This window comes from Streptomyces griseoflavus (assembly GCF_014649995.1).
GTDB lineage: Bacteria > Actinomycetota > Actinomycetes > Streptomycetales > Streptomycetaceae > Streptomyces > Streptomyces griseoflavus.
Genome location: NZ_BMUC01000007.1, coordinates 153,911 through 236,783, shown reverse-complemented (window position 1 = coordinate 236,783; position 82,873 = coordinate 153,911). Strand labels below are relative to the sequence as shown.

Genomic DNA, 82,873 nt, shown 5'->3' with positions numbered 1-82,873 from the left:
CCCCTCTGGTTCGCCCTGGTCGTCGTCGGCTGGCTCGGCGTCAAGCTCATCCGCCCGCCGCTCTGGCTGGTCCTGGTACTGCTGCTCGGCGGCTACCTCCTCGCCGACAGCCTCCTGTCCCCGGTCATCGACACCGCCGTCAAGTAAGGAGACCCGCCCATGTTCCGGCCCAAGCTCCCGACCATGCCCCAGCCCACCGGCCAGGTCACCCCGCCCGCCGTGGTGGAGCCGACCACCATCACCCCGGGCACCTCGGCTTCGACGCCCATCCCGGCCCCGGTCGCTGGCCCCGCCCGACCCACGGTCCAGCTCACCCCCGGCACCGCGCTCGCCCTGGTCGGCGGGGGCACCGCCGTGGTCCTGGTCGTCGGCGCCGTCCTGGTCTCCATGCTCCTCGCGGTCGCCATCACCGCCGCCTCGGTCGCCGTCTGCGCCGTCGTCCTGCGCTCGCTGCTGGCCTCCCAGCACCGCCGCTGACCGGTCCTGGGGGGCGACGCACAAGCCGCCACGCACGCCGCCGCCTTCCGGGACCCGTACCTCGCCAACCGCCGTCACCGAAGGGAACACTCATGGACCTGCAGATAGCCGCCGCCCTGGTGCCGTTACTGGGCTGGGCCGTGCACGGGGGCTTTCTCACCCACCGGCTCGCTGCCGCACGCCGTGACCCGCTGACCGGTCTGCACACCCGCGCCGGATGGACCGCCCGCGCCGAACACTGCATCCGCCGGCACCCGTCCGCGGCCGTGCTCCTGGTCGACCTCGACCACTTCAAGACCCTCAACGACACCCATGGCCACGCCGCCGGGGACGCGGCCCTCATCGCAGTCGCCGACCGCCTGCGCACCTGGTGCGGACGCCACGGCACCGCCGGACGCCTGGGCGGGGACGAGTTCGTCGCCGTCGTCCAGGACCTGGCCGCAGCCGACCTCGACGCGCTCACCGCCGCACTGCACTGGCCGCTGCCCTACAACGGCGTTTCGCTGCGGCTGGCCGCGTCGGTCGGCGTCTGCCGCCTCGCCGAGTTGCCGGTGCCGCTGCTGACCGATGCGCTCGCCGCCGCCGACGCGGCCATGTACGAGGCCAAGGGCCGTGGTCGCCGGGGCTCACGCCTCTCTCGCTGACCGGCCGCCGGGTGGCGCACAAGCCGCCAAGCACGCCGCCACCCGGGGCCGTTCCTTCCAACCGCAATCGAAAGGAACCACCATCATGACCCAGCACACCCCGCCCGCGTCGCGTATCTGCCCGGCCTGCGATGGCTTCGCCTCCGTCGCCGTCACCATCGGCGGCCGTGACCTGCGCGGGCACCTGCGCACCATCACCGCTCACTGCCCGGTCTGCCACGGCACCGGCACCGTCACCGCCCACCGCGTCCGGGAGGGCGCTGGTGCCTGAGACGCTGCTCGACCCGACCACCCTCGGCGACCTGCTGAGGGTGGCTTCGGCCGTCGACTACCACCGCTGGGAAGAACAGATCCGCCGCACCGGCGGCTGCGCCGACCCCATCCATCTGACCGGCTGGACGATCCACAAGGACAAGACCACCGGCGAAACCCTGCACCACTACTCCACCGAGGGCGAGCCGGGCGGCCGTCTCCGCCTCGCCTGCGGAAACCGGCGTGCCTCCCGCTGTCCGTCCTGCGCCTGGACCTACGCGGGCGACACCTACCACCTCATCCGCGCGGGTCTGGCCGGTGACGACCGCCGGGACATCCCCGCCACCGTGCGCTATCACCCGCGCGTCTTCGTCACCCTCACCGCACCCTCGTTCGGCCCGGTCCACAACCGCCCCGATCGCGGCGTCTGCCGCTGCGGCACTCGCCACGCTCCCGACGCCCCGGAGCTGGGCACCGCCCTCGACCCGGACACCTACGACTACGCGGGCGCGGTGCTGTTCAACAACCACGCCGGGCAGCTCTGGCAACGCTTCACCAACCGGCTCCGCCGCGAGATCGCCGCCCGCGCCGGCCTCACCCAACGCGAGCTGAAAGAGCGTGCCCGGCTGTCCTACGGCAAGGTCGCCGAGTTTCAGAAGCGCGGTGCCCTGCACTTCCATGCCGTGATTCGACTCGACGGATCGGACGGTCCGGAGACTCCTCCCCCGGCCTGGGCGACCGTCGACATACTCGCCGACGCGATCCGTGCAGCTGCGGCGCACTCCTACACCTCGGTCTCCGTCCCGGCCGCCGAGGACCAACCGGCCCGCACCTTCCGCTGGGGCACCCAGCTCGACATCCGCCCTGTGAAGGCGTTCGGGGACGGTTCCGACATCACCGAGCACGCCGTCGCTTCCTACGTCGCCAAATACGCGACCAAAGCGGCCGAGAACACCGGCACCCTGGACCGCCGCATCGGCGAGCTGGCCGAGCTCGACCACCACCAGGTCCCCGACCACACCCGCCGCCTGATCGAAGCCTGCAAGACCCTCGACCCGCTCTACCCGGACCGACGGCTGTGGGCCTGGGCGCACATGCTCGGCTTCCGTGGTCACTTCTCCAGCAAGAGCCGCCGCTACTCCACCACCCTCGGCGAACTCCGCCAGGCACGCGCCGACTACCGCGCCGCCCAGGAGCACGCCGCCCTCGGCCTCGACGACGCCGAGCCGGACACCGTCCTCGTCCTCGCCGACTGGCAGTACGCCGGACACGGCCACACCCCCGGCGAATCCGTCCTAGCCGCCACCATCGCCCGCGACCTCCAACTCAACCGCGAAACCGCTCGCGAAGCCCTGCGCGACCAACTCGCCGACGAAAGGGAGTGCTGACCATGGCCTCAAACCTGCCGAACAGGTTCCTGACCCCTGAGGACCTGGTCGAGATGTTCGAGCTGCCCAGCATCGAAACCGTCTACCAGTGGCGCCGCAAGCGCACCGGTCCCCGCGGCTTCCGCGTCGGCCGGCACCTCCGCTTCGACCCGACCGACGTGCGTGCCTGGGTGGACTCACAGATCGGTGAGGCTGCCTGATGGCGGGGCACATCCAAGACCGCTGGTACAAGACAGAGACTGGCCCGGACGGCAAGCCCGTCAAGGTCAAGACTGACCGATACGGCGCTGGCATGCGTTACCGCGCTCGGTACATCGGCCCTGACGGCACTGAGAAGTCCAAGAGCTTCCCGGACCGACAGAAGCGCCTCGCCGAGCAGTGGCTCACGGACATCGCGTCGGACATGTCGCGCGGTCGGTACATCGACCCGCGTGCCGCTCGGATCACCTTCAAGAGCTACGCCGAGAAGTGGCTCAAGACGCACGGCATCGACCCGGCCAGTCAGGTCGTCGTCGAGCAGCGGTTACGCCTGCACGCGTTTCGCCTGATCGGCTCCCGGCCGCTGGACTCGTTCCGCCCGGAGCACATTCGTGCGCTGGTGAGCGCGCTGGAGAATGACCCGGCCGTGAGCGGCGGCTATGCACGGAACATCTACGGCGACGTACGGGCCGTGCTCAGTGCTGCGGTCGACGACGGGCTGTTGCCCCGTAACCCGTGCTCCGCGAAGTCCGTTCGTCCGCCGGCCGCCGAGCAACGCCGGGTTGTGCCGTGGCTGCCTGCTCAGGTCCGGGCGGTCCGCGCGGCACTCCCCCAGCGCTACCAGCCCATGGTGGACGTAGGTGCCGGGTGCGGACTCCGTCAGGGGGAGATCGTGGGACTGGCTGAGGATGCGCTCGACTTCGACGGCGGCATCATCCGGGTCGTCCGGCAGGTGAAGCTGATCCGAGGGAAGGCCGTATTCGCTCCTCCGAAGTGCAACAAGGAGCGGGACGTACCCTTGCCGCCCTCGGTGGCCGAGTCCCTGCGGGCCCACATGGACGCCTTCAAGCCCGTCGAAATCACCTTGCCGTGGCGCAAGCCGGACGGCCCGAAGGTCTCCGCCCGTCTCCTGTTCACGAACACCGCAAGCGGACTCGTCTGGCGCAGCAACTTCAACGTCCAGGAGTGGAAGCCCGCTCTTGCGGCGGCCGGACTGATCTCGGCGGCTGGAGCCGACGGCAAGTACGAGTCCGCTCGGGAGCACGGCATGCACGCGCTGAGGCACTTCTACGCCTCGGTGCTGCTGGATGCTGGCGAGAGTATCAAGGCCGTGAGCGAGTACCTGGGGCACACCGACCCTGGGTTGACGCTGCGGGTGTACGCGCACCTCATGCCGTCAAGTCAGGACCGCACCCGCAGGGCGATCGATAGCGTGCTGAGGTCAACGCCGAAAAAGCGGTGACCTGTTGAGCCAGGGGTCCCTAACCTGCCTCTATGGGAGTAGTCAGAACGTGCGGCTGGTGCAACGACCGGTGCAACATGAAGAACGTGCACACTGCCGAGGTTGGCACCGCCGGATGGGGTGAGCTGAAGCGCGTCGACATAGTCTTTCGTTGCGATGGCTGCGGTCATCTCAGCGTCGCAACCGGTCGGCAAGAGCTTGTGCCGTACAGCTCCAACGGCAGCACACGTTTGGTCGTGGACGGCCCTAGCGCGTGGTTCCCTCGGCAGGTCGGCAGGCGCGTCTACGACGATGTCCCGACGACAATCGCCAGCATGGCCATCGAGGCGCACCAGTGCCTATCCATCGAAGCTAACAGGGCGGCTGTAGCCTTGGCCCGTGCTGTTGTCGAAGCCACAGCTAAGGATCGTGGGATCACAACCGGCACTCTCGAAAAGAAGATCGACAAACTGTTCGAGCAGCAGCTTATTCGGGAGTACGTCAAGGACGCGGCCCACGAAGTCCGGTTCGGGGGAAACGAAGTCGCTCACGGCGATCTTGCGGCTGAGCCGATGGACAACGCCACCGCGACCGAGGTCCTCGGTCTAATGGACGAGATCCTTGACGAGGTGTTCCAGTCTCCTGCGCGGGTCAGGCGTCGCAAGGAGCAAAGACTTGAGCGCGAGCGGCGACTCAAAGAGGGAGACGGGGCCGGCTCCGGTGAGGTGCCGCAAGAGACGCCCGCTGGTGATGTCGTGAGCGTCACCGAAGAGCCCCCGTTCTGACCGCCACGGCCCAGAGACGGCCCAGTGACCCAAACCAAGCCCCCTGCCCACGCTAAATGCGCTGGTGGGGGGCTTACTGCTGCCCACTCGCTGCCAGTTCTCCGGGCTTAGGCATGGCTGTACCAGTGTCGCAGATCGACTCGGGTGAGCAGGCGCGGTGCCGGGGGGGTGAGCCGGACCTCCCGGACGCGGCGGACGGTGCCGGTGCCGTGGCGGGGCGTCACCGGGCATTCCGGTCGTTCCCCGGTCGGTCGGGACGACCGCTGGAATACTCGCTGCCATGACCGACTCGCAGGACCGGACGCACCTGGCAGCGTACGACGTGATGCGGCGGGAGCATCCCGAGCTGTTCCGCAACGACCGGAGCGGCGACGGCATCGACATCGTCGAGCCACACTCGGTGGAGGTCCCGGGAGCACTCGGTGTCCTCTACAGCGACGCGCACATCCGGCTGCTCCGGGACCCGGTCCGCTTTCCCGACGGGCGGGCGGGGGCGTACGTGAGGATTCTCGGCGCCACCCAGGCGCCGGGTGCGGCCGTGCTGCCGCTGCTGGAGGACCGCGTCGTCCTGCTGGAGAACTACCGGCACGCCACCCGCGCCTGGCACCTGGAGATTCCCCGGGGCTTCGGCACGGAGGGGCTGGCGGCCGAGGAGAACGCGCTCAAGGAGCTGGAGGAGGAGATCGGCGTGCGTCCGCTGTCCCTCACTCCGGTCGGAGCCGTCCACCCCGACACCGGGATGCAGTCCCACCTGGTGCGTCTCTTCGTCGCCGAACTGGCGGCGATCGGATCCATGGAGACGGCCGCCGGCATCCGCCGGGCGGTGCTGCTCACCCCTGATGAGCTCGACAGCAGGATCCTGGACGGGTCCGTGACCGACGGGTTCACCCTGGCCGCCGTGGCCCAGGCCCGTCTCAGGAACCTCCTGCGCTCGGTCCGCTAGTCCCCGTGCCGGGGCTCGCGTCTACTGCTCGTCGGTCTCCGGTGCGTTGAGGGTGGCGATCTGCTCCTCCTCTGCGTCCGCCGCGCGCCGGACGAACCCCGCCTCCTGCAGCCGCCTGACCAGGTCCGCCCAGTCGTCCCGGGTCCGCTGGAGCTTCACCTGCATCAGGTCCACGCTCGTCTGCAGCTCCCGCTCGGCTCGGCGCTGGTCCCGTCCGACCACGGAGAAACGGACCACCGCCCGGGACGCCTCGGCTGCGACGGAATCGGCCACCTGGCCCACGACCTCGATCTGGGGCTCGTCGTGGAAGATGAGGGAGATCACCGAACCGAGGGTGTGGATACTCACCTTGATGACGGGCTGCCACCGGTCCGCCTCGTCCGCGCGGCGTGTGCCGACGAACTCCGCGAGCCGCTCGGCCACGGCCACGTACCGGTCGTAGACGGCCTGACCCTGGACGGTGAACCGCTCCGGTGTCTTGAGCATCTCCTGCGGTTCCCTGAGGAGATCCAGCAGGCTGTTCTTGTACCGCGTCCACTCGTCGGTCCCCCTGGCCCGGCGCACGTGCTCGAGTTCGAGACCGGTGAGACCGACGTCCAACGGCCTCTGGACCAACGCGAAGGCCTGCTGCCTGAGCATGTCGACGAACCCGTCCACCGATGCTCCCCCGCCCCGCGCGATGGCACGGTCCACCTCCTGCAGGGCCGTGCGGTCCAGGGAGTCGGTGGGGGTCAGCGGGTAGCGGCTCATGGCGTCCGGCAGGGCGGTGCCGTACTTCAGGTCGGCGAGCTGCTTCAGTTCGGCGGCGAAGGGCTTGGTCCGGTCGTAACGACCGTCCGCGGGATCGGACCCGTCGGCGACGACGAACTTGCGGTAGAAGTCCTCCCTGCTGACCAGTTCCTGCTCCGCAGCCCACCTGCTGACCTCGATCAGCCGGGCCTTCAGGAGCCGGGCACCTTCCTCGTCGAGCGCGAAGTCGCGCCGCAGGCTCTCCGGGTCGAAATCCGGCAGCACGAGCAGCTGGCGGCGGAACGGGCGCTGGAGTTTGACGCGGGTCAGATCGCCGTTCTCCGTGTTGTCCCACGACAGCCGCAGGCAGCTGCCCCGCGTGTCCCCCACCACGTCCCGCCAGGCACGTACGCCTTCGGGCTGCACGGTGAAGTCCTCGTCCTGCACCAGGGTGTCTTCCCGGTAGAGATAGGGGATGATCACCGAGTCCGCGAGCAGGGACTTGAACGCCTCGCGCGATGCGCCGCCGTCCCGGAAGTCCTGGTAGACGGCCTGGTTGTTCAGGAAGAAGGCGCGGTTGACGATGACCTGCTGCGCGTTGAGGAGAGCCCTCAGGTATTCGTGCCGCACCGCGAGCTGACGCTGCCCCGTCACCCCCGGGTCACGCAGCGACTTTCCCTTCTTCAGCATGGAGGCGAGCAGTTCCTGCGGCACCCACTGGTTGTCCAGGCACTGGGCGACCACCGCCACGGGTTCGAGGTCACTATTGACGATCTTGGTGAAGTCCGTACCCGGCACATATGCCATCCGTCGTCCCCCCTGGTGTCGGCACATCGCTCGGGGGTTCTTCGCAGCCGGCCCCGCCCCGAAACGCTTCCGTCCATGATTCATGTGGTGCGATCGGACGCGGCGACAACAGTGACCTTCTGATGGGAATTGTTGGAATCTCGAACTCGTCGCCTTTCGGACGACTCCCGTGTGACCGGGCGGGGCCGAAAACGCCGGACGGGGCCGGAGAGACGCCGATGGCCCGGCGCCATGGCGGCACCGGGCCATCACCCGTGATCAGAGGGCCGGAGGGTCAGCCGGACCCCACGAACAACACCAGCAGCAGCCACACCACCGGCGCCGTCGGGAGCAGGCTGTCCAGCCGGTCCATGATGCCGCCGTGGCCCGGGAGCAGGGTGCCCATGTCCTTGATGCCCAGGTCTCGCTTGATCATGGACTCGCCCAGGTCGCCCAGGGTGGCGCTGGCGGCGACCGCGAGACCGAGCAGCAGGCCCTGCCACCAGGCACCGTCGTCGATCAGGAACTGCATGCACAGCGCGCCCGCGGCCATCGCGAAGCCGATCGCGCCCAGCAAACCCTCGCGGGTCTTGCCGGGGCTGATCCGCGGCGCGAGCTTGTGGGTGCCGAAGCGCCAGCCGACGGCGTACGCGCCGGTGTCGCTGACCACGGTCAGCAGGAGGAAGGTGAGGACGCGCCACGCGCCGTCGTCGGCGGTGAGCATCATCGCGACGAAGGTCGCCAGGAACGGGACGTAGAACGTCGCGAAGACACCCGCGGTGACGTCCTTCAGGTACCCCTCGGGGGGTGCCGTCATCCGCCAGACGAGCACGGCCAGCGTGGTGAGCGCCATGGCGACCCAGGCGCCCTGAGCACCTCCCGCGTAGCCGGCGACGACCATGGCCGCACCGCCGAGGGCGAGCGGGACCAGGGGCGCCTTGACGCCCTTGCGCTCCTGCAGCCGCGACGTCAGTTCCCACAGGCCCACCACGACGGCGACGGCGACCACGCCGACGAAGACGGCCTTGACGACGAACAGCGACGCGACGATCACCGCGCCGAGTCCGACACCGACGCCTATCGCGGCACCGAGGTCGCGACCCGCGGTCTTCTTCTGCGGGGCGGGCGCCGGCTGCGGGGCGTCGGGCATGGGCTCCGGATTCTGCGGCACCTCCCCGGGATGGGGCCGTGCCTGCGGCGTCTCGTCTCGGAACAGGGGGCCGCCCAGCCGAGCGGCCCCCCGGTCCACATCCTGGTTTCCGCCGTGTTCGGGTACGTCGGGCACGACGGGCATGGGGCGAGTCTGCTGCGCGTAGTGCGCATCGTACGCGGGACCCGCCGGGGCAGCCCCCTGGCCGGGCCCGTGGTCGGGCGGGCCCCAGTAACCGGTCTGCGGCGTTCCCCAGGAAGAGTCGTTCATCAGACTTCGAGCAGTTCCGCTTCCTTGTGCTTCAGGAGCTCGTCCACCTGGGCGACGTACTTCGCGGTGGTGTCGTCGAGCTCCTTCTCCGCACGGCGGCCCTCGTCCTCGCCGACCTCGCCGTCCTTGATCATCTTGTCGATGGCGTCCTTGGCCTTGCGGCGCACGGACCGGATGGAGACCTTGGCGTCCTCACCCTTGCCCTTGGCGACCTTGATGTAGTCGCGGCGGCGCTCCTCGGTCAGCTCGGGGAACACCACACGGATGATGTTGCCGTCGTTGCTCGGGTTGACGCCCAGGTCGGAGTCGCGGATGGCCTGCTCGATGTTGCGCAGCGCGCTCTTGTCGAACGGCGTCACCACGGCCATGCGCGGCTCGGGCACGGAGAACGAGGCCAGCTGGTTGATCGGCGTCGGCGCGCCGTAGTAGTCGGCAACGATCTTGTTGAACATCGCCGGGTGCGCACGGCCGGTGCGGATCGCGGCGAAGTCCTCCTTGGCGACCACGACGGCCTTCTCCATCTTCTCCTCGGCCTCGAGGAGGGTCTCTTCGATCACCACTTGCTCCTGCGTGTCTTGAGTAGGCCCGGCTGTCGTTCCTTGTCGGGGCGGCGGCCGGCTGCGTCGCGTCTTCTTCCTGCACGGTTCCCGACCGGCAGGACATTGTCCATCCCCCGGTCAGTTGCGCCCGGCTTGGTCGCCCACCAGCGTGCCGATCTTCTCACCCTTGACGGCGCGGGCGATATTGCCCTCCTTCAGGAGCTCGAAGACCACGATCGGCAGGCTGTTGTCACGGCACAGCGTGACGGCCGTGGCGTCGGCGACCTTGAGGTCCCGGGTGATGACCTCGCCGTAGCCGAGGGCGTCGAACTTCACGGCGTCGGGGTTGGTCTTGGGGTCGGAGTCGTAGACCCCGTCCACGCCGTTCTTGCCCATGAGCAGCGCCTCGGCGTCGATCTCCAGGGCGCGCTGGGCGGCGGTGGTGTCGGTGGAGAAGTACGGCATGCCCATACCGGCGCCGAAGATGACCACGCGGCCCTTCTCCAGGTGACGCACGGCGCGCAGCGGGATGTAGGGCTCGGCGACCTGCCCCATGGTGATGGCGGTCTGCACGCGGCAGTCGACGCCCTCCTTCTCCAGGAAGTCCTGGAGGGCGAGGCAGTTCATCACGGTGCCGAGCATGCCCATGTAGTCGGAGCGGGCACGGTCCATGCCGCGCACCTGGAGTTCGGCGCCGCGGAAGAAGTTGCCGCCGCCGATGACGATCGCGATCTCCGCGCCGTCCCGTACGACGGCGGCGATCTCACGCGCGATCGCGTGCACCACGTCGGGGTCGACGCCCAGGCCCCCGCCGCCGGAGAAGGCCTCTCCGGACAGCTTCAGCAGGAACCGGCCGCGTACTTTGCCGTCGTCGCTCTTCTCAGCCTTGGTGGTCATCGGGGATCCCGCCTCTTTCGCGTGTTGCACATACGAAGAAGGCCATTGCCGGTGGGGCGTGGTTCGCATCCCATGCGGCAATGGCCTCCTCGTCAGATCTGCTGTCGCCCGGCACGCGCGCGTGCGTGGACGCGTGTCCGAACGACTGCTGTCGACCCTATCGGGGTCGCGCGTCCGTCGCGGTACGGACTCAGATGCCGACCTTGATGCGCGTGAAGCGCTTCAGGGTGACACCGGCCTCGTCCAGGACCTTCTGGACGGACTTCTTGTTGTCCAGCGCGTAGGGCTGGCCGAGCAGGGTGGCGTCCTTGAAGAAGCCGTTCAGACGACCCTCGACGATCTTGGCGATCGCGGCCTCGGGCTTGCCCTCGGCGCGGGTGGTCTCCTCGGCGATGCGGCGCTCGGACTCGATGACGTCGGCCGGCACGTCGTCCTTGGCGAGGTACTTCGGCGCGAAGGCGGCGATGTGCTGGGCGATGCCCTTGGCGACCTCGGGGTTCGACTTGTCGAGCTCGACCAGGACACCGATCTGCGGGGGCAGGTCGGGCATCGTGCGGTGCATGTACGCCGCCACGTAGCCGCCGGTGAACTGCGCGAAGCGGTCCAGGACGATCTTCTCGCCCAGGTTGGCGTTGGCCTCGTCCACGAACGCCTGGACGGTCTTGCCGGACTCGATCTCGGAGGCGAGCAGGGCCTCGAGGTCGGCCGGGGAGGTCTTGGCGACGTGCTCGGCGATGGTGGTGGCCACGGCCTGGAACTTCTCACCCTTGGCGACGAAGTCCGTCTCGCACTTCAGCTCGACGAGGACACCGGAGGAGTTGTCGTCGGCGATGATCGAGACCACGGCGCCGTTCTCGGCGGAGCGGCCCTCGCGCTTGGCGACGCCCTTCTGGCCCTTGATACGGAGCGCCTCGACGGCCTTGTCGACGTTGCCGTCGGCCTCGTCCAGCGCCTTCTTGCAGTCCATCATGCCGGCGCCGGTGAGCTCCCGGAGCTTCTTGACGTCGGCGGCGGTGTAGTTCGCCATGAGTCTGTGAATCTTTCTCGAAGTCTGGCGGGTCGGAGGTCTGCGGGGTCAGGGACCCGCGGGAGAGCGGGTGCCCGACGCGCCGCCTGCCTACGGGTGAACGGCGGGAGCGGTTCTGATGTCACCGCTCCCGCCGTCAACGGCTCTGACGGGAGGTCAGGCCTGCTCGGCCTCGGCGGCGGGGGCCTCGGCGGGCTGCTCGGCCTCGGCAGCGGGGGCCTCGGCGGCGGGGGCCTCAGCCGGCTGCTCGGCCTCGGCGGCGGCCGGAGCGGCCTCCTCGGCCTTCTTCTCGCCCTCGAGCAGGTCACGCTCCCACGCGGCGAGCGGCTCGCCGGCGGCCTTGTCGCCCTTACCCTCGGTGGCGACACCGGAGCGGGAGATGAGGCCCTCGGCCACGGCGTCGGCGATCACGCGGGTGAGCAGGGTGACGGAGCGGATCGCGTCGTCGTTGCCCGGGATCTTGTAGTCGACCTCGTCGGGGTCGCAGTTGGTGTCGAGGATGGCGACGACCGGGATGTTGAGCTTCCGGGCCTCACCGACCGCGATGTGCTCCTTCTTGGTGTCCACGATCCAGACGGCGCTGGGCACCTTCTGCATCTCGCGGATACCGCCGAGGGTCTTCTCCAGCTTGGCCTTCTCGCGGGAGAGGACCAGCAGCTCCTTCTTGGTGAGGCCGGAGGCGGCCACGTCCTCGAAGTCGATCTGCTCGAGCTCCTTGAGGCGCTGCAGACGCTTGTAGACGGTCGAGAAGTTGGTGAGCATGCCGCCCAGCCAGCGCTGGTTGACGAAGGGCATGCCGACGCGGGTGGCCTGCTCGGCGATGGCCTCCTGCGCCTGCTTCTTCGTGCCGACGAACATGACCGTGCCGCCGTGGGCGACGGTCTCCTTGACGAACTCGTAGGCGCGGTCGATGTACGACAGCGACTGGAGCAGGTCGATGATGTAGATGCCGTTGCGCTCCGTGAAGATGAAGCGCTTCATCTTCGGGTTCCAACGACGGGTCTGGTGACCGAAGTGGACGCCGCTCTCCAGCAGCTCCCGCATCGTGACGACGGCCATGGCCGTATCTCCTTGAATTTCTCGGTTGTGCCGCGGATGCCGGACGGCTCCCGCGCCTGACGCCCACGACGCGCCGTTGCCACGAAGGACCGAGGGGCGCTGACACCGGGGTACCGGCCGTGACCGGCCTCGATGTCGGGGCGTGCGAAGTCGACCCGGTGGCCCGGGTCGCCACCAGAAGTGTACGGGACCCGCGGGGTGCCGGGTGACGCCGTTGTCCACAACGAGCCGCCGGTCCACAGCTCCCGGCGGTGATCCGGCCCGTCCGGGACGCTTCCGGCATGCGAACGAGTCGATGGACGGGAGCGGCAGCGCGCCTGGCCCTGCTGGTGATCCTGACCCTGGCGGCACTCACGGCCCCGCCGCCTTCCGCCTGGCTCCGGACGGCGGCACCGGCCGGCGAGGAGCGTGTGACGCCGCGGGTGGCACGCGTGTGGCCGGTGGGAGCACGTCCGCGGGTGCTGCGCGGCTGGGAGCCGCCGGCCACGGCCTACGGGCGCGGCCACCGGGGCGTGGACCTGGCGGCGGCACCGGGGACGCCGGTACGGGCGGTGGCGGCGGGCCGGGTGTCGTTCGCCGGCCGGGTGGCCGGGAGGGGCGTCGTCTCGGTCGCGCTGACCGGTACGGGTGATCCTGCGCTGCGCACGACCTACGAACCGGTCCTGGCGTCGGTGGCCGAGGGGGCCGAGGTGTCGGCGGGTGAGGTGATCGGCACCGTGGAGGCCACGGGTTCGCACTGCGCGGCACCCTGCGTGCACTGGGGTCTCCTGCGGGCCGACACCTACCTGGACCCGCTCGCCCTGCTCCCCCCGTGGCTGCTGCGCGGGGGCCCGTCGAGACTGCTGCCGGTACTGGGGGTCCCGGTGCCGGAGTAGGCCCGGCGGCCGCGGCCCGCCCGGTCGCGTGGTGCGGGTCCCGGGGGTGGGTGAGGGCCCGGCCCGCCGGGCCCTGGCAGCGGCGGCCGCGGCGGGCGGCTCGTCAGCCGCTCACGCCCCTGAGGACCATGGAGACCGCTGCCCGGGTGATCGTGTCGGGGTGTTCCGCCGCGCCCAGCTCGATGCGGCGCACGGCGGCGTCGACCACGCCCTGGACCAGCATGGCCGCCAGACGGGGATCGCTGTGGCCGAGGCCGCCGAGGGCTTCCACGATCATCGCGATGAGCCCGCCGTGCGCGGCGCGGATCTTCTCCCGGGCGGCGGCGTCGAGCTCGCTCGCGGAGATCGCGACGACCGCGCGGTGCCGCCGGTCCCCGACCAGCTCCAGCTGCTTGCGGACGTACGCCTCGATCTTGGCCTCGGGCCCGTCGGCGGCCGCCATCGCCGCCTCCACCTCGGCCGCCCAGACCGGGAAGTCGACCTCGCACAGCTCCTCGACGACGGCGGCCCGCGAGCGGAAGTACTCGTAGACGGAGGAGCGCGCGAGCCCGGTGCGCTCGGCGAGGGCCGGGAAGGTCAGCGCCTCCGTACCGCCCTCGGACAGCAGGGAGCGTGCCGCGTCCAGCAGGGCGGCTCGCTGCATCGACCGGTGCTCGGCCACGGAGGCCGCTCGAATCCTTGGCACGTCAACCACTTTACGGACGCCCCGCCCGTGGCGGCCAGAGGATGGCCGCTCTCCGCCGGAAGGACTCAGCGGCCGAAGCCCGCCAGCTTCGCGCGCAGCTGGAGCACGGACTTGGTGTGGATCTGGCTGACCCGGCTCTCGGTCACTCCCAGCACGTTGCCGATCTCGGCCAGCGTGAGTCCCTCGTAGTAGTACAGGGTGACCACGGTCTTCTCCCGTTCCGGGAGCGTGTTGATGGCCCGCGCCAGGAATCTGCGCAGCTCACGGTCCTCGGCCACTTCCACCGGATTGTCGGCGGTGGTGTCCTCCAGGGTGTCCATGAGGCTCAGCCGGTCGCCGCCCTCGCCGCCGACGTGCAGCAGTTCCTCCAGGGCGACGACGTTCGCCAGGGACAACTGGCTGAAAACCGCGTGCAGCTCGTCCACGGCGATGCCCATCTCGCCGGCGACCTCGCTCTCCGACGGCGTCCGCCGCAGCCGCGCCTCCAGCGTGGCGTAGGCGCGCTCCACGTTGCGCGCCTTCTGCCGTACCGAGCGCGGGATCCAGTCCAGTGCCCGCAGCTCGTCGATCATCGCACCGCGGATGCGGGTGATCGCGTAGGTCTCGAACTTGATCTCCCGGTCGACGTCGAACTTCTCGATCGCGTCGATCAGTCCGAACACCCCGGAGGAGACGAAGTCGCCCTGTTCCACGTTGGGCGGCAGTCCCACACTGACCCGCCCGGCGACGTACTTCACCAGCGGCGAGTAGTGCAGGATCAGCTGCTCCCGCAGTCGCTCGTCCCCTGTCGCCTTGTACGACCGCCACAGCTCGTCGAGCGTCGAGGGAGCGGGCGGCCGCACGCTGCCACCGTCGCGGGCGGCTGGGGGGATCGCCGCCCGGTCGGACCCGGAGGTGTGCTGGGGCATTCGTCGCCTAGTGCCGTTCTGCCGTGGGCTGGTGCTGGCCGGATTCGCTGTCTGTCCGATGTCGGGTTGCCTGTCCGTGTCGGGATCCTCGTGAGCGTAGCGTGACTGGGGCGTCGCGGTGTGCGAAGAGGCGAGGTAGGACCGTACGCAGATTCGTTCCGGGTGCCGCCCCACCGGGGCACGCCCGTCGCTCTGAGTGATCACCCGGGTGCACCGACCGGCTTGTTCCCCCTGGTGTGCCGGGGTTCCCCCGGACGGCCGAACACGCTCCGTCAGCGGGTCCCGGGACCATCACGGACCGGCATCATCGCCTGGCGCGTCAACTTCCAGCCGTCGCCGTGTCGTTCGACGAAGCCAAGTGCTCGCAGTTCGTACAGCCGGGCGACGGCGTCGTCCGGGGTGGTCTGCGCGGCGAGGGCGATCTCCTCGGGCCGGGCCGTGACACGGGCCGGCAGCGCGGCGAGGACCTGACGGCCGGCCGGGTCGAGCAGGTCCCGGGGCAGCACCGGCCCCCGGCGCTCCGGTGCGAGCTCACCCATGTCGCCGACCAGTTCGACGACCTCGGCGGCGTCGGTGACCAGGACCGCGTCCTGCCGCAGCAGTTCGTGCACTCCTGCGGAGAGTGAACTGGTGGCGGGCCCGGGGACCCCCATGACGTGCCGTCCCAGTCGCCGGGCCGCCCGGGCCGTCACCAGGGAGCCGCTGCGGTGGGCGGCCTCGACGACGACCGTGCCCCTGGTGAGTGCGGCGATCACCCGGTTGCGGAGGATGAACCTGCTCGGTGTCGGGTGCTCACCGGGCGGCAACTCGCCGACGACGAGTCCCTGTTCGGCGATCCTGCCGATGAGCCCGGCGTGTCCGCGCGGGTAGGGCCGGTCGACCCCGCAGGCGAGGACCGCGACGGTGGCGCCGCCGCAGCCCAGCGCTCCGCGGTGTGCCGCACCGTCGACCCCGTAGGCCCCGCCGGAGACGACGATCCAGCCGCGCTCCGCCAGCTCCGCGGCGAGCGTGGCCGCCATGTGCGCGCCGTACTCGGTGCAGGCGCGGGCACCGACCACGGCGACCGAGCGCAGGGCCCACATCCTGAGGTCGGCCCCGCCGCGCACCCACAGCCCGAGCGGTCGCGCGTCCCCGAGGTCGTCGAGCTGCCCGGGCCATTCGGCCGATCCGGGTCGGACGAAGCGCACCCCGGCGTCCCGCGCGAGCGCGAGGTCCCGGCGCGGCTCGGCCCGCCCGGCCCGGGCCACCAGCCCGGCCCACCGCTTCCCGCTCACCCCGGGCAGCGGCTCGCCCCCTTCCCGCAGCCGGCGTACCACCGCGTCCACCCCGAGCTCCCGCACCCAGCGCCCGCCCGTCTCGTCGCCGGGCTCGACGACCCGGGTGAGGAAGACCCGGCCGAGCGTCTCGTCCCCGGAGCCGGCCGCGGCACTCATACCGCCGCCCCGATCCTCATGGGCACCCCGCGCGGGACCCCGGTCCGCAGTTGCAGGGCGAGCCCGACGTCCGAGGCGTCGGGCCGGTCGCGGCCGGACAGGTCGGCGACCGTCCACGCGACCCGGAGGACCCGGTCGAGCCCCCGGGCACTGAGCATGCCCCGTTCCAGGCAGCGCTCGGCGTCGTCCATGGCGCCGGGGGCCGCGTGCCAGCGGCTGCGCAGCTCCCGGCCGGGGACCTCGCTGTTGGTGCGCCAGGGGGTGCCGGCGAGTCGCGCCGCGGCGCGCTCCCGGGCCGTGCGGACCCGGTCGGCGACCGTGACGGTGGTCTCGCCCCGCGCGGCGTTCGCCGAGAGTTCGGAGCGGGTGACACGGTCGACCTCGACGCGCAGGTCGACCCGGTCGAGCAGCGGCCCGGAGAGCCTGGCCTGGTAGCGGCGGACCGCGGCGGGCGGGCACTCGCAGTGGTCGTTCACCGACGAGAAGCGCCCGCAGGGGCACGGGTTGGCGGCGAGCACCATCAGGAACCGCGCCGGGAAGCGCACGACCCCCGCGCTGCGGGCGATGACGACGTGCCCGGCCTCCAGCGGCTGACGCAGGGCGTCCAGGGCCTTTCCGCTGAATTCGGGTGTCTCGTCCAGGAAGAGCACTCCCCGGTGCGAGAGGGAGACCGCTCCCGGCCGGGCCGTGCCGGGGCCGCCGCCGACGAGTGCCTGCATGGTGGCCGAGTGGTGCGGGGCGCAGTAGGGGGCCGTGTCGACCAGGGGCTTGCCCGGGGGCAGCAGACCCGCCACCGAGTGCACGGCGGTCACCTCCAGGGACGCCTGCCGGTCCAGTGGCGGCAGGATCGACGGCAGCCGCTCCGCGAGCATCGTCTTGCCGGCGCCGGGCGGGCCTTCGAGGAAGAGGTGGTGTCCGCCCGCCGCGGCCACCTCCACCGCCGTGCGCGCGGAGTGCTGACCCACCACGTCCGCGAGGTCGTGGCCCTGGTCGTGCTGCGCCGCGCCGATGCCGTGCATGCCGGTGGCCGCCCCGGTGCCGGGGACGCGCAGTCCCGCCAGCAGCGGGTCGGGCCGGTCCCGGTCGTCGGGGTCCTCCTCCGGCACCGGCTCGTCGGTGAGCACGGCGATCAGCCGGCGCAGGCTGCGGACGCCCAGGACGGACACGCCCGGCACCAGCGATGCCTCGGCGGCGGCGCACTCGGGCACCACCACCTGCTCGTAGCCGGCGTAGGCCGCGGCCAGCACGGCGGGCAGGATGCCGCGCACCGGTCGCACCCGGCCGTCCAGCCCCAGTTCGCCGATCATCACGATGTCGGCGAGCACCCGCGGATCGATCCGCTCGGCGGCCCCCAGCACCGCGCAGGCGACGGCGAGGTCGAAGCCGCTGCCCGCCTTCGGCACCGAGGCCGGGCTGAGTCCCACGGTGAGCTTCTTCTGCGGCCACTCGCCGCCGGAGTTGACCACGGCGGCCCTGACCCGGTCACGGCTCTCCGTCAGGCTCTTGTCCGGCAGGCCCACCAGGGTGAACGCCGCGACGCCCGGTTCCAGGTCGGCCTGGACCTCCACGACCACGCCCTCGACGCCCACCAGCGCCACCGAGCACGTACGGGCGAACCCCATGTCAGGCCACCCCCCGCACGTGCTCGACGACGGGGGCCCCGCGGGCCGGCAGCAGCACGCCGACCAGGTCGATGCGGACCCCGCCGGGGGGTGCTCCCCCGTGTTCCTGCAGCCAGCGTTCCGCCAGGCTCCGCAGCCGGCCCGCCTTGGCGGGCGTGACCGCCTCCATGGGGTGCTGGAAGGCGCCTGCCCTGCGGGTCTTCACCTCGCAGACGACCAGGGCGTCCCCGTCCCTGGCCACGATGTCGATCTCGCCGGTCCTGCCGCAGCGCCAGTTGCGCGCCAGGACCGTCATGCCCGCCTGGGTCAGCCGTCGTGCGGCCAGGGTCTCGCCGTACCTGCCGAGTGCGCTGCGTGCCCGCTGTGCGTTCATGTCGGCACCACCTCCGGCGCCCACCGTCACGCGTCCCGCCGCACGGAGTGGATCTTGGTGCGTTACCCGGCGGTTGTGGACAACTCCGTCACCCGCCCGGGAGCTCGAGGTCGCTCTTGTTCAGCTCCTCGATGTTCACGTCCTTGAACGTGAGGACCCGCACCTGCTTCACGAACCTGGCCGGGCGGTACATGTCCCACACCCAGGCGTCCGCCATGGAGACCTCGAAGAACACTTCCCCCTGGACCGAGTGCACCTGCATCTCGTAGTCGTTGGTCAGATAGAAGCGACGCTCGGTCTCGATCACGTATTTGAACAGGCCGACGACGTCTCGGTACTCCCGGTAGAGCTTCAGCTCCATCTCGGTCTCGTACTTCTCGAGGTCCTCGGCGCTCATGGCAGTTCCCCTTCAGCCGTGCGATCCCCCCATTGTGCGCCAGTCCCGGGAGTCACCGGACGATTTCGGTGTCCAGGGTCACGGGGCGGGCGGGGGGACCTTCGTCGAGCAGTGTCCGCAGCAGCCCGGCGAGTCTGGTCGGGTACACCGTCTCATGTGTCCCGGCCAGTTCCGGGCACGTCCACCAGCGTGCTCCGGCGACACTCCGCCGCTCCAGCTCGGTCAGCGCCGTGGCCGCGGTCACCGTCTGGGTGGTGCGGGCGAGGAAGTACCACTCGTCCTGGTCCCAGCGGCGCCCGGCGAACGGGAAGGAACACCGGCGCCGCCACAGCACCGGCCCCAGTTCGACGTCCGTGATGCCGGTCTCCTCGGCGAGTTCGCGCAGCGCGGCCTGCTCACGGGTCTCCTCGCCCTCGACTCCCCCGCCGGGCGTGAACCACCAGGCGTCGGCGGGGTCGTCCGGCTCGTGACCGTGCAGCAGGAGGATGCGGTCCTCCGGGTCGAGCAGCACGACCCGGGCGACCCGGCGCAGCCCGCCCTCGTAGGAGCTCTCGATCGCCGGGGCCGGCTCAGCGGACACCGGCGCTCCCCGCGTCCGCCCGGGCCCGGGACGCCGCCGCCCGCTTGGCGAAGGGACCGTAGGCCGCCCCGCCGAGGACGAGCGCGGCACCGGCGATCACCAGCCCGGTCACGGTCCTGAGCGGGCCGGGCGCGGAGAGCGCGCCGAGCCGCTCGAAGCCGGAGGGCGCCGCCAGCATGCCGTCCATCGGCCAGACCACCGCGTCGACCCTGGCCTGTACGGCACCCCGGGAGACGGTGCCGCCGGCGGCGTCGGTCAGGTGGGCCGTGGAGTCCACCGACCCCGAACGCTCGTCGCCGAGCAGGAACAGGCGCCCCTTCGGCACGGTCACCTCGGGGAAGGCGGTGAAGCCGGTCACCGCGTCGTCGGCGAGATACGGCTCGTCGATCTCCTCGCCGTTGACCTTCAGCTTTCCGTCCTGGCAGCAGGAGACCGTGTCGCCCCCGACGGCGACCACCCGCTTCACCATGGGCACGTTGGCCCAGCTGGTGTCCGTGAAGACGACGACGTCACCGCGGCGGACCTCACCGCCGTCGACGCGCTGTGCCAGCACCCGCTCGCCGGCGCCGATCGTCGGCGCCATCGAGGTGGTGGGCACGGTGTACGGCCGGTACACCACCGCGCCCCAGACGAACCCGCCGAGGAACATCAGCAGGCCGAGGGCGACGGCCAGGTTGGACAGGAGCTGACCGGTGCGGCCGCCCGCCCGGGCACTGCCCGGGCCGCCCGTGCCGGGGACCGTACGCGTCGTGCTCTGACCGCTCATGGCCCGCACCCTACCCGGCGGTACCGGACGCGGTCAGCCCTCTTCCCGGTCCTCCCCGGCACCGGACCACCGGCGCCGCCAGAGCACCAGCGGCACCGCGCCCGCGAGCGCGAGCCCCTGCGGCGCGAGGGACAGGGCCGCGCCGGGCGGGGACGAGGCGTTCAGACCGGGCTGGTCGAAGGTGTCCGGTACCGGCAGGTTGGTCAGGCGGTCCAGGGGCCAGGCGACGACGACGGCACGGCCGACGACCTTGTCCACGGGGACGAAGCCCTCGTTCTCGTCGGCCTGGTTGTACCGCGAGTCCCGCGAGTTCTGGCGGTGGTCGCCCATGACCCAGATGTGGCCCTCGGGCACCTTCACCTTGAACTGGCCGCCCTGGTCGTCCTGGCTGCACGGGGTGTTGCCGGGATAGACGTACGACGATTCGTTCAGCGCCTTGCCGTTGACCTTCAGAGGGCCGGTGCCCTTGCACTCGACCGTGTCGCCGCCGACGCCGATGACCCGCTTGATCAGGTCCTTCTCCTCCGCGGACGGCATCAGGCCGATCCAGCTGAGGACCTTCTGCAGCGCGTTGGGCTCGGGGGTCGGCTCGCCCGCCAGCCAGTTGTCGGGATCGTGGAAGACGACGACCTCGCCACGCTCGGGCTCGGAACCGAACCAGGGGGTGAGCTTGTCGACCAGGACCCGGTCACCCCGCTGGAGGGTGTTCTGCATCGAGTCGGACGGGATGGAGAACGCCTGCACCAGGAACGTCTTGATCAGCAGCGCCAGCACCAGGGCGATGCCGATCAGGATGGGCAGCTCCTTCCAGAAGGAGCGGGGCTGCTTCGCCCGTGGCGAGCCGTGGCCCGAGCCGCCCTGATCCGTCGGGGGCTGCCCGTCCCGCGGTCCGCCGCCACCCGCCGAGGAGTCATTCCCGGAGGTCACGGGGTCGTCCGCTGCCGGATAGGCCGCTTCTCCGGGACGCCCTCGGCGCTCCTCGCCCTCGCGCCCGGACCGTGCGCCAACCGCCGCATCCCCCACGCCATCTCCTCACTCTCTGCCGCCGCCCGCGCCATGCCCGGCGCAGGCCCACCACTCCCATAACGAGCGGGAGTTCCGCAGGGCTCGGGAGTTGGACCATTCCGTCGGGATCGTCCGGGGCAACCCTATGCGACAGGGGGGCGGCAGCGGTCGACCCAGGCGCGGAGTCCGACACGGAGGCGTAGGTCGTGGGTTCCTCCAGGGTGCTCCACCGGCCGAGGGGCCAGGCGATGACCATGGCCCGGCCCACCACCTCGTCCTCGGAGACGGTGCCGCCGTAGTCGGTGTCCTGGTGGGAACGGGAGTCGGCGGAGTTCGACCGGTGGTCGCCCATCACCCACAGCCGCCCCTCGGGCACGGTGATGTCGAACGGGATGGTGGACGGGGCGTTGCCGGGGTAGAGGTAGTCGCCCTCGTCCAGGGGAACGCCGTTGACCGTGACCCGGCCCTGCTGGTCACAGCACTGGACCCGGTCACCGCCGACGCCGACGACCCGTTTGATGAGGTCCTTGTCGTTCTCGGACGGCAGCAGACCGATGAAGGTGAGCCCTTCCTTGATCTGCTTGATCCCGACGGGGTCGTCCTTGGCCGGGGTGGGCTGCTCGTTCCGCAGCCAGCCCCCGGGATCCTTGAAGACGACGACGTCGCCGCGCTGCGGCCTGGACCCGAACCACGGCGTGAGCTTGTCGACCAGCACCCGGTCGCCGATCTGGATCGTCTGCTCCATCGAGCCGGACGGGATGACGAAGGCCTGGACGAGGAACGTCTTGAGCACCAGCGCGATCAGGACGGCGACACCGACCAGGAGGGGGATCTCCTTGACGGCGCTGCGCCGGCGGCGCCGCTTGACCTTGCGCTGGAGTTTGCGCCGCTCGGCGCGGCTGCGTCCGGGGGACGCGCCGGTCGCGCGGCGGGAGCCGGTGGGCAGCAGGTTCTCCGCGGCGCTCTCCGGGACACCGCGGGGTTTGCCGCGGTTACCCATGGCCGCCCTCCGCCCGGGGGGCCGTGGCCGCCTCCCTGCCCGGGACGCGCGCGTAGGCGTCGGGCCGGTGCAGCCGGGTGGCGCGGTCGAGCGGCCACACGACGGCGTCGGCGCGGCCGATCACCTCGTCCACGGGGACCATCCCGCCGCCGGGTGAGCCGAGGCGGTCTCGGGAGTCGCTGGAGCCGGCGCGGTGGTCACCGAGGACGAACAGCCGTCCGTCGGGCACCACGACGTCGAACGGCACGCTGGAGGGGCTGTCGCCGGGGAACAGGAAGCCCGACTCGTCGACCGACCGGCCGTTCACCCGGATCCTCCCCTCCGCCTCACAGCAGACGATGTGGTCCCCGCCCACCCCGACGACCCGCTTGATGTAGTCGGCCTCACCGAAATACCCGGTGCCGTCGAACACAATCACGTCGCCGCGCTCCGGCCCGTCGCCGAAGCGGTACGCCAACTTGTTTACGAGAACGCGGTCCCCGTCCTTCAATCCGGGCTCCATCGATCCGCTGGGGATCTCGAACGGCCGCACCACGAACGTGTTGAGGACCAGCAGGAACAGCAGGCAGAGCAGCAGGGTCAGGCCGACGCGCCCACCGGGGAGCCAGTACGACAGGCGTGACACCAACGCGGAACGCGACCGCTCCTCCGGACCCCGCGTCCCCGAGGTGTCCTCGGGGCCCGGCGGGGGGAGGGAACGGTCGCGTTCCGTCGGCTGTGCTTCGGTGTCCATCGGGGCCAGATGCTATCCGGCCGCGATGTGACGCCGGTAAAGCGCTCAGTTCTCGCGCTTCTCCTTGATCTTCGCCGCCTTGCCGCGCAGCTCGCGCAGGTAGTACAGCTTGGCGCGGCGGACGTCACCCTTGGTGACGAGCTCGATCTTCTCCACGATCGGGGTGTGCACCGGGAAGGTGCGCTCGACGCCGACGGAGAAGGAGACCTTGCGGACCGTGAAGGTCTCGCGGACGCCGGCACCCTGGCGGCGGATCACCACGCCCTTGAACTGCTGCACACGGGAGCGGTTGCCCTCGATGACGCGCACGTGGACGTTGACGGTGTCGCCGGGGCGGAACGCCGGGACGTCGCTGCGCAGCGACGCGGAGTCGACGGAGTCGAGCAGGTGAGACATTTCGTCTGCTTTCTTCGCTGATGCCGCAGGTCATCAACGGCACGTAGGGTTTCGGATCACAGAGGCGCGGTGCGGGCGGGCGTCATGTCCCCCTGCGGCAGGGGCGCACGCCGGACGACGCACAACAGCCGCCTATTGTTCCATGCTGTCGGTCCTGCGCCAAAATCGGCCGTACGGCTCGCCCGCGGGGTCCGGTGCCCAGCCCAGGATGGACAGCATCTCGCGGTCCTTCTTGTCGAAGGCCCCGGGCTCGGATCGTTCGATGAGGTCGGGCCGGTGGGCGGTGGTGCGGCGCAGCGCCTCGTCGCGCCGCCAGCGGGCGATCCTCCCGTGGTGGCCGCTGAGCAGCACGTCCGGTACGCCCCGCCCGCGCCACAGCGGCGGCTTGGTGTGGACGGGGCCCTCCAGCAGGCTCGCCATGGCGCCGGGCGCGAAGGAGTCGTCGCGGTGCGACTCGGCGTTGCCGAGGACACCGGGGAGCAGCCGGGCCACGGCCTCGGTGACGACGAGGACCGCCGCCTCGCCGCCGGCCAGGACGTAGTCGCCGATGGACACCTCGTGGACGGGCATCCTGGTCGCGTACTCGTCGACGACACGGCGGTCGATGCCCTCGTAGCGGGCCGGGGTGAAGATCAGCCACGGGCGCTCGGAGAGGTGGACGGCGAGTTCCTGGGTGAAGGGTCGGCCGCTGGGGGTGGGGACGATCAGGGCCGGCTCACCGGAGCCGCGCTCGTAGCCGTCCGCGAGGACGGAGTCGAGGGCGTCTCCCCACGGCTCGGTCTTCATGACCATGCCGGGGCCGCCGCCGTACGGGGTGTCGTCGACGGTGTGGTGACGGTCGTGGGTCCAGTCGCGCAGGTCGTGCACGTGCACGTCGAGCACACCGCGCGCGCGGGCCTTGCCGACGAGGGAGACGTTCAGCGGTTCCAGGTACTCGGGGAAGATCGTGACGACGTCGAGCCGCATCACGCCTCGTCTCCGGCGTCCCGGGACGAGGCGATCTCGGCCCGGTCGTCGATCAGGCCGGGCGGCGGGTCGATGACCGCGCGCTGCTCCTCCAGGTCGATCTCGGTGACGATCTCCTCGACGAACGGCACGTAGACCTCGGTGCCGTCGGGACGCTCGATCACGAAGAGGTCCTGGCTGGGCAGGTGCGAGATCTCGGTGATCCGGCCGACCTCCGCACCGTCCTTCGTGACGACGTCCAGGTCGATCAGCTGGTGGTCGTAGTACTCGTCGTCGCCCTCGGGCCGCTCGTCGGGGTCCACGTCGGCGATCAGCAGGGTGTTGCGCAGCGCTTCGGCGCCGCTGCGGTCGCGCACGCCCTCGAAGCGCAGCAGGAGGCGGCCGCTGTGCACACGGCCGGTCTCGATGGTGAGCGGTCCCACGGAGGCGGGGTCCGTGGTCAGGACGGCGCCGGGGCCGAGCCTCAGCTCCGGTTCGTCGGTGCGGACCTCGACGGTCACCTCGCCCTTGATGCCGTGGGCGCGGCCGATGCGAGCGACTACCAGCTGCACTGTGCTTGATCTCCTGTCATACGACTGCGGGCCGGGGACGGCCCAGTGGCCTTCCCCGGCCCGAGCCGGTGCTGCTTTGGCGTCAGCGGACGTGGTCCACGTCGACGAGGTCGACACGGACACCGCGGCCGCCGATGGCGCCCACGACGGTGCGCAGGGCGCGTGCGGTGCGGCCGTTGCGGCCGATCACCTTGCCGAGGTCGTCCGGGTGGACCCGGACCTCGAGCACACGCCCGCGCCGCAGGTTGCGTGAGGCGACCTGCACATCGTCAGGGTTGTCGACGATGCCCTTCACGAGGTGCTCGAGAGCCTCCTCGAGCATGCTCAGGCCTCGGTCGACGCAGACGCAGAGGACGCAGCAGCGGCCTCGTCCTTCTTCTCAGCCTTCTTCTTCTGGGTGATCGCCTCACCCTTGCCCTCGTCGTCGCCGCCGATCGCCTCGAACGTCGGACGGGCGGGCTTCTCGGCCTGCTGGAGCAGCGGAGCGGGGGCGGGCTCGCCCTTGAACTTCTGCCAGTCGCCGGTCTTCTTCAGGATGGCGAGGACGGGCTCGGTCGGCTGGGCGCCGACGCCGAGCCAGTACGCCACGCGCTCGCCGTCGACCTCGATGACCGACGGGTTGTACGTCGGGTGGTACTTGCCGATCTCCTCGATGGCCCGGCCGTCACGGCGGGTACGGGAGTCGGCGACGACGATGCGGTAGTGAGGCGAACGGATCTTGCCCAGACGCTTCAGCTTGATCTTGACTGCCACGGGAGTGGGTTCTCCTGATTTTGACGTGGTTGGGCACGGCGGAATCTGCCGCGTGGGGTTGCGGTACCCGAGTGCCCGATGGACGCGTCAGCCGGAGGAGAGAGGGGTCCTGTGCGACTGTCGAGTACAGCTAGCCATTGTGCCACACCCCGGGGAGCGTGCCGGACCGCGGGGGGCCTGTGCGCGGGCAGCCCGCAGGGGCATCCGGCGTCGGGTGACCGTACGGCGGATGCCCGGCGAACGGCCGCCCGCGCCGGTGGGGCGGCGCGGACGGACACGGTCGCGAAGAAGGGCCGGACGGGGCAGCGGCGGTCCGGCCCCGGCACCCACGAGGTGCCGGGGACTCAGCTCGCCGCTGCCACTTCCGGGATCCGGAAGGGCTTGCCGCAGCCGCCGCAGACGATGGGGGCCTGGGCCAGGACCGAGGGGACGACGCGGACGTTGCGACCGCAGTCGCAGACGGCCTTGACGCGCACGCCGCCCCCGGAGGAGCCGTGCCGTGCGGCCGGGCCGCGGAAGCTGCGGGCGGTGTCGCCCGCGGTCGCCGCGGTGTGCGCCTTCAGCGCACGGTGCAGGCGTTCCGTCGTCGGACGGTAGCGGCGCTTCGCCTCGGGAGTGAGCGTGACCAGGGAGAAGCCGCTGCTGGGATGCGGCTCCTCGGGGTGGTCCAGGCCCAGCTCCTCGGCGATCGCGAGGAATCTGCGGTTGTGGTAGCGGCCTGCTCGGGATGTGTCGCGGACGCCGCGTGCGGCGGCGACGCCGTGGACTGCCTCGTGCAGCAGTCGCTCGAAGGAGAGCTCGTGACCGCAGGCGGACGACGACTCCCCGATCAGGGACTCGGGCGCGGCAAGATCGGGCAGCTCGGGGTGGTACCGCTGAATGTCGGCCCACGCCTGCGCCAGTTCTGCGGCGAGAACAGGTGGTGTCTGTGTCGTGCTCACGTAATGACAACGAGCGCGGGTACCTCAGTGTTCCGATTCCGGGGCATCCCAAATAATTTGCACGTACCCGTCAGTTGCCGCTGATGCGTCCTGACGAGGGCGGGTGCGCTGATCTGCGGAGAAGCCTCACAGCTCACCTCAAGGTGGTGCGTAGGCTGACGTACGCCCCCGCATGCAAGCGGTCCTCGGGACCGGTGCGCGTGGGGTTCCCGGACGCGCAAGGGGCTATTCGGCCGCTCTTCCGCCGGCCCGGCGCCCGGCTCACCCGGGACGCCACGACCGCGACGTTACCCGGTCCCCCACCGGTACCGCGCACCACCCCCGTCCCGGTGCCGTACCGGCCCGCCGGCCGTGGCCGGAACCGGGCGCCCCGGTGCCTTCGCCCTGGCGGACCGTACGACCCCGGATTACCGGAATGTGAATTCTTGCCACTGGCACGAGCGACTGCCAAGCCGCCGCCGCATTCCACTGGACGACACGTCGAGGGCGGAGTTTCCTGGCATACGGGGGGTGTGCGGGCGCACGCACGGGGGCCAGGGACGGGCACTGCGGCAACTCTCGGCTGATTGGGGCGCTTACCTATGACACCTACGCTCGTGCGGCAGCACCTGACCCACGCGGGGGCCGCCCCCCGTGTGGACCGGCGCGCACGCGCGCGTGACTGGTCCGAGATCCAGGAGCGGATGCTCGTACCGCTCTACGAGGCGGTCTACGAGCGACTGGACGTGGGTCCCGCGACACGGCTTCTAGGTCTCGGCTGCGGCTCCGGACTGGCCCTGCTCCTGGCGGCCTCGCGCGGCGCCTCGGTCGCCGGCGTCGACACCTGCGAGGACCGGCTCGCCCTCGCCCGGGAGCGGCTGCTGCCCGACGGCGGGGCCACGCGGACCGCCCGTGCGGAGCCCCGCGTGGTGCACGGCTCACCGGCGGACGCCGCCCGGGCCGACGCGCCCGCGTACACCGTGGTGACCGCCTTCGAGCCGATCGGCTGTCTCGCGGGGGACGCGGAGGGGCTGGCCGGGCTGCTCGCCGAGGCGGTGCCGCTCACCGCACGCGGAGCGGCCGTGGTGCTGGCCGGCTGGGGCCCGCCCGAACGGTGCGCCACGGCCTCCGTGCTCAGGGTGGCCACCGAGCCGGCGGAGCCGCCGCCCGGCACGGGCGGCTGGCGCCCCACCGGCCGTGACGACCTGGAGCGGGTCGCCGAGCGGGCGGGGCTGCGGCCCGACGGCTCGGGCCGGGTGGCCTGCCCGTTCGGTTACGCCGACGCGGACAGCGCGGTACGGGGCCTGAAGTCGACCGGGCTGTTCGATCCGGCGATCGCCGCCACGGACCGTGAGCAGGTCGACAAGGAACTGGCCGAGGCCCTGCACCCGTACCAGCGGCCGGACGGGACCGTGTGGATGCCGAACGTGTTCCGCTACCTCGTCGCGCGCGTTCCCTGAGAACACCACTGGGGCGCCCCTCCGGCGAGGGACGCCCCAGTGGTCTCGACGAGGGCCTCAGCCCATGAACTTCTTGAACTCGTCGGGCAGCTCGAAGTCCTTGCCGGCCTGCTGCGGCAGGCCGAAGGCGCCGCCGCCCTCCGCGGCGGCGGCGCGGCGCGCGGCCTCCTCCTGCTCCTGCTGCTTGCGCTTCATCGGGTTGCCGGAGCGCTGCTTGCCCTTGGCCTGCTTCTGCTTCTTCTTCGTCCGGCCCGGACCGCCGCCCATGCCCGGCATCCCGGGCATCCCCGGCATGCCGCCGCCCTGCGCCATGCGGGACATCATCTTGCGGGCCTCGAAGAACCGCTCGACGAGGTTCTTCACCGCGCTGACCTCGACACCCGAACCCTTGGCGATACGGGCGCGGCGCGAGCCGTTGATGATCGTCGGCTCCTGGCGCTCGGCCGGGGTCATCGACTTGATGATCGCGGCGGTGCGGTCGACGTCCCGCTCGTCCAGGTTGTTGATCTGGTCCTTGATCTGGCCCATGCCGGGCAGCATGCCGAGCAGCTTGGAGATGCTACCCATCTTGCGGACCTGCTCCATCTGGGCCAGGAAGTCGTCCAGGGTGAAGTCCTGGCCCTTCTTGGACGCCAGCTTGGAGGCCATCTTCTCGGCCTCTTCCTGGCTGAACGTCTTCTCCGCCTGCTCGATCAGGGTGAGCAGGTCACCCATGTCGAGGATGCGGGAAGCCATCCGGTCGGGGTGGAAGGCGTCGAAGTCGTCGAGCTTCTCGCCGTTGGAGGCGAACATGATCGGCTTGCCGGTGACCTGGCGGATCGACAGGGCCGCACCGCCGCGGGCGTCGCCGTCGAGCTTGGAGAGCACCACGCCGTCGAAGCCGACGCCGTCACGGAAGGCCTCCGCGGTGTTGACCGCGTCCTGACCGATCATCGCGTCGACGACGAACAGGATCTCGTCGGGGCTGACGGCGTCGCGGATGTCCGCGGCCTGCTGCATCATCTCCTGGTCGATGCCCAGGCGGCCGGCGGTGTCCACGATCACGATGTCGTGGACCTTGGTCCTCGCGAACTCGATGGAGTCCTTGGCGACCTTGACCGGGTCGCCCACACCGTTGCCCGGCTCGGGCGCGTAGACGGCCACGCCGGCGCGCTCGGCGACGACGCTCAGCTGGTTGACGGCGTTGGGGCGCTGGAGGTCGGCGGCGACGAGCACGGGCGAGTGGCCCTGCTCCTTCAGCCAGCGGCCGAGCTTGCCCGCGAGGGTGGTCTTGCCCGCACCCTGCAGACCGGCCAGCATGATCACGGTCGGGGGCTGCTTGGCGAAGCGCAGACGGCGGGTCTCGCCGCCCAGGATCGTGACGAGCTCGTCGTTCACGATCTTGAGCACCTGCTGGGCGGGGTTCAGCGCCTTGGAGACCTCGGCCCCGAGCGAGCGTTCCTTGACGTTCTTGATGAACGCGCGGACGACCGGCAGGGCCACATCCGCTTCGAGGAGAGCGATGCGGATCTCACGCGCCGTGGCGTCGATGTCCGCTTCGCTCAGGCGCCCCTTGCCGCGCAAGTTCTTGAAGGTCGCTGAAAGGCGATCGGAAAGAGTGTCGAACACGGCGGTGTCGGTCCTCGGAGTCGGAGACGGGCTGGGGAATCGCCCTCCAGGGTATCCCGGCGCGAGGGCACGCCGGAGTGTCCTCACCCACGTAGCGTCTCCTCCAGTTTGCGGGCCACCGCCACGGCCTCCTCGGCGGGCAGGGGGGTGCCCTCGGGGTCCGTGACGTAGAAGGCGTCCACCGCGTTGGCGCCCAGGGTGCTCGCGTGGGCGCTGCGCACGCATACGGCCGCGTCCTCCAGGGCGCGCCCGATGCGGAACAGCAGTCCCGGCGCGTCCTGGGCCCGGACCTCGATCACCGTGGCGTGGCGGGACGCGGCCGGGGCGACCGTCACGCGTGCCGGGGGCGCGACCACGCCCCGGCGACGGGGGTGGGCGGCGTCCCGTTCGGCGAGGCGGGCGGCGATGTCGAGGCTGCCGTCGAGGGCGCGGACGAGGTCGGCGCGGAGCCGGGTGGCCTGGGGCAGGGAGCCGTATTCGGCGGCGACCCGCCAGGCCAGCAGCAGCACCGAGCCGTCGACCCCGTCGGGGAGGTCCAGGGCCCGCAGTTCCGCGGTCCGTACGGTGAGCCGGTGCACGGCGAGCACGCCGGCCACCGCGGGCAGCACACCCGCCTGATCGGGTACGGCGATGAGCAGTTCCACGCCCAGTGGCTCGGGGTCGCCGGCGGGCTCGGCGGGCGGTTCGGTCTGCGCCCGCAGGGAGAGCACGGGCGCGGCCGTGGCGACGGCCTCCAGGGCGAGGCGCTCGTGTTCCGCGGTGGGCTCCGCCTGCGCGGGGTCGGCCGGGACGTTCCCGGAGAGGACGGCGGAGACCCGCCCGACCAGGTCGGCGACGAGCGCGGCACGCCAGGACGACCAGGCCGCCGGGCCGGTGGCGACGGCGTCCGCCTCGGTGAGGGCGTGCAGCAGTTCCAGGGTGCCCTGGCTGCCGACGGCCTCGGCGACCGCCCGCACGGTGGCCGGGTCGTCCAGGTCGCGCCGGGTGGCCGTCTCGACGAGCAGGAGGTGGTGGCGTACGAGGGTGGCGATCACGGTGACGTCGTGGTGGTCGAAGCCGATGCGGGCGGCCACGTCCTGGGCGATGACCTCGCCGGCCACCGAGTGGTCGCCGGGCCGGCCCTTGCCGATGTCGTGCAGCAGTGCCGCGACCAGCAGCAGGTCGGGCCGGTGCACGCGCCGGGTGAACTCGGAGGCGCGTACGGCGGTCTCGATGAGGTGCCGGTCCACGGTCCACAGGTGGACGGCGTTGCGCTGGGGGCGGCAGCGGACCCGTTCCCAGTCCGGGAGCATGCTGTTGACCAGGCCCTCCGCCTCCAGCGCCTCCCAGACCTGCACGGTGGGCCGGCCGGAGCCGAGCAGGGTCACCAGCTGTTCGCGCGCTTCCGCCGGCCAGGGCGTGGGCAGGGGGCGGGCGCCGGTCGCCATGCGCCGTACGGCGTGCGGGGAGAGCGGCAGTCCGGCCTGAGCGGCGGCGGCCGCCGCGCGCAGGGGGAGCACGGGGTCGCGTTCGGGGCGCGCGGTGCGGGCGAGTACCACCTCGCCGTCCTGTTCCACGACGCCCTCGGCGAGCGGGGTGCGCTCGGGGCCGGGCTTTCCGCCCATCAGGGCGCGCAGCCGTGGCCGTACCGCGCGGGAACGCAGGACGCGTCCCACTTCGCGCCAGGTGACGTCCGTGGCGTAGGCGATAACCCGTGCGGCCTCGTAGACCTGCCGCAGCAGCGCGTCCGCGTCGAGCATCCCGAGTCCGGCCGCGACCTGGTCCTGCTCCTGGAGGGCGAGGCGGTCGGTGGCGCGGCCGGTGGTCAGGTGCAGGGCGTCCCGTACGTCGAGGAGGCGGCGGCGGGCTTCGGCGAGGCCCTCGCGGGGGGCGTCGGCGAGCCAGGAGGCGGCCACCGCGCGCAGGGCCGTGGCGTCCCGGAGCCCGCCGCGGGCCTCCTTGAGGTCGGGTTCGAGGAGGTACTGCAGTTCGCCCGTTCGTTCGGCGCGCTCCTCGCACATCTCCCGCAGGGCGGGGAGGCGTTTCGGTGCCTGGTTGCGCCAGTCGGCGAGTACGGAGGTGCGCAGGGCGGTGGTGAGGCCCAGGTCACCGGCGATGTGCCGGGCGTCCAGCAGTCCGAGCTGCACCTTGAGGTCCTCGGCCGCGGTCCTGCGGGCCTCCGCGGGGGTGCGGACGGAGTGGTCGAGGTCGAGACCGAGGTCCCAGACGGGGTACCAGAGGCGGTCGGCGAGCGCGGCGACCGCCTCCGGGGCGCCGCCGTCGTGCAGCAGGAGCAGGTCGAGGTCGCTGCGGGGGGAGAGTTCCGCGCGTCCGTAGCCGCCGACGGCGATCAGGGAGACCCCGCGCGGGGCCCCGGCGCCCGCGGCGAACAGTCCGCCGAGCCAGGTGTCGGTGAGGTCCGCGAGAGCGGCACGGCGCGGCGGCCCGGACCGCGCCTCCTCGGTGAGGAGGCGCAGCCGGGCCGCCGCGTAGCCGCTGGGTCCCGAGTTCTCTGCCTCGTCGTGCGTGTCCTTGCCCGTCACCCGGCGACTCCTGTTCCGCTCGTGTGCTGTCAGAGCGCGTCCGGGCCGCGTTCACCGGTGCGTACCCGTACGGCTGTCTCGACCGGGACCGACCAGACCTTGCCGTCGCCGATCTTGCCGGTGCGGGCGGCCTTGACCACGACGTCGATCAGCTGTTCGGCGTCGTCGTCCTCGACCAGTACCTCGATGCGGATCTTGGGCACCAGGTCGACGGTGTACTCGGCTCCGCGGTAGACCTCGGTGTGGCCGCGCTGGCGGCCGTAGCCGCTGGCCTCGGTGACGGTCAGACCGTGTACGCCGAAGGCCTGCAGGGCCTCCTTGATCTCGTCGAGCCGGTGCGGCTTGACGACGGCGGTGATGAGCTTCATGCGTCCACCTTCTTGCTCTCGGCCGGGGCGGCGGGGGCGGTGCGGGCCGCGCCGCCGCCGGCGCCGCTGAAGTCGTACGCGGTCTCGGCGTGCTCGGCCTGGTCGATGCCGGCCACCTCGTCGTCCTCGGAGACTCGCATGCCGATCGTCTTGTCGAGGAGGAGGGCGAGGAGCGCGGAGACGACCAGGGAGTAGACGAGGACACCGGCGACACCGGCGCACTGCTTCCAGAACTGGTCCAGGCCGCCGCCGTAGAAGAGGCCCGCGACGTCGGACTGGCCCTTGCCGGTGGCGAAGAAGCCGATGAGGAGGGAGCCGAGGATGCCGCCGACGAGGTGGACACCCACGACGTCGAGGGAGTCGTCGTAGCCGAACCTGTACTTCAGGCCGACGGCCATGGCGCACAGCACACCGGCGACGAGGCCGACCGCGATGGCGCCGAGCGGGGAGACCGCGCCGCCCGCCGGGGTGATCGCGACCAGGCCGGAGACCGCGCCGGAGGCGGCGCCCAGCGTGGTGAACGCGCCGTGCCGGATCTTCTCGTAGGCGAGCCAGCCGAGGACCGCGGCGCCGGTGGCGACCTGGGTGTTGACGAACATCAGCGCGCCGACGCCGTCGTCGTTGCCGAGCCAGGAGCCGGCGTTGAAGCCGAACCAGCCGAACCACAGCAGGGCCGCGCCGAGCATGACCAGCGGGAGGCTGTGCGGGCGCATCGGGTCCTTCTTGAAGCCGATGCGCTTGCCGATGACGAGGATCACGCCGAGCGCCGCGGCACCGGCGTTGATGTGCACGGCCGTACCGCCGGCGAAGTCGATCACTCCCAGCTCGAAGGCCCAGCCGCCGGAGCCCCAGACCCAGTGGGCGACCGGGAAGTACACGACGGTGACCCACAGGGCGATGAAGAGCGCCCAGGCCGTGAACTTCACGCGGTCGGCGAGGGCGCCGCTGATCAGCGCGGGGGTGAGGATGGCGAACATCATCTGGAAGACCAGGAAGACGAAGAGCGGGATGGTGGTGCCGTCCCACAGTTCGGTCAGTCCGATGTCGCTCAGGCCGACCCAGTCGGAGTTCCATCCGATGAGGTGTCCGGAGTCGGTGCCGAACGCCATGGAGAAGCCGTACAGCACCCACAGGACGCTGACGATGCCGAGGCTGATGAAGCTCATCATCAGCATGTTGAGGGTGCTCTTGACGCGGACCATGCCTCCGTAGAAGAAGGCCAGGCCGGGAGTCATGAGCATCACCAGGGCGGAACAGATGAGCATGAACCCTGTGTTGGCGGCGGACAGCGTGGGCGCGTCTGCGGCCAGGGTGATGGCTGGTGCCATCGGCGTCTCCTCGTCGTTGGTACGGCCCCGTGCGGGCGAAGCCTTGAGCGGATTGAGGGGTGGGCCGGTTATGCGCCATGAGATTCGCGCAGCGCCGTTTCGGTGGAAGCCCCTCGTTGTTTCGCGGCCGTGACGAAGGCGCCCGAGGTGTTACGGGTCGATGAACTGCCGGATCCGGGTTGCGCTGATCGTTATCGTGGCGCAACCTTCGGCGTCCGGCGGTGAGCCGGGGCCGGGGAGACGAGAAGCCGGCCGCGGTCGGCCTCCGAATGACTGGCATGGGGGAGCCGAGTCGGGCAGTTCGGGAGGGCCGGCCGCGGCCGGGGTCCGGGTGATTCCTAGGAGGTCAGACCGCTTCGGCGGTCTCGGGCAGCTCGATCGCGAGCCGCTCGGTGAGTTCGACGACGTCGGCGAGGTCCCCGAAGTCGCGTACGGCGGTGTCGACGGTCTTTCGGATACGAGTGTTGACGCGCTCGGAGCGGACCTTCTTGGCCGCCTTGATGGCCTCGGTGGCGAGCATCGCGCTCTGCTCGGGTTCGCGCTGGAGCAGGTGGACGGTGGCCATGCCGATCAGGTTGAGGGCGTAGGAGCGCTGGTGTTCGCCGCCCTCCTGGCCGAAGAGTTCCACGGCGCGCCGCATCAGCGGTTCGGCGAGCGAGGCGTAGGTGGGGCTGCGGCCTGCGACGTAGGCGAGGTCGCGGTAGGAGTGGGAGTTCTCGGCGTGGAGCTCGGCCTCGGAGAAGAAGCGGATCCAGTCGGGGTCGGGCTCGTCCCACTCGCCGGCCTCGGCGAAGGTGTCCTCGGCCATCCGCACGGCCCGCTTGCAGCGGCCGGGCTGCCCCATGTTGGCGTAGGCGCGGGCCTCCATCGCATACAGCATCGACTGGGTGCGGGGACTGGCGCAGTCGCGACTGCCGTACTGGGCGAGGTGGATCAGTTCCAGGGCGTCCTCGGGGCGGCCGAGGTGGATCATCTGACGGCTCATGCTGGACAGCACGTAGGAGCCGAGCGGCCGGTCACCGGCTTCCTTGGCCGCGTGCAGGGCGAGGACGAAGTACTTCTGCGCGGTGGGCTGGAGCCCGACGTCGTACGACATCCAGCCGGCCAGTTCGGCGAGTTCGGCGGCGACCTTGAACAGGCGCCGGCTGGCGGTCTCGGGCTGGGGCTCCTGGAGCAGGTCGGTGACCTCGTGCAGTTGTCCCACGACCGCCTTGCGGCGCAGGCCGCCGCCGCACTGGGCGTCCCACTGCCGGAACATCACGGTGGTGGTCTCCAGCAGGTCCAGCTCCGGCTTGGACAGCCGGCCGCGGGCGCGGGCCGCAGAGGGGGCCTGGTCGGGCTCGGTCCGGGGCAGCGGCGCGGGCTGGTTGGGGACGAGCCAGCGCTGCATGGGCTCGATGAGGGACGGGCCCGCGGAGAGGGCGAGCGAGCTCCCGAGGAAGCCGCGCCGCGCCAGCATCAGGTCGCTGCGCGAGAACTCGCTGAGCAGGGCCACGGTCTGCGGGCCCGTCCACGGCAGGTCGACGCCGGTCGCGGAGGGCACGGGACGCGTGGTGCGCAGGCCCAGGTCCTCGACGGAGACGACGACGCCGAAGCGTTCGGAGAACAGTTCGGACAGGATTCTGGGGATCGGCTCGCGCGGGTTCTCCCCGTCGAGCCAGCGGCGCACCCGCGAGGTGTCGGTGGAGATGTGGTTGGCACCCAACTGGCGTGCGCGGCGGTTGACTTGGCGGGCCAGCTCGCCCTTGGACCAGCCGCTGCGGACGAACCACGAGGCGAGGCGCTCGTTCGGGCGCTTCTCCGGACTCGCCGCGCTCGTCCCGCCACCGCCGTTGCCGCTCACTGGAACGCCCCCATCCCTGAAGACCACTTGTCGCCGAATGCGCCAAGCCCTATCAGAATGCCGGTTGTCGGGGCCGCCCGTCCGGCGGTTGTCACCCTCCGAACGGAAAGCCGAGTTGCCTCCGGCATACCCACGAGTGCATGTGCCCCAAGAAGCCGTGCACACAACGTAACCCTACGATCACCCGTCTCACCATGGCGGAACCGCAATCGCCACCATTCGCCACCCCTTCGAATGAACTCACCGTCGCCGACGCACGATTCACTTGACACGGGACAGCCAAGAGTGAGTGCAGCGGAGCACGCGGGGGCGCGCACCGGCCGCCGCGCCACCTCCGGCACCCCGAGGCGCCGCTTCGCCGGGTCGGCGCGCGGGAAGTCGGAAACAGAGAGTGACTCTCTATGTCCATTGCGTGACCGTCAGTGTGTCGGACCCGTTGGAGGGGGCATGGGCTTCACGATCGGCATCAGCCGGGGCATCCGCGACATCCGGTCCGGCTCCCGCCGCCGGGGCCGCTCGTCGGACGGCACCGTCGTCGCGGAGTACACGGGACTGTGGGGCTGGGACGTGGTGCCGGGCGTCCGGGCCGCCGCCGCGGGCGCCTGCTCCTGCGGGCGCGCCGGCTGCCGGGCACCGGGCGCGCATCCGCTCGGTCACGCGCCCGTGATCCGCGCCGGGGCGCCGCTGGACGAGGTGACGGCGCTCTGGTCGGAGTTCCCCGGAGCCCCGCTGATGCTGCCCGTGGGGCGGGCGTTCGACGTGATCGAGGTGGCCGGGCCCGCCGGGCGCCACGCGCTGGCCCGGCTGGAGCGCATGGGCCTGCCGGTCGGCCCGGTCGCCGCCACCCCGGACGGGCGTGCCCAGTTCTTCGTCGCCCCCGGGGCCGCCGCCGCCCTGCCCGAGCTGCTCTACCGCATGGGCTGGGACGACCCGGCCGCCCTGGACCTGCGCGGCCTCGGCGCCGGTACGCACATCACGGCCCCGCCCTCCGACCGCGGTGGCCTCGGCCCGGTGCGCTGGCTGCGCTCCCCCGCCCTGGACTCGGCCTGCCGGCCGCCCGAGGCGCGTCTGCTGCTGGGCACGCTGGCGTACGTGGCGCACCGGTCGGGCAGGTAGGTCCCACCTGACACGGCGAAGCGCCCGTCCCCCGATCGGTTCGGGGGCGGGCGCTTCCTCGCGTCCGCCGGGTCTGCCGGCCGCCGGTCCTCCCGGGGTGTCACTCCCCGATGAGGGCGTCCACGAAGGCCTCGGGCTCGAACGGCGCGAGGTCGTCCGCGCCTTCGCCGAGCCCGATCAGCTTGACCGGCACGCCGAGCTCGCGCTGGACGGCGATCACGATGCCGCCCTTGGCCGTGCCGTCGAGCTTGGTGAGCACGATGCCGGTGATGTCGACGACCTCGGCGAAGACCCGGGCCTGCACCAGGCCGTTCTGTCCGGTGGTGGCGTCGAGCACGAGCAGCACCTCGTCCAGCGGGGCCTGCTTCTCCACGACCCGCTTGACCTTGCCGAGCTCGTCCATGAGGCCGGTCTTGGTGTGCAGCCGGCCGGCGGTGTCGATGAGCACGGCGTCGGCGGCCATCTCCTTGCCCTCCTTGACCGCGTCGAACGCGACGGAGGCCGGATCACCGGCCTCCGGCCCGCGCACGGTGTGGGCGCCGACCCGCTCACCCCACGTCTGGAGCTGGTCGGCGGCGGCGGCACGGAAGGTGTCGGCGGCGCCGAGCACGACGGTGTTGCCGTCGGCGACCAGGACGCGGGCGAGCTTGCCGGTGGTGGTGGTCTTGCCGGTGCCGTTGACACCGACGACCATCACGACGCCGGGGCCGCCGGCCGCGTTCTCGGTGTGCACGGTGCGGTCCATCGTGGGACCGACCAGGGTGATCAGCTCCTCGCGGAGCAGCCCCCGCAGTTCCTCGGGGGTTCGGGTGCCGAGCACCTTCACGCGCTCGCGGAGCCGGTCGACCAGCTCCTGGGTGGGCTGCACACCGACGTCGGCGGTGAGCAGGGTGTCCTCGATCTCCTCCCAGGTGTCCTCGTCCAGGTGCTCGCGGGACAGCAGGGTGAGCAGGCCCTGGCCGAGGGCGTTCTGCGAGCGGGAGAGACGGGCGCGCAGCCGGACCAGACGGCCGGCGGTGGGCTCCGGGATCTCGATCTCGGGAGCCTCGGCGGCGGGCGGTTCCTCGATGACGACGGGGCCGGCGCCCGCCGGAAGATCAACCTCCTCGATGGTGCGCCGCGGTCCCTCCCGCGGCGTCTCGGCCTCTTCGCCGACGTGCGGCTCGGCCGGAGGGGCGGTGATGTCGGGCGCGGCGGGCGGCGGCGGGGGCAGCGGCTTCTTGCGCCGGCTGCCGACGATGAGCCCGCCGAGCGCGCCGAGCACGACCACGGCGATGACTACAGCAAGGATGACGATGTCCATAACGCGTCCAGTATCGGCCATGGGTACCCCGGTCGTGCCGATGGTGACGCGCGCCGGACGCCACGTGCCGCGCGGTGCGGGTGCGGTGCCGCCGGGGCCGGTCCGGCGGGGCGCGGGCAGGCCACCGCCCCGGTCCTGGCGGTGCGGGACCGGGGCGGTGGGCGGGAGATACGGGGAGAAGGGCGGCGGGGACCTGAGCCCCTCTCCCCGGGTCCGGCGGGGCGGTCAGCCCATCTCCTCCAGCGCCTTGCCCTTGGTCTCCTTCACGAACTTCAGCACGAAGGGGATGGAGAGCGCGGCGAAGGCCGTGTAGATCACGTAGGTGACGGACAGGTTCCAGTCGGCCAGCGAGGGGAAGCTCGCGGTGATGGCCCAGTTGGCGATCCACTGCGCGGCGGCGGCGACACCGAGCGCGGCGGCGCGGATCCGGTTGGGGAACATCTCGCCGAGCATGACCCACACGACGACGCCCCAGGACAGGGCGAAGAAGAGGACGAAGAGGTGCGCCGCGATCAGGGCGACCCAGCCCTGGGTGGCGGGCAGCTGGCCGTCGACGAGGTCGAAGGAGAAGGCCCATGCCTCCAGGGCGAGGCCGATCACCATGCCGACCGAGCCGATGATGGCGAGGGGCCTGCGGCCGATGCGGTCGACGAAGATCATCGCGATGACGGTGCCGACGATGTTGATGATCGACGTGGTGAAGGAGTAGAAGAACGAGGCCGTCGGGTCGACGCCGACCGACTGCCACAGCGTGGCCGAGTAGTAGAAGGCGACGTTGATGCCGACGAACTGCTGGAAGACGGACAGGCCGATGCCGATCCAGACGATCGGCTTGAAGAAGAAGCTGCCGCCGAGCAGGTCCTTGAAGCTGGACTTCTCGTCGCGGTGCATCGCCGACTCGATCTCGGTGACACGGGCGTCCAGGTCGATGTCCTTGCCCTCGACCTCTTCGAGGATCCGCCGGGCGCGCTCGTGCTTGCCGACGGAGATCAGGTAGCGCGGGGACTCGGGGATGGCGAACGACAGCAGGCCGTAGAGGACGGCGGGTACGACCATGACGCCGAGCATGACCTGCCAGGCCTCCAGGCCCAGGAGCTCACCGCGCTGGTCGCCGTCGGCGGCGTTCAGGATGCCCCAGTTGACCAGCTGGGACACGGCGATGCCGATGACGATCGCGGCCTGCTGGAAGGAGCCGAGCCGGCCGCGGTAGGCGGGCGGGGCGACCTCGGCGATGTAGGCCGGGCCGATGACGGAGGCCATGCCGATGGCGAAGCCGCCGACGACGCGCCAGAAGGCGAGGTCGTACAGGGAGAAGGGCAGGGCGGAGCCGATGGCGCTGACGGTGAAGAGCACCGCGGCGATCTGCATGCACCGGATGCGGCCGATGCGGTCGGCTATGCGGCCGGCGGTCGCGGCGCCGATGGCGCAGCCGATCAGGGCGACGGCGATGACCTGGGCGAGCGCGGCGGAGCCGATGTCGTAGCGGTCGCGGATGGCCTCGACGGCGCCGTTGATCACGGAGCTGTCGTAGCCGAAGAGGAAACCGCCCATGGCGGCCGCCGCCGCGATGAAGATGACGTGCCCGAGATGTTCGGGGTGAGCCGTCCTGGCTCCTGACTGCTGTGCCTGCGATGTGCTGGTCACGTGTACTCCTCGGGCCACCGGCAACGTCGCCGGATGGGGGTCAGCCCTTCGAGGTCCAGCGGAAGGTACCTGAAGGTAAAAACAACATGGCAGAGACTATGTCTTCAACTCTTGAAGTCAATAGGCGGTCTGCTGTGAGTTTCGAGACGTGATGGGGTGAGGGGTGTTCAGATATTGAAGACTTGGTGCCGGTCTAGCGCAGACGCTGGCTGATGACCTTCGACACGCCGTCGCCCTGCATGGAGACGCCGTAGAGCGCGTCGGCGACCTCCATCGTGCGCTTCTGGTGCGTGATCACGATCAGCTGCGAGACCTCCTGCAGCTCCTGCATGATCCGGATCAGCCTCTGGAGGTTGGTGTCGTCGAGGGCGGCCTCGACCTCGTCCATGACGTAGAACGGGCTGGGCCGCGCCTTGAAGATCGACACGAGCAGCGCCACGGCGGTCAGTGACCGCTCACCGCCCGAGAGCAGCGACAGCCGCTTGACCTTCTTGCCCGGCGGACGCGCCTCGACGTCCACGCCCGTGGTGAGCATGTTGTCGGGGTCGGTCAGCACCAGACGGCCCTCGCCGCCCGGGAACAGCCGGGAGAAGACGCCCTCGAACTCCCGCGCGGTGTCCCGGTAGGCCTCGGTGAAGACCTGCTCGACCCGCTCGTCGACCTCCTTGACGACCTGCAGCAGATCCGCGCGGGTCTTCTTCAGGTCCTCCAGCTGCTCGCTGAGGAACTGGTGGCGTTCCTCCAGCGCCGCGAACTCCTCCAGGGCGAGCGGATTGACCTTGCCGAGCTGCTGGTACGCGCGCTCGGCGGCTTTCAGGCGCTTCTCCTGCTCGGCCCGCACGAAGGGGCGGGGCCTGTTGCGCGGGTGCTCCGGGTCCTCCGGCAGTTCTTCGCCCTCGGCGGGGGGCGAGGGCGGCACCAGCTGGTGCGGGCCGTACTCCGACACCAGCCCGGCCGGCTCGACACCCAGTTCCTCCAGCGCCTTGGTCTCCAGCTGCTCCACGCGCAGCCGCTTCTCAGCTCCTAGTACCTCGCCGCGGTGAACTGAATCCGTCAACTTGTCGAGTTCCGCCTTGAGATCGCGCCCCTGGGTGCGGGCGCGGGCCAGTTCCTCCTCACGGCGGGCCTTGGCGGCCTCGGCGGCGGTGCGCTCGCGGTCGGCGCGGGCGAGGGACACCTCGACGTGGGCGAGGAGCTCGCGGGCGCCCGAGGCGACGGCGCCGGCGACGGCCACCTCGTGGCGCAGCCGGGCGCGGCGCTGCTCGGCACGCGCGCGTGCGTCGCGCTCCGCGCGGGCGGCACGGTCCAGCGAGTCGGCCCGTCCGGCCAGCCCTTTGACCCGCTCCTCGTGCGTACGGGCCTGGAGGCGGGCCTCCATCTCGGTCTGGCGGGCGTTGGCGCCGTCGGCGGCGAGCCGGTCGCGTACGGAGGTGTCGGGTTCCTCCTCGTAGGGCAGTTCCTCGGCGGCCTCGAGCCGTTCGGCGAGTTCCTCGGCGTCGGCGAGGGCCGTGTCGAGTGCGTCCTGGGCCCGGGCGGCGGCGGCGCCGGCCCGTTCGGCCTCCCCGGCCGCGCCGCGCGCCTGTCCGGCGAGCCGGCCGAGCTGCTGGGCGACGGCAGACTTCTCCCGGTCGGCGGCCCGGCGCCGCTCGCCGAGCTCCTCGACGAGGGCCGCGCGTTCCCGGCGCCGTCCGGCTGCCGCTTCCTGCGCCTCGGCCAGGTCCTCGCACCGCACGGCCAGCTCCTCCAGCTCGGCGGCGGCCTCGTCCACGGAGGCCTGCACCTCCAGGAGGCTGGGTGCGCCCGCGGAGCCGCCGTGCGCGAAGTGGGCGCCGAGGAGATCGCCCTCGGCGGTGACAGCGGTGAGGTCGGGGCGGGCGTGGACGAGTTCCTCGGCGTCCTCGAGGGTGGCGACGACGACGACGCCCCGCAGGAGCCGCCGTACGGCCGGCATGAGGTCGGCGGGTCCGCCGACGAACCGCTCGGCGGGTGCGGCGGCGGTGTCGTCGACGCCTTCGCTCTCCGAGGGCGGCGTCGGCTCGCCGGTGCCGGGTGCCGAGACCAGCAGGGCCGCGCGGCCGGCGTCCTGTTTGCGCAGGAGGCGGAGGGCGTCGGCCGCGACGGACGGGGAGGTCACCGCGAGGGCGTCCGCCGCCGCGCCGAAGGCGGCCGCGAGGGGGACCTCGTGGCCGGGCGCCACCGTGAGCCGTTCCGCGGCCGGTCCCAGCAGTCCCGTGAGGCGGTCCCGGGCGTCCAGCAGGACGCCGGTGCCGTCCTTGCGGCGCAGGCCGAGGGCGAGCGCCTCGTGGCGGGCCTGGGTCGCGGCGCGCTTGCGTTCCGCGGTGGTGAGCGCCTCGCGGGCGGCGGTGAGGGCGCTCTCGGCCTCGGCGAGGCCGCGCTTGGCGTCCTCGTGACGCTCCGCGAGTTCCCTGTCGCCCGCGTCGAGGCCGTCGACCTCCGCCTGCAGCGCCTCGTACTCCTCCTGGGCGGCGACGGCCCGCTCCCGGGCCTCGTCCCGCGCGGCGGCCAGCCGCTCGATCTCGGCCTGGGCCGCGCCGGCGCGCGAACGGGCGGCGCCCACCTGCCCCTTGAGCCGGGCGAGGCCTTCGCGCCGGTCGGCGATGGCCCGCGCGGCGTCCTTCAGGCGCCTCTCCTCCTGCGCGAGTGCGCGTTCCAGTTCGGCGCGGTGGGCGACCGTGTCCTCGAGCGCGCGTTCGGCCGCCTCCAGGGCGGCCTCCAGTTCGGCCTCCTGCTCGCGGATGCGGGCGGCCTCGCGCTCCATGTCCTCGGGGTCACGTCCGCGCCGCTCCTCGGGGGGCGCGGAGGCCGCGCTCTTCACCCGCGCGTCGGCCAGCGAGATCGTGCCGCGCACCCGCTCGGCGAGCTGGGAGAGCTCGTACCAGGTCTGCTGGGCGCTGTGCAGGCGCGGGCTGAGCCGGCGCACCTCCTCCTCCAGCAGGGCCTCGCGCTGGAGGGCCTTCCTCAGCTCGGCCTCGGCCGCCTCCTTGCGCTCCTTGAGGGCGGCCTCGTCGGCGATCTCCGCGGCCAGTGCCTCGCGCAGCCGCACCAGGTCGTCGGCGAGCAGGCGCAGCCGCGCGTCGCGCAGGTCGGCCTGGATGACGGCGGCCCGTCGTGCGACGGCTGCCTGGCGGCCCAGCGGTTTGAGCTGGCGCCGGAGCTCGTCGGTGAGGTCCTGCACGCGCGCCAGATTGGCCTGCATCGCGTCCAGCTTCCGCAGCGCCTTCTCCTTGCGCTTGCGGTGCTTGAGGACGCCGGCCGCCTCCTCGATGAAGGCGCGGCGGCCCATCGGGTCGGCGTGCAGGACGGAGTCGAGCCGGCCCTGGCCGACGATGACGTGCATCTCACGGCCGATGCCGGAGTCGGAGAGCAGTTCCTGGATGTCGAGGAGCCGGCAGGTGTCGCCGTTGATCTGGTACTCGCTGCCACCGTTGCGGAACATGATCCGCGTGATGGTGACCTCGGCGTACTCGATGGGGAGGGCGCCGTCGGAGTTGTCGATGGTCAGCGACACCTCGGCGCGGCCCAGCGGGGGGCGGCCGGTGGTGCCGGCGAAGATGACGTCCTCCATCTTGCCGCCGCGCAGCGACTTGGCGCCCTGTTCGCCCATGACCCAGCTGAGCGCGTCCACGACGTTGGACTTGCCCGAGCCGTTCGGACCGACGACGCACGTGATGCCCGGCTCGAGCCGGAGCGTGGTCGCGGAGGCGAACGACTTGAAGCCGCGCAGGGTCAGGGCCTTCAGGTGCACGCCGCCGGACTTTACCCGCCGGGCAGGTCTCACTCCATGAACGTCCGGTTTCGCGGGTGAACGCGGAGGGCAGACCAGACGTTGAAGAGGGTGAAAGGATGCGCGGGACAGGGAGCGCCACGCGCGGGGGTGCCGGCGCCGGGGTGAGGACGCGGAGGCGGGGAAGAAAGAAGGGACGCCGAGGCGTCCCTTGCCATTCTGACTGCTTGGCGGTGGTGCCGGGCAGGCCCGACCGCTGATGTTGCTGTCCGTTGAGCGATGCAGTGATCAGGTGAGCGCAGGCTCCGCCTGGTGTGCGTCAACGCTCTCCATGATCCTGTCGTGAGAAGCGGCAGCCGCCAGCGCCTCGTTTTCCGCCTGGATCCGTCCGAGCTCGGATTCCAGGTCCTGGACGCGCTGCTGGAGCCGTCGCATCTCGGCGAGGAGTCGCGGGTCGGAGCCGCCGACGTAACCGAGAAGCGCCTTTGCCATGATGGATGGTCCTCCACAATGAGTGACCGACCGATGCGGTGTGGGTCGTGAGGGATTCGCACCCGCTATGCCTGGCATGCCTGGAGTTGTGCTCATCGTGCTGCCGTTCAGCCATGCCAAACAGCTGAGGTGCGCGGGGCTTTCAGCGTCTCACCAAAAAGTTTGAGGGTCAACACGATCACGCCCCGTATTGGCGGACGACGGGGCGCGCACGGCCGGGATGCGGCGGCGTCGCGACTCTCACGGGTCCTCGGGACGTGGCGATCATCTTGGCGGTCCGCGCTCCTCCTGGCAAGCCGTTCTCCGCAATCACCAGGACGTTTTCCCTCGGCGACCGCCCGGTCACGGGCCGGCGGGGCCCGGAGGGCGCGGCTCCGGCAGGCCGGGTCAGCGGATGGCGAAGCCGTCGTAGCCGCCGCGGGGTGTGTCCCAGATCTCGGTGACTCCGTCCACGTGTCCGGGCGTGTCGCCGGCCTGGAGCCAGTCCAGCAGCGCCTCGCAGCGTTCACGGGAGCCCTCGGCCACGACCTGGACCCTGCCGTCGCCCAGATTGAGAGCAAAACCACTCAGGCCGCCGAGTTCCAGGGCCTTGGCCCGGGTGAACCAGCGGAAACCCACTCCCTGGACACGCCCCCGCACCCAGGCAACCAGTCGCACATCCTCGCTCATGGCTGCAACCTAACCGGACAAAGTCCCACCGGGCACTCCGCCCCCTGGCGCCATGCGGTACCGTCCCCACCCATGAATCTCATATGAAACTCACTCGTTGGTGTGAGTTTTGTGATCATCGAGTTTCGGGTTGGTCGCGAAGACGAGTCGACCGCCAGGACGAGGAAGGCCAGGACATGGGACGCCACCGACGCTCCGCCGCCGGCCGCGCCGCCACGGGCCGCGCCACCGGGGCCACTCACCACGACGGCCTCTACGACGCGGGCCCGGACACCCTGGGCGACCGGGCGGGCGGCCCGCCCACGATGGGCACGGCGCCGTACCTGAACCCGGAGGCCTACGCCGAGACCTACGCGCGGAGCGAGGCGTACCTGTACGCGACGGACGACGGCGGCGTGTACTCCGCCGGCGCCGACTTCACCCGGGGCGGCTTCCCGGACAGCACCTTCTCCACGGGCCAGGACCGGCCCGGTCACGCCGTCGCCGGTGACGGCTTCGCGTACGACGGCTTCGCCGCGGGCGACGACTACGCCCCCCGCGGCGGCCACGGCGGGCGGGACTCCCTTCAGGTCCCCTCCCCCCGCGGCGTCACGGCCGACGAGCCCGGCCGGCCCACGAGCGGGAGCCGGCGCCGCAAGAAGAAGGCCGCCGCACCGGTGCGCACCGGTCTGCTCGGCGTGTCCGCCGCCATGGCCATCGGCACGGTCGCCGTGGCCACGGGCGCGGTGCCGGGCCTGGAGAACTACAAGCTCGGCGGCGACGCCTCCCCCGGCGAGGAGGTACAGGCCGGGGGCGTGGCGACCAGTCTGCCCACCGAGCAGGGCGGCACGTCCGGCAGCGTGGAGTCTCCCGGCCGGGACGCGGGCACCCCCGCGGGCCGTGACGCCGACCGCCCCGTCCCGCCCACGCCGTCCGCGACACCCTCCACACCTGCCTCGCCGACGGAGGCCCCGGAGGAAGCGGAGAAGCCGCGGGAGGAGGAGAAGCCCGCGGCCACCCCGGAGAAGACGGCGGAGAGGGAACCGACCCGCAAGGCGACGCCGGAACCGGGGAAGAAGACCGACAACCCGGCCCCCTCGTCCGCGGAGAGCGCCGCGGGAGCCGAGGTCCTCCGGCTGGTCAACGCGGAGCGGGCCAAGGTCGGCTGCGCCCCCGTCACCGCGAACCGCGCACTGACCGATCTGGCGACGGCGTTCAGCGACGACATGGCGCGGCGCGCCTTCTTCGACCACACGGACCCCGACGGCGACACCCCGTGGGACCGGGCCAAGGCCGCCGGTGTCAGCGGTCTCGGCGGCGAGAACATAGCCCGGGGCCAGGCCGACGCGGAGGCCGTGATGCAGGCCTGGATGGACAGCCCCGGCCACAAGGCGAACATCCTGAACTGCGACTTCAAGACGCTGGGTGTGGGCGTCCACATGGGCCCGGGCGGCCCGTGGTGGACCCAGAACTTCGGCTACTGAGCGGACGACCAGGGCGCTAACCATGGGTTAGCGCCCTCTGCCGGTGGGCGCTGTTCTGAAGTAGCCTGGTGGTATGACGACCACGGAGCCGCGTGCGGAGGAGCGGGAGCTCGCCTTCGACGTGTTCGCCAGGGCGTGTCCCTCGCGCGGCACGCTGGAGCACGTGACCGGGCGGTGGGGCGGGCTGACGCTGGGCGCGCTGTACGAGGGCTCGCTGCGGTTCAACGAGTTGCGCCGGCGGGTCGACGGGGTGAGCGAGAAGATGCTGTCCCAGACGTTGCAGGCGCTGGAGCGCGACGGGCTGGTGCACCGTGAGGCCCAGCCCACGAACCCGCCCCGGGTGGACTACGAACTGACGCCGCTGGGCCGCGAGGTGGCGGAGCGTCTGCTGTCCCTCATCCGGTACGTCGAGGGCAGCATGGACAGCGTGCTGCGGGCCCGCGAGCGCTACGACGTCACGCGCGGCGCCCGCTGACAGCTCGGGCAGAAGTAGCTGGACCGGTTCATCCAGGCCCGCCGGCGCACCGGTGTGCCGCAGCGGCGGCAGGGCAGCCCCTCGCGGCCGTAGGCGTCCAGGGAGCGGTCGAAGTAGCCGGACTCGCCGTTGACGTTGACGTAGAGGCTGTCGAAGCTGGTGCCGCCCGCGGTGAGGGCCGCGTTCATGACGTCCCGGACGTGTCCCAGGAGGAGCAGGGTGCGCGGGCGGGTGAAGCCGGCCGTGGGGCGCTCGTAGTGGATGCGGGCGCGCCACAGCGCCTCGTCGGCGTAGATGTTGCCGACGCCGCTGATCAGTGACTGGTCGAGCAGGGCCCGCTTGATGGTGGTCCGCTTGCGGCGCAGGGCGTGGTGGAAGGCCTCGTCGTCGAACAGCGGGTCGAGGGGGTCGCGGGCGATGTGGGCGATGACGTCGGGCAGGCCGTCGGGGGTGTTGTCGTGCAGCGACAGGCCGCCGAAGGTGCGCTGGTCGACGAACCGGAGTTCGGTGTCGAGCGCGTCGGTGAAGCGGACGCGGACGCGCAGGTGCTTCTCGTCCCGCGCCGATTGCGGCTGGACGAGGAGCTGGCCGCTCATCCCGAGGTGGGCCAGCACGGACTGCCCGGTGTCCTCCAGCGGCAGCCACAGGTACTTGCCGCGCCGGCTGGGCACACCGATGCGGTGGCCCTTGAGCCGGTCGGCGAAGTCGTCGGCGCCGGCGAGGTGGCGGCGTACCGCCCGCTGGTGCAGCACCTCGGCGTCGGCCACGGTCCGGTGGGCGACCCACCGCTCGAGTCCGCGCCGTACGACCTCGACCTCGGGCAGCTCGGGCATGGTCTCCCCTTCAGGAACGGTGGGCCGGGCCGGGCCCAGCACCGAGCGCCCGCCCCGGGTCGGGGCGGGCGCTCGGGACGAACTGTCGGTCAGGCGGAGGCCGACGGGGCGTCTGCGCCCTTGCCGGAGGCTTCGGCTTCGGCGGTCTGGACGACCTCCTCGGCCTCCGCCGCCGCCTTGGCGCGCTCGTCCGCCGCGGCCCGGATGGACCGCCACGCGGACTCGGCGGCCTGCTGCTCCGCCTCCTTCTTGCTGCGGCCGGTGCCGGTGCCGTACGAGACGCCTCCGACGCGGGCGGCAGCAGTGAAGGTCTTCTCGTGGTCCGGGCCGGTCTCCGTGACCAGGTACTCGGGGACACCGAGCCCCTCGGTCGCGGTGAGCTCCTGGAGACTGGTCTTCCAGTCCAGGCCGGCACCGAGGTTCGAGGACTTCTCGATCAGGGGGTCGAACAGGCGGTGCACCAGCTCCGCCGCCGAGTCGAGGCCCCGGTCGAGATAGACGGCGCCGATCACCGCTTCGAGGGTGTCGGCGAGGATGGATGCCTTGTCCCGGCCTCCCGTGCCCTCTTCACCGCGGCCGAGCCGGATGAAGGAGCCCAGTTCCAGCCCGCGGCCCACTTCCGCCAGCGCACGCGAGTTGACCACCGCGGCCCGCAGCTTGGCCAGCTGGCCTTCGGGCAGATCGGGGTGGGTGCGGTACAGCGTGTCCGTGACGACGAGGCCGAGCACGGAGTCCCCGAGGAACTCCAGCCGCTCGTTCGTCGGCAGGCCGCCGTTCTCGTACGCGTAGGAACGGTGGGTCAGCGCACGCACCAGAAGGGCGGACTCGAGCTGATAGCCGAGCCGCCCTTCCAGAAGCGTGTGGGACGAGGCCTGGTTGTCCGCAGAGTTCTTCTTCGGCGTGGACACAGTGCCTCTCACCAGCCGCTCAGACCTCGAGGACCTGGCGCTTGTTGTAAGTGCCGCAAGACGGGCACGCGATGTGCTGCTGCTTGGGCTCGTGGCAGCGCTCGCACGCAACCAGGGTGGGGACCGCAGCCTTCCACTGCGACCGGCGGTGGCGCGTGTTGCTGCGCGACATCTTCCGCTTCGGAACAGCCACGGCTACTTCTCCTGCTTCTCGTCGACGCCCGGTTCGGCGCCGCTCATCTCGTCCTTCTCGCCGTCCGACATGGTGCCGGCGAGTCCCTGCAAAGCCGCCCAACGGATGTCGACGGCATCATGGTGGTGGTCCGGGTCGTCAGCGAGCCGTGCTCCGCACTCGGAACACAGACCCGGGCAGTCTTCCTGGCACACCGGCTGCATCGGCAGTGCGAGCACCACCGCATCGCGCAGCACCGGCTCGAGGTCGAACAGGCCGTCCTCGAGAAGGAGCCTGTCCTCGTCGTCCTCGGCGTCGTCGCCCGGTTCCGCGATCACACGGCCCCGGTCGTCGGCGTCAGGGTACGAGAACAGCTCCTGGAAGTCCGCTTGGAGTTCCTGCTCCAGCGGCTCCAGACACCTTACGCACTCCCCCTCGGCCTTCGCACGGGCGGTGCCTGTGACGAGCACACCTTCCATGACCGACTCGAGCCGGAGTTCGAGCTCCACCGGGGCGCCTTCCGGCACTCCGACGACCCCGGCGATCCCGAGGTCCTGGGGAGCGTCGACCGTACGGGTCAGGCGCTGCAGCGCACCGGGCCGCCGTCCCAGCTCGTGCGTGTCGAACACGAGGGGGTTGCGGTGGTCGAGGCGGGCGTTCAGAGCCATTCCTGCTTTCGGTCTTTCGAGCTCGGGGGATCGCTGCCGTACGGACATCCCGGGCAGCACGGTTCGCGAAACGTATACGCGGGCAAGCGCAAGCGCACACGCGACCGAAGAGCCAGGATACTGGACCTTTCGCTCTCGGCCCAATCCGCCCCTACAGGCCCCGCTCGCGCTCGTAGGCACGCAGCTGTTCCGGCGTGATCATGCTGGTGTCGAACAGGCTGGTCTCGTCGAGGGAGTAGCCCTGCTGGGACTGCTGGGACTGCTGGGGCTGCTGTGCCTGGCCGGGGTCGTACGCCTGCGTCTGGGGGTCGTAGCCCTGGTAACCGGCGTACGGGTCGGCCTGCTGGTAGCCGTACTGGTCCTGCTGAGCGCCGTACTGCTGCTGGTAGCCGGCGTAGGGGTCCGGCTGCTGCTGGTAGCCGTAGGCGGGCTCGGGCTGGGCGTACTGGGGCTGCTGCTGGGGTTGCTGCGGCTGCTGCGGTTCGGGCTGCCGGGCCGGCCTGGGCGGGGCACCCCGGTCGGCGACCGACGCGAGGTCGGCGAGGTAGTCGGCGTCGCTGGAGTGCTGGACGGAGGTGAGGTCGTCGGCGAGGGCGCCGAGGTCGTCGGAGGCGATCCGGCCGTGCAGCTTCTGCCGGCCCTTGCCGACGGCGTCCAGGGTCTTGGCGAGGACCGCCTCGAAGGCGCCGAGCTTGACGTCGACGTACTCGTCGGCATTCCGGCGCAGGGTCTCGGGGTCGTGGCTGCGCTCGGGGGCGTCCTCGTCCTCGTAGCCCTGTTCGTCGAGGCCCGGACCGGTGCCGAGCAGTTTCTCGCGGCCGCGGCCGACGGAGCCGAGGGTCTTGGTGAGGACGACCTCGAAGTTGGCGAGCTTGGAGTCGACGTAGTCGTCCGCCTCCGCGCGGATCTCCTCGGCCTCCTGGCGGGCCTCGGTGAGGATCCGGTCGGCCTCGGACTGGGAGCGGCGGGCGACCTCGGTGTCGGAGACCAGCGAACCGCGCTGGGCGTGGGCGCTCTCGATGATGCGCTCGGCCTCCTGGCGGGCCTGCTCGACCATCTGCTCCCGGCCGCCGATCAACTCCTGCGCCTGGGCGAGGGAGTCGGGCAGCGCCGCGCGCACCTCGTCGAGCATCGCGAGCAGTTCGGCGCGGTTGACCACGCACGAGGCCGACATGGGCATCGACCGGGCACCGGAGACCGCGGCGACGATCTCGTCCAGCTTCTTCTGCACGTCCACCTGTGCTCGCCACTCTCTACAGCTGTGTTGGAGACGGACGGGACGACTGTACGGCCCCGGGGCGCCCGGTGGACACCGGCCGCCCGGAGGCCCGCGGCCCGCGTGCCGGGTCAGTCCTTGCGCAGGCGTTCGGTGAGGGCGCCCAGGACCTCCGGCGGCACCAGGTGGGAGACGTCACCGCCCCAGGCCGCGACCTCCTTGACGAGGGAGGAGGACAGGAAGCTGTAGGTGGGGTTGGTGGGGACGAAGAGGGTCTCCACTCCCGAGAGGCCGTTGTTCATCTGGGCCATCTGCAGTTCGTAGTCGAAGTCGCTGACCGCGCGCAGCCCCTTGACGATGGCGGGGATCTCGCGCTGCTTGCAGAAGTCGACCAGGAGGCCGTGGAAGGCCTCGACCCGGACGTTGCCGTACTCGGCGGTGACCCGGCGGATCAGGTCGATCCGTTCCTCGATCTCGAACAGCCCTCTCTTGGACTGGTTGATCATCACCGCGACGTAGACCTCGTCGTACAGCCGGGAGGCCCGGGCGATGATGTCGAGGTGTCCGTTGGTGATCGGGTCGAACGACCCGGGGCATACGGCGCGGCGCACTGTTGATCCCTCGCTCTCCGGTCCGGTCATCGTGCGTCTTCGCACGTAGAGGCGGCGCGACCGTACCAAAACGTTCCCTCGCCGTAGCGTCGGGCCCGGACCGCCTCGAAACCGGGCGGCCAGGCGAATTCGCCGCCTCTGGTGCTGCGCTCCACGGTGACGAGGGCGTCCTCGGTGAGCCAGCCCTCCGAGCGGAGTGTGAGCAGGATCTCGCGAAGATCGGCGTCGGAGACGGCGTAGGGCGGATCGAGGAAGACGAGGTCGTACGGCTGCTGCGGGGGCGCCGCGCGGACGATCTGTTCCGCTTTGCCGGATCTGACCTCGGCGCCGGGGAGCCCGAGCGTCTTCACGTTCTCCCGGACCGTGCGGACGGCACGGGCGTCGGCCTCGACCAGCAGGACGTGTCCGGCACCCCGTGACAGGGCCTCCAGGCCGACGGCGCCGGAACCGGCGTACAGGTCGAGGACGCGTTCGCCGTCCAGCGGTCCGCCGAGCAGTGACTGCCAGGTGGAGAAGAGGCCTTCGCGCGCCCGGTCGGAGGTCGGGCGGGTCCCCTGCCCCGGCGGGACGGCCAGGCGGCGTCCGCCGGCCGTGCCGGCGATCACGCGAGTCATGTCCTCGGTCCTTGTCGGTGTGTGCTGGTCGGTGGCCGTTGCCCAGTCTGTCAGCCCTTCTCCAGGTACTGCTCCCGCTCCTCGTCCAGCAGCGCGTCCAGGGCGGTGCGCAGGGCGGGCAGGCGGGTCAGCTCCGGGTCGTCGGCCACGACCCTGGTGGCCTCCTCGCGGGCCTCGGCGATGATCTCCTCGTCGTCGATGACGGCGAGCATGCGCAGGCTGGACCGGGTGCCGGACTGGGCCTGGCCCAGCACGTCGCCCTCGCGGCGCTGTTCCAGGTCGATGCGGGAGAGCTCGAAGCCGTCGAGGGTGGAGGCGACCGCGTTCAGCCGCTGCCGGGCCGCGCTCGCCTCGGGCATCTCGGTGATCAGCAGGCACAGGCCGGGCGCGGAGCCCCGGCCGACGCGGCCGCGCAGCTGGTGGAGCTGGGAGACGCCGAACCGGTCGGCGTCCATGATCACCATCGCGGTGGCGTTCGGCACGTTGACCCCGACCTCGATGACGGTCGTGGCGACCAGGACGTCGGCCTCGCCGGCGGCGAAGCGGCGCATCACGGCGTCCTTGTCGTCGGGCTGCATGCGTCCGTGCAGGACCTCGACGCGGAGCCCGCGCAGAGGGCCCCGGGCGAGCTGCTCCGCGATGTCCAGGACGGCGAGCGGGGGCCGCTTCCCGGCCTCGTCCTCGGCGGACTTCTTCCCGCCCGGCTTCTTCGGGTCGTCCGCCTCGTCGCCGATGCGCGGGCAGACCACGTACGCCTGGTGGCCCTTGGCCACCTCCTCGCGCACCCGCTCCCAGGCGCGGGCGAGGAAGTGCGGCTTGTCGGCGGCCGGGACGACATGACTGGCGATCGGCGAACGCCCGGCGGGGAGCTGGTCCAGGACGGAGGTCTCCAGGTCCCCGAAGACCGTCATGGCGACCGTGCGGGGAATGGGCGTGGCGGTCATCACCAGCAGGTGCGGGGGCTGCTTGCCCTTGCCGCGCAGGGCGTCGCGCTGTTCCACGCCGAAGCGGTGCTGTTCGTCCACCACGACCAGGCCCAGGTCGTGGAACTGCACCTTGTCCTCGATCAGCGCGTGGGTGCCGATCACGATGCCGGCCTCGCCGGTGGCCAGGTCGAGCAGGGCGTGGCGCCGGGCCGCGGCTCCCATGGACCCGGTGAGCAGCACCACCTTGGTGGCGTCCTCCGCGCCCCCGAGCATCCCCCCTTCGGCCAGCTCGCCCATCATCTCGGTGACCGACCGGTGGTGCTGCTGGGCGAGCACCTCGGTGGGCGCGAGCATCGCCGCCTGTCCGCCCGCGTCGACGACGGCGAGCATGGCGCGCAGGGCGACCATGGTCTTCCCGGAGCCCACCTCGCCCTGGAGCAGGCGGTGCATGGGGTGTTCGGTGGCGAGGCCGGTGAAGATCTCCGCGGAGACCTTCCGCTGGCCCTCGGTGAGCGTGAAGGGGAGGCGGTCGTCGAAGGCGGCGAGGAGGCCGTCGGGCTTCGGACGGCGGGCCACGGCGGGCAGTTGCGCGTCGGCGTGGCGACGGCGGGCGAGGGCGACCTGGAGGACGAAGGCCTCGTCCCACTTGAGGCGGGCGCGGGCGTCCTCGATGTCCGCCTTGGTGTGCGGGCGGTGGATCTTCAGCAGGGCCTCGGGAAGCGCGACCAGTCCGCGGCCGGCGCGCAGGGACTCCGGGAGCGGGTCGACGGCCTCCTGGGCGCCGGGCAGCACCGTCTGGAGCGCCTTGCCGATCTTCCAGGACTCCAGCTTGGCGGTGGCGGGGTAGATCGGGATGAGGGAACCGGCCCAGGTCTCGACCGTCTCCTCGCTGTCGCCGCGGAGCAGTTCGTAGGCCGGGTGGGCGAGTTGGAGGCGTCGGTTGAACACCGACACCTTTCCGGCGAACATCGCGCGTGTGCCCGGCAGGAGTTCCTTGTGCGGTTTGTGGACACCGGCGCCGAAGAACACCAGTTGCAGCCGGCCGCTGCCGTCCGTGATCGTCACCTCCAGGCGCTGGCCCTTGCCGCGCGGGGCCCTGGACGAGGCGAAGGTGTGCAGCCGGGCGTCGGCGACCTGGGCGACCACGGTGACGTGCTCGTCCATGGGCAGGTCGGCGAGGTGGGTGAGCTGGCCGCGCTCCTCGTACCGGCGGGGGTAGTGGTGGAGGAGGTCGCCGACGGTGTGCAGGCCGAGGTGCTCGGCCATCACCTTGGCGGTGGCGGGGCCGAGCACTTTCTTCAGTGGTTCTTCCAGTGCGGGCACGGGGTCCATTGGACACCACGGCACCGACATCGCGCGGACCGCCGACACCGTTGCGGCCGGTCGGACCTCACCGGCGAGGACGGTCCCCGCCGCTGCGCGCTGCCGGCCGGCGCTCGCGCGGGCCGGGGCTCATTCGACGCCGATGAGCAGCACGGCGCCCTGTCGGCCGCCGTGGTAGGTCACCGTGTCGACGGCGAGGTAGCCCTCACGGACCCGGGATTCCAGGTGGGCGGCGACGGAGCCGGGGGCGTCGTCGCCGAGGACGAGGGTCACCAGTTCTCCACCGGCCGCGAGCATGCGGTCCAGGACGGCCTCGGCGACGGCCGTGACGTCCTGTCCGATGACGGCGACGTCACCGTCGACCAGTCCGAGGACGTCGCCCGCCTGGCAGATGCCCGCCATGGTCCAGGACTGGTGCTCGGCGACGGTGACCTCGGCGTAGCGGGTCGCGCCGGCCGCCGACGTCATCGACACCACGTCCTCGTCGAAGCGGCGTTCCGGCTCGTGCACCGCGAGGGCCGCGATGCCCTGGACCGCGGAGCGGGTCGGGATCAGGGCCACCCTGATTCCCTCGGTCCTGGCCTGCTCGGCCGCCGCGGCGGCGGTGTGGCGCAGGTCCGCGTCGTTGGGCAGCAGCACCACCTCGCGCGCGTGCGCCCGCCGTACCGCCTGGACGAGTTCGCCGCTCGCGGGCGGTTCCCCGGGGCGGGCGAGCACGGCGGTCGCGCCCGCCTCGGTGTAGAGCCCCGCCAGGCCCTCCCCGGGCACCACGGCCACGACCGCCCGCTGGGCTCGTTCGCCCTGGGACCGCTCGGCGCCCGTGGTGTGGACGTCCCCGGCGCCGAAGTGGGTGATCCGGATCCGGTACGGCCGGCCGGCCTCGACCCCGGCCTCCACGGCGGCGCCCGCGTCGTCCACGTGGACGTGGACGTTCCACAGTCCGTCGCCGCCGACCACGACGAGCGAGTCGCCCAGTCCGTCGAGCCGCTCCCGCAGCCGCGCGACGGCCGCGTCGTCGGCCTCCAGGAGGTAGATCACCTCGAAGGCGGGGCCCTCGGACGCCGGTGTCACGGCGCCGTCCGCACAGGTGACGGCGCCCTCACGGGCCGCCGCGCGGGTGCGGGTGTCACGCGGTGTCTCGCCGGTGAACGTCGCCACGAGTGCCGCGAGCACCGCCACCAGTCCCCTGCCGCCGGCGTCCACCACCCCGGCGCGGCGCAGCACGGCCAGCCGGTCCGGTGTCTCGGCGAGGGCCGCGCGGGCGGCGTCGTGGGCCGCGCGGGCCACCGTCCCGCAGTCGCCCTCCGCCGTCGCGGCGGCGTCGGCGGCGGCCGCGGCCACGGTGAGGACGGTGCCCTCGACGGGGTGCGCCACCGCCAGGCGCGCGGAGTCGGCGGCCTGCCGCAGGGCGCGGCGCAGTCCCTGGCCGTCGGCGTGAGCCGGGGCCTCGTCACCGGCCAGCACCTGGGCCATCCCGCGCAGCAGCTGCGCCAGGATCGTGCCGGAGTTCCCCCGGGCGCCGATCAGCGCCCCGTGCGCCATCGCGCGTACCGCGTCGGCCAGGGTCGGCCCCGGCCCCCCGGCCCCGCCCGCGCCACCGGCCCGGTGGCCCTCGAAGACCGCCTCCACGGCGGCGGCCGCGGATTCGACGGTGAGGTAGAGGTTGGTTCCGGTGTCGCCGTCGGCCACCGGATAGACGTTGATCGCGTCGATCTCCTCCCGGGCCCGGCCCAGCGCGTCGAGCGCGAGACCGCACCAGGTGCGCACCGCGAGAGCATCGAAGAATGTCTGCGGCACCTGCGCCACCTGCGCCTCCCTGAGCTGCCGGCCGTGGCAGGCAGCGTAGTGCGTGGGGCCCCGCCGGCCGGAGGAGGGCCGCGGGCGGGGCTCTGAGCTGCCGTGGTAGTTTCGTTCTACGGGTGCAGCCGTTGTATGCTGCTCCGGTTGCCCGATCTGATCGGGCCTCTCCCCCTGGCAACGCCACTCAGATCCACAGGGCTCCTGGAGTCCTCGGTCTCGATCCCGGCATGCCGGGATCAACCGTAAGTGCATCTGAAGTCTTTGGAGTGACCCGTGGCTGCCAACTGCGACGTCTGCGGCAAGGGGCCGGGCTTCGGCAACAACATCTCGCACTCGCACCGCCGTACGCCCCGCCGCTGGAACCCGAACATCCAGCGTGTGCGTACCGTGGTCGGCGGGACGCCGAAGCGCGTGAACGCCTGCACCTCGTGCATCAAGGCCGGCAAGGTCTCGCGCTGACGCTTTCGCTGAGCGCGCGGCCGTAGTCGGTTTCGCCGCAACAGCCGGTCCACCTCCGGGTGGGCCGGCTTCTTGCTGTGCCCGTGCCGGGCCGGCCCGGTTCGGCGCACCGCGAGGGTCGTTCCCGGGTGGCCGCCGTCACCGTGCCGCGGGTCCCGGCGCCCGCTCCGCCCGGCCCCGGAGGGCGGACGCGGCGACGGGGATCGTCGCGTCCGCGGTGGCCCGCTCCGGTGCGGACCGGCTCCGGCCGACGGACATCCGCCCGGCGGGTGCGCCTCGCCTCCCGCGGGCGGGGCGTACCGGACCATGACGCCCCGGGCGCCTTCACCACGGGCGGCCCGGGACGCGGCGCACGGCGCGGCGCTTCACGCGCTCGTCCGGTGCGGCGGGCGCAGGTTCCAGGCGTGGTGGACCGGGCCGATGCCGGCCCCCAGGGGGAAGCCGGAGGCTATCGCGCCCGTCACGTACCGCTTGGCCGTCGCCACCGCCTCCGGGACCGGCAGGCCCTTCGCCAGCTCCGAGGCGATCGCCGACGCCAGGGTGCAGCCGGTGCCATGCGTGTGGCGGTTGTCGTGCCGGGGTGCGCGCAGCCAGTGCTCCCGGGTGCCGTCCGTCAGGAGGTCCACGGCTTCGGCCGAGTCCGGCGCGAGATGGCCCCCCTTGATCACCACCCAGCGCGGCCCGAACTCCAGCACCGCCCGGGCCGCCACCCGCAGGTCCGGCTCCGCGGCGACCCGTACGCCCGTGAGCTGCGCCACCTCGTCCAGGTTCGGTGTGGCCACCGTCGCCACCGGGAGCAGCCTGGTCCGTACGGAGTCCAGCGCGGAGGAGGCGAGCAGGGGGTCCCCGTGCTTGGAGACCCCCACCGGGTCGATCACCGCCGGCGCGTCGGTGGCGGCGATCAAGTCGGCGACCGCCTCGACGAGTTCGGCGGAGGACAGCATGCCGGTCTTGACCGCCTGTACACCGATGTCGTCGACGACACTGCGGTACTGGGCCCGCACCGCCTCCACCGGAAGTTCCCAGGCGCCCTGCACGCCCAGGGAGTTCTGCGCGGTCACCGCGGTGAGCACGCTCATGCCGTGCACGCCGAGGGCGAGCATGGTCTTCAGGTCGGCCTGGATGCCGGCGCCGCCGCCGGAGTCGGAGCCGGCGACGGTGAGGACCCTGGGCGGCGCGCTCACGACTCGATGTCCCCGAAGTGGTCCCAGCCGCCCTGGACGGTCCAGGGCGCCCCGTCGACCGTCACCTGGGGCAGCGCCGAGGGGTGGAGCACCTCGCCGATCACCTTCCAGCGGGCGGGCAGTTTCACGTCCGGCGGGAAGGTCGCGACGATCGCGTGGTCCTCTCCCCCGGTCAGCACCCACTGCATCGGGTCGACGCCGACGGCCTGGCCGATGTCGTTCATCTGCGAGGGGATGTCGACGGCCCCGGAGCGGATGTCGATGCGGACCTTGCTGGCCTCGGCGATGTGCCCGAGGTCGGCGATCAGCCCGTCGCTCACGTCGCACATGGCGGTGGCGCCGAGCCCGGCGGCGGCCGGCCCCGCGTGGTAGGGCGGTTCGGGGCGCCGGTGCGCCTCGACGAAGGCGCGCGGCGAGCGGAACCCGCGCGAGAGCACCGCGTGACCGGCCGCCGACCAGCCCAGCCAGCCGGTCACCGCGACGAGGTCGCCGGGTTGCGCTCCGCCCCGGGTGACGGGCTCCTGGTTGCGCAGATCGCCGAGCGCGGTGATCGACACCATGATGGTGTCCCCGCGTACGACGTCGCCGCCGACGACCGCGGCGCCGGCCACCTGGCACTCGTCGCGCAGGCCGTCCATCAGCTCGCTGGGCCAGGTCACCGGCAGTTCCGCCGGGACGACGAGGCCGAGCAGCAGCGCGGTCGGCACGGCGCCCATGGCGGCGATGTCGGCCAGGTTCTGCGCGGCGGCCTTGCGGCCGACGTCGTAGGCCGTGGACCAGTCGCGCCGGAAGTGCCGCCCCTCCAGCAGGATGTCGGTGCTGGCGACGACCCTGCGGTCGGGTGCGGAGACCACCGCTGCGTCGTCGCCGGGTCCGACCCGGACCGCCGGCGTGGTGGTGAGACGGGAGGTGAGCTCCCTGATGAGCCCGAACTCGCCGAGCTCACCAACAGTGCCCTTCATTACCCTTGCGCCCCTTCTGTCCCTGTGCGTGCCCGGTCGCGAGCCCTCAGGGGCCTCGCTACGGCCGATGTGACCGCCGACTTCTCTCGTGCCCGAACCCCGGCGCGCGGGGCCGGGTTCCCGCAGGTCTCCCCGCGGCGAGCGGCGACGCGATACCGTGGCGTTCCTTTTCCCCACATGATCCTCGTGGCCGCCCTGGAGGTTCCGTGGTACAGGCGTACATCCTGATCCAGACGGAGGTCGGCAAAGCGTCGACCGTCGCCGATCTGATCGGCAAGATCCCTGGAGTGATCCAGGCCGAGGACGTGACCGGACCGTACGACGTCATCGTGCGCGCCCAGGCCGACACCGTCGACGACCTGGGCCGCATGGTGGTTGCCAAAGTCCAGCAAGTGGACGGCATCACCCGTACTCTGACCTGCCCGGTCGTCCATCTGTAGCCCCCGTCTACCCTGGGCCGGTGAACTCCTTCCGTCACCGGCGCACCGTCCTGTCCGCCCTGTCCGCGCTCGCGGTGCTGATCACCGCCGTGGGCTGCTCCTCAGCAGACGACGGCGCGTCCACGGCGGTTCCGCGCCCGGACGCGAAGGTCACCGAGCTGTGTCAGAACCTGGACGAGGTCCTGCCGGCGAAGGTGGACGGTGAGAGTCGCGACGATCCCGAACCCGCGTCCGAACTGACCGCGGGCTGGGGCGGCGTGGCGATCATACTGCGGTGCGGGGTCGAACGGCCCCCGAAGATGGCCGACCCCAAGGTGGCCAACGGCAGCGACGCCGACGCGGTGCCGGGCGGGGTCGACGGCGTGGACTGGCTCATGGAGAAGCGGGACGACGGTACGTACCGCTTCACCACCGCCAACCGCGAGGCGTACGTCGAGGTCCGGGTGACCGACGGACGGGACAGCACGGGCGTGCTGATCGATCTCGCCCCGGGCGTCAAGAAGGCGATCCCCGAGGGGATCGCCTCCTGAGCACGCTGCCGCTCGGCGCGGCCCGGCGGTACGGTGCCGCTCAGCGCAGCCCGGTCGACCGGCGCAGCGCCGCCTGCACCAGCCGGTCCACCAGCTCGGGGTAACTCACGCCGGTGGCCTGCCACATCTGCGGGTACATCGAGATCGGGGTGAAACCGGGCATGGTGTTGATCTCGTTGATCACGAACTCGCCGTCCTCGGTGAGGAAGAAGTCCGCGCGGACCAGCCCCTCGCAGGACGCCGCGTCGAACGCCTCGACGGCGAGCCGGCGCACCTCGGCCGTCTCCTCCTCGGTGAGCGGCGCGGGCACGATGCCGGGCGTGGAGTCGATGTACTTGGCCTCGAAGTCGTAGTAGGCGTGCGCGTCGGGCGGCGGGATCTCGGCCGGGACCGAGGCGCGCGGACCGTCCTCGAACTCCAGCACCCCGCACTCGATCTCGCGGCCGCGCAGTGCCGCCTCCACCAGGATCTTCGGATCGTGCCGCTGGGCCTCGGCGATCGCCTCGTCCAGGCCGGAGAGGTCGTCGACCTTGGTGATGCCGATGGACGAACCCGCGCGGGCGGGCTTCACGAACAGCGGCCAGCCGTGCTCCCCGGCGAAGCCGATGATCTTCTTGCGGGCGGCGGACTCGTCCTGCTCCCACTCCCGCGGCCGGATCACCAGGTACGGGCCGACCTTGAGCCCGAAGGAGGTGAACACCCGCTTCATGTACTCCTTGTCCTGGCCGACGGCCGAGGCGAGCACGCCCGAGCCGACGTAGGGGACGCCGGAGAGCTCCAGGAGACCCTGCAGGGTGCCGTCCTCGCCGTAGGGGCCGTGCAGCACCGGGAACACCACGTCGACCTGGCCCAGGGCCTTGGGCACCGAGCCCGGCTCGCTGTGGACGACCTCGCGGTCGGCGGGGTCGACGGGGAGCACCACGGCGCCTTCCGTCGACTCGGCGAGCTGGTCCACGCTGGGCGTGCGGCGGTCGGTGATCGCCATGCGTTCCGGCTCGTCCGCGGTGAGCGCCCACCGGCCGTCCTGGGTGATGCCGATCGGCAGGACGTCGTACCGGGTCCGGTCGATGGCCTTCAGGACGGCTCCGGCGGTGACCACGGAGATCCCGTGTTCGGAGCTGCGTCCGCCGAACACGACGGCCACCCGCGGCTTGCGGGACGGCTGCGGCTCGGGGCTCTGGGGGAGGTTCTCGGTGCTCATATCGCGTTGAGAGTACCCGCTGGCAGAGCCGGGAGTCAGCGCCCGCAACGCCGCGCGTGAGCCGAACGGAGGGGGCTGTCGCTCAGCGTCGTTCGGGCTTCGCGCTGCGCGACATGAGCTCCTTGAGGGCGACCACGGGAGGCTTGCCCTCGTGCACGATGGAGACGACCGTCTCGGTGAGCGGCATGTCGACGCCGTGCCGGCGGGCCAGATCCAGCACCGACTCGCAGGACTTGACGCCCTCGGCGGTCTGCTTGGTGACCGCGATGGTCTCCTGCAGGGTCAGCCCCTTGCCGAGGTTGGTGCCGAAGGTGTGGTTGCGGGACAGCGGTGAGGAGCAGGTGGCGACCAGGTCGCCCAGGCCCGCGAGTCCCGAGAAGGTCAGCGGGTCGGCGCCGAGGGCGACCCCGAGCCGGGTGGTCTCGGCGAGACCGCGGGTGATCAGCGACCCCTTGGTGTTGTCGCCCAGACCCATGCCGTCCGCGATGCCGACGGCGAGCCCGATCACGTTCTTCACGGCGCCGCCCAGCTCGCAGCCGATGACGTCGGTGTTGGTGTACGGCCGGAAGTACGGGGTGTGGCAGGCGGTCTGGAGCCGCCGGGCGACGTCCCCGTCGGTGCAGGCGACCACGGAGGCGGCCGGCATGCGGGCGGCGATCTCGCGTGCCAGGTTGGGGCCGGTGACCACGGCGATGCGCTCGCGCCCGACCTTGGCGACGTCGTCGATCACCTCGCTCATCCGCATCGCGGAGCCGAGTTCGATGCCCTTCATCAGGGACACCAGGACCGTGCGGGGCGCGAGCAGCCCGGCCCACTCGGCGAGGTTGCCGCGCAGTGTCTGCGAGGGGATCGCGAGGACGGTGAAGTCGGCGCCCCGCGCGGCCTCGGCGGCGTCCGCGGTGGCCCGCAGGTTCTCCGGGAGTTCGACGCCCGGCAGGTAGTCGGGGTTGGTGCGGGTGGAGTTGACCGCTTCGGCGAGTTCGGGGCGCCGCCCCCACAGCACGACGTCGCACCCCGCGTCGGCGAGGACCATGCCGAAGGCCGTCCCCCATGATCCGGTGCCGAAGACCGCCGCCTTGACCGGCTTGCTCACGTGCCCAGCCCTTCCTCCCGCGCGGTGGCCCTGCCGCCGCGCGTCCGTTCCTGCCGCGTCTGCGTGTGTGTCCTGCGGCGCTGTTCGATCCGCTCGCTGCGCGGGTCGTAGGGCGTCCCGGGTGCCTTCTCCCCGCGGATCCGCTCCAGCTGGGTGGTGACCGCCGCCATGATGGCCTCGGTCGCCTCCTTGAGCAGCTCCGGAGTCATCTCCCGGTCGTAGAAGCGGTCGAGGTCCACCGGCGGCCCGGCCAGCACCCTGCTGGTCTTGCGCGGCAGCAGGCTGGGCTTCTTGGCGTACGGCGGCAGCAGTTCGTTGGCGCCCCACTGGGCGACCGGGATCACGGGGCACTTGGTCTGCAGCGCGACGCGCGCGGCACCGGTCTTGCCCGTCATGGGCCAGCCGTCCGGGTCGCGGGTGAGGGTGCCCTCGGGGTAGAAGGCGACGCATTCGCCGCGCTCCACGGCGTCGATCGCGGCGCGGAAGGCGCTGAGCGCGTCCGAGCTCTCGCGATAGACGGGGATCTGGCCGGTGCCGCGCATCGCGGCGCCGATGAATCCCTTGTTGAAAAGGCCGCTCTTCGCCAGGAATCGCGGAACACGTCCGGTGTTGTACTGAAAGTGCGCGTAGGCGAAGGGATCGATGTGCGAATTGTGGTTCACCGCGGTGATAAATCCACCCTCGGCCGGAATGTTCTCCATTCCGCGCCAGTCCCGCTTGAGCAGAACCACCAGCGGCGGTTTGCAGAGAACCGCTGCGAAGCGGTACCAGAAGCCGATTCTGCGGCGCGGCACGAGTACACCTTCCTCTTCCGAACGACATGCCCCGTGCCCGGCCCTCGGGCCGGGCGGGCCGCACAAGTGTCGCCCCGGCCCGTCGGTCTGTCGAGAACACCGTACGCCCCGACCCTCTTACCTCCCGGGGTGCCGGGTGAGAATGGCCGCGACAAGAGAGGGACGTAACACTCGTGCAGTGGACCTTGGTGGTACCCCTGAAGCCGCTGGAGCGGGCCAAGAGCAGACTCTCGGACACCGCGGACGACGGCCTGCGCCCCGGTCTCGCGCTCGCCTTCGCCCAGGACACGGTGGCGGCCGCGCTGGACTGCGACGCGGTACGGGACGTGGTGGTCGTCACCGACGACGCGCTGGCCTCCCGGGAGCTGTCCGCACTCGGCGCCGGGATCGTCGCCGACGAGCCGCGCGACGGCCTGAACGCGGCGCTGAGGCACGCCGCCGCCGTGGTGGTCTCCGCCCGGCGCACGGCCTGCGTCGCCGCCCTCAACGCCGATCTGCCGGCTTTGCGTCCCCCGGAACTGGCCCGCGTTCTCGACGCGGCGGCCGAATTCCCGCGCGCTTTCCTCGCCGACGCCGCCGCGCTCGGCACCACGTTGCTGGCCGCGGGCCGGGGGCGGGAACTGCGTCCGTTCTTCGGCGGCGCCTCCCGGACCAGACACCGGGCGTCGGGAGCGGTGGAACTCCACCCCGGCCCGGTGGACTCCGTACGGCAGGACGTGGACACCGGGGACGATCTGCGGGCGGCGCTGGCGCTGGGGGTGGGCCCCCGCACGGCCGCGGTCGCCGCGCGGCTGCTGACGACGGAGCAGTAGGCTGCCGCCATGCAGGCCACCGCGTACACCTACGACCCCGACAGCCGCAGCGGTCAGGTGCTCCTGGACGACGGCACCCCGGTGCCCTTCGACGCCCCGGCGTTCGACGCGGGAGGCCTGCGGCTGCTGCGTCCCGGCCAGCGGGTGCGCGTCGAGACCGAGGGTGAGGGCGAGGCCCGGCGGATCACCCTGGTGACGCTCCAGACGTTCTGACACCGGCCGGCGGCCGCCCGGTACGCACCGCGGGCCGGACTCCAGTGAGGAGTCCGGCCCGGCGCGTGGAGCCGCTCGCCCGACATGTCCGAAGGGGCGGGAGAGACCGCTACTTCTTGCGTGCGGTGGTCTTCTTCGCAGTGGTCTTGCGCGCGGTCGACTTCTTGGCGGGCGCCTTGGTGGCCGTCGCCTTCTTCGCGGGGGCCTTCTTGGCGGTGGTCTTCTTCGCCGCGGCCGTCTTCGCGGTGGCCGCGGTCTTGGCGGGCGCCTTCTTCGCCGTGGTCTTGGCCGCGGTCTTGGCGGGCGCCTTCTTCGCCGTGGTGGTCTTCTTGGCGGCCGTCTTCTTGGCGCCGGCGGCCTTCTTGGCGGTGGTCTTCTTCGCCGCGGCCTTCTTCACGGTCGCCGAAGCGCCGCCGGTCAGGCTGCCCTTGGGCGCCTTCTTGACCGAGACCTCACCGCCGCGCGGCAGCTTCTTCGAACCGCTCACCAGGTCCTTGAAGCCCTGGCCCGCGCGGAAGCGCGGCACGGAGGTCTTCTTGACCCGAACCCGCTCGCCCGTCTGGGGGTTGCGGGCGTAGCGGGCCGGGCGGTCGACCTTCTCGAACGAACCGAAGCCGGTGACCGAGACCCGCTCCCCCGCGACGACCGCGCGGACGATGGCGTCCAGTACGTGGTCGACGGCGTCGGCGGCCTGCTGGCGGCCGCCCACCTTGTCGGCAATCGCTTCTACGAGCTGCGCCTTGTTCACGTCTTCCCCTTCGGAGACATCGCCAGAACGATAGTGTTCAAGCTTTTTCGCACGTTAGGCAGATATATACCGCAAATCAAACACGAAACGGGCTAATCACCCTTGTGCCGCAACGAACTCGGTTGTCTCGACTGGTTCAGCGTTCCTCTTCGGGGAATCGACCCGCGTCGAGGTCCGCGGTGAACCGCTCCAGACGCCTTGCCGCACCGGCGAGATCGTGCTTGGCCGCGGCCGTAATGACCAGCAGCTTCCGGGCCAGCGCCATCCGTACGCCCTCCGGGACTTGCAGTGCGCGCACTCTTGCATGCGCTTCTTTGAGCTGGACCGCGACGGCCGTATAGAGCTGGAGTTGGCCGTCGTGTTCCATGCACAGATTGTGCCATCTGGGGCGAGTTGTCGCCTGCCCAGGGGGCAACTACCGCCTCGGGCGGCCGTCCGCGCATACCCGGGGATCACGCACACGTGACACGTGTACCCCGGCAACCACCTTCATAACGTGGCAAGTTGATCGCCCCCAAGCAGGCGCGCAGGGCCGAACGGGTGCAGACACGGCCGTACCCCCGATCGGACCGATCGGGGGTACGGGTGGGGTGGGGCGGTGGCCGAAAGTCGACCTCCGGTGAGGACTTCGGCCGCGGCGCGGGTCAGGCGGTGAGCGTCCTCGGCTTGAACGACGGGCGCTTCGCCTCGTACGCGGCGATGTCCGCCTCGTTCTGCAGCGTGATGGAGATGTCGTCGAGCCCGTTCAGCAGCCGCCAGCGGGAGTTCTCGTCGAGCTCGAAGGAGGCGGTGACGCCCTCGGCGCGCACTTCGCGGGCCTGGAGGTCGACGGTGATCTCCGCCGTGGGGTCGGCTTCGGTGAGCTCCCACAGCGCGTCCACGGTCTTCTGGTCCAGGACGACCGTCAGCAGGCCGTTCTTCAGCGAGTTGCCGCGGAAGATGTCGGCGAAGCGGGAGGAGATCACGGTCTTGAAGCCGTAGTTCTGCAGCGCCCAGACGGCGTGCTCGCGGGAGGAGCCGGTGCCGAAGTCGGGGCCGGCGACCAGCACGGTCGCACCCGCGCGCTCGGGCTGGTTGAGGACGAAGGACGCGTCCTTGCGCCAGGCCTCGAACAGCCCGTCCTCGAACCCGTCGCGGGTCACCTTCTTGAGCCAGTGGGCGGGGATGATCTGGTCGGTGTCGACGTTGCTGCGGCGCAGCGGGACGGCCCGGCCGGTGTGGGTGGTGAATGCTTCCATGACTGATCAGACTCCAGCGGGCGTTCGGGCGTCGGCGTCGGCGAGGTCGGCCGGTGAGGCCAGGTGGCCGAGGACCGCGGTGGCGGCGGCGACCTGCGGGGACACCAGGTGGGTGCGGCCGCCCTTGCCCTGCCGGCCCTCGAAGTTGCGGTTGGAGGTGGAGGCGGAGCGCTCACCGGGGGCGAGCTGGTCGGGGTTCATGCCCAGGCACATCGAGCAGCCGGCGTGCCGCCACTCGGCGCCCGCTTCCTTGAAGACCACGTCCAGGCCCTCGGAGACGGCCTGCAGGCCCACCCGCGCGGAGCCCGGGACGACCAGCATGCGTACGCCGTCGGCGACTTTGCGGCCCTTGATGACGTCCGCGACGGCGCGCAGGTCCTCGATGCGGCCGTTGGTGCAGGAGCCCACGAAGACGGTGTCCACGCTGATCGAGCGCAGTTCCTGACCGGCCTCCAACCCCATGTACTCCAGGGCCTTTTCGGCGGCGAACCGCTCCGATGCGTCCTCGTACGAAGCGGGGTCGGGGACGGAGGCCGAGAGCGGGGCGCCCTGGCCGGGGTTGGTGCCCCAGGTGACGAACGGGGACAGTTCGGCGGCGTCGATGACGACCTCGGCGTCGAACTCGGCGTCGTCGTCGGACCTGAGCGTCTTCCAGTAGGCGACGGCCGCGTCCCAGTCCTCGCCCTTCGGGGCGTGCGGACGGCCCTCGAGGTAGGCGAACGTCGTCTCGTCGGGGGCGATCATGCCCGCGCGGGCGCCGGCCTCGATCGACATGTTGCAGATGGTCATCCGGGCTTCCATCGAGAGCTTCTCGACGGCCTCGCCGCGGTACTCCAGGACGTATCCCTGGCCGCCGCCGGTGCCGATCTTCGCGATGATCGCCAGGATCAGGTCCTTGGCGGTGACGCCGTCGGGCAGTTCGCCGTTGACCGTGATCGCCATGGTCTTGGGCCGGGCCATGGGCAGCGTCTGGGTGGCCAGGACGTGCTCGACCTGGGACGTGCCGATGCCGAAGGCGAGCCCGCCGAAGGCGCCGTGCGTGGAGGTGTGCGAGTCACCGCAGACGACGGTCATGCCGGGCTGGGTCAGACCCAGCTGCGGGCCGACGACGTGGACGACACCCTGCTCGACGTCGCCGAGCGGGTGCAGCCGGACACCGAACTCCGCGCAGTTCTTGCGCAGCGTCTCCAGCTGGACCCGGGAGACCGGGTCGGCGATCGGCTTGTCGATGTCGAGGGTCGGGGTGTTGTGGTCCTCGGTGGCGATGGTGAGGTCGAGACGGCGCACCGGGCGGCCGTTCTTGCGGAGGCCGTCGAAGGCCTGCGGGCTGGTCACCTCGTGCAGCAGGTGCAGATCGATGAAGAGGAGGTCGGGCTCGCCCTCGGCGCGCCGGACGACGTGGTCGTCCCAGACCTTCTCCGCGAGTGTCCTACCCATCGCTTTCCCTCCGGCCGGCAAGTGGTGCGCCGGCCCAACTAGATCGAGAGGAGACGGCGCCCGCACCCCTGACACCGGGCGTCCGCCGCCAGGCCCACTGGTCCACGGGCCGCGTTGCTTCCGTGCTTCCAGAGTGGCGGGTTCCACGGAAAATTGAACTTGCGTTTCACAGAGTGAGACGCAAGTATCGTTGCATGGACAACAGTAGCGGCGTCGGCGTTCTGGACAAGGCGGCCCTCGTCCTGAGCGCTCTGGAGTCCGGCCCGGCCACCCTCGCGGGGTTGGTCGGGGCGACCGGACTGGCACGACCCACGGCCCACCGCCTGGCCGTGGCGCTGGAACACCACCGCCTGGTGGCACGCGACATGCAGGGCCGCTTCATCCTCGGCCCGCGCCTGGCCGAACTGGCCGCGGCGGCGGGCGAGGACCGGCTGCTCGCCACGGCGGGCCCGGTGCTCACCCACCTCCGCGACGTGACCGGGGAGAGCGCGCAGCTCTATCGCCGTCAGGGCGACATGCGCATCTGCGTCGCCGCCGCGGAGCGCCTCTCGGGTCTGAGGGACACGGTGCCGGTGGGTTCCACGCTCACGATGAAGGCCGGTTCCTCGGCGCAGATCCTGATGGCCTGGGAGGAGCCCGAGCGCCTCCACCGCGGTCTGCAGGGCGCCCGTTTCACGGCGACGGCCCTGTCGGGTGTACGGCGCCGGGGCTGGGCCCAGTCGATCGGTGAGCGCGAGCCGGGTGTGGCGTCCGTCTCGGCGCCGGTGCGCGGCCCGTCGAACCGTGTGGTGGCCGCCGTCTCGGTCTCCGGCCCCATCGAGCGGCTGACCCGCCACCCGGGCCGTATGCACGCCCAGGCCGTCATCGACGCCGCCGGCCGTCTCTCCGAGGCGCTGCGCCGCTCCTGACCGTCCCCCGTCCTCTCGGGAGCGGGCCCGCCCCAACGCCGCGGCGGGCCCGTTCCCCGGCTGCCGGGTACACACCCGGAACGAGGGAAGCCCCCCACCGAAGTGGAGGGCTTCCCTCTTGTGTACCCCCGACCGGATTCGAACCGGCGCTACCGCCTTGAGAGGGCGGCGTGCTAGGCCGCTACACAACGGGGGCGTGGATCGTACGTTTCCGCAGATCCTGCTGGTCTACCTGGACTCGAACCAAGACTAACTGAACCAGAATCAGTCGTGCTGCCAATTACACCATAGACCAATGATGGTTTAGACCAGTCAGTACCCCCGACCGGATTCGAACCGGCGCTACCGCCTTGAGAGGGCGGCGTGCTAGGCCGCTACACAACGGGGGCCCTGGCGATCCTGCTTCGAGAACAGCGGGAGCTACCCTGACTGTCCTCGCGGGAAGGATCTGTACCCCCGACCGGATTCGAACCGGCGCTACCGCCTTGAGAGGGCGGCGTGCTAGGCCGCTACACAACGGGGGCTTGCGGATGTGATCCGCGGGTGCAGATGAGCTCTGCGAGCTGGCCTACCTGGACTCGAACCAAGACTAACTGAACCAGAATCAGTCGTGCTGCCAATTACACCATAGGCCACTGGAACGCAAGCCCCTGGAGGCTCTTCGCTCTAGTTCTGCGCTTGAGGGCTCCGGCCTTCCGGCCCGCTCCCCGCGGCGCAGGAAGAACATTACCCGAAGGTCGACGGGGCTCCAAAACGAGTATCGGCACGCAGCAACGAGGGCAGTTCGGCGAGGGAGGCGATACGGCGCGGCCCCGCCGGCGGCTCGAGGGTCGCGTACGCCCCGCCGCGGTCGATCCACACCGACAGCAGCCCGGCGTCGGCGGCGCCCCGGCCGTCGATCTCCGGGTGGTCCCCGACGTACGCCACCTGGGCCGGGGGCAGGTCCAGGGCGTCGCAGGCGGCGAGGAAGGCGCCGGCCTCGGGCTTGGACACGCCCAGCTCGGCCGCGCACAGGATGGCCTCGAAGCGGTCGTGCACGCCGAGCAGGCGCAGCTTGCGGTCCTGGACCTGGACGCTGGAGTTGGAGAGCACGGCGTGGCGGTGGCTCGCGGCGAGCGCGTCGAGCACGGGCAGCACGTCCGGGAAGAGGCTCCAGGCGGACTCGTAGTGGGTGACGTACCGGCGGAACCAGTCGTCCGCCTCGGTGTCGGTCATCTCACGTCCGAGGAAGACCCGGGTGCGGTCGCGCCGCTGGGTCTCGAAGTCCACCTCCCCGGCGGCGAACCGCGCCCACTGGTGCTCGGTGACCTCCCGCCAGTGCGCCAGCGCCTCCTCGGCGGACGGGTACCCGGCGAGCAGCCCCTCGGCGGCCAGATGGGCCCGGATGCCCTCACGGTCGGCGGTGGTGTAGTCGAAGAGTGTGTCGTCGACGTCCCAGACGACGGCTCGGATCGCCATGCCACCGACGGTACCCCCGCGAACCGGCCGGTGACCCGGTGGCCGGCTCCCGACGGTGCGCGGGAACGGCGAAGAGGGCGCCCGGAGACCTCCGGGCGCCCTCTTCGCCGACCGTGGCTACGCGGCGAGCCTGGTCAGGGCGGCGTCGATCCTGGCCAGCGTCTTCTCCTTGCCCAGGACCTCCAGGGACTCGAAGAGGGGCAGTCCGACCGTGCGGCCGGTGACGGCGACGCGGACCGGGGCCTGGGCCTTGCCGAGCTTGAGGCCGTGGGCCTCACCAGCGGCCAGGACGGCGTCCTTGAGGGACTCGGGGGACGTCCAGTCGGCGGCGTCCAGCTTCTCCCGCGCCGTGCGGAGCAGGGCGTCGCTGCCCTCCTTCATGGCCTTGTTCCAGGACGCCTCGTCGAAGACCGGCTCCGGCAGGAACAGGAAGTCGACGTTGTCCGTGATCTCGGAGAGGACCTTCAGGCGGCTCTGCGCGTGCGGGGCGATCGCCTCCCACTTGGCCTCGTCGAAGGCCTCCGGGGCCCAGGGGGCGAAGGGGGCCCTGAGCCAGGGGGCGCAGCGCTCGGTGAAGTCCTTCACGTCGAGCATGCGGATGTGGTCGCCGTTGATCGCCTCGCACTTCTTCAGGTCGAAGCGGGCCGGGTTCGGCTGCACGTCGGCGACGTCGAAGGCGGCGACCATCTCGTCGATCGTGAACACGTCCTGGTCGGCGGAGAGCGACCAGCCGAGCAGGGACAGGTAGTTGAGCAGGCCCTCGGGGAGGAAGCCGCGCTCGCGGTAGAGGTTGAGCGAGGCCTGCGGGTCGCGCTTGGAGAGCTTCTTGTTGCCCTCGCCCATGACGTACGGCAGGTGACCGAAGGCGGGGATCCCCTTGGCGACGCCCAGCTCGGTCAGCGCCTTGTACAGGGCGATCTGGCGGGGGGTGGAGGAGAGCAGGTCCTCGCCGCGCAGGACGTGGGTGATCTCCATCAGGGCGTCGTCGACCGGGTTGACCAGCGTGTAGAGCGGGGCGCCGTTGGCCCGGACGATGCCGTAGTCCGGGACGTTCTCCGGGAGGTATGTGATCTCGCCGCGGACCAGGTCCGTGAAGGTGATGGCCTCGTCGGGCATCCGGAAGCGGACGATCGGCTCACGGCCCTGCGCCGTGTACTCCTCGACCTGGGCGTCCGTGAGCTCACGGCAGTGGCCGTCGTAGCCGGAGGGCCTGCCGGCGGCGCGGGCGGCCTCGCGGCGGCTGTCCAGCTCCTCCTGGGAGCAGTAGCAGTGGTAGGCGTGACCGGCGTCGAGGAGCTTGCGGGCGACGTCCCGGTAGAGGTCCATGCGCTGCGACTGGCGGTACGGGGCGTGCGGGCCGCCGACCTCGGGGCCCTCGTCCCAGTCGAAGCCGAGCCAGCGCATCGAGTCGAGCAGCTGGGTGTAGGACTCCTCGGAGTCGCGGGCCGCGTCGGTGTCCTCGATGCGGAAGACCAGAGTGCCGCCGTGGTGCTTGGCGAACGCCCAGTTGAACAGGGCGGTGCGGACCAGGCCCACGTGGGGGTTACCGGTGGGCGACGGACAAAAACGTACGCGGACGGGTGCGCTAGCCACGCTTGACAACCTTGTTGGTGAGAGTGCCGATGCCTTCGATGGTGACGGCGACCTCGTCGCCGTCCTGGAGGGGGCCGACCCCAGCGGGGGTGCCCGTGAGGACCACGTCGCCCGGGAGCAGCGTCATGGCCTCGGAGATGTTGACGATCAGGTCCTCGATGGAGTGGATCATCTCGCTGGTGCGGCCGAGCTGGCGCTGGGCGCCGTTGACCGTGAGCTGGACGGTCAGGTCGTTCGCCGCGGTGATGTCCAGTCCCGTCTCCACCCAGGGGCCGAGCGGGCAGGAGGTGTCGAATCCCTTGGCCCGGGCCCACTGCTTCTCGCGCTTCTGGACGTCGCGCGCGGTGATGTCGTTGGCGCAGGTGTAGCCGAAGACCACGTCCTTGACGCGCTCGCGCGGGACCTCGCGGCACATCCGCCCGATGACCACGGCCAGCTCGGCCTCGTGGTGCACCTCCTGGGAGAAGGAGGGGTAGCGGATCTCGTCGCCCGGTCCGATCACCGAGGTGGAGGGCTTGAAGAAGGCGAAGGGCGCCTCGGGCACCTCGTTGCCCATCTCCCTGGCGTGATCGGCGTAGTTGCGGCCGAAGGCGACCACCTTGCTGGGGAGCACCGGGGGCAGCAGCCTGACCTTGCTCAGCGGGACCTTGGTGCCGGAGAGTTCGAAGTCCGCGAACGGGATGCCCTTGATGATGTCCAGGACGAGTTCGTCCTGCTGCTCGCCCTCGACAGCGCCGAAGGCGACGTTCCCGTCGATGGAGAATCTGGCGATGCGCACGGGATGCTTGTCCCCTTGACCGGTCGGCTGGAGTCTGACGCTCCAGGCTAACGCGGCGGGGCCCTGGCCTCACGCACGGACGAGGGGCGCCCCACCGCAGGTGGGGCGCCCCTCGTGGTCGCCGGAGTACTTGAGCGTTTCGCGGCCGGCGCGCGTATGGATGCGTGTCAGTTCGCGGCGGCCGCCGCGACCGGGATCTCCATGAGGACGGTGCGCTTGGGATTGGCGGTCTGGGCCGGGAGTTCGACGGGGTGCTCCAGCTGGAGGGGCGTCTGCAGATCGCCGGCGCCGTCGAGGTGGGCCAGCGTCGTGCGCCGAGGGTTGGCGATCTTGTGGAACATCGTCGTCGTCTTCACTGTTTACTTGACCCTGTCCTCTTCGCGGGCGCCCGCAGGGGTCGGCTGACCCGGGCGGACGCGGGTTGTCGGTTGTGCCATCCCTGTAAAGCGTCAGGCTAAACATGCAATTCCCCGCCGATCGGGCCCGGACGTCACGATCAGGGTGTGAGTTTGCTCACGGAGGGTACGACAAACCTGACAATCCGGACTCGTCCCCAGCTTGCCCGAATCGGACATTCGCCCCCTGAAGGCATCATTCCGCTCCTGATCATGGCGACTGGGACACTCGGCACGCCCGCGCGGTTCGTCCGCCCGTGCCCGTTATCGGAGAGATCACTTTCTACCGCCGGTGACCCGTCCCTCACGCGGTGTCACGTAACCCACCCGTAAGGCCGCGGCCCTTGTTGGAGATCCTGCACTGTGCTGGAATTCCACGGACCGCCGCAGGGATCGAGCCGGCGCACAGGGGGCGCACAGACGCGCCGAGTGACGGCCGAGAAGGGGGAACCAGCGCCGGTCACTCACGACCACCACGGGGGCGTATTCAGGGCGCCCCTATGACGCCGACACCGTGCCTCGCCGTTCACGCGGAGGGGTGCCTGGTTCAGAGGTTGCGACGCTAGTGCAGGGACGTTTCAAGAGGGATGGCAGCGCTTCGGCGGAGCCGGAGCCGCAGGGCGGGACTGGCCCCAAGGCCGTCAGCTCCTCGCCCCAGCACGCCCAGAACCAGGGCCCGACCATGCCCGGGACCAGCGGCGACCGCCCCGGTGTCTCCGGGCCCACGGCTTCGCCCGCCCCGGCCGCTCCGAAGACCTCGACCGGCCCCGGGCCGCGAATAGCGCTGCGCAACTGGCGCATCTCGACCCGTCTGGTGTCGCTGCTCGCCCTCCCGGTGGTCGCGGCCACCTCGCTGGGCGCCCTGCGTATCCAGCAGTCGATGGACGACATCCAGCAGCTCGACAACATGAAGCTGCTGACGGACATGACCCAGCAGGCCACCGAGCTGGCCGCCGCGCTCCAGGAGGAGCGCGACCAGTCGGCGGGCCCGCTCGCGCACGGGGCCAAGGGCACCGACTTCTCGGTCAAGGGCCACCGTGAGAAGACCGACCGGGCACGGAACAACTTCCTGGACAGCTCGGAGGCGATCGACGCCGCGAGCAAGGACGGCAACCTCAAGGGCGTCCGCGACAACCTGGTGCAGCTCGCCGGCGAACTCGGCCAGCTGGAGAAGATCCGCAACACCGCCTTCCAGACGGAGCGGAACTCGACCCAGACCGTCGAGGGCTACCACCGCCTGATCGAGAACCTGATCGAGCTCTCGCAGGACATGGCGGAGGCGACCAGCAACCCCGACATGATCCAGCGCACGCGTGCCCTGGCGTCCTTCTCCTCCGCCAAGGAGTACGCGTCGATCCAGCGCGCGGTCCTCGCCGCCGCGCTGCCCGCCAGCAACACCAGCAAGGGCGACCTCTCCGAGAACGACCGGCTCTACGCCGACTCGGCCCTGCAGAGCCAGAAGTCCGAGCTCCAGAGCTTCAAGAGCATCTACGGCGAGGCCGCCGCGGCCGAGCTGCTGCTGCCCATCCAAGAGGGCAACACCACGATCAAGGCCACCGACGAGTACGCCGGCCGTGCGCTGGCCTCGGAGTTCGGTCTCGCCTCGGTCGGCGCGCGGTCCTACCGCGACTGGCTGGACGACAGCTCCACCAAGATCCAGCAGATGAAGAACATCGAGCACTCGCTGCTCGAGGAGATGGAACAGAAGGCCCGTGAGCTGCGCAGCGCCACCGAGCGCGACGCGATCATCTCCGGTGTCCTGATCCTCCTCGTGCTCGGTGTGTCGCTGGTCGGCGCCTTCGTCGTGGCCCGCTCCATGATCCGCTCGCTGCGCCGGCTGGAGGAGACCGCGACCAAGGTCGCCCAGGAGCGTCTGCCCGACCTGGTCAAGCAGCTCTCCGAGGCCGACCCGCAGGACGTCGACACGTCCGTGGAGTCCGTCGGTGTGCACTCCCGGGACGAGATCGGCCGGGTCGCCGCGGCCTTCGACGACGTGCACCGCGAGGCGGTCCGCCTCGCCGCCGAGCAGGCCCTGCTGCGGGGCAACGTCAACGCGATGTTCACCAACCTCTCGCGCCGCTCCCAGGGCCTGATCCAGCGCCAGCTGTCGCTGATCTCCGAGCTGGAGTCCCGCGAGGCGGACCCGGACCAGCTGTCCTCGCTGTTCAAGCTCGACCACCTCGCCACGCGTATGCGCCGTAACGGTGAGAACCTCCTCGTCCTCGCGGGTGAGGAGCCCGGCCGACGGTGGACCCGCCCGGTCCCGCTGGTCGACGTGCTGCGTGCCGCGGCGTCCGAGGTGGAGCAGTACGAGCGCATCGAGCTGGCCTCGGTGCCAACCACCGAAGTGGCCGGCCGGGTCGTCAACGACCTCGTGCACCTGCTCGCCGAGCTGCTGGAGAACGCCACCTCGTTCTCCTCCCCGCAGACCAAGGTCAAGGTCACCGGTCACGCGCTGCCCGACGGCCGGGTGCTGATCGAGATCCACGACACCGGTATCGGTCTGTCGCCGGAGGACCTGGCGGCGATCAACGAGCGGCTCGCCTCGCCGCCCACCGTGGACGTCTCCGTCTCCCGCCGCATGGGTCTGTTCGTGGTCGGCCGGCTGTCCCAGCGCCACGGCATCCGCATCCAGCTCCGCCCGTCCGACTCCGGTGGTACGACCGCGCTGGTCATGCTGCCCGTCGACGTCGCCCAGGGCGGCAAGAAGCCCCAGGGCAAGCCCGGTCAGCCGGGCGCCGGCGGCGGTGGCCCCGCCGCCGCGCAGGCGGCCGCCGGTGCCGCGGCCGCACGGCGTGCCGCCGGTGCGGGCCAGTCCGCCTCCGGTGCCCTCGGTGCCGGTGCGCCCGGTGGCCGGCTCGGCGCCGGCCAGGGCCCGCGCGCCGCGCTGCCCGGCCGGGACGGCGGTGGCCGCCCCGGCGGCCGTGGACAGCAGGCTCCTTCGGGCAACCAGACGCCTTCCCTGTTCGACCAGGGTGCTCCCTCCGGACCGCCGCAGGGCCGTCCCGCGCCCGCCGGCGCGGGTGTCGGTTTCGGGGGCGGGGCGCCCGGCGTCCCGCGCGGGACGCAGTCCCCCGCTCCGAACGTCCAGCAGGACAACCAGGACGCCTTCGGTGGCGGCCGCGGCCAGGTGCCGCCGCAGCGCGGCAACGGCAACACCGAGCGGGGCCGTCGCCCGCAGCTCCCGCCGCGCGGTGGCGCGCGCGCCGAGCTGCCCGGCGGCGACCAGCAGCAGCCGCGGCCCAGCTGGAGCGACGAGAACGCCCAGCCGCCGGTGCCGCGCGCCTCGCTGGACGCCCCGCGCGGTCACGAGGAGCCGGACGTCTCCCGCACCTCGGCCATGCCGCGGTTCGACGACCGGCAGGGTCCGGGCGCCACGGCGGAGATCCCCCAGTTCGACGAGCGCCAGAACACCGGCCCCGCCTACGGTTCCGACCCGCAGAACACGGGCCAGTTCCCGCAGCCCGGCGCGAACGGCCAGAACACCGGCCAGTACGGCCGGCCCGGCCCGAACGCCGCGCAGAACACCGGTCAGTACGGCCAGCCCGGCGCCAACGGCGGCCAGAACACGGGCCAGTTCGTCCGCGGTGACATCTTCGGTGCCCCGCAGGGCGCGCAGGACCCGTCCGCGACGGGCCAGTTCCCCGCACCGCAGGGCTACGACAACGGCTCCACCGGCCAGTACTCCCTCCCGGAGCGCCCGGCCTCGGACCCGGCGGTCACCGGACAGTTCGAGCGTCCGCAGACCAACGGCACGCACGGCGGCGGCCTCGGCGCCCCGCGGCCCCCGGCCCCGCAGCAGCGGCCGCCGGCCCGCCAGGAGCCCGCGCAGCGGCCCGACGACGGGCGCGGCGCGTCCGACGCCTGGGCGCTGCCGCCGGCGTCCGGCCCGGGTGACGGCCGTACGCCGCTGTACGACACGCTGGAGACGAACTGGTTCCGCCAGAACGGCGGGACGCCGGATCAGGGCAACGGCCCGGCCCCGGTGTCGCAGCAGCCGTCGCAGCCCCAGCAGCCGCAGGGCCCCACCGGCCCGCAGCGGTCCACCTCCGCTGCCTGGCGCAGCTCGCCCAACGACGAGCTGGTCCGGCAGGCCGAACGCGTACGGCAGCCGGCCGCGGGCGGCGTCACCACCTCCGGCCTGCCGCGCCGGGTGCCCAAGGCGAACCTCGTCCCGGGCACGGCTCAGCAGCAATCGCACCAGAGCGGTCCTCAGGTCTCACGCGCCCCCGATGACGTGCGCGGCCGGCTGACCAATCTCCGTCGGGGTATCGCACAGGGTCGTCAGGCCGGTACCACCCAGACCGGCAGCTTCCCGAACCCCACTCACCAGCAGGAGCGTTAGTTGAGCCCGATGAGCCAGGCGGCACAGAACCTCAACTGGTTGATCACCAACTTCGTGGACAACACCCCCGGGGTGTCCCACACCGTCGTCGTGTCCGCCGACGGTCTCCTCCTGGCGCTCTCCGAGGGCTTCCCGCGCGACCGCGCGGACCAGCTCGCGGCCGTCGCCTCGGGACTGACCTCCCTGACGGCCGGCGCCTCCCGGATCTTCGAGGGCGGCAGCGTCGCCCAGACGGTCGTCGAGATGGAGCGAGGATTCCTCTTCCTCATGTCCGTCTCCGACGGCTCGTCCCTGGCGGTCCTCGCGCACCCCGAGTGCGACATCGGCCTCGTCGGCTACGAGATGGCGCTCCTGGTCGACCGCGCGGGGGCGGTCCTCACCCCGGACCTGCGCGCCGAACTACAGGGAAGTCTGCTCCACTGATCGGCCCCGGCACCACCCGTCTCACCAAATCACCGTCCGGCCGCCACATTCCCCCCACCGGCCCCGTCAGACGGCTTGACCGACCGACTTGCTGTCCCGCCCGGAGGATTCATGACCCCGCCCACCGCCTCTCATGATCCGTACGCGGAGCCGTACGAGGACGAGGGCGACCAGCCACTGGTCCGTCCCTATGCGATGACCGGTGGCCGGACCAGGCCGCGCTATCAGCTGGCCATCGAGGCACTGATCAGTACGACGGCCGACCCGGCAGCGCTCATGGGGCTCCTCCCGGAGCACCAGCGCATCTGCCACCTGTGCCGTGAGGTGAAGTCGGTCGCCGAGGTCTCGGCGCTGCTCAACATGCCCCTGGGTGTTGCCCGGATCCTGGTGGCCGACCTGGCGGAGGCGGGCCTCGTCGCCGTGCACCAGCCGGGCGGCGACGAGACCACCGGCGCCCCGGACGTGACACTGCTCGAAAGGGTGCTCAGTGGACTTCGCAAGCTCTAGCGGCGGGACGGTCTCCGAAAGCCGTGCCACCACGTCCGCCAAGATCGTGGTCGCCGGCGGCTTCGGCGTGGGCAAGACCACGTTCGTCGGCGCCGTGTCGGAGATCAACCCGCTGCGCACCGAGGCCGTGATGACCTCCGCCAGCGCGGGCATCGACGACCTCACCCACACCGGAGGCAAGACCACCACCACGGTGGCCATGGACTTCGGCCGCATCACCCTGGACCAGGACCTGATCCTGTACCTGTTCGGTACGCCCGGTCAGGACCGCTTCTGGTTCATGTGGGACGACCTGGTGCGCGGTGCCATCGGCGCCATCGTGCTGTGCGACACCCGGCGGCTGGCGGACTGCTTCCCCGCGGTGGACTACTTCGAGAACAGCGGGCTGCCGTTCGTGGTCGCCCTCAACGGCTTCGACGGCCAGCAGCCGTACACCCCCGAAGAGGTGCGCGAGGCGCTGCAGATCGGACCCGACGCCCCGATCATCACGACGGACGCCCGGCACCGCGCGGATGCCAAGGGTGCGCTGATCACGCTGGTCGAGCACGCTCTCATGGCGCGTCTCCGGTAAGGGCGAACAGGAGCGGCATACTGCGGTTGTCGTAGATGTACTGGTGCCGGCTGTGTCGTTTGACACGGCCGGCCTCGGTGTTCATAACGTTTCGGCAGAGGAATCGGGGGAGGCCGACACGCGACGCGGTCGAGCGGTACCACTGCGCTCACGGACGGCTCGTCTTTTGCCGGAGGTCGCTCCGTATGACCGTTTTATGTGGGACTTACATCACTTGAATTCCTCTCCTTCCCATGTTTGGAGGAGGGCTGGTCGTCATGCTGGAATGCCTGAACTGCCCATTGGTCAAAGACGTACTCAGTAGTCGATGGCATGCCGGGCTCTGAGACACTGCGGCACGACGAAGGTGCCGACCGCCGGAAGGTTGTTGGTCGAGTGAGGCGAAGCAAGAACAGTCCCGAGCCGTCGGCCCGGGGCAACTTCACGCCGCCGTCGCGCACAGCGGCGCCCGCCCCCGCGCCAGGTCCCGAACCCACGGCCGCGCCCACTCCGAGCGGAGGCCGCCTCTCGCCGCGCAACTGGCGGGTGGCCACCCGGCTGAACGCGATCCTGCTCATACCCGTGCTGGTCGGCCTGGTCATGGGCGGCGTCCAGGTGAAGAGCTCGATCGACACCTGGAACGAGGCCGAGGACGCCGAGAACACCGCGCGTCTGGTGCAGGCCTCCCTCGTCTACGCCAACGCCCTCTACAACGAACGCGACGTCACCGCCGTACCGCTGCTGCAGGGCAAGGGCCAGGACGACCCGGACGTCACCAAGGCGCGCGCCGCCACCGACAAAGCGGCCGACGCCTTCGACGAGGCCGCCCAGAGCATGCCGTCCAAGCCCGGACTCGAGCGCCGGCTGAGGCTGTTCAGGGAGGGCGAGCCGAAGCTGGCCGACCTGCGCGCCGCCGCGTACACCTCCAAGCTCAAGGGCGTGCAGACGGAGGAGGGCTACGTCGAGGTCGCCCACCCCCTGATGGAGTTCGCCAACGAACTCGGCCTCGGCACCGGAAACATCACCAGCTACGGACGTACGGTCTACGCCATCTCGCTGACCAAGGCGGCGCTGTCACTGCAGCGTTCCATCGGCACGCACCTGCTGGTCAAGCCGGGCCCGACGGAGAGCCAGCTCGCCAGCCAGCGCGTCGCCCTGTCGTCGTACGCCTACCTCGAGGGCATCGCCATCGAGGAGTACAAGGGCGGTGGCACCGAGGCGGACGCGGTCAAGCTGGAGCAGACCTCGCAGCGGATCCAGGCCGAGGGTGCCGCCATGGCCCGGGAGTCCAAGCAGCAGGACCCCGACTACGTGCCGCCGCCCGCCAAGCCGGAGACGATGATCTCCGAACTCGGCCGTCTGTCCTCCACGGACCCCTCCGCGCGCGCCGCCCTCGCCGACAAGGGCATCACCCCCGCCAACTGGTGGGCCGTGAACACCCTCAAGTTCGACGGCTACCGCGAGATCGAGTCGGACCTCGCCGACTCCGCGGTGAGCGAGGCCTCGCAGATCGCCGACGACGCCCAGCGCGACGCCTTCATCACCGGCGCGGCCGTCGTGGTCGCCCTGCTCGCCGCGTTCATCCTGGCCGGCATGGTGGCCCGCCAGATGAGCCGCTCGATGCGCCAGCTGCGCAACGCCGCGTTCGGCATCGCCGAGCAGCGCCTGCCGATGCTCGTCGACCAGCTCTCCCGGACCGACCCCGGCCGGGTCGACACCAAGGTCGCGCCGATCCCGATCTCCTCCACCGACGAGATCGGCGAGGTCGCCCGCGCCTTCGACCAGGTCCACCGCGAGGCCGTCCGGCTCGCCTCCGAGCAGGCGCTGCTGCGGGGCAACATCAACGCGATCTTCACCAACCTGTCGCGCCGCAACCAGTCGCTGATCGAGGGCCAGCTGACCCTGATCACCGACCTGGAGAACAACGAGGCCGACCCGGACCAGCTGGAGAACCTCTTCCGCCTGGACCACCTGGCCACCCGTATGCGCCGCAACGGCGAGAACCTCCTGGTCCTCGCCGGCGAGGAGCCCGGCCGCCGCTGGGACCAGCCGGTGCCGCTGGTCGACGTGCTGCGCGCCGCCTCCTCCGAGGTGGAGCAGTACGAGCGCATCGAACTGTCCGGCGTCCCCGAGGCCGAGATCCACGGCCGTGCGGTGACCGACCTCGTGCACCTGCTCGCCGAGCTGCTGGAGAACGCCACCACGTTCTCCTCCCCGCAAACCAAGGTCCGGGTCACCGCGACCCGTCTCCCCGACGGCCGCGTGATGATCGAGATCCACGACAAGGGCATCGGCCTCACCGCCGAGGACTTCGCGGACATCAACCACAAGCTGGCCAACCCGCCGACCGTGGACGCCGCGATCTCGCAGCGCATGGGCCTGTTCGTGGTCGGCCGGCTGTCCGACCGGCACGGCATCCGGGTCCAGCTGCGCCCCTCGGGCGAGCAGGCCGGCACCACCTCGCTGGTCATGCTGCCGGACGCCATCACCCACGGTGGCGGCGGCGAGCAGCAGCCGGCCCACGACGAGTTCACGGTCTCGCAGATCATCCCGGAGCAGCAGTTCCAGGGGGAGAACTTCAACCAGCAGCCGCTGCGCACCGCCGCGGAGCTGGGCTTCGACGACAGCCGTTACACGGAGGTCCCCGACGACGTCCGTGACCTGGACCCCGTCGGCCGTTCGCTGATGCGCGAGGAGCGCCGGGCGGCCCTGGAGGCCCAGTCGCATCCCGAGCCGAACGCCCAGGAGACGCCCGAGGGCGCCGGTTACCCGGACGAGTTCGCCGGCCCGCAGGGCTACGGCGACACCCAGGGCTACGCCCCCGGCGGCCAGGGCGGTTACGCCGAGAGCCAGGGCTTCGACGGTTTCCAGGAGCCGCAGCGCGGCACCGGCTACGGCCAGGCGTACGACAACGGGCAGCAGACGGCGTACGACGGTCAGCAGCAGCAGTCGTACGGCGAGGGCTACTACGCGCCGAACGGCAACCTGCCGCAGAACGACGGTTTCCCGTCCGCCGGCGGTTACCCGGACGCCTCCTACGCGGAGCCGGCCCGGGGCGACCACACGGCCGCGGGTGCCACCGCGTCCGACGCCTTCCCGTCCTTCTCGGACCGGCGCCAGGAGGACGACTGGCCGCAGCAGGACGGCTACCGCAACGGTCACCCCGCCGAGTACCCTGCTCAGACCCCGGACGCGGAACCCGCGCAGGCCGCTGACGCACAGGACGGCGTAGGCTTCGACCGTCCGGGGCCGGCTGCCCCCGGGAACCAGAACCTGACCGACGCCGGGCTCCCCCGCCGCGGATCCACCGCGAGCGGTGCGAACGGCACGGGCGGCGCCCAGCGCGCGAACCAGGAGCCGCCGGCCTCCACCCCGGAGAGCAACGGCGACAACGGCTGGCGTTCGGCGAACGACGAGCGCTGGCAGCAGGCGTCGTCACTCCGGAAGCCCAAGGCGGGCGGAGTGACCTCCTCCGGTCTGCCGCGGCGGGTCCCCAAGGCCAACCTGGTCGAGGGAGCCGCCGAAACCACCCCCCAGGGAGGCCCCCAGGTCTCCCGCGCCCCGGAAGACGTCCGGGGCAGGCTGAGCAACCTGCGTCGCGGTGTCCAACGGGGCCGCAGCGCGGGCAGTGAAACGAACGGCCAGGGCCTCGGTCCTGACAGCACCTACAACCAGGAGCGTTAGTGTGAGCCCGATGAGCCAGGCGGCACAGAACCTGAACTGGTTGATCACCAACTTCGTGGACAACACCCCGGGGGTGTCCCACACGGTGGTGGTCTCCGCCGACGGACTCCTTCTGGCGATGTCCGAAGGCTTCCCCCGCGACCGTGCCGACCAGCTCGCGGCCGTCGCCTCCGGTCTGACGTCCCTGACGGCAGGCGCCTCCCGGATCTTCGAGGGCGGCAGCGTGAACCAGACGGTTGTGGAGATGGAGCGGGGATTCCTGTTCATCATGTCCATTTCCGACGGTTCGTCACTCGCGGTTCTCGCACATCCGGAGGCGGACATCGGCCTCATCGGGTACGAGATGGCCCTTCTGGTCGATCGCGCCGGTACGGTCCTGACGCCGGACCTTCGTGCGGAACTCCAAGGGAGCCTGCTCAACTAACGGACGAACGGTGCGCTTTGTCGTCCCGTGGCCGTAAGGTTTCGGGACGCGGCTCCACAGTGATGGGTGCCAGGCACAGTCGGAGGAGGAGAAAAGTGGCAACACCCCCAGGCGGTTCGTCGTCGGGCAACTGGTCGTACGGTCCCGCACAGGGCCAGAACGACGGTGGCCAGAGCGGGTACGGCTACCCTTCCGCCCCGAACCACCGGCAGCCGTACGCGCCGCAGGGCCCCGGCCCTTCGCCGTACGACCAGCCGCAGGCGCCACGCATCCAGCCCGTGCAGCCGCAGCGTCGCACCCCGGAGCCGTCGCCCGCCGGGGCGACGAACAATCCCCTGGTGCGCCCGTACGCGATGACGGGCGGCCGCACCAGGCCGCGGTACCAGCTCGCCATCGAGGCGCTGGTGCACACCACCGCGCAGCCGCACCAGATGCAGGGCCAACTGCCCGAGCATCAGCGGATCTGCAACCTGTGCCAGGAGATCAAGTCGGTGGCCGAGATCTCGGCCCTGCTGACGATTCCCCTCGGCGTGGCCAGGATCCTCGTCGCCGACTTGGCGGAGGCGGGACTGGTCGCCATCCATCAGCCCGGCGGCGACGAGAGCGCCGGCGGCCAGCCAGACGTGACACTGCTCGAAAGGGTGCTCAGTGGACTTCGCAAGCTCTAGCGGCGGTCCTTCCCGCTCCACCACCTCGGCGAAGATCGTGGTGGCGGGTGGCTTCGGCGTGGGCAAGACCACGTTCGTCGGGGCCGTTTCGGAGATCAACCCGCTGCGCACGGAGGCCGTCATGACGTCTGCTTCGGCAGGCATCGACGACCTCACCCACACCGGGGACAAGACGACCACGACGGTCGCCATGGACTTCGGCCGCATCACCCTGGACCAGGACCTGATCCTGTACCTCTTCGGTACGCCCGGTCAGGACCGCTTCTGGTTCATGTGGGACGACCTGGTGCGCGGCGCCATCGGCGCGATCGTGCTGGTGGACACGCGTCGTCTCGCCGACTGCTTCCCCGCGGTCGACTACTTCGAGAACAGCGGGCTGCCGTTCGTGATCGCCCTCAACGGCTTCGACGGCCAGCAGCCGTACAACCCGGACGAGGTCCGGGAAGCGCTGCAGATCGGGCCGGACACGCCGATCATCACGACGGACGCGCGGCATCGGGCGGACGCGAAGTCGGCGCTGATCACTCTCGTGGAGCATGCGCTGATGGCGCGCCTGCGCTGACGGCTGCCGCCGGCGCCGAATCGCGCACAGC

Annotated in this window: 82 protein-coding genes and 5 tRNA genes; 27 read left to right on the top strand and 60 right to left on the bottom strand. The window is 71.3% G+C overall.

The features are described 5' to 3' along the window. Positions 1–159: 159 nt before the first annotated feature. From IE172_RS17025 to IE172_RS16990, 8 genes are all read left to right on the top strand, one after another. On the top strand, positions 160–477 hold the full coding sequence (locus IE172_RS17025) for a hypothetical protein (protein ID WP_031023283.1): 318 nt from the start codon (positions 160–162) through the stop codon (positions 475–477). Positions 478–569: 92 nt separating this feature from the next. Beyond that, positions 570–1,121 carry a GGDEF domain-containing protein gene (locus IE172_RS17020; protein WP_190098084.1) on the top strand — a complete coding sequence of 184 codons (552 nt, stop codon included), beginning with the start codon at positions 570–572 and terminating at the stop codon, positions 1,119–1,121. A gap of 85 nt (positions 1,122–1,206) precedes the next feature. Next, positions 1,207–1,392, top strand: coding sequence for a hypothetical protein (locus tag IE172_RS17015; protein ID WP_190098083.1), 186 nt, complete (start codon positions 1,207–1,209; stop codon positions 1,390–1,392). Further along, positions 1,385–2,761: a replication initiator protein RepSA gene (gene repSA / locus IE172_RS17010; protein WP_190098082.1), complete on the top strand. Its 1,377-nt coding sequence runs from the start codon at positions 1,385–1,387 to the stop codon at positions 2,759–2,761. Before IE172_RS17015 ends, repSA begins: the two co-directional genes overlap by 8 nt. 2 nt (positions 2,762–2,763) lie before the next feature. Then, on the top strand, positions 2,764–2,961 hold the full coding sequence (locus IE172_RS17005; protein ID WP_190098081.1) for a helix-turn-helix transcriptional regulator: 198 nt from the start codon (positions 2,764–2,766) through the stop codon (positions 2,959–2,961). Then, positions 2,961–4,202, top strand: coding sequence for a tyrosine-type recombinase/integrase (locus IE172_RS17000; RefSeq protein ID WP_190098080.1), 1,242 nt, complete (start codon positions 2,961–2,963; stop codon positions 4,200–4,202). The genes IE172_RS17005 and IE172_RS17000 overlap by 1 nt, the downstream gene beginning before the upstream one ends. A gap of 32 nt (positions 4,203–4,234) precedes the next feature. Continuing rightward, the gene (locus IE172_RS16995) at positions 4,235–4,966 is read left to right on the top strand and encodes a DUF4145 domain-containing protein (protein WP_190098079.1); all 732 of its coding nucleotides are present in this window, start codon (positions 4,235–4,237) and stop codon (positions 4,964–4,966) included. A 280-nt stretch (positions 4,967–5,246) separates the two neighbouring features. Beyond that, positions 5,247–5,909 carry an NUDIX hydrolase gene (locus IE172_RS16990; protein WP_190098078.1) on the top strand — a complete coding sequence of 221 codons (663 nt, stop codon included), beginning with the start codon at positions 5,247–5,249 and terminating at the stop codon, positions 5,907–5,909. A 21-nt stretch (positions 5,910–5,930) separates the two neighbouring features. On the opposite strand, the gene IE172_RS16985 is transcribed toward IE172_RS16990, so the two are convergent. The 6 genes from IE172_RS16985 to rpsB form a co-directional block, all read right to left on the bottom strand. Beyond that, positions 5,931–7,445, bottom strand: a complete 1,515-nt coding sequence (locus IE172_RS16985) for a hypothetical protein (RefSeq protein ID WP_190098077.1) — start codon at positions 7,443–7,445, stop codon at positions 5,931–5,933. Between the two features lie 274 nt (positions 7,446–7,719). Further along, positions 7,720–8,844 carry a phosphatidate cytidylyltransferase gene (locus tag IE172_RS16980; protein ID WP_190098076.1) on the bottom strand — a complete coding sequence of 375 codons (1,125 nt, stop codon included), beginning with the start codon at positions 8,842–8,844 and terminating at the stop codon, positions 7,720–7,722. After that, positions 8,844–9,401 (bottom strand): ribosome recycling factor, encoded by a 558-nt coding sequence (gene frr, locus IE172_RS16975; protein ID WP_190098075.1) that lies wholly within the window; start codon positions 9,399–9,401, stop codon positions 8,844–8,846. Before frr ends, IE172_RS16980 begins: the two co-directional genes overlap by 1 nt. A gap of 120 nt (positions 9,402–9,521) precedes the next feature. Next, entirely contained in the window at positions 9,522–10,280 is a 759-nt protein-coding gene (pyrH, locus tag IE172_RS16970; protein WP_030216636.1) for a UMP kinase, read from the bottom strand. A 190-nt stretch (positions 10,281–10,470) separates the two neighbouring features. Then, positions 10,471–11,307 (bottom strand): translation elongation factor Ts, encoded by an 837-nt coding sequence (gene tsf / locus IE172_RS16965; RefSeq protein WP_190098074.1) that lies wholly within the window; start codon positions 11,305–11,307, stop codon positions 10,471–10,473. Positions 11,308–11,463: 156 nt separating this feature from the next. Then, on the bottom strand, positions 11,464–12,366 hold the full coding sequence (rpsB, locus tag IE172_RS16960; RefSeq protein WP_190098073.1) for a 30S ribosomal protein S2: 903 nt from the start codon (positions 12,364–12,366) through the stop codon (positions 11,464–11,466). A 281-nt stretch (positions 12,367–12,647) separates the two neighbouring features. Here rpsB and IE172_RS16955 point away from each other — a divergent pair, with 281 nt between their 5' ends. Continuing rightward, positions 12,648–13,241: a M23 family metallopeptidase gene (locus IE172_RS16955; protein WP_190098072.1), complete on the top strand. Its 594-nt coding sequence runs from the start codon at positions 12,648–12,650 to the stop codon at positions 13,239–13,241. A 103-nt stretch (positions 13,242–13,344) separates the two neighbouring features. On the opposite strand, the gene IE172_RS16950 is transcribed toward IE172_RS16955, so the two are convergent. The 17 genes from IE172_RS16950 to IE172_RS16870 form a co-directional block, all read right to left on the bottom strand. Then, the gene (locus tag IE172_RS16950) at positions 13,345–13,902 is read right to left on the bottom strand and encodes a TetR/AcrR family transcriptional regulator (protein WP_190098181.1); all 558 of its coding nucleotides are present in this window, start codon (positions 13,900–13,902) and stop codon (positions 13,345–13,347) included. A gap of 89 nt (positions 13,903–13,991) precedes the next feature. Then, positions 13,992–14,834: an RNA polymerase sigma factor WhiG gene (gene whiG, locus IE172_RS16945; RefSeq protein WP_190098071.1), complete on the bottom strand. Its 843-nt coding sequence runs from the start codon at positions 14,832–14,834 to the stop codon at positions 13,992–13,994. 272 nt (positions 14,835–15,106) lie between these two features. Further along, on the bottom strand, positions 15,107–16,267 hold the full coding sequence (gene dprA, locus IE172_RS16940) for a DNA-processing protein DprA (RefSeq protein WP_190098070.1): 1,161 nt from the start codon (positions 16,265–16,267) through the stop codon (positions 15,107–15,109). After that, the gene (locus IE172_RS16935; RefSeq protein WP_190098069.1) at positions 16,264–17,889 is read right to left on the bottom strand and encodes a YifB family Mg chelatase-like AAA ATPase; all 1,626 of its coding nucleotides are present in this window, start codon (positions 17,887–17,889) and stop codon (positions 16,264–16,266) included. Before IE172_RS16935 ends, dprA begins: the two co-directional genes overlap by 4 nt. A gap of 1 nt (position 17,890) precedes the next feature. Continuing rightward, positions 17,891–18,292, bottom strand: a complete 402-nt coding sequence (locus IE172_RS16930; RefSeq protein ID WP_190098068.1) for a YraN family protein — start codon at positions 18,290–18,292, stop codon at positions 17,891–17,893. A 58-nt stretch (positions 18,293–18,350) separates the two neighbouring features. Next, positions 18,351–18,659: a DUF2469 domain-containing protein gene (locus IE172_RS16925; RefSeq protein WP_003965949.1), complete on the bottom strand. Its 309-nt coding sequence runs from the start codon at positions 18,657–18,659 to the stop codon at positions 18,351–18,353. Between the two features lie 52 nt (positions 18,660–18,711). After that, the gene (locus IE172_RS16920; protein WP_190098067.1) at positions 18,712–19,239 is read right to left on the bottom strand and encodes an NUDIX hydrolase; all 528 of its coding nucleotides are present in this window, start codon (positions 19,237–19,239) and stop codon (positions 18,712–18,714) included. Next, positions 19,229–20,005: a signal peptidase I gene (gene lepB, locus IE172_RS16915; RefSeq protein ID WP_190098066.1), complete on the bottom strand. Its 777-nt coding sequence runs from the start codon at positions 20,003–20,005 to the stop codon at positions 19,229–19,231. The genes IE172_RS16920 and lepB (IE172_RS16915) overlap by 11 nt, the downstream gene beginning before the upstream one ends. A gap of 33 nt (positions 20,006–20,038) precedes the next feature. Next, positions 20,039–21,028: a signal peptidase I gene (lepB, locus tag IE172_RS16910; RefSeq protein ID WP_190098065.1), complete on the bottom strand. Its 990-nt coding sequence runs from the start codon at positions 21,026–21,028 to the stop codon at positions 20,039–20,041. Then, on the bottom strand, positions 20,916–22,010 hold the full coding sequence (gene lepB / locus IE172_RS16905) for a signal peptidase I (protein ID WP_190098064.1): 1,095 nt from the start codon (positions 22,008–22,010) through the stop codon (positions 20,916–20,918). Before lepB (IE172_RS16905) ends, lepB (IE172_RS16910) begins: the two co-directional genes overlap by 113 nt. Next, entirely contained in the window at positions 22,003–22,743 is a 741-nt protein-coding gene (gene lepB / locus IE172_RS16900) for a signal peptidase I (RefSeq protein WP_190098063.1), read from the bottom strand. Before lepB (IE172_RS16900) ends, lepB (IE172_RS16905) begins: the two co-directional genes overlap by 8 nt. A gap of 45 nt (positions 22,744–22,788) precedes the next feature. Further along, positions 22,789–23,139, bottom strand: a complete 351-nt coding sequence (gene rplS / locus IE172_RS16895) for a 50S ribosomal protein L19 (RefSeq protein WP_190098062.1) — start codon at positions 23,137–23,139, stop codon at positions 22,789–22,791. Positions 23,140–23,271: 132 nt separating this feature from the next. Next, positions 23,272–24,105, bottom strand: a complete 834-nt coding sequence (trmD, locus tag IE172_RS16890) for a tRNA (guanosine(37)-N1)-methyltransferase TrmD (protein ID WP_190098180.1) — start codon at positions 24,103–24,105, stop codon at positions 23,272–23,274. Beyond that, positions 24,105–24,656 carry a ribosome maturation factor RimM gene (gene rimM / locus IE172_RS16885; protein ID WP_190098061.1) on the bottom strand — a complete coding sequence of 184 codons (552 nt, stop codon included), beginning with the start codon at positions 24,654–24,656 and terminating at the stop codon, positions 24,105–24,107. The genes trmD and rimM overlap by 1 nt, the downstream gene beginning before the upstream one ends. 82 nt (positions 24,657–24,738) lie before the next feature. Beyond that, the gene (locus IE172_RS16880) at positions 24,739–24,978 is read right to left on the bottom strand and encodes an RNA-binding protein (RefSeq protein ID WP_003973401.1); all 240 of its coding nucleotides are present in this window, start codon (positions 24,976–24,978) and stop codon (positions 24,739–24,741) included. 2 nt (positions 24,979–24,980) lie between these two features. Then, positions 24,981–25,409, bottom strand: coding sequence for a 30S ribosomal protein S16 (gene rpsP, locus IE172_RS16875; protein ID WP_190098060.1), 429 nt, complete (start codon positions 25,407–25,409; stop codon positions 24,981–24,983). A gap of 344 nt (positions 25,410–25,753) precedes the next feature. Beyond that, positions 25,754–26,350 carry a hypothetical protein gene (locus IE172_RS16870; RefSeq protein ID WP_037933313.1) on the bottom strand — a complete coding sequence of 199 codons (597 nt, stop codon included), beginning with the start codon at positions 26,348–26,350 and terminating at the stop codon, positions 25,754–25,756. A gap of 581 nt (positions 26,351–26,931) precedes the next feature. Here IE172_RS16870 and IE172_RS16865 point away from each other — a divergent pair. Continuing rightward, a complete protein-coding gene (locus IE172_RS16865) occupies positions 26,932–27,789 on the top strand; it encodes a methyltransferase domain-containing protein (RefSeq protein ID WP_190098059.1) in 858 nt (285 codons plus the stop codon). 57 nt (positions 27,790–27,846) lie between these two features. Here the strand turns inward: IE172_RS16865 and ffh are convergent, their stop codons facing one another. The 5 genes from ffh to nsdA all read right to left on the bottom strand — a co-directional run bounded on the left by ffh (position 27,847) and on the right by nsdA (position 35,458). Continuing rightward, positions 27,847–29,397 carry a signal recognition particle protein gene (gene ffh, locus IE172_RS16860; protein WP_190098058.1) on the bottom strand — a complete coding sequence of 517 codons (1,551 nt, stop codon included), beginning with the start codon at positions 29,395–29,397 and terminating at the stop codon, positions 27,847–27,849. Between the two features lie 83 nt (positions 29,398–29,480). Next, positions 29,481–31,919: a [protein-PII] uridylyltransferase gene (locus tag IE172_RS16855; RefSeq protein ID WP_190098057.1), complete on the bottom strand. Its 2,439-nt coding sequence runs from the start codon at positions 31,917–31,919 to the stop codon at positions 29,481–29,483. A gap of 29 nt (positions 31,920–31,948) precedes the next feature. Then, positions 31,949–32,287 carry a P-II family nitrogen regulator gene (locus IE172_RS16850; protein ID WP_004924863.1) on the bottom strand — a complete coding sequence of 113 codons (339 nt, stop codon included), beginning with the start codon at positions 32,285–32,287 and terminating at the stop codon, positions 31,949–31,951. Continuing rightward, entirely contained in the window at positions 32,284–33,615 is a 1,332-nt protein-coding gene (locus IE172_RS16845) for an ammonium transporter (protein WP_190098056.1), read from the bottom strand. Before IE172_RS16845 ends, IE172_RS16850 begins: the two co-directional genes overlap by 4 nt. A gap of 346 nt (positions 33,616–33,961) precedes the next feature. Then, positions 33,962–35,458 (bottom strand): transcriptional repressor NsdA, encoded by a 1,497-nt coding sequence (nsdA, locus tag IE172_RS16840; RefSeq protein WP_190098055.1) that lies wholly within the window; start codon positions 35,456–35,458, stop codon positions 33,962–33,964. Positions 35,459–35,905: 447 nt separating this feature from the next. Here nsdA and IE172_RS16835 point away from each other — a divergent pair, with 447 nt between their 5' ends. Then, positions 35,906–36,574: a bifunctional DNA primase/polymerase gene (locus tag IE172_RS16835; RefSeq protein WP_190098054.1), complete on the top strand. Its 669-nt coding sequence runs from the start codon at positions 35,906–35,908 to the stop codon at positions 36,572–36,574. Positions 36,575–36,674: 100 nt separating this feature from the next. On the opposite strand, the gene ftsY is transcribed toward IE172_RS16835, so the two are convergent. From ftsY to IE172_RS16810, 5 genes are all read right to left on the bottom strand, one after another. Continuing rightward, positions 36,675–37,877, bottom strand: a complete 1,203-nt coding sequence (ftsY, locus tag IE172_RS16830; protein ID WP_190098053.1) for a signal recognition particle-docking protein FtsY — start codon at positions 37,875–37,877, stop codon at positions 36,675–36,677. A gap of 225 nt (positions 37,878–38,102) precedes the next feature. Then, positions 38,103–39,521 (bottom strand): sugar porter family MFS transporter, encoded by a 1,419-nt coding sequence (locus IE172_RS16825; RefSeq protein WP_190098052.1) that lies wholly within the window; start codon positions 39,519–39,521, stop codon positions 38,103–38,105. Between the two features lie 193 nt (positions 39,522–39,714). Further along, positions 39,715–43,287, bottom strand: a complete 3,573-nt coding sequence (gene smc, locus IE172_RS16820; RefSeq protein ID WP_190098051.1) for a chromosome segregation protein SMC — start codon at positions 43,285–43,287, stop codon at positions 39,715–39,717. A 267-nt stretch (positions 43,288–43,554) separates the two neighbouring features. Continuing rightward, complete coding sequence (locus IE172_RS16815; RefSeq protein WP_190098050.1) at positions 43,555–43,758, bottom strand: hypothetical protein; 204 nt, start codon at positions 43,756–43,758, stop codon at positions 43,555–43,557. 387 nt (positions 43,759–44,145) lie between these two features. After that, positions 44,146–44,427 (bottom strand): acylphosphatase, encoded by a 282-nt coding sequence (locus IE172_RS16810; protein WP_190098049.1) that lies wholly within the window; start codon positions 44,425–44,427, stop codon positions 44,146–44,148. Positions 44,428–44,603: 176 nt separating this feature from the next. On the opposite strand from IE172_RS16810, the gene IE172_RS16805 reads away from it, so the two are divergent. Beyond that, positions 44,604–45,890 carry a CAP domain-containing protein gene (locus tag IE172_RS16805; RefSeq protein WP_190098048.1) on the top strand — a complete coding sequence of 429 codons (1,287 nt, stop codon included), beginning with the start codon at positions 44,604–44,606 and terminating at the stop codon, positions 45,888–45,890. 73 nt (positions 45,891–45,963) lie between these two features. Beyond that, on the top strand, positions 45,964–46,365 hold the full coding sequence (locus tag IE172_RS16800; protein WP_190098047.1) for a winged helix-turn-helix transcriptional regulator: 402 nt from the start codon (positions 45,964–45,966) through the stop codon (positions 46,363–46,365). Here IE172_RS16800 and mutM read toward each other — a convergent pair. From mutM to IE172_RS16755, 9 genes are all read right to left on the bottom strand, one after another. Continuing rightward, entirely contained in the window at positions 46,338–47,198 is an 861-nt protein-coding gene (gene mutM / locus IE172_RS16795) for a bifunctional DNA-formamidopyrimidine glycosylase/DNA-(apurinic or apyrimidinic site) lyase (RefSeq protein ID WP_190098046.1), read from the bottom strand. The two genes, IE172_RS16800 and mutM, sit on opposite strands and share 28 nt — an antisense overlap. Before the next feature lie 89 nt (positions 47,199–47,287). Next, positions 47,288–48,106, bottom strand: a complete 819-nt coding sequence (rnc, locus tag IE172_RS16790; RefSeq protein WP_190098179.1) for a ribonuclease III — start codon at positions 48,104–48,106, stop codon at positions 47,288–47,290. A 19-nt stretch (positions 48,107–48,125) separates the two neighbouring features. Further along, positions 48,126–48,299 (bottom strand): 50S ribosomal protein L32, encoded by a 174-nt coding sequence (gene rpmF / locus IE172_RS16785; protein WP_003951102.1) that lies wholly within the window; start codon positions 48,297–48,299, stop codon positions 48,126–48,128. Between the two features lie 2 nt (positions 48,300–48,301). Then, positions 48,302–48,946 (bottom strand): YceD family protein, encoded by a 645-nt coding sequence (locus tag IE172_RS16780; protein ID WP_190098045.1) that lies wholly within the window; start codon positions 48,944–48,946, stop codon positions 48,302–48,304. A gap of 151 nt (positions 48,947–49,097) precedes the next feature. Next, entirely contained in the window at positions 49,098–50,183 is a 1,086-nt protein-coding gene (locus tag IE172_RS16775; RefSeq protein WP_190098044.1) for a F0F1 ATP synthase subunit B, read from the bottom strand. Between the two features lie 110 nt (positions 50,184–50,293). Continuing rightward, positions 50,294–50,773, bottom strand: a complete 480-nt coding sequence (gene coaD, locus IE172_RS16770; protein WP_190098178.1) for a pantetheine-phosphate adenylyltransferase — start codon at positions 50,771–50,773, stop codon at positions 50,294–50,296. Positions 50,774–50,799: 26 nt separating this feature from the next. Continuing rightward, positions 50,800–51,387, bottom strand: a complete 588-nt coding sequence (gene rsmD / locus IE172_RS16765; RefSeq protein ID WP_190098043.1) for a 16S rRNA (guanine(966)-N(2))-methyltransferase RsmD — start codon at positions 51,385–51,387, stop codon at positions 50,800–50,802. Between the two features lie 50 nt (positions 51,388–51,437). Continuing rightward, complete coding sequence (gene recG / locus IE172_RS16760; protein ID WP_190098042.1) at positions 51,438–53,645, bottom strand: ATP-dependent DNA helicase RecG; 2,208 nt, start codon at positions 53,643–53,645, stop codon at positions 51,438–51,440. A 120-nt stretch (positions 53,646–53,765) separates the two neighbouring features. Further along, a complete protein-coding gene (locus IE172_RS16755; RefSeq protein ID WP_190098041.1) occupies positions 53,766–55,442 on the bottom strand; it encodes a DAK2 domain-containing protein in 1,677 nt (558 codons plus the stop codon). Between the two features lie 267 nt (positions 55,443–55,709). Between IE172_RS16755 and rpmB the strand changes: the two genes are divergently transcribed. Then, entirely contained in the window at positions 55,710–55,895 is a 186-nt protein-coding gene (rpmB, locus tag IE172_RS16750; RefSeq protein ID WP_004924906.1) for a 50S ribosomal protein L28, read from the top strand. A 365-nt stretch (positions 55,896–56,260) separates the two neighbouring features. Here rpmB and thiD read toward each other — a convergent pair whose 3' ends face one another. Both thiD and IE172_RS16740 read right to left on the bottom strand, forming a co-directional pair. Beyond that, positions 56,261–57,079, bottom strand: coding sequence for a bifunctional hydroxymethylpyrimidine kinase/phosphomethylpyrimidine kinase (gene thiD, locus IE172_RS16745; RefSeq protein ID WP_190098040.1), 819 nt, complete (start codon positions 57,077–57,079; stop codon positions 56,261–56,263). Continuing rightward, positions 57,076–58,041, bottom strand: coding sequence for a thiamine-phosphate kinase (locus IE172_RS16740; RefSeq protein ID WP_190098039.1), 966 nt, complete (start codon positions 58,039–58,041; stop codon positions 57,076–57,078). Before IE172_RS16740 ends, thiD begins: the two co-directional genes overlap by 4 nt. Before the next feature lie 206 nt (positions 58,042–58,247). Here IE172_RS16740 and IE172_RS16735 point away from each other — a divergent pair, with 206 nt between their 5' ends. Together IE172_RS16735 and IE172_RS16730 are read left to right on the top strand one after the other, a co-directional pair. After that, positions 58,248–58,481 (top strand): Lrp/AsnC family transcriptional regulator, encoded by a 234-nt coding sequence (locus IE172_RS16735; protein WP_052579718.1) that lies wholly within the window; start codon positions 58,248–58,250, stop codon positions 58,479–58,481. A 20-nt stretch (positions 58,482–58,501) separates the two neighbouring features. Continuing rightward, entirely contained in the window at positions 58,502–59,011 is a 510-nt protein-coding gene (locus IE172_RS16730) for a DUF3515 domain-containing protein (RefSeq protein WP_190098038.1), read from the top strand. Positions 59,012–59,051: 40 nt separating this feature from the next. On the opposite strand, the gene IE172_RS16725 is transcribed toward IE172_RS16730, so the two are convergent. From IE172_RS16725 to IE172_RS16715, 3 genes are all read right to left on the bottom strand, one after another. After that, positions 59,052–60,212: a D-alanine--D-alanine ligase family protein gene (locus IE172_RS16725; protein ID WP_190098037.1), complete on the bottom strand. Its 1,161-nt coding sequence runs from the start codon at positions 60,210–60,212 to the stop codon at positions 59,052–59,054. Between the two features lie 82 nt (positions 60,213–60,294). Beyond that, positions 60,295–61,305, bottom strand: a complete 1,011-nt coding sequence (locus IE172_RS16720; protein ID WP_190098036.1) for an NAD(P)H-dependent glycerol-3-phosphate dehydrogenase — start codon at positions 61,303–61,305, stop codon at positions 60,295–60,297. Continuing rightward, the gene (locus IE172_RS16715) at positions 61,302–62,099 is read right to left on the bottom strand and encodes a lysophospholipid acyltransferase family protein (protein ID WP_190098035.1); all 798 of its coding nucleotides are present in this window, start codon (positions 62,097–62,099) and stop codon (positions 61,302–61,304) included. Before IE172_RS16715 ends, IE172_RS16720 begins: the two co-directional genes overlap by 4 nt. A 173-nt stretch (positions 62,100–62,272) precedes the next feature. On the opposite strand from IE172_RS16715, the gene cofC reads away from it, so the two are divergent. Both cofC and IE172_RS16705 read left to right on the top strand, forming a co-directional pair. Then, positions 62,273–62,911: a 2-phospho-L-lactate guanylyltransferase gene (gene cofC / locus IE172_RS16710; RefSeq protein WP_190098034.1), complete on the top strand. Its 639-nt coding sequence runs from the start codon at positions 62,273–62,275 to the stop codon at positions 62,909–62,911. 9 nt (positions 62,912–62,920) lie between these two features. Continuing rightward, a complete protein-coding gene (locus IE172_RS16705; RefSeq protein WP_037933223.1) occupies positions 62,921–63,124 on the top strand; it encodes a hypothetical protein in 204 nt (67 codons plus the stop codon). Positions 63,125–63,233: 109 nt separating this feature from the next. Here IE172_RS16705 and IE172_RS16700 read toward each other — a convergent pair whose 3' ends face one another. From IE172_RS16700 to leuC, 4 genes are all read right to left on the bottom strand, one after another. Then, the gene (locus IE172_RS16700) at positions 63,234–63,872 is read right to left on the bottom strand and encodes an HU family DNA-binding protein (RefSeq protein ID WP_190098033.1); all 639 of its coding nucleotides are present in this window, start codon (positions 63,870–63,872) and stop codon (positions 63,234–63,236) included. A gap of 136 nt (positions 63,873–64,008) precedes the next feature. Further along, positions 64,009–64,239 carry an SCO5555 family protein gene (locus IE172_RS16695; protein WP_190098032.1) on the bottom strand — a complete coding sequence of 77 codons (231 nt, stop codon included), beginning with the start codon at positions 64,237–64,239 and terminating at the stop codon, positions 64,009–64,011. Positions 64,240–64,516: 277 nt separating this feature from the next. Beyond that, a complete protein-coding gene (gene leuD, locus IE172_RS16690; protein WP_190098031.1) occupies positions 64,517–65,110 on the bottom strand; it encodes a 3-isopropylmalate dehydratase small subunit in 594 nt (197 codons plus the stop codon). Positions 65,111–65,116: 6 nt separating this feature from the next. After that, positions 65,117–66,547 carry a 3-isopropylmalate dehydratase large subunit gene (gene leuC, locus IE172_RS16685; protein ID WP_190098030.1) on the bottom strand — a complete coding sequence of 477 codons (1,431 nt, stop codon included), beginning with the start codon at positions 66,545–66,547 and terminating at the stop codon, positions 65,117–65,119. A gap of 194 nt (positions 66,548–66,741) precedes the next feature. Here leuC and ndgR point away from each other — a divergent pair, with 194 nt between their 5' ends. After that, positions 66,742–67,455, top strand: coding sequence for an IclR family transcriptional regulator NdgR (gene ndgR, locus IE172_RS16680; RefSeq protein ID WP_189559557.1), 714 nt, complete (start codon positions 66,742–66,744; stop codon positions 67,453–67,455). A 123-nt stretch (positions 67,456–67,578) separates the two neighbouring features. Here the strand turns inward: ndgR and IE172_RS16675 are convergent. From IE172_RS16675 to IE172_RS16635, 9 genes are all read right to left on the bottom strand, one after another. Beyond that, positions 67,579–67,651 (bottom strand) — tRNA-Glu (locus IE172_RS16675). Between the two features lie 27 nt (positions 67,652–67,678). Further along, positions 67,679–67,750 (bottom strand) — tRNA-Gln (locus tag IE172_RS16670). Between the two features lie 21 nt (positions 67,751–67,771). Continuing rightward, positions 67,772–67,844: transfer RNA gene (locus IE172_RS16665), tRNA-Glu, on the bottom strand. A 62-nt stretch (positions 67,845–67,906) separates the two neighbouring features. Beyond that, a tRNA-Glu gene (locus IE172_RS16660) sits at positions 67,907–67,979 on the bottom strand. Positions 67,980–68,018: 39 nt separating this feature from the next. After that, positions 68,019–68,090: transfer RNA gene (locus IE172_RS16655), tRNA-Gln, on the bottom strand. Positions 68,091–68,181: 91 nt separating this feature from the next. Then, positions 68,182–68,913, bottom strand: a complete 732-nt coding sequence (locus tag IE172_RS16650; protein WP_190098029.1) for an HAD family hydrolase — start codon at positions 68,911–68,913, stop codon at positions 68,182–68,184. 117 nt (positions 68,914–69,030) lie between these two features. Further along, on the bottom strand, positions 69,031–70,515 hold the full coding sequence (gene gltX / locus IE172_RS16645; RefSeq protein ID WP_190098028.1) for a glutamate--tRNA ligase: 1,485 nt from the start codon (positions 70,513–70,515) through the stop codon (positions 69,031–69,033). Continuing rightward, on the bottom strand, positions 70,499–71,284 hold the full coding sequence (locus IE172_RS16640; RefSeq protein WP_190098027.1) for a fumarylacetoacetate hydrolase family protein: 786 nt from the start codon (positions 71,282–71,284) through the stop codon (positions 70,499–70,501). Before IE172_RS16640 ends, gltX begins: the two co-directional genes overlap by 17 nt. Before the next feature lie 167 nt (positions 71,285–71,451). Further along, on the bottom strand, positions 71,452–71,640 hold the full coding sequence (locus IE172_RS16635; RefSeq protein ID WP_190098188.1) for a hypothetical protein: 189 nt from the start codon (positions 71,638–71,640) through the stop codon (positions 71,452–71,454). A 604-nt stretch (positions 71,641–72,244) separates the two neighbouring features. Here IE172_RS16635 and IE172_RS16630 point away from each other — a divergent pair. From IE172_RS16630 to IE172_RS16595, 8 genes are all read left to right on the top strand, one after another. Beyond that, a complete protein-coding gene (locus IE172_RS16630; protein WP_190098026.1) occupies positions 72,245–76,024 on the top strand; it encodes a nitrate- and nitrite sensing domain-containing protein in 3,780 nt (1,259 codons plus the stop codon). Positions 76,025–76,033: 9 nt separating this feature from the next. Next, positions 76,034–76,447, top strand: a complete 414-nt coding sequence (locus tag IE172_RS16625) for a roadblock/LC7 domain-containing protein (protein ID WP_030216565.1) — start codon at positions 76,034–76,036, stop codon at positions 76,445–76,447. A gap of 111 nt (positions 76,448–76,558) precedes the next feature. Further along, positions 76,559–76,954, top strand: a complete 396-nt coding sequence (locus tag IE172_RS16620; protein WP_004924977.1) for a DUF742 domain-containing protein — start codon at positions 76,559–76,561, stop codon at positions 76,952–76,954. Next, the gene (locus tag IE172_RS16615) at positions 76,935–77,525 is read left to right on the top strand and encodes a GTP-binding protein (protein ID WP_190098025.1); all 591 of its coding nucleotides are present in this window, start codon (positions 76,935–76,937) and stop codon (positions 77,523–77,525) included. Before IE172_RS16620 ends, IE172_RS16615 begins: the two co-directional genes overlap by 20 nt. A gap of 375 nt (positions 77,526–77,900) precedes the next feature. Continuing rightward, on the top strand, positions 77,901–81,188 hold the full coding sequence (locus IE172_RS16610; RefSeq protein WP_190098024.1) for a nitrate- and nitrite sensing domain-containing protein: 3,288 nt from the start codon (positions 77,901–77,903) through the stop codon (positions 81,186–81,188). 10 nt (positions 81,189–81,198) lie between these two features. Then, positions 81,199–81,612: a roadblock/LC7 domain-containing protein gene (locus IE172_RS16605; protein WP_004983065.1), complete on the top strand. Its 414-nt coding sequence runs from the start codon at positions 81,199–81,201 to the stop codon at positions 81,610–81,612. A 95-nt stretch (positions 81,613–81,707) separates the two neighbouring features. Beyond that, positions 81,708–82,280: a DUF742 domain-containing protein gene (locus IE172_RS16600; RefSeq protein WP_190098023.1), complete on the top strand. Its 573-nt coding sequence runs from the start codon at positions 81,708–81,710 to the stop codon at positions 82,278–82,280. Beyond that, the gene (locus tag IE172_RS16595) at positions 82,261–82,842 is read left to right on the top strand and encodes a GTP-binding protein (RefSeq protein WP_009314218.1); all 582 of its coding nucleotides are present in this window, start codon (positions 82,261–82,263) and stop codon (positions 82,840–82,842) included. Before IE172_RS16600 ends, IE172_RS16595 begins: the two co-directional genes overlap by 20 nt. Positions 82,843–82,873: the final 31 nt, after the last annotated feature.

What these genes read in the sequence shown, in the direction of transcription:
- IE172_RS17025 (WP_031023283.1), top strand. Translation starts at nt 160, where the DNA reads ATGTTCCGGCCCAAGCTCCCGACCATGCCCCAGCCCACCGGCCAGGTC.
- IE172_RS17020 (WP_190098084.1), top strand. Translation starts at nt 570, where the DNA reads ATGGACCTGCAGATAGCCGCCGCCCTGGTGCCGTTACTGGGCTGGGCC.
- IE172_RS17015 (WP_190098083.1), top strand. Translation starts at nt 1,207, where the DNA reads ATGACCCAGCACACCCCGCCCGCGTCGCGTATCTGCCCGGCCTGCGAT.
- IE172_RS17005 (WP_190098081.1), top strand. Translation starts at nt 2,764, where the DNA reads ATGGCCTCAAACCTGCCGAACAGGTTCCTGACCCCTGAGGACCTGGTC.
- IE172_RS17000 (WP_190098080.1), top strand. Translation starts at nt 2,961, where the DNA reads ATGGCGGGGCACATCCAAGACCGCTGGTACAAGACAGAGACTGGCCCG.
- IE172_RS16995 (WP_190098079.1), top strand. Translation starts at nt 4,235, where the DNA reads ATGGGAGTAGTCAGAACGTGCGGCTGGTGCAACGACCGGTGCAACATG.
- IE172_RS16990 (WP_190098078.1), top strand. Translation starts at nt 5,247, where the DNA reads ATGACCGACTCGCAGGACCGGACGCACCTGGCAGCGTACGACGTGATG.
- IE172_RS16985 (WP_190098077.1), bottom strand. Translation starts at nt 7,445, where the DNA reads ATGGCATATGTGCCGGGTACGGACTTCACCAAGATCGTCAATAGTGAC.
- IE172_RS16980 (WP_190098076.1), bottom strand. Translation starts at nt 8,844, where the DNA reads ATGAACGACTCTTCCTGGGGAACGCCGCAGACCGGTTACTGGGGCCCG.
- pyrH (WP_030216636.1), bottom strand. Translation starts at nt 10,280, where the DNA reads ATGACCACCAAGGCTGAGAAGAGCGACGACGGCAAAGTACGCGGCCGG.
- tsf (WP_190098074.1), bottom strand. Translation starts at nt 11,307, where the DNA reads ATGGCGAACTACACCGCCGCCGACGTCAAGAAGCTCCGGGAGCTCACC.
- rpsB (WP_190098073.1), bottom strand. Translation starts at nt 12,366, where the DNA reads ATGGCCGTCGTCACGATGCGGGAGCTGCTGGAGAGCGGCGTCCACTTC.
- IE172_RS16955 (WP_190098072.1), top strand. Translation starts at nt 12,648, where the DNA reads ATGCGAACGAGTCGATGGACGGGAGCGGCAGCGCGCCTGGCCCTGCTG.
- whiG (WP_190098071.1), bottom strand. Translation starts at nt 14,834, where the DNA reads ATGCCCCAGCACACCTCCGGGTCCGACCGGGCGGCGATCCCCCCAGCC.
- dprA (WP_190098070.1), bottom strand. Translation starts at nt 16,267, where the DNA reads ATGAGTGCCGCGGCCGGCTCCGGGGACGAGACGCTCGGCCGGGTCTTC.
- IE172_RS16935 (WP_190098069.1), bottom strand. Translation starts at nt 17,889, where the DNA reads ATGGGGTTCGCCCGTACGTGCTCGGTGGCGCTGGTGGGCGTCGAGGGC.
- IE172_RS16925 (WP_003965949.1), bottom strand. Translation starts at nt 18,659, where the DNA reads ATGAGCGCCGAGGACCTCGAGAAGTACGAGACCGAGATGGAGCTGAAG.
- lepB (WP_190098066.1), bottom strand. Translation starts at nt 20,005, where the DNA reads ATGAGCGGTCAGAGCACGACGCGTACGGTCCCCGGCACGGGCGGCCCG.
- lepB (WP_190098064.1), bottom strand. Translation starts at nt 22,010, where the DNA reads ATGGGTAACCGCGGCAAACCCCGCGGTGTCCCGGAGAGCGCCGCGGAG.
- lepB (WP_190098063.1), bottom strand. Translation starts at nt 22,743, where the DNA reads ATGGACACCGAAGCACAGCCGACGGAACGCGACCGTTCCCTCCCCCCG.
- rplS (WP_190098062.1), bottom strand. Translation starts at nt 23,139, where the DNA reads ATGTCTCACCTGCTCGACTCCGTCGACTCCGCGTCGCTGCGCAGCGAC.
- trmD (WP_190098180.1), bottom strand. Translation starts at nt 24,105, where the DNA reads ATGCGGCTCGACGTCGTCACGATCTTCCCCGAGTACCTGGAACCGCTG.
- IE172_RS16880 (WP_003973401.1), bottom strand. Translation starts at nt 24,978, where the DNA reads ATGCTCGAGGAGGCTCTCGAGCACCTCGTGAAGGGCATCGTCGACAAC.
- IE172_RS16865 (WP_190098059.1), top strand. Translation starts at nt 26,932, where the DNA reads ATGACACCTACGCTCGTGCGGCAGCACCTGACCCACGCGGGGGCCGCC.
- IE172_RS16850 (WP_004924863.1), bottom strand. Translation starts at nt 32,287, where the DNA reads ATGAAGCTCATCACCGCCGTCGTCAAGCCGCACCGGCTCGACGAGATC.
- IE172_RS16845 (WP_190098056.1), bottom strand. Translation starts at nt 33,615, where the DNA reads ATGGCACCAGCCATCACCCTGGCCGCAGACGCGCCCACGCTGTCCGCC.
- IE172_RS16835 (WP_190098054.1), top strand. Translation starts at nt 35,906, where the DNA reads ATGGGCTTCACGATCGGCATCAGCCGGGGCATCCGCGACATCCGGTCC.
- ftsY (WP_190098053.1), bottom strand. Translation starts at nt 37,877, where the DNA reads ATGGACATCGTCATCCTTGCTGTAGTCATCGCCGTGGTCGTGCTCGGC.
- IE172_RS16815 (WP_190098050.1), bottom strand. Translation starts at nt 43,758, where the DNA reads ATGGCAAAGGCGCTTCTCGGTTACGTCGGCGGCTCCGACCCGCGACTC.
- IE172_RS16810 (WP_190098049.1), bottom strand. Translation starts at nt 44,427, where the DNA reads ATGAGCGAGGATGTGCGACTGGTTGCCTGGGTGCGGGGGCGTGTCCAG.
- IE172_RS16805 (WP_190098048.1), top strand. Translation starts at nt 44,604, where the DNA reads ATGGGACGCCACCGACGCTCCGCCGCCGGCCGCGCCGCCACGGGCCGC.
- IE172_RS16800 (WP_190098047.1), top strand. Translation starts at nt 45,964, where the DNA reads ATGACGACCACGGAGCCGCGTGCGGAGGAGCGGGAGCTCGCCTTCGAC.
- mutM (WP_190098046.1), bottom strand. Translation starts at nt 47,198, where the DNA reads ATGCCCGAGCTGCCCGAGGTCGAGGTCGTACGGCGCGGACTCGAGCGG.
- IE172_RS16780 (WP_190098045.1), bottom strand. Translation starts at nt 48,946, where the DNA reads ATGGCTCTGAACGCCCGCCTCGACCACCGCAACCCCCTCGTGTTCGAC.
- rsmD (WP_190098043.1), bottom strand. Translation starts at nt 51,387, where the DNA reads ATGACTCGCGTGATCGCCGGCACGGCCGGCGGACGCCGCCTGGCCGTC.
- recG (WP_190098042.1), bottom strand. Translation starts at nt 53,645, where the DNA reads ATGGACCCCGTGCCCGCACTGGAAGAACCACTGAAGAAAGTGCTCGGC.
- IE172_RS16740 (WP_190098039.1), bottom strand. Translation starts at nt 58,041, where the DNA reads ATGAAGGGCACTGTTGGTGAGCTCGGCGAGTTCGGGCTCATCAGGGAG.
- IE172_RS16725 (WP_190098037.1), bottom strand. Translation starts at nt 60,212, where the DNA reads ATGAGCACCGAGAACCTCCCCCAGAGCCCCGAGCCGCAGCCGTCCCGC.
- IE172_RS16705 (WP_037933223.1), top strand. Translation starts at nt 62,921, where the DNA reads ATGCAGGCCACCGCGTACACCTACGACCCCGACAGCCGCAGCGGTCAG.
- IE172_RS16695 (WP_190098032.1), bottom strand. Translation starts at nt 64,239, where the DNA reads ATGGAACACGACGGCCAACTCCAGCTCTATACGGCCGTCGCGGTCCAG.
- leuD (WP_190098031.1), bottom strand. Translation starts at nt 65,110, where the DNA reads ATGGAAGCATTCACCACCCACACCGGCCGGGCCGTCCCGCTGCGCCGC.
- leuC (WP_190098030.1), bottom strand. Translation starts at nt 66,547, where the DNA reads ATGGGTAGGACACTCGCGGAGAAGGTCTGGGACGACCACGTCGTCCGG.
- ndgR (WP_189559557.1), top strand. Translation starts at nt 66,742, where the DNA reads ATGGACAACAGTAGCGGCGTCGGCGTTCTGGACAAGGCGGCCCTCGTC.
- IE172_RS16650 (WP_190098029.1), bottom strand. Translation starts at nt 68,913, where the DNA reads ATGGCGATCCGAGCCGTCGTCTGGGACGTCGACGACACACTCTTCGAC.
- IE172_RS16625 (WP_030216565.1), top strand. Translation starts at nt 76,034, where the DNA reads ATGAGCCAGGCGGCACAGAACCTCAACTGGTTGATCACCAACTTCGTG.
- IE172_RS16620 (WP_004924977.1), top strand. Translation starts at nt 76,559, where the DNA reads ATGACCCCGCCCACCGCCTCTCATGATCCGTACGCGGAGCCGTACGAG.
- IE172_RS16605 (WP_004983065.1), top strand. Translation starts at nt 81,199, where the DNA reads ATGAGCCAGGCGGCACAGAACCTGAACTGGTTGATCACCAACTTCGTG.